The organism is Modestobacter marinus, from assembly GCF_011758655.1.
Lineage (GTDB): Bacteria > Actinomycetota > Actinomycetes > Mycobacteriales > Geodermatophilaceae > Modestobacter > Modestobacter marinus.
In genome coordinates, this window is the sequence record NZ_JAAMPA010000003.1 from 338,701 (window position 1) to 454,043 (window position 115,343).

The 115,343-nt window shown below is 71.1% G+C and carries 107 protein-coding genes, 2 tRNA genes and 1 pseudogene (1 of these 110 running past the window's edge); 63 read left to right on the top strand and 47 right to left on the bottom strand.

Going from position 1 to position 115,343, the window contains the following annotated elements:
- The 7 genes from FB380_RS22610 to FB380_RS22640 form a co-directional block, all read left to right on the top strand.
- Positions 1–367, top strand: partial view of an ArsR/SmtB family transcription factor gene (locus tag FB380_RS22610; RefSeq protein ID WP_166757580.1) — the 3' portion only. Its footprint begins 20 nt before the window's first position; only the last 367 of its 387 coding nucleotides appear in the window; its start codon lies off the left edge, out of view; it ends in the stop codon at positions 365–367.
- On the top strand, positions 364–1,071 hold the full coding sequence (locus FB380_RS22615; RefSeq protein ID WP_166757581.1) for a cation diffusion facilitator family transporter: 708 nt from the start codon (positions 364–366) through the stop codon (positions 1,069–1,071). The genes FB380_RS22610 and FB380_RS22615 overlap by 4 nt, the downstream gene beginning before the upstream one ends.
- A 17-nt stretch (positions 1,072–1,088) precedes the next feature.
- Positions 1,089–1,679, top strand: a complete 591-nt coding sequence (locus FB380_RS22620) for a copper resistance CopC family protein (protein ID WP_166757582.1) — start codon at positions 1,089–1,091, stop codon at positions 1,677–1,679.
- Positions 1,672–2,766 carry a copper resistance D family protein gene (locus FB380_RS26140; protein WP_166757583.1) on the top strand — a complete coding sequence of 365 codons (1,095 nt, stop codon included), beginning with the start codon at positions 1,672–1,674 and terminating at the stop codon, positions 2,764–2,766. The genes FB380_RS22620 and FB380_RS26140 overlap by 8 nt, the downstream gene beginning before the upstream one ends.
- 118 nt (positions 2,767–2,884) lie before the next feature.
- Entirely contained in the window at positions 2,885–3,259 is a 375-nt protein-coding gene (locus FB380_RS22630; protein WP_166757584.1) for an ArsR/SmtB family transcription factor, read from the top strand.
- Positions 3,256–3,873 carry a methyltransferase family protein gene (locus FB380_RS22635; RefSeq protein ID WP_166757585.1) on the top strand — a complete coding sequence of 206 codons (618 nt, stop codon included), beginning with the start codon at positions 3,256–3,258 and terminating at the stop codon, positions 3,871–3,873. The genes FB380_RS22630 and FB380_RS22635 overlap by 4 nt, the downstream gene beginning before the upstream one ends.
- Positions 3,870–4,808 carry a cation diffusion facilitator family transporter gene (locus FB380_RS22640; RefSeq protein ID WP_166757586.1) on the top strand — a complete coding sequence of 313 codons (939 nt, stop codon included), beginning with the start codon at positions 3,870–3,872 and terminating at the stop codon, positions 4,806–4,808. The genes FB380_RS22635 and FB380_RS22640 overlap by 4 nt, the downstream gene beginning before the upstream one ends.
- Before the next feature lie 113 nt (positions 4,809–4,921).
- On the opposite strand, the gene FB380_RS22645 is transcribed toward FB380_RS22640, so the two are convergent.
- Both FB380_RS22645 and FB380_RS22650 read right to left on the bottom strand, forming a co-directional pair.
- The gene (locus FB380_RS22645; protein WP_166757759.1) at positions 4,922–5,317 is read right to left on the bottom strand and encodes an ArsR/SmtB family transcription factor; all 396 of its coding nucleotides are present in this window, start codon (positions 5,315–5,317) and stop codon (positions 4,922–4,924) included.
- A gap of 193 nt (positions 5,318–5,510) precedes the next feature.
- Entirely contained in the window at positions 5,511–6,134 is a 624-nt protein-coding gene (locus FB380_RS22650; RefSeq protein ID WP_166757760.1) for a class I SAM-dependent methyltransferase, read from the bottom strand.
- 295 nt (positions 6,135–6,429) lie between these two features.
- On the opposite strand from FB380_RS22650, the gene FB380_RS22655 reads away from it, so the two are divergent.
- The 7 genes from FB380_RS22655 to FB380_RS22685 all read left to right on the top strand — a co-directional run bounded on the left by FB380_RS22655 (position 6,430) and on the right by FB380_RS22685 (position 12,826).
- Positions 6,430–7,035, top strand: coding sequence for a cadmium resistance transporter (locus FB380_RS22655; protein WP_166757587.1), 606 nt, complete (start codon positions 6,430–6,432; stop codon positions 7,033–7,035).
- Positions 7,036–7,179: 144 nt separating this feature from the next.
- Complete coding sequence (locus tag FB380_RS22660; RefSeq protein WP_166757588.1) at positions 7,180–7,482, top strand: transposase; 303 nt, start codon at positions 7,180–7,182, stop codon at positions 7,480–7,482.
- Positions 7,479–7,961 (top strand): IS3 family transposase, encoded by a 483-nt coding sequence (locus tag FB380_RS22665; RefSeq protein ID WP_166757589.1) that lies wholly within the window; start codon positions 7,479–7,481, stop codon positions 7,959–7,961. Before FB380_RS22660 ends, FB380_RS22665 begins: the two co-directional genes overlap by 4 nt.
- Before the next feature lie 540 nt (positions 7,962–8,501).
- On the top strand, positions 8,502–9,935 hold the full coding sequence (gene ltrA, locus FB380_RS22670; RefSeq protein WP_208383957.1) for a group II intron reverse transcriptase/maturase: 1,434 nt from the start codon (positions 8,502–8,504) through the stop codon (positions 9,933–9,935).
- A 112-nt stretch (positions 9,936–10,047) separates the two neighbouring features.
- Complete coding sequence (locus FB380_RS22675) at positions 10,048–10,524, top strand: DDE-type integrase/transposase/recombinase (protein WP_166757591.1); 477 nt, start codon at positions 10,048–10,050, stop codon at positions 10,522–10,524.
- A gap of 332 nt (positions 10,525–10,856) precedes the next feature.
- Positions 10,857–12,034, top strand: a protein-coding gene (locus tag FB380_RS22680; protein ID WP_249523877.1) for an IS3 family transposase whose coding sequence is annotated in 2 segments (ribosomal slippage) — positions 10,857–11,141 and positions 11,144–12,034 — 1,176 coding nt in all. Because the reading frame shifts where the segments join, the coding sequence is not laid out codon by codon here.
- 132 nt (positions 12,035–12,166) lie between these two features.
- Complete coding sequence (locus FB380_RS22685; protein WP_166757592.1) at positions 12,167–12,826, top strand: hypothetical protein; 660 nt, start codon at positions 12,167–12,169, stop codon at positions 12,824–12,826.
- Positions 12,827–12,979: 153 nt separating this feature from the next.
- Here FB380_RS22685 and FB380_RS22690 read toward each other — a convergent pair whose 3' ends face one another.
- Positions 12,980–13,240, bottom strand: a complete 261-nt coding sequence (locus FB380_RS22690; protein ID WP_166757593.1) for a hypothetical protein — start codon at positions 13,238–13,240, stop codon at positions 12,980–12,982.
- A gap of 269 nt (positions 13,241–13,509) precedes the next feature.
- On the opposite strand from FB380_RS22690, the gene FB380_RS22695 reads away from it, so the two are divergent.
- The 16 genes from FB380_RS22695 to FB380_RS22770 all read left to right on the top strand — a co-directional run bounded on the left by FB380_RS22695 (position 13,510) and on the right by FB380_RS22770 (position 30,233).
- Positions 13,510–14,268, top strand: coding sequence for a hypothetical protein (locus tag FB380_RS22695; protein WP_166757594.1), 759 nt, complete (start codon positions 13,510–13,512; stop codon positions 14,266–14,268).
- Positions 14,265–15,371, top strand: coding sequence for a hypothetical protein (locus FB380_RS22700; RefSeq protein WP_166757595.1), 1,107 nt, complete (start codon positions 14,265–14,267; stop codon positions 15,369–15,371). Before FB380_RS22695 ends, FB380_RS22700 begins: the two co-directional genes overlap by 4 nt.
- Positions 15,372–15,475: 104 nt before the next feature.
- Entirely contained in the window at positions 15,476–15,748 is a 273-nt protein-coding gene (locus FB380_RS22705) for a hypothetical protein (RefSeq protein ID WP_229682373.1), read from the top strand.
- A complete protein-coding gene (locus FB380_RS22710) occupies positions 15,748–16,554 on the top strand; it encodes a hypothetical protein (RefSeq protein WP_166757761.1) in 807 nt (268 codons plus the stop codon). Before FB380_RS22705 ends, FB380_RS22710 begins: the two co-directional genes overlap by 1 nt.
- 136 nt (positions 16,555–16,690) lie before the next feature.
- Positions 16,691–18,151 carry a hypothetical protein gene (locus FB380_RS22715; RefSeq protein WP_229682372.1) on the top strand — a complete coding sequence of 487 codons (1,461 nt, stop codon included), beginning with the start codon at positions 16,691–16,693 and terminating at the stop codon, positions 18,149–18,151.
- Positions 18,148–19,662: an SCO6880 family protein gene (locus FB380_RS22720; protein WP_166757597.1), complete on the top strand. Its 1,515-nt coding sequence runs from the start codon at positions 18,148–18,150 to the stop codon at positions 19,660–19,662. The genes FB380_RS22715 and FB380_RS22720 overlap by 4 nt, the downstream gene beginning before the upstream one ends.
- Complete coding sequence (locus FB380_RS22725) at positions 19,659–21,164, top strand: ATP-binding protein (protein WP_166757598.1); 1,506 nt, start codon at positions 19,659–19,661, stop codon at positions 21,162–21,164. Before FB380_RS22720 ends, FB380_RS22725 begins: the two co-directional genes overlap by 4 nt.
- Positions 21,161–22,330 carry a M23 family metallopeptidase gene (locus FB380_RS22730; RefSeq protein ID WP_166757599.1) on the top strand — a complete coding sequence of 390 codons (1,170 nt, stop codon included), beginning with the start codon at positions 21,161–21,163 and terminating at the stop codon, positions 22,328–22,330. Before FB380_RS22725 ends, FB380_RS22730 begins: the two co-directional genes overlap by 4 nt.
- A 53-nt stretch (positions 22,331–22,383) precedes the next feature.
- Positions 22,384–23,004, top strand: a complete 621-nt coding sequence (locus FB380_RS22735; RefSeq protein ID WP_229682370.1) for a conjugal transfer protein — start codon at positions 22,384–22,386, stop codon at positions 23,002–23,004.
- A complete protein-coding gene (locus tag FB380_RS22740) occupies positions 23,001–23,309 on the top strand; it encodes a hypothetical protein (protein ID WP_166757600.1) in 309 nt (102 codons plus the stop codon). The genes FB380_RS22735 and FB380_RS22740 overlap by 4 nt, the downstream gene beginning before the upstream one ends.
- The gene (locus FB380_RS22745) at positions 23,309–24,604 is read left to right on the top strand and encodes a hypothetical protein (protein ID WP_166757601.1); all 1,296 of its coding nucleotides are present in this window, start codon (positions 23,309–23,311) and stop codon (positions 24,602–24,604) included. The genes FB380_RS22740 and FB380_RS22745 overlap by 1 nt, the downstream gene beginning before the upstream one ends.
- 11 nt (positions 24,605–24,615) lie before the next feature.
- Entirely contained in the window at positions 24,616–26,136 is a 1,521-nt protein-coding gene (locus FB380_RS22750; protein WP_166757602.1) for a type IV secretory system conjugative DNA transfer family protein, read from the top strand.
- On the top strand, positions 26,133–26,615 hold the full coding sequence (locus FB380_RS22755; RefSeq protein WP_166757603.1) for a hypothetical protein: 483 nt from the start codon (positions 26,133–26,135) through the stop codon (positions 26,613–26,615). Before FB380_RS22750 ends, FB380_RS22755 begins: the two co-directional genes overlap by 4 nt.
- A gap of 113 nt (positions 26,616–26,728) precedes the next feature.
- Positions 26,729–28,420 (top strand): HsdM family class I SAM-dependent methyltransferase, encoded by a 1,692-nt coding sequence (locus tag FB380_RS22760; RefSeq protein ID WP_166757604.1) that lies wholly within the window; start codon positions 26,729–26,731, stop codon positions 28,418–28,420.
- Positions 28,417–29,454, top strand: a complete 1,038-nt coding sequence (locus FB380_RS22765) for a hypothetical protein (protein WP_166757605.1) — start codon at positions 28,417–28,419, stop codon at positions 29,452–29,454. Before FB380_RS22760 ends, FB380_RS22765 begins: the two co-directional genes overlap by 4 nt.
- A 47-nt stretch (positions 29,455–29,501) precedes the next feature.
- Positions 29,502–30,233 (top strand): hypothetical protein, encoded by a 732-nt coding sequence (locus tag FB380_RS22770; protein WP_166757606.1) that lies wholly within the window; start codon positions 29,502–29,504, stop codon positions 30,231–30,233.
- A gap of 151 nt (positions 30,234–30,384) precedes the next feature.
- Here the strand turns inward: FB380_RS22770 and FB380_RS22775 are convergent.
- The 4 genes from FB380_RS22775 to FB380_RS22790 form a co-directional block, all read right to left on the bottom strand.
- A protein-coding gene (locus FB380_RS22775; protein ID WP_249523877.1) for an IS3 family transposase occupies positions 30,385–31,562 on the bottom strand; the annotation gives its coding sequence in 2 pieces (ribosomal slippage) (positions 30,385–31,275 and positions 31,278–31,562; 1,176 coding nt in all).
- Positions 31,563–31,608: 46 nt separating this feature from the next.
- Positions 31,609–33,198, bottom strand: a complete 1,590-nt coding sequence (locus FB380_RS26145) for an ATP-dependent nuclease (protein WP_166757607.1) — start codon at positions 33,196–33,198, stop codon at positions 31,609–31,611.
- A gap of 465 nt (positions 33,199–33,663) precedes the next feature.
- Complete coding sequence (locus FB380_RS22785; protein WP_166757608.1) at positions 33,664–34,728, bottom strand: helix-turn-helix domain-containing protein; 1,065 nt, start codon at positions 34,726–34,728, stop codon at positions 33,664–33,666.
- A complete protein-coding gene (locus FB380_RS22790) occupies positions 34,725–35,036 on the bottom strand; it encodes a hypothetical protein (RefSeq protein ID WP_166757609.1) in 312 nt (103 codons plus the stop codon). The genes FB380_RS22785 and FB380_RS22790 overlap by 4 nt, the downstream gene beginning before the upstream one ends.
- Positions 35,037–35,331: 295 nt before the next feature.
- On the opposite strand from FB380_RS22790, the gene FB380_RS24245 reads away from it, so the two are divergent.
- The 3 genes from FB380_RS24245 (at position 35,332) to FB380_RS22805 (ending at position 38,992) form a co-directional block, all read left to right on the top strand.
- A complete protein-coding gene (locus FB380_RS24245; RefSeq protein ID WP_208383958.1) occupies positions 35,332–36,030 on the top strand; it encodes a translation initiation factor IF-2 N-terminal domain-containing protein in 699 nt (232 codons plus the stop codon).
- Positions 36,031–36,480: 450 nt separating this feature from the next.
- The gene (locus FB380_RS26150; RefSeq protein ID WP_341800258.1) at positions 36,481–37,629 is read left to right on the top strand and encodes a site-specific integrase; all 1,149 of its coding nucleotides are present in this window, start codon (positions 36,481–36,483) and stop codon (positions 37,627–37,629) included.
- 241 nt (positions 37,630–37,870) lie between these two features.
- Positions 37,871–38,992: a hypothetical protein gene (locus FB380_RS22805; RefSeq protein WP_166757611.1), complete on the top strand. Its 1,122-nt coding sequence runs from the start codon at positions 37,871–37,873 to the stop codon at positions 38,990–38,992.
- Between the two features lie 771 nt (positions 38,993–39,763).
- Here the strand turns inward: FB380_RS22805 and FB380_RS22810 are convergent.
- Positions 39,764–41,431 carry a zinc-ribbon domain-containing protein gene (locus FB380_RS22810; RefSeq protein ID WP_208383959.1) on the bottom strand — a complete coding sequence of 556 codons (1,668 nt, stop codon included), beginning with the start codon at positions 41,429–41,431 and terminating at the stop codon, positions 39,764–39,766.
- Positions 41,432–41,666: 235 nt separating this feature from the next.
- Here FB380_RS22810 and FB380_RS22815 point away from each other — a divergent pair, with 235 nt between their 5' ends.
- From FB380_RS22815 to FB380_RS22840, 6 genes are all read left to right on the top strand, one after another.
- A complete protein-coding gene (locus FB380_RS22815; RefSeq protein WP_166757613.1) occupies positions 41,667–42,389 on the top strand; it encodes a hypothetical protein in 723 nt (240 codons plus the stop codon).
- Between the two features lie 245 nt (positions 42,390–42,634).
- A complete protein-coding gene (locus FB380_RS22820) occupies positions 42,635–43,381 on the top strand; it encodes a hypothetical protein (protein ID WP_166757614.1) in 747 nt (248 codons plus the stop codon).
- A gap of 268 nt (positions 43,382–43,649) precedes the next feature.
- Complete coding sequence (locus FB380_RS22825; protein ID WP_166757615.1) at positions 43,650–44,288, top strand: endonuclease domain-containing protein; 639 nt, start codon at positions 43,650–43,652, stop codon at positions 44,286–44,288.
- Between the two features lie 97 nt (positions 44,289–44,385).
- On the top strand, positions 44,386–45,975 hold the full coding sequence (locus tag FB380_RS22830) for an ORC-CDC6 family AAA ATPase (protein WP_166757616.1): 1,590 nt from the start codon (positions 44,386–44,388) through the stop codon (positions 45,973–45,975).
- 357 nt (positions 45,976–46,332) lie between these two features.
- On the top strand, positions 46,333–46,923 hold the full coding sequence (locus FB380_RS22835) for a TIGR02391 family protein (RefSeq protein WP_166757617.1): 591 nt from the start codon (positions 46,333–46,335) through the stop codon (positions 46,921–46,923).
- A gap of 45 nt (positions 46,924–46,968) precedes the next feature.
- Complete coding sequence (locus tag FB380_RS22840; protein ID WP_166757618.1) at positions 46,969–47,940, top strand: hypothetical protein; 972 nt, start codon at positions 46,969–46,971, stop codon at positions 47,938–47,940.
- A gap of 240 nt (positions 47,941–48,180) precedes the next feature.
- Here FB380_RS22840 and FB380_RS22845 read toward each other — a convergent pair whose 3' ends face one another.
- A complete protein-coding gene (locus FB380_RS22845) occupies positions 48,181–48,531 on the bottom strand; it encodes a phage major capsid protein (RefSeq protein ID WP_166757619.1) in 351 nt (116 codons plus the stop codon).
- 248 nt (positions 48,532–48,779) lie between these two features.
- Positions 48,780–49,427, bottom strand: coding sequence for a hypothetical protein (locus tag FB380_RS22850; protein WP_166757620.1), 648 nt, complete (start codon positions 49,425–49,427; stop codon positions 48,780–48,782).
- 1,520 nt (positions 49,428–50,947) lie between these two features.
- On the opposite strand from FB380_RS22850, the gene FB380_RS22855 reads away from it, so the two are divergent.
- Positions 50,948–51,826: an AAA family ATPase gene (locus FB380_RS22855; protein WP_229682335.1), complete on the top strand. Its 879-nt coding sequence runs from the start codon at positions 50,948–50,950 to the stop codon at positions 51,824–51,826.
- A gap of 66 nt (positions 51,827–51,892) precedes the next feature.
- Positions 51,893–54,427 carry an excinuclease ABC subunit UvrA gene (locus FB380_RS22860; RefSeq protein ID WP_208383960.1) on the top strand — a complete coding sequence of 845 codons (2,535 nt, stop codon included), beginning with the start codon at positions 51,893–51,895 and terminating at the stop codon, positions 54,425–54,427.
- 151 nt (positions 54,428–54,578) lie between these two features.
- Here the strand turns inward: FB380_RS22860 and FB380_RS22865 are convergent, their stop codons facing one another.
- Positions 54,579–55,787: an amidohydrolase family protein gene (locus FB380_RS22865; protein ID WP_166757622.1), complete on the bottom strand. Its 1,209-nt coding sequence runs from the start codon at positions 55,785–55,787 to the stop codon at positions 54,579–54,581.
- An 86-nt stretch (positions 55,788–55,873) separates the two neighbouring features.
- Positions 55,874–56,419, bottom strand: a complete 546-nt coding sequence (locus FB380_RS22870) for a hypothetical protein (RefSeq protein WP_166757623.1) — start codon at positions 56,417–56,419, stop codon at positions 55,874–55,876.
- A 217-nt stretch (positions 56,420–56,636) separates the two neighbouring features.
- On the opposite strand from FB380_RS22870, the gene FB380_RS22875 reads away from it, so the two are divergent.
- From FB380_RS22875 to FB380_RS22890, 4 genes are all read left to right on the top strand, one after another.
- On the top strand, positions 56,637–58,457 hold the full coding sequence (locus FB380_RS22875; protein ID WP_166757624.1) for an FAD-dependent oxidoreductase: 1,821 nt from the start codon (positions 56,637–56,639) through the stop codon (positions 58,455–58,457).
- 143 nt (positions 58,458–58,600) lie between these two features.
- Positions 58,601–59,020 carry a DUF6153 family protein gene (locus FB380_RS22880; protein ID WP_166757625.1) on the top strand — a complete coding sequence of 140 codons (420 nt, stop codon included), beginning with the start codon at positions 58,601–58,603 and terminating at the stop codon, positions 59,018–59,020.
- Positions 59,021–59,106: 86 nt separating this feature from the next.
- A complete protein-coding gene (locus tag FB380_RS22885; protein ID WP_166757626.1) occupies positions 59,107–59,712 on the top strand; it encodes a DUF305 domain-containing protein in 606 nt (201 codons plus the stop codon).
- Positions 59,713–59,800: 88 nt separating this feature from the next.
- On the top strand, positions 59,801–60,688 hold the full coding sequence (locus tag FB380_RS22890; protein WP_229682336.1) for a F510_1955 family glycosylhydrolase: 888 nt from the start codon (positions 59,801–59,803) through the stop codon (positions 60,686–60,688).
- A gap of 11 nt (positions 60,689–60,699) precedes the next feature.
- On the opposite strand, the gene FB380_RS22895 is transcribed toward FB380_RS22890, so the two are convergent.
- The 8 genes from FB380_RS22895 to FB380_RS22930 form a co-directional block, all read right to left on the bottom strand.
- The gene (locus tag FB380_RS22895; RefSeq protein WP_166757627.1) at positions 60,700–61,191 is read right to left on the bottom strand and encodes a hypothetical protein; all 492 of its coding nucleotides are present in this window, start codon (positions 61,189–61,191) and stop codon (positions 60,700–60,702) included.
- Positions 61,188–62,153: a metallophosphoesterase family protein gene (locus FB380_RS22900; protein ID WP_166757628.1), complete on the bottom strand. Its 966-nt coding sequence runs from the start codon at positions 62,151–62,153 to the stop codon at positions 61,188–61,190. The genes FB380_RS22895 and FB380_RS22900 overlap by 4 nt, the downstream gene beginning before the upstream one ends.
- A 93-nt stretch (positions 62,154–62,246) precedes the next feature.
- Entirely contained in the window at positions 62,247–62,651 is a 405-nt protein-coding gene (locus FB380_RS22905) for a hypothetical protein (protein WP_166757629.1), read from the bottom strand.
- Between the two features lie 5 nt (positions 62,652–62,656).
- Positions 62,657–63,205, bottom strand: a complete 549-nt coding sequence (locus FB380_RS22910) for a hypothetical protein (protein ID WP_166757630.1) — start codon at positions 63,203–63,205, stop codon at positions 62,657–62,659.
- On the bottom strand, positions 63,202–65,268 hold the full coding sequence (locus FB380_RS22915; protein WP_166757631.1) for a PEP/pyruvate-binding domain-containing protein: 2,067 nt from the start codon (positions 65,266–65,268) through the stop codon (positions 63,202–63,204). Before FB380_RS22915 ends, FB380_RS22910 begins: the two co-directional genes overlap by 4 nt.
- A 63-nt stretch (positions 65,269–65,331) precedes the next feature.
- Positions 65,332–67,023 carry a serine hydrolase gene (locus FB380_RS22920; RefSeq protein ID WP_166757632.1) on the bottom strand — a complete coding sequence of 564 codons (1,692 nt, stop codon included), beginning with the start codon at positions 67,021–67,023 and terminating at the stop codon, positions 65,332–65,334.
- 230 nt (positions 67,024–67,253) lie between these two features.
- Entirely contained in the window at positions 67,254–68,246 is a 993-nt protein-coding gene (gene ctlX, locus FB380_RS22925; RefSeq protein WP_166757633.1) for a citrulline utilization hydrolase CtlX, read from the bottom strand.
- Positions 68,246–68,383: a hypothetical protein gene (locus FB380_RS22930; RefSeq protein WP_166757634.1), complete on the bottom strand. Its 138-nt coding sequence runs from the start codon at positions 68,381–68,383 to the stop codon at positions 68,246–68,248. The genes ctlX and FB380_RS22930 overlap by 1 nt, the downstream gene beginning before the upstream one ends.
- 69 nt (positions 68,384–68,452) lie before the next feature.
- On the opposite strand from FB380_RS22930, the gene FB380_RS22935 reads away from it, so the two are divergent.
- A complete protein-coding gene (locus FB380_RS22935; protein ID WP_166757635.1) occupies positions 68,453–68,884 on the top strand; it encodes an Lrp/AsnC family transcriptional regulator in 432 nt (143 codons plus the stop codon).
- Positions 68,885–69,014: 130 nt separating this feature from the next.
- Here the strand turns inward: FB380_RS22935 and FB380_RS22940 are convergent, their stop codons facing one another.
- Positions 69,015–70,625: a glycoside hydrolase family 13 protein gene (locus FB380_RS22940; RefSeq protein ID WP_229682337.1), complete on the bottom strand. Its 1,611-nt coding sequence runs from the start codon at positions 70,623–70,625 to the stop codon at positions 69,015–69,017.
- A gap of 218 nt (positions 70,626–70,843) precedes the next feature.
- On the opposite strand from FB380_RS22940, the gene FB380_RS22945 reads away from it, so the two are divergent.
- Positions 70,844–71,098, top strand: a complete 255-nt coding sequence (locus FB380_RS22945; RefSeq protein ID WP_166757637.1) for a hypothetical protein — start codon at positions 70,844–70,846, stop codon at positions 71,096–71,098.
- 9 nt (positions 71,099–71,107) lie between these two features.
- Here FB380_RS22945 and FB380_RS22950 read toward each other — a convergent pair whose 3' ends face one another.
- On the bottom strand, positions 71,108–72,331 hold the full coding sequence (locus FB380_RS22950) for an acyl-CoA dehydrogenase family protein (RefSeq protein WP_166757638.1): 1,224 nt from the start codon (positions 72,329–72,331) through the stop codon (positions 71,108–71,110).
- 41 nt (positions 72,332–72,372) lie between these two features.
- Positions 72,373–72,882, bottom strand: a complete 510-nt coding sequence (locus FB380_RS22955; RefSeq protein ID WP_166757639.1) for a mycothiol transferase — start codon at positions 72,880–72,882, stop codon at positions 72,373–72,375.
- Positions 72,883–73,094: 212 nt separating this feature from the next.
- On the opposite strand from FB380_RS22955, the gene FB380_RS22960 reads away from it, so the two are divergent.
- From FB380_RS22960 to FB380_RS22970, 3 genes are all read left to right on the top strand, one after another.
- Entirely contained in the window at positions 73,095–74,126 is a 1,032-nt protein-coding gene (locus FB380_RS22960; RefSeq protein ID WP_166757640.1) for an ion channel, read from the top strand.
- A gap of 100 nt (positions 74,127–74,226) precedes the next feature.
- Positions 74,227–75,813: an MFS transporter gene (locus FB380_RS22965; protein WP_229682338.1), complete on the top strand. Its 1,587-nt coding sequence runs from the start codon at positions 74,227–74,229 to the stop codon at positions 75,811–75,813.
- The gene (locus tag FB380_RS22970) at positions 75,810–77,246 is read left to right on the top strand and encodes a M20/M25/M40 family metallo-hydrolase (RefSeq protein ID WP_166757641.1); all 1,437 of its coding nucleotides are present in this window, start codon (positions 75,810–75,812) and stop codon (positions 77,244–77,246) included. The genes FB380_RS22965 and FB380_RS22970 overlap by 4 nt, the downstream gene beginning before the upstream one ends.
- Here FB380_RS22970 and FB380_RS22975 read toward each other — a convergent pair.
- The gene (locus FB380_RS22975; protein WP_166757642.1) at positions 77,185–77,652 is read right to left on the bottom strand and encodes a hypothetical protein; all 468 of its coding nucleotides are present in this window, start codon (positions 77,650–77,652) and stop codon (positions 77,185–77,187) included. The two genes, FB380_RS22970 and FB380_RS22975, sit on opposite strands and share 62 nt — an antisense overlap.
- Complete coding sequence (locus FB380_RS22980; RefSeq protein ID WP_166757643.1) at positions 77,649–79,445, bottom strand: carbon starvation CstA family protein; 1,797 nt, start codon at positions 79,443–79,445, stop codon at positions 77,649–77,651. The genes FB380_RS22975 and FB380_RS22980 overlap by 4 nt, the downstream gene beginning before the upstream one ends.
- Positions 79,446–79,509: 64 nt before the next feature.
- On the opposite strand from FB380_RS22980, the gene FB380_RS22985 reads away from it, so the two are divergent.
- Complete coding sequence (locus FB380_RS22985; RefSeq protein WP_166757644.1) at positions 79,510–80,292, top strand: pyridoxamine 5'-phosphate oxidase family protein; 783 nt, start codon at positions 79,510–79,512, stop codon at positions 80,290–80,292.
- 3 nt (positions 80,293–80,295) lie between these two features.
- Here the strand turns inward: FB380_RS22985 and FB380_RS22990 are convergent, their stop codons facing one another.
- Positions 80,296–80,778 carry a GAF domain-containing protein gene (locus tag FB380_RS22990; protein ID WP_166757645.1) on the bottom strand — a complete coding sequence of 161 codons (483 nt, stop codon included), beginning with the start codon at positions 80,776–80,778 and terminating at the stop codon, positions 80,296–80,298.
- Positions 80,779–80,919: 141 nt separating this feature from the next.
- Between FB380_RS22990 and FB380_RS22995 the strand changes: the two genes are divergently transcribed.
- The gene (locus FB380_RS22995) at positions 80,920–81,381 is read left to right on the top strand and encodes a DUF5313 family protein (protein WP_166757646.1); all 462 of its coding nucleotides are present in this window, start codon (positions 80,920–80,922) and stop codon (positions 81,379–81,381) included.
- Here FB380_RS22995 and FB380_RS23000 read toward each other — a convergent pair.
- The 3 genes from FB380_RS23000 to FB380_RS23010 all read right to left on the bottom strand — a co-directional run bounded on the left by FB380_RS23000 (position 81,369) and on the right by FB380_RS23010 (position 82,798).
- Complete coding sequence (locus FB380_RS23000) at positions 81,369–81,764, bottom strand: hypothetical protein (protein ID WP_166757647.1); 396 nt, start codon at positions 81,762–81,764, stop codon at positions 81,369–81,371. The genes FB380_RS22995 and FB380_RS23000 overlap by 13 nt on opposite strands.
- A gap of 62 nt (positions 81,765–81,826) precedes the next feature.
- Positions 81,827–82,222 carry a hypothetical protein gene (locus tag FB380_RS23005; RefSeq protein WP_166757648.1) on the bottom strand — a complete coding sequence of 132 codons (396 nt, stop codon included), beginning with the start codon at positions 82,220–82,222 and terminating at the stop codon, positions 81,827–81,829.
- A 96-nt stretch (positions 82,223–82,318) separates the two neighbouring features.
- Entirely contained in the window at positions 82,319–82,798 is a 480-nt protein-coding gene (locus FB380_RS23010) for a DUF2505 domain-containing protein (RefSeq protein WP_166757649.1), read from the bottom strand.
- A gap of 169 nt (positions 82,799–82,967) precedes the next feature.
- On the opposite strand from FB380_RS23010, the gene FB380_RS23015 reads away from it, so the two are divergent.
- The 4 genes from FB380_RS23015 to FB380_RS23030 are packed head-to-tail and all read left to right on the top strand — an operon-like array spanning position 82,968 to position 86,918.
- Positions 82,968–83,996, top strand: a complete 1,029-nt coding sequence (locus FB380_RS23015; RefSeq protein ID WP_166757650.1) for an iron-siderophore ABC transporter substrate-binding protein — start codon at positions 82,968–82,970, stop codon at positions 83,994–83,996.
- Positions 83,993–85,036, top strand: coding sequence for a FecCD family ABC transporter permease (locus FB380_RS23020; protein ID WP_166757651.1), 1,044 nt, complete (start codon positions 83,993–83,995; stop codon positions 85,034–85,036). The genes FB380_RS23015 and FB380_RS23020 overlap by 4 nt, the downstream gene beginning before the upstream one ends.
- Positions 85,033–86,085, top strand: a complete 1,053-nt coding sequence (locus FB380_RS23025) for a FecCD family ABC transporter permease (protein WP_166757652.1) — start codon at positions 85,033–85,035, stop codon at positions 86,083–86,085. Before FB380_RS23020 ends, FB380_RS23025 begins: the two co-directional genes overlap by 4 nt.
- The gene (locus tag FB380_RS23030; RefSeq protein WP_166757653.1) at positions 86,082–86,918 is read left to right on the top strand and encodes an ABC transporter ATP-binding protein; all 837 of its coding nucleotides are present in this window, start codon (positions 86,082–86,084) and stop codon (positions 86,916–86,918) included. Before FB380_RS23025 ends, FB380_RS23030 begins: the two co-directional genes overlap by 4 nt.
- Before the next feature lie 26 nt (positions 86,919–86,944).
- Here FB380_RS23030 and FB380_RS23035 read toward each other — a convergent pair whose 3' ends face one another.
- The 10 genes and pseudogenes from FB380_RS23035 to FB380_RS23080 all read right to left on the bottom strand — a co-directional run bounded on the left by FB380_RS23035 (position 86,945) and on the right by FB380_RS23080 (position 97,300).
- Entirely contained in the window at positions 86,945–87,505 is a 561-nt protein-coding gene (locus tag FB380_RS23035) for a dihydrofolate reductase family protein (RefSeq protein WP_166757654.1), read from the bottom strand.
- 96 nt (positions 87,506–87,601) lie between these two features.
- A complete protein-coding gene (locus FB380_RS23040) occupies positions 87,602–88,708 on the bottom strand; it encodes a heparin lyase I family protein (RefSeq protein WP_166757655.1) in 1,107 nt (368 codons plus the stop codon).
- 1,299 nt (positions 88,709–90,007) lie between these two features.
- Positions 90,008–90,475, bottom strand: a complete 468-nt coding sequence (locus FB380_RS23045) for a hypothetical protein (RefSeq protein WP_166757656.1) — start codon at positions 90,473–90,475, stop codon at positions 90,008–90,010.
- A gap of 206 nt (positions 90,476–90,681) precedes the next feature.
- A complete protein-coding gene (locus FB380_RS23050) occupies positions 90,682–91,389 on the bottom strand; it encodes a hypothetical protein (RefSeq protein WP_166757657.1) in 708 nt (235 codons plus the stop codon).
- A 342-nt stretch (positions 91,390–91,731) separates the two neighbouring features.
- Positions 91,732–91,887, bottom strand: coding sequence for an IS110 family transposase (locus tag FB380_RS23055; RefSeq protein ID WP_166757658.1), 156 nt, complete (start codon positions 91,885–91,887; stop codon positions 91,732–91,734).
- Between the two features lie 19 nt (positions 91,888–91,906).
- A protein-coding gene (locus FB380_RS23060; RefSeq protein ID WP_249523877.1) for an IS3 family transposase occupies positions 91,907–93,084 on the bottom strand; the annotation gives its coding sequence in 2 pieces (ribosomal slippage) (positions 91,907–92,797 and positions 92,800–93,084; 1,176 coding nt in all).
- Between the two features lie 650 nt (positions 93,085–93,734).
- The gene (locus tag FB380_RS23065) at positions 93,735–94,655 is read right to left on the bottom strand and encodes a hypothetical protein (RefSeq protein WP_166757659.1); all 921 of its coding nucleotides are present in this window, start codon (positions 94,653–94,655) and stop codon (positions 93,735–93,737) included.
- Positions 94,656–95,123: 468 nt separating this feature from the next.
- Positions 95,124–95,610: pseudogene (locus FB380_RS25065) on the bottom strand (transposase family protein); the annotation flags it as partial.
- A gap of 115 nt (positions 95,611–95,725) precedes the next feature.
- Positions 95,726–95,799 (bottom strand) — tRNA-Ile (locus tag FB380_RS23075).
- A gap of 25 nt (positions 95,800–95,824) precedes the next feature.
- Entirely contained in the window at positions 95,825–97,300 is a 1,476-nt protein-coding gene (locus tag FB380_RS23080; RefSeq protein ID WP_166757661.1) for an arylsulfotransferase family protein, read from the bottom strand.
- A 296-nt stretch (positions 97,301–97,596) separates the two neighbouring features.
- Here FB380_RS23080 and FB380_RS23085 point away from each other — a divergent pair, with 296 nt between their 5' ends.
- Complete coding sequence (locus FB380_RS23085; RefSeq protein ID WP_166757662.1) at positions 97,597–98,097, top strand: DUF3145 domain-containing protein; 501 nt, start codon at positions 97,597–97,599, stop codon at positions 98,095–98,097.
- Between the two features lie 142 nt (positions 98,098–98,239).
- Here FB380_RS23085 and FB380_RS23090 read toward each other — a convergent pair whose 3' ends face one another.
- From FB380_RS23090 to FB380_RS23115, 6 genes are all read right to left on the bottom strand, one after another.
- The gene (locus tag FB380_RS23090; RefSeq protein ID WP_166757663.1) at positions 98,240–99,655 is read right to left on the bottom strand and encodes an acyl-CoA carboxylase subunit beta; all 1,416 of its coding nucleotides are present in this window, start codon (positions 99,653–99,655) and stop codon (positions 98,240–98,242) included.
- A gap of 94 nt (positions 99,656–99,749) precedes the next feature.
- The gene (locus FB380_RS23095; RefSeq protein WP_166757664.1) at positions 99,750–100,991 is read right to left on the bottom strand and encodes a beta-ketoacyl-[acyl-carrier-protein] synthase family protein; all 1,242 of its coding nucleotides are present in this window, start codon (positions 100,989–100,991) and stop codon (positions 99,750–99,752) included.
- A 119-nt stretch (positions 100,992–101,110) separates the two neighbouring features.
- The gene (locus FB380_RS23100; RefSeq protein WP_166757665.1) at positions 101,111–101,356 is read right to left on the bottom strand and encodes an acyl carrier protein; all 246 of its coding nucleotides are present in this window, start codon (positions 101,354–101,356) and stop codon (positions 101,111–101,113) included.
- A 118-nt stretch (positions 101,357–101,474) separates the two neighbouring features.
- Positions 101,475–102,443, bottom strand: coding sequence for a beta-ketoacyl-ACP synthase III (locus FB380_RS23105; RefSeq protein ID WP_166757666.1), 969 nt, complete (start codon positions 102,441–102,443; stop codon positions 101,475–101,477).
- Positions 102,440–103,642, bottom strand: coding sequence for an acyltransferase domain-containing protein (locus FB380_RS23110; protein ID WP_166757667.1), 1,203 nt, complete (start codon positions 103,640–103,642; stop codon positions 102,440–102,442). The genes FB380_RS23105 and FB380_RS23110 overlap by 4 nt, the downstream gene beginning before the upstream one ends.
- Positions 103,643–103,791: 149 nt before the next feature.
- Positions 103,792–104,973 (bottom strand): PucR family transcriptional regulator, encoded by a 1,182-nt coding sequence (locus FB380_RS23115; RefSeq protein WP_166757668.1) that lies wholly within the window; start codon positions 104,971–104,973, stop codon positions 103,792–103,794.
- A 102-nt stretch (positions 104,974–105,075) separates the two neighbouring features.
- On the opposite strand from FB380_RS23115, the gene FB380_RS23120 reads away from it, so the two are divergent.
- Complete coding sequence (locus FB380_RS23120) at positions 105,076–105,606, top strand: pirin family protein (protein ID WP_166757669.1); 531 nt, start codon at positions 105,076–105,078, stop codon at positions 105,604–105,606.
- 38 nt (positions 105,607–105,644) lie between these two features.
- Complete coding sequence (locus FB380_RS23125) at positions 105,645–106,859, top strand: M20 metallopeptidase family protein (RefSeq protein ID WP_166757670.1); 1,215 nt, start codon at positions 105,645–105,647, stop codon at positions 106,857–106,859.
- A 107-nt stretch (positions 106,860–106,966) separates the two neighbouring features.
- Here the strand turns inward: FB380_RS23125 and FB380_RS23130 are convergent, their stop codons facing one another.
- Both FB380_RS23130 and aceE read right to left on the bottom strand, forming a co-directional pair.
- Positions 106,967–107,980, bottom strand: a complete 1,014-nt coding sequence (locus tag FB380_RS23130; protein WP_166757671.1) for a type IV toxin-antitoxin system AbiEi family antitoxin domain-containing protein — start codon at positions 107,978–107,980, stop codon at positions 106,967–106,969.
- Positions 107,981–108,210: 230 nt separating this feature from the next.
- On the bottom strand, positions 108,211–111,024 hold the full coding sequence (gene aceE, locus FB380_RS23135; RefSeq protein ID WP_166757672.1) for a pyruvate dehydrogenase (acetyl-transferring), homodimeric type: 2,814 nt from the start codon (positions 111,022–111,024) through the stop codon (positions 108,211–108,213).
- Positions 111,025–111,422: 398 nt separating this feature from the next.
- Between aceE and FB380_RS23140 the strand changes: the two genes are divergently transcribed.
- The 4 genes from FB380_RS23140 (at position 111,423) to FB380_RS23155 (ending at position 114,379) form a co-directional block, all read left to right on the top strand.
- Positions 111,423–111,848: a DUF3052 domain-containing protein gene (locus FB380_RS23140; protein WP_166757673.1), complete on the top strand. Its 426-nt coding sequence runs from the start codon at positions 111,423–111,425 to the stop codon at positions 111,846–111,848.
- A gap of 14 nt (positions 111,849–111,862) precedes the next feature.
- Positions 111,863–112,330, top strand: a complete 468-nt coding sequence (locus FB380_RS23145) for a peroxiredoxin (RefSeq protein WP_166757674.1) — start codon at positions 111,863–111,865, stop codon at positions 112,328–112,330.
- Between the two features lie 68 nt (positions 112,331–112,398).
- Positions 112,399–112,470, top strand: a tRNA-Val gene (locus tag FB380_RS23150).
- A 682-nt stretch (positions 112,471–113,152) separates the two neighbouring features.
- Positions 113,153–114,379 carry a hypothetical protein gene (locus tag FB380_RS23155; RefSeq protein WP_166757675.1) on the top strand — a complete coding sequence of 409 codons (1,227 nt, stop codon included), beginning with the start codon at positions 113,153–113,155 and terminating at the stop codon, positions 114,377–114,379.
- The last annotated feature ends 964 nt before the right edge of the window (positions 114,380–115,343 follow it).

The window sequence follows — 115,343 nt, forward strand, 5'->3', positions numbered from 1 at the left end:
TCTGCTGTGCCTGGATCTGCCGCATGCCGAGGCCGTCCGCGCCCAGCTGAGCGGTGAGGAGCAGGTCCGCGCGCGTGCCAACCAGGCGAAGGCCCTGGGTGACCCGACCCGGCTGCGGATCGCCTCGGCGCTCTCCCTCGGGGAGGAGCTGTGCGTGTGTGACCTGGCCTGGATCACCGAGCTGTCCCAGAACCTGGTCTCTCACCACGTGCGCATCCTGCGGACGGCGGTTCTCGCAACGTCCCGCCGCAACGGCAAGCTGGTCATGTACCGCCTCACCGAGGCCGGCACGCGGCTGCTGGCCGCCGTGGTTGGCCCCGCCCAGCCGCTGAACGCCGGCACCGCGACGGCCGAGGCGCTGTCGTGACCGCCCTGCACCCGGCTCAGCTCACCGCCGACCGGCGCGCGCTCCTGGCGCGACGTATCCGGCTGTTCGTGGCCTTGACCATCACCTGGAACGTCATCGAGGCCGCGGTCGCGCTCACCGCTGGTGCCCGGGCATCGTCGTCGGCGCTGATCGGGTTCGGCCTGGACTCGGTCATCGAGGTGTCCTCGGCGCTGGCCGTCGCCTGGCAGTTCGCCGGCCGCGACCCCGAGGCGCGGGAGAGGGTGGCGTTGAAGGTCATCGGCGCCTCGTTCTTCGCCCTGGCGGCGTTCGTCACCGTCGACGCGCTCCGCTCCCTGCTTGGCTCCGGGGAGGCTGAGCACTCCAGCGTCGGGCTGGTGCTAGCGGCGCTGAGCCTGGCGGTCATGCCGTTCCTGTCCTACGCCCAGCGCCGCGCCGGCCGCGAACTCGGCTCGGCGTCAGCGGTCGCGGACTCCAAGCAGACGCTGATCTGCACCTACCTCTCCGCCGTCCTGCTGGTGGGGCTGGCCCTCAACAGTCTGTTCGGCTGGTCGTGGGCCGACCCGATCGCCGCCCTGGTCATCGCGGGACTGGCGCTCAAGGAAGGGCGGGAGGCCTGGCGCGGCGAGAACTGCTGCTCACCGGCCGAGGCGCTGCGCCCCGGCGCCCTGGAATCCACCGACGACGCCTGTGGCTGCAAGCCCGGCTGCGACTGCTGCAACTGAGGATCATGAAGACATCCGTGCCACGCATCCTCATCGTCGCCGCGGCGACGACCCTAGCCTCGCTCTTGCTCGTCCTCAGCGGTGGTACGGCACTGGCGCACACCGGGCTGCAGTCCTCGACGCCGGCGGACGGGGAGACGCTGACCGCCGCTCCGGGCACTGTCACCCTCACGTTCTCCTCGGCGGTCACCTCGGAGTTCGCCCAGATCGCTGTCACCTCCCCGGACGGGGAGTCGGTCACCTCCGGGGAGGTGACCATCGACGGTGCGGTGGTGTCCCAGCCGGTCAGCACCCGCGGTGACGGCGCGTACATCGTCGCCTACCGAGTCGTCTCCGACGACGGTCACCCGGTCTCCGGCCAGCTCACCTTCACCCTCACCGGCACCGGCGGTGCGGCGACGGAGTCGGCGCCGGCTGAGCCGCCCCTGGTGAACACACCCGCACCCACTCCGGACACGGAGACCGCGGTGTCCCCGGCCGCCGACAGCGACACGCACAGCGACGCGGGCAGCAGCTGGGGCCTGTTGGTGCTCCTCGCCGCGGCGGCAGTGGTGCTCGTGGCCGGGACGTGGCTGGCGTTGCGCCGTCGCAGCTCCACCGGTGGCTGAAGCACCGGTCGACAGCGCGCCGACGCCGGCGAGGGTGCGCCGAGGCCTCCTCGTGCTCGCCTCGACGTTGGCGGCCCTCGTGGTCTGCCTGCTCACGCTGTGGGCCGGCGGCGCCGCTGACGTTGTCTCGGTGCCGGGCATCCCGGCCCCGCCGCCCGTTATCGCCTGGCTGGTGCCCGCTCTGCGGCTGATCGCCGACGCGGCCGCCGTGCTGACGGTGGGCTGCCTGTTCGGAGCCGTGGTTCTGGTGCCCGGTGACACGGTGCTCAGCACGGCCGGCTACCGGTGGGTGCGCCTGGCCGGCTGGGGCGCAGTGGCCTGGGCGCTGGCCTCGCTGGCCTCGCTGCCGGTGCTGCTGGCCGACTTCCTGGGCACGGGGTTCTCGGCGGTCTCCCTGCGCGGCGTCTGGAGCTTCGTCGAGAGCGTCGAGCAGGGCCGCAATCTCGTGATCGTTGCCGCCCTCGCCGCTTTGGTGGCGGCCTTCGCCCGAACCGTCCTGCACCCGGCCGGGGCGCGGGTGCTGCTCCTCATCGCCCTGGCCGCGACCATTCCGCCGGCCTTCACCTCCCACTCCGCCGACGAAGCCGACCACAACCTCGCCGTCACCGCCGTCGCACTGCACGTGCTCGGCGTCGTGCTGTGGGCCGGTGGCCTGCTGGCGCTGATGCTCGCCGCTCGGCTCGCCGGCCCGGGGCGCGTCACCGCGGTCGAGCGGTTCAGCCGCCTCGCCCTACCGCTGGCGGTGGTCGTCGCCGGCAGCGGTGCAGTCACCGCCTACACGCGGTTCTCCAGCCCCTATCAGCTGGTCGGCACCGGCTACGGGGTCGTGCTGTTGGCGAAGGTCGCGGCCTTCGTGGGACTGCTGGGGCTCGCCGCCTGGCACCGCCGCCGAACACTTCCGGCACTGCGGGCCGAGCGGCCGGCTGCCTTTCTTCGGCTGGCCGGCGCTGAGGTGATCCTCTTCGCCGCCACCATCGGACTTGCCGTAGGTCTGGCTCGCACCCCCACGCCGCCGCCCGTGCTGGACACTGATGCAGCCGCAGCGGAGCAGGCGCTCCTTCCTGCCATCAGCACGGCCGCCACCTGATCTCAGGGTCCGGGACTCCGGCGTAGGTCCTCCGGGGTGTGGAGCGGAACGACAGTTGATCTTTGACGCTTGGCGCTATCATCGTCTCCACGCGATGAATGGAGCCGGCGCTGTGCCAATGACGACGAACACGGAGACGACCGCGCCGCCGGTCGATGAGGCTGCTGCGCTGTCGACGGCTGCGTCCCTGTTCCGCAGTTTGGGTGACCCGATGCGGCTGGCGATCGTCCGCCACCTGATGCTGGGCCCGCACCGGGTCGTGGACCTCACTCGGCATCTGGACGGTCCGGCGCAGAGCTCGGTGTCCGCGGCGCTGGCCTGCCTGCGGGACTGCGGCCTGGCCGAGAGCAAGCCGCAGGGCCGTGCGTCGCTGTGGTCGCTGAGCACCCAGCCGGAGCTGCTCTCGCTGCTCGCCTCGGCGGAGAAGCTGCTGGCCGCGACCGGTGACCAGGTCGCGCTCTGCCCGGTGTACGGAACGGGGGCCGCGTCGTGACCGTCGCCGCGCTCGTCCTCTACGTCATCGCCCTCGTTGTGCTGTTCGGTGTGCGGTCCTGGGTCCAGTTGCGCCGCACCGGGTCGACCGGGTTCGTCGGCATCTCCGGTTCTCCGGCAGACGCCGGCTGGTGGGGCGGGGTGCTGTTCGCCGTCGCGATGGTGCTGGGCCTGGTCGGCCCGCTGCTGGCCGTCGCCGACGTCGTGACCGCCGACCCGCCGCTGGGCGTCCGGGCCGCCGGCCTCTTGCTGGCGCTGGGCGGGTTCGCCGCGACGCTGGCCGCGCAGACCGGCATGGGCGCCTCGTGGCGGATCGGCGTCGACCCGGCCGAGCGAACCGACCTGGTCACCGGCGGCGTGTTCGCGCATGTCCGGAACCCGATCTTCACCGCGATGGTCGCCGCCCAGGCCGGGGTGGTGCTCATGGTGCCCACCTGGATCAGCGTGCTGGCGCTGGTCGCACTTGTGGCCGCCGTTCAGCTGCAAGTCCGGGTCGTCGAAGAGCCATACCTCCGCAGCGCGCACGGCAGGGCGTACGCCACCTACGCCTCGCAGGCCGGCCGGTTCGTGCCCGGCATCGGCCGCCTCTCCGCTACTCAGGAAGTGCCGCGATGAGCGGCGGACACGACCACGCGCACGGTCACCACGGTGCGGAGGGCAACCGCCGGCGACTGGCGGTCGTGCTCGCGCTGACCGCCTCGGTGCTCGTCGTCCAGGTCGTTGGCGCGCTGCTGTCGGGCTCTTTGGCGCTGCTGGCCGACGCCGCGCACGCCGGCACCGACGCCGCCGGCCTGTTCATCGCACTTGTCGCGGCCACGCTGGCGCTGCGTCCGCCGACCGCTCAGCGCACCTGGGGCTACCGGCGGGCCGAGGTGCTCGGCGCGACGCTGCAGGCGGCGGTGTTGCTGGCCGTGGGTGTGCTGGTCACCGTCGAGGCGGTCGGCCGCCTGCTCGAGCCGGCGACGGCAGAGGTGGCGGCCACGCCGGTGCTGGTTTTCGGCGGCATCGGCCTGGCCGCCAACGCGCTCGGCATCTGGGTGCTCATTCGCGGCGGTGCGCGCGACGGGAACGTCAACATGCGCGCGGCGCTGCTGGAGGTCATGAACGACGCGCTCGGCTCGGTTATGGTGCTGGTCGCCGCCGTGGTCATCGCAGTCACGGGCTGGCAGCAGGCTGATGCGGTGGCCTCGCTGCTCATCGCCGCGCTCATCGTTCCCCGCACGCTGAAGCTGCTGCGCGAGACCGTGGCGGTTCTGCTGGAGAGCACCCCGCCGGGGCTGGACCTCGACGATGTCCGCCGCCACCTCCTGGCCTTGCCGCACGTGCTGGAGGTGCACGACCTGCATGCTTCGCAGATCACCAGCGGCCTGCCGGTGCTGACCGCCCACGTCGTGGTCGAGGACCGGTGCTTCTTCGATGGTCACGCGCCACAGGTGCTCGACCAGCTGCAGGCCTGCCTAGCCGAGCACTTCCCGGTCAGCGTCGAGCACAGCACGTTCCAGCTGGAGATGGTCGCCCACACCGGCCACGAGCTGGCTGCCCACTCCTGACCCGGCAGGGCGAGCGCCGATCCGCGGCCCCCGCCGCCTGCTGTCCCGCGGCGTCTGGTCGACGGCACTCGACCTTCTCCGTCACGGTGTTGCGGTCCGGCTGCCTGAGCCGCTCAGCAGGTGTCTGCGGCTGCTCGGGCAGCCGCACCGTGGGTGGGGCACAGGTCGACAATGTCCCCGGTCTCTGCCAGCAGCCCTTCGGCCGCGGCGAGCAGTGCCATGAGCCGCGGCCCGGCCGAGAGGGAGAACAGCGACGCCCGGCCCTGCGGGCGCGAGTTGACCAGTCCGCAGTCGCGCAGGCACGCAAGGTGCGCCGACACCGTCGACTGGGCCAAGCCCAGGCGCGTCGTCAGGTCCACCACACGCTGCTCGCCGGCTGCCAGGTGGCGCAGGATCGCCAACCGGGTCGGGTCGGACAGGCTGTGGAACAGCGATGCCGCAGGAGAGAGGGCGGCGGTCTCGCTACCGGCCGACGCCATCGCGGCCGGGGCGTTCCGCTGCGCTTTCATCGCCACGCAACGATGCTAGGTGGTGGCCGGGACCTGGGCAACAGGCAGGTCGGTTCACAGTGCCCGGCGCCGCGCGGTGGACGTGCCGCCCCGGCCGGAGCCGGGCAATGTTGAGCAGCAGCTGCCGGGCGTGCCGGCTGCGGCTGCACTGCTGAACGAGGCGGGCGGGTGCCGTCCGGCGAAGGACAGTCGCTCAGGCTGGCGCGTGAGCCGCCCGGTCGGCGACGCCGAGCAGGTAGTGCCCCCGGATGCGGGTGAGCCACCGACTGCCGACGGCGAGTCCCTGGCGCTCGAGCTCGGCGACGAACTCGGCCGCGGTGAACCGGTTGTGCGTGGGGTGCTCGAACAGCCAGCGGTAGCCCCGGGTGGCCAGTGCGTCGGCAGTGACCTCGTCGAAGTAGAAGCGACCTCCGGGGCGGAGCACGCGAGCGATCTCACCCACGGCTGCCTGCCAGTCCTCGACGTGATGCAGGATCGCGAAGTCGAAGACCGCGTCGTAGCCGCCGTCGGGGGCGTCCAGCACCCGCCGCAGATCCGTGACGTCGCCGGTGCTGAGGCGGACCCGGCCGCCGTAGGGTGCCAGCCGCCGGGTGGCCCGCGCCACCATCTGCGGGTCCAGGTCGATGGCATCCACCCGCTCGGCACCGAACTGTTCCAGAATCAGCCCCGTGCCGTAGCCGGCTCCGCAGCCCAGCTCCAGAGCGCGCGACCCGGGCGGGAGCTTGCCCCCGAGCCGCAGTAATGCGGGTGTCTCGTACCAGCGCTGCAGCCCTCGCCGGGGACCACTGTCCACCACCATCGTCTCGATCCGGTTCATCAGCACGCCACAGCCTCCATCGGTCGAACTCGCTAGTATCGGTTATTGACGATGAAAGCTTCGAGTTCGGCCTTATCCAGGGCCAGGGCTCCGTGCCGCCATCGAGCAGCACGGGACGGTGCAGGCGCAGCAGCGGCACCTGTCGGGCGGCCCGCGCATGCTGTTAACATCGTCCAACGCCGATGCCATAGGCGAACAGCGATCCCGATCGTGCACCCCGAGGTACCCGATCACACCGGCCGACGGCCGGACCGGCCCGCCTTGGCGGGGCTGGCCACTTTCCTGAAAGGGCGTCATGGAACTCGCGACCTGGACCGCGCAGGCCATCGGCCTGTTCGTGGCCACCAACATCGACGACATCATCGTGCTGTCGCTGTTCTACGCCCGCGGCGCCGGCCAGTCAGGCACCACCGCGCGCATCCTCGCCGGCCAGTACCTCGGTTTCGGCGCCATCCTGGCCGCGGCGGTGCTGGTCGCCCTGGGAGCGCGGAGCTTCCTGCCCGAGGACGCCATTCCGTACTTCGGGCTCATCCCGCTGGCTTTGGGCTTGCTCGCGGCGTGGCGAGCCTGGCGTAGCGACGACGACGATGACGACGACGAGGACAAGGTCGCCGGCAAGTCGGTGGCCGCGCTGACCGTCGCCGCGGTCACCTTCGCCAACGGCGGAGACAACATCGGCGTGTACGTACCGGTGTTCGCCACCATCGGTACCGCCGGCATTGTCGCCTACTGCGTCGTCTTCCTGGCCCTGGTCGCCGTGCTGGTCGTCGCGGCACGGTTCGTCGCCACTCGAAAGGCGATCGCTGAGTTCCTCGAGCGGTGGGAGGACGTGCTGTTCCCGCTGGTCCTCATCGGCCTCGGTGTCGTCATTCTTGTCGAGGGTGGGGCCTTCGGGCTCTAGCAACGACGCGGCACAGGCGCGGAGGACGCCTTGCATCCGGGGATGTGGAGACAGGCCCACTATCCACAGACCGCCGGAGAATGGAGTTGACCCGCTTCGGTGGACACCCTGATCTTGGGCACATCGCCCGAGGAAGGGGTCCTGATGGGCCGACCGAGCAAGTACTCACCGGAGTTCCGGGAGCAGGCCGTGGAGCTGGTCCGCGCGACCGGGAAGACGGTCGCCGAGGTCGCTCGTGACCTGCAGATCAACGACACAACGTTGGGCAACTGGGTCAAGGCCGACCGCGCCGAGCGGGGCGAGCCCGACTCCAGCGGGCTGCTGCCGTTGACGGCCGAGGAGCGGGCCGAGCTGACCCGGCTGCGGCGGGAGAACGCGAAGCTCAAGACCGAGCGGGAGATCTTGAAAAAAGCGGCGGCCTTCTTCGTGACGGAGTCGACGAGGTGACGCGGTTCGCCTTCATCGACCGGGAGAAGGCACACTATGACGTTGCCGCGCTGTGCCGGCTGTTGAAGGTCAGCCGCTCGGGCTTCTACGCCTGGCTGCGTCGCCCACCCTCGGCGCGGACGGTGGCCGACGAGGTGCTGACCACCCAGATCCGCACGGCCTTCGACGACAACCGCCGGGTGTACGGCGCGCCCCGGATCCATGCCGAGCTCGCCGAGGCTGGCGTGCAGGTGGGGCGCAAGCGCGTGGCCCGGCTGATGCGCCAGGCTGAGATCGTCGGCTGTCACCGGCGCAAGCGGTCGTTCTCGATCACCCAGCAAGACCCGCGAGCGGAGGCCGCCCCAGACCGGGTGGACCGCAAGTTCGTGGCGACCGCGCCGAACCAGCTGTGGGTGGCCGACGTTGAGCGCCACGAGGCGCTCTCGAACCGTGCGGTGGTGGAAGGACACCGCGGCCGGTCCGTCGCAGCGGGCCGGTGAAGCTGAGGGCAGCTTGATTCCGGGGATGCGGAGGAGAGCGGAAGCAGCCCTGACAACGACGGAACGGGTCAGCACCGCCAGATGGCTCGGGTCCGGCAAGCGAGACGGAAAGGCGTACGTGAGGAACCAGCGGCTGAACGCCCCTCAAGAGAGCCACCAGCTCCAACCTGGCGGATCTGGGCTGGATAGCAGCGCGCACTCGATCGGCATGGCCAAGAGCGTGGCCGATCGGGGAACTCCTGGGCCGGTCGATGTCGCCGGTCGGGAGGCCACGGTGAAGGCCTGCGGCGTAGCCGTGGCGATGCTGCAGGGGCATAGCTGGGCGCCGACCCCGTCGAACGGTTCGAGAGTGAACGTGGGAACCATCCCGCCGGTCCCCTTCCCGGGCAGCAGCCAGCTGCCCGGCGGGAACGCGCATCGCCGGCCGATGCCGGCGGGATGGGGCGGAGGACCCGTAGTAGTCCGAGGCCGGGAAAGCCGGTCACATGGCGAAGGGGTCCAGTGTGTTCGCGGCGAAGCCGCATCATCAGGAGGTCGACGGTGAACACCGACGCACCGTGGCCGGAGCTGTCCCAAGCCGTCCCACGGGTACTGGCGATGCAGACCAAGCTGCACCGTTGGGCGGCGGCCGATCCTGGCCGCCGCTTCGATGACCTGGCCAACCTCGTCTATGACCCGGCCTTTCTCACCGTCGCGTGGGACCGGGTGCGGGGCAACGCCGGTGCGCGAACCGCCGGAGTCGATCAGATCGCACCGCGATCGGTCGGCGATGGCGCCGGTGAGTTGCTGGCTGATCTTCGGCGCGAGTTGAAGGCCGGGCAGTTCTCGCCGGAGCGGGTGCGGGAGAAGACGATTCCCAAGACGTCGGGCAAGCTGCGGCGACTGGGGATTCCGACTACCCGTGACCGGGTCGTGCAGGCGGCGTTGAAGCTGGTGCTCGAGCCGATCTTCGAGGCGGACTTCCAGCCGTGTTCCTACGGCTTCCGCCCGAGGCGCCGAGCGCAGGACGCGATCGCCGAGATTCACTATCTCGCCTCACCCACCCGGAACTACGAGTGGGTGTTCGAAGCAGACATCGAGGCGTGCTTCGACCAGATCGACCATTCGGCCCTGCTGGGCCGAGTGCGGCATCGGATCGGAGACAAACGCGTGCTGAGCTGGGTGACGGCGTTCCTGAAGGCAGGCGTTCTCTCCGAGGACGGGCTGAACCGGGAGACGATCACCGGCACTCCGCAGGGCGGGATCCTGTCACCGCTGCTGGCCAACATCGCCCTGTCCGTGCTGGACGAGCACTTCGCCGCAAAATGGGCGGCGCTCGGCCCGTCTTGGACACGCGCCAAGCGTCGTCGTGCCGGGCAGCCGGTCATGAAACTCGTCCGCTACGCGGATGACTTCGTGATCCTGCTGCACGGCCAGCGCGGCGACGCCGAAGCGCTTTGGGACGAAGTTGGCGCAGTGCTGGCGCCGATGGGCCTGCGCCTCTCGGTGGCCAAGACCAGGGTCTGCCACATCGACGACGGGTTCGACTTCCTCGGCTGGCGCATTCAACGCCGCCGCTGGGCAGGTCGGACCGGCAAGAAGGCGATCTACACCTACCCCGCGAAGAAGGCGCTGGCCTCCATCGTGGACAAGGTGCGGACGCTGACCCGCCGAGCCAGCCACCGAACGCTTGCTGACCTGCTGCGCCGGATCAACCCGGTGCTGCGGGGCTGGTGCACCTACTTCCGTCACGGAGTGTCCTCGCGCACCTTCGGCTACGTCGACCACTACGCCTTCTGGCGCATCGTTGGCTGGCTGCGCAAACGACACCCCCGACTGAACATGCACACCCTGGTCCGCCGGTTCCTTCCTGGCTGGAAGATCCGCGCGGAAGGCATCGAGTTCTTCCGGCCCACGGCAGTCGCCATCGAGCGCTACCGCTACCGGGGCACTCGTATCCCGACCCCATGGACAAGCGCCACCACGGCGGCATGAACACGCGGAGAGCCGGATGCGGTGGAAGTCGCACGTCCGGTTCGGGAGGCGGGCCGCAGAAACGGACCGGTCGAAAGACCGGCACCGCGCTGCGGCCCGACCCCACACCTACGTGCCCACGGTGCAGGGCTGGCTCTACCTGGCCTGCGTCACCGACGTGTTCAGCCGCATGATCATCGGCTGGTCGATGGCCTCCCACCGCAAGACCGACCTCGTCGTCGACGCCGTGACCATGGCGGTGCACCGACGTGGCGGCCGGGTGCCCGGCGTGATCCACCACAGCGACCGCGGCGGGGAGTACAGCTCCCACGCCCTGGAACGCGAGCTACGCCGGCACGGGGCGCTGGCCAGCATGGGCAGCGTCGCGGACTGCTTCGACAACGCCCTGGCTGAAAGCGTGTTCGCCACCCTCGAGTGCGAACTGTTCGACCAGCAGCCCGGCGGTCGCTTCGCCACCCGACGCGAGGCCAAGCTCGCCGTCTTCGACTACCTCGAGACGTTCTACAACCCGCGCCGGCGGCACTCGGCTCTCGGCCAGATCGCGCCGGCGACCTTCGAAGCACGGCACACTCTCACCACCGCGGCCTGAACCTCAGACCGCAGGAACGAGGTGTCCACGCAAGCGGGTCAACTCCATCCTGCACCGAGCGAGCAGCTTGGCCGCACTCTTCTGCATCTGTACTGCGTGAAGATCTCTCAAGGATCGAGTCGGTAGAGGCCTGGGTGCGGTGCTCGGCAAGGGTTAGCAGGGCGGCGGCATCAACCCGCTGTAGTGCGGCGCGACTGAAGCCGCGGCAGTAGCAGGCACGACGGGTCTGGCGCCAGTGCCCTCGGGGATAGTGGGGGACCGGGGGGACTGCTGCACGAGTAGGTGACATCTGATCTGTGGTGCCGAGAGGTGCCGCTGGAAGGATGTTCACCGTGCCCAAGCCCTACCCCAAGGAGTTCCGCGACGACGTCGTGAACGTCGCCCGCAACCGTGAGCCGGGCCAGCACCTGAAGCAGATCGCTGCCGACTTCGGGATCAGCGAGTCCTGTCTGACGAACTGGATGAAGGCCGCTGACGTCGAAGACGGCGTCAAGCCCGGGACCACGGCGGCGGAGAACGCGGACCTGCGCGAGGCCCGCAAGCGGATCCGGTTGCTCGAGCAGGAGAACGAGGTCCTGCGCCGCGCGGCGGCCTACCTGTCGCAGGCGAATCTGCCGGGAAAATGATCTACCCGCTCGTCCGTGAGCTCGCCGTCGACGGGATCGCCGTGACGGTGACGTGCCGGGTTCTCAAGATCGCCCGCCAGCCCTACTACCGGTGGCTGGCCGACCCGGTCACCACCAGCGACCTCACCCAGGCGCACCGGGCCAATGCGCTGTTCGACGCCCACCGGGACGATCCGGAGTTCGGCTACCGCCTGCTCGTCGACGAGGCCGCCGCGAACGGTCAGCCGATGACTGCCCGGACCGCCTGGGCGATCTGCTCGACCAACGGCTGGTGGAGCGCGTTCGGTAAGCCTCGCCGGGGCAAGGGCGGCCGTCCCGGCCCGCCGGTGCACGACGACCGGGTCAACCGGGTGTTCACCGCCGAGGCGCCCAACGCCGTGTGGTTGACCGACATCACCGAACACCGCACCGCCGAGGGCAAGCTCTACCTGTGCGCGATCAAGGACGTGCACTCCAACCGGATCGTCGGCTACTCCATCGACTCCCGGATGAAGTCCCGGCTCGCGGTCACCGCGCTGGACAACGCCGTCGCCCGGCGCCATGCCGACGGCGCTGACGTGGCCGGCTGCATCGTGCATTCCGACCGCGGATCCCAATTCCGCAGCCGGAAATTCGTGCGCGCCCTCAACCGGCATCAGCTGTCCGGCTCGATGGGCAGAGTCGGCGCGGCCGGCGACAACGCGGCCATGGAATCGTTCTTCGCCCTGCTCCAGAAGAACGTGCTCGACCGCCGCCACTGGCGCACCCAGCAAGAGCTGCGGATCGCGATCGTCACCTGGATCGAACGCACCTACCACCGCCGGCGGCGTCAGGACGCCCTCGGTCGACTCACGCCCATCGAGTACGAGACCATCGTCCCCACACTGGCCGCTCAGGCTGCCTGACCCAACCTGTCACCTGGTCGTGCAGCAGTCCCGGGTTAGGTGGGCGTCGTGGATGAACTTCGAAACGCTGTGCTCCGACACTTAGCCACCCCTCAGGCCGATACCCGTTTCACCGCATTCGAGCGAAGCTCCATGGAGTGGTTCGGCTGCCGAGCGCACCAAGCATCCGAGGCCCTGTGGGCGCTCGTCGGCGACGGCCTCGCCTACCTCGACAGGGCGGGTCAGGGATCGGGCACCGACAACTGGCGATGGCGAGCATCTGCCCTCGGCATCAAGGTGGCCGCTGGCGGCGGCTGGGAGCCGCGCGACCCGACTGGCTACCTGAAGCGACTGCGCGAGCGTGCCCCGAGCATGGACGTTGCCACCTTGCGCTACGTGGAGGAGGCGCTGGGCGCCTTCAATGCCCGGTGCTTCTTGGCCACCTCGGTGATGCTCGGGGTCGCTTCGGAGAGCGCATTCGGGCATCTCGCTCAGGCCTTCATCGACGGGCAGCCAGGCGACTCGCCCCAGATGCGGAAGCTGCTGACGAACCCGGCGAGCAGCTACTACAAGCGCTTCGAGGAGTTTCGCAAGCGGCTGGAACCGATCAGGTCAGACTTGCCCACTGGGCTCGCAGACAACCTCACCCTTGACGCCATCGCGGATCTGCTCCGCGTCAGCCGCAACGACGCGGGTCACCCGACCGGGCAGATAATCGACGAGGACACCGCCTTCACGCACCTGCAGGTGGCGGCCCGTTACCTGGTGAAGATGACTGAGCTGACCGAGCACCTCAAACCGCTGCCCTTCTGAGCACAATCGGTCACCCCGCAGTTAGGCACCACGGTCAGGAGGTGCCTTCTCAGAAGCTCAGGCTCCAATGCCGGCGGAGAGACTCCGAGGCCAGATGGGGCCAAGGTCTCCTAAGCCGGCCGCAAGGCGTCTCCGCCCCGAGGTGATGCTGAACTACTCGGCAAGCAAGAGAGTCAACTTGTCGACCAGCCGCTGTTCGGCGGCCCGTGCGGCTTGGAAGTCGGTGTCGTACTGCTCAGTCTCGAGCACCGTCTTACCGAGCACTGTGATCTCAGCGTGCCAACGATCCGGATTGACTTCATCGCAGACGGCAAACAGCTGTAGAGGACTGTGTTGCAGGTTCGTGGGCTGTGGGATGCGCGCGCCAGGCTTGATCTCGTGCCCGCCGACGAAGCGCTTGGATTCAATGATCATGCGGCAACGGTAGAGGCGACAACCGACAGCTTTCCGAGGCAAAGCCACTTCCGCGAGGGCCGAACACCGTGTCAGCAGGCCCAGCGCGCCGTCGTCCGCGCCGTCACCCCCCTTACTGCGGGATGCCGAGACTCCCGGGACGCGACAGCGGGACAGCGCTGGTCACGGGGTGACGTGACGGTCACCTGTCACCCCTGCCGAGGGTGACAACTCGTTGAACATCTCTGCGGAGCGTCGACGGCATCAGACCGATGCCGGAGGACCCGCACATGTTCCACGACCCCACCATCGTCGGCAGCTGGCCGGCGCTCGCCGCACGTCTGGACGGCGACGCCAGCCTCGTCCGTTGGGCAGCCACCGAACCAGGCCTGGCCGGGCTGAGCAGCGTCCACGACCTGCTCGCCGTCTGGGCCGAGGGCTACACGGACGATCGCCGCGACGCAGTGCTCGCCGCGCTCGTCCGTCTGGCCGCTGTTGACGGTGGCCGCGACGACGACGCGCTGCTGCTGACGCTTCATCTGCTCAGCGGGCTGGTGCGGACGATGGCCAGGCAGCTCGCAGACCTGAACCCCGACATCCTCGCCGTGGTCGTCGGTGAACTTGCTTGCCAGATCCGCTGCTATCCGTGGCGACGCCGGCCTCGAGCGATCGCGGCGAATCTGCGCGCCGAGACCCGGCGGGCGGTACTCGCCGAACTGCGCCCCAGCAGCCGCTATCACCCCGACCGGGTCGAGGTCCTGACGGCGACCGGCGACATCACTCGGATCGCGTCTGCCTCTGCCGGCGAGGAGGGGGAGGACCTCGACGTCGTCGACTTGCTGCAGTGGGCGGTGCGCTCAGGGGTCGACGCCGAGGACGTCGCACTGCTGATCGCCACCGAGTGCAGCCGCGACCGTCAACACCGGTGCGCCGACCAGGCGGTCGCCGCCGCGCACGGCATCACGACGCGCACGCTGTACCGCCGGCGAAACCGCACGCTGACCACCTTGCGCGGCGTGGCTCGGCAGTATCTGGCGGCCGTCGCGTGAGCCCGCTGCTGCGGGACTTCGACGAAGCCGGCGCCGTGACGGGCGGTGTGGCCAACGGCGGCGACGTCGACCCCGACGATCGACAGCTGTCGGTCGCGGAAATCCAGCAGGCCTTTCGCGAGCTGCGTGTCCGTCGTCCGCGAGCCGCCGCAACCAGGCCGGTGGCGTCGACGCGTCTCCACGAGCTCTCCGTGTCCGAGAACCCTGCTCCGGTGGGTGCACCGGATCTAACCCCGCGCCGCTCATGGTCCGACGGGAACAGCAAGGCGCCCTGGGCCCGGGATAACGCACGGTGCGAGCGGTGGGCTGACAGTGGTGACAGGACGCCGTCGCGAAGCGAGAGCGGGGGTGACAGCGCGCCCGCGGCTGTCCCAGGCAGGGGTGACAGCGGCGCGCTGGCCGCTGACTGGATCACGGTCGTAGCGGCACACGCCGGTGCGGGCGCTTCCACGGTGGCGCTGGCCATCAGCGATGCCGCCGCAGCCACCGACCGGCGCGTGCACCTGGTGGAGACGGCGCATCCCCGCCGGTCGGGACTGATCGCCGCAGCGTCGGCGGAGCTGGGCACCGACGCCGCCGGCGCTTGGCGACGGGGCTCCCGCGACCGCGTCACGATCGACCGCCGCGTCGCGGACGTGGAGCCTGACGGCTGGCCGGTCCTCCCGATCAACGAGGAACCGGCGGTCACCGTCCTCGACCTCGGGCTGCCTGCTCCGGATGACCTGGACCGACTGGCCGCCGGCCGCACGCGCACCGTCGTCGTCTGCCGGCCGACCGTGCCCGGGGCGCGACTGACCGAACACCTGCTGAGCCAGTTGGCCGAGCAGCCGGTGGTGGTGGCCGTCGTGGGCGCGGCGCGCTGGCCTCAGGTGGTGAAGGCCAACGCTGGTCCGCGGTTCCGCGACTTGCGGTCGCAGGGGCGGGTGGTCCGAGTTCCGATCGACCGACGACTGCAGACCGCCGGTCTGACCGGGGACCGGTTGCCCAAAGGAGTGGAGGCCGCCGGCCGGTCGCTGGTCGCGCTGCTGATGCCCGCGGTGCCACTGCGGCATCGGCGTCGGGCGGCATCGTCTCAGCCGGGCGCGGCGGGGGAGGCCCGGTGAATCCCCGCCGGACTGCACATGCCGCGGTACGAACGGCCGCAGCCGTCGCCTTCGTCGCCCTGGGCCTGGTCGTGCTGACGGCGGGGCCTGCCACCGCGGCGCCGGTGGAGCTCACCGCGGCGGTCTGCCCGGAGGCGCCGCCGGGAGTGGAGGCCTTTGCCGATCAGGTGACGGCGTGGGTGAAGTGGGGGGTTCTGGCTCTGATCGGGATCGCCGCGGTCGTGTCGCTGGGCTCGGTCCTGGTGGGCCGGATGTTCTCCCATCCGCATGCCTCCCGGTACGGGGCGATGGGCATCGCGGTGGTCGTGATGGTGGCCATCACCTACACGGTCATCCTGGTCATCCTGGGATCGATCACCGGCAGTGGGTGCACCTGATGCGCCGCCGTCCCGATGTCCACGGGAGCGGTACGCCGGAGTGGAGCCCGGCGTACCTCCTGGCGACGCTCGTGGTCAGCGCGGTGGTGGCGATGGCGGTGCTGGCTGGACTGGTTCTGGCAGTTGTCGGAGGGCTGACCGAGGAGCCGGACGAGGGGAACGCTGCACGACGGGCTGCAGCTCCTGCCCCGGACATGTCGCGGCAGGATGCGCTGGCCGCCGCGCCGATGCCGACCGCCGACCCGCATGACGCGCTGCCTGGGCCGGTCTCGAACCAGGCTGCCGGCGTTCTCGAGCTGCCGCGCGCCACCGGCGTTGGCCCAGCGGACGTGCCTACCGGCTTTCCGCGAACTCCGGAGGGTGCGCTGGCGCAGTTGGCGGCGATCGACGTGACGGCGATGCAGAGCGGCTCGATGGACGGCGTGCGACGGGTGATCGCGGATTGGGCCGCTCCGAGCGGACCGACGCCGGAGACGTGGTCCGGGGTGGACGGCATGGCGAGCCTGTTGTCTGCGGCGGGCCTGTCCGGTGCGGGGTCGCCTCAGCTGGCGATCGTCGTCCGTCCGGTGATGGGGCTGATCAAGGGCACTGTGGGCGAGGACTTCGCCGTGGTGTGCGTGAACTTCGAGTTCACCGTCACCGTGGAGCAGACCGCCCGCATCGCCATCGCCGACTGCCAGCGCATGGCCTGGGTCGGGGACCGGTGGGTCATCGGCCCAGGGGAGGAGCCCGCGCCGGCGCCGTCTGTCTGGCCAGGCACCGAGGCCGCTATCGCAGCCGGCTACCGGGACCTGCGCTATGTCTGAGCAGCGACGCGGCGGGCGTAGCGGTTGGGGGCGCCGACTGGGAGCGGTCCTTCTTCTGTCGCTGGCGATCTGCTGGTTGTCCACAGGTCCGGCTGCAGCCGACTCCACCGTGGTGGCGTTCCCGGCGGTTCCGGGGGTGGGCGGCTCGCTGCCGTGCCTGCCGATCAACCCGTTCTGCGCGGTCGGCGAAGCAGCCGGCGCCGTGGTCGAGGACGTCTGGGTCAATGCCATGTTGTCGCTGTGGGAGGCCGGGCTGTGGCTGCTGGGTTTGGCGTTCTCAGTGATCGACGCGCTGGCCACCCCGGATCTGTCGGCCGGCGGCCCGCTCGCCGCGGTATATCCGGTGACCTTCGGCATCGGCGCGACCGTGGCCGCGCTGATGGCCATGGTGCAGCTGGCTGTCGCGGCGATGCGCCGGGACGGGCAGACGCTAGGCCGGCTGCTGATCGGACTGCTGCAGTTCGGGCTGGTCTGGGCCAGCTACATCGGGGTAGCGGCCTTGCTTGTAACCGGCGTCTCCGGACTGACCACCGCCTTGCTGCGCAGCTTGCTCGACATCGACACCATGGCCGCTTTCGACCCGTCGATCAGCGTGAGCCGCGACCTGGTCGACGGCACGGTCGCCACCGTGCTCGGGGTCAGCTCGATCTTCCTGCTGGTGCCGGCCAGCGTGGGTTACCTGCTACTGATGCTGGTCCGCGAGGCGGCGCTGATCGTGCTGGCCGCGACCTCGGCGATCTCGGCAGGAGGGCTGCTGGCGCAGACGTCGAGCACCTGGTTCTGGCGAAGCCTCCGCTGGTTCCTCGCCGCGCTGCTGATCGCCCCGGTCGCCGTGCTCGTCCTCGGCGTCGGAGTGACCATCACCGAGGGCATCGTCGCCGGTGCAGAGGAGACGAGCACCGAGGCCGCAATCGGTATGGCGGTGGTCGGCTGCCTGCTCATTCTGCTCGGAGCCATCTGTCCGCTGGCGCTGTTCCGGCTGCTGGCCTTCGTCGACCCCGGCACGTCGAGCGGGGCGGCGTTGCGCTCCTCGCTGGCCGCCTCCGGCGGAGTTATGGGCGCGCTGCAGAAAGCTGGTGGCGGGCGAGCGGCCGTGGCCACCGCGGCGGCGGGTGCCGCATCCGGTGGGGTGGCTGCCACCGGCGCAGCGGCGCAGCTGGCCGGCGACCGCGCACAGGGCGAGTCGACCGCAGACGCGGCCACCGGCGGCCGGTTCGCCGGAGCGCTGCGCGCGCTGAGCGTCGGCACCTCACAGGCGGGCCGGCTGGCCGCGGGCGTGGCGGCCTCGGCGTCCGACGTGCTGTCGGGCGCCGGAGTCGGGGACACCCACCCGTACTACGGGCAGCCGCTGCCCGCCCGGGTACCGGCGCGCGGCACCGGCCGCCCTGGAGGGACGGTGACCCCCGGCGGACGCGGCCGCGGGCGCCGTCCCGACGATGATGAAACACAGCTGACGAGACCGAGCGGGAACGGGCGCGCTCACTATCCCGGAGGCGCATCTTCCGCGGCCTGGCCCGCCGAGCGGCTCGACGGCATCGCACCTGACCGGCCCGGTGAGAGCGACCCGATCGGTCCCGACCAGGACGACGCGCGATGAACACCGTCCGCTACGGCGACTACTCCCGCGACGTCTCCGGCTGGTTCCTCGGGATGACCGGCGCCCAGCTGGCCCTCGTCACCCTCACGGGCGTACCGGCGCTGTTGGCCCTGAACGCGCAGGCATGGGGGCTGTTCGCCATCTGGCTGCCGGTGTGGGCGCTGCTGGCCGCCGTGCTGCTGGTCCCCATCCGGGGGCGCGCGGCCGGCCGCTGGTTCAGCGATCTCTGTCTGCACGCAACTGGAGGAGCGATGGGCTGGACGGTCTTCGGCTCCCGGGCCGCCGCCGGGACGGCCGAGAACCTGTCCGAGGCCGACCTGCCCGGAGTGCTCGCCGGCATCCGGACCCACGACGGACCGCCCTACGGGCAGCTGTTCACCCGCCCGGTGATCGTGCAGAACTCCGCGGCGCGCACGTGGGCGTCCGTGGCGCGGATCGACCATCCCGGCATCGGCCTCGCTGAGCCGGCCGAGCGGGACAGGATGGGCGCCGGCCTGGCCGACCTGTGCGAGATCGCCGCGCGCACCGAACTGATCGACGTCCTGGCCCTGCAGGTGCGCACCGTGCCCGACGACGGTGCCGAGCGCGCCGCCTGGGAACGAACCCACACCCGTTCCGACGCCGCGCCGCTGGCCGCCCGGGTGAACGCACTGCTGGGCGCCACTCTCACCCCGGCCGCGGTGCGGACCGAGGCCTTCGTGACCGTCGTCGTCGGTGAGGGACGGATCGGCCGCGCCGCGAAGGAGTCCGGCGGCGGGGTGGACGGCCGCGCTCGGGTCCTGCACGGGGTGATGGCCGAGGTCGAGAGTGCTTTGCGTGGCCCGGTCGGCTGCACCGCCGTCACCTGGCTGGACTCGCCGGCACTCGCTGCCGCGGTGCGCACCGGCTTCGCCCCCGGCGACCGTGGCCAACTGATCGCCGCCGACCTGGCCGCCGCTAACGGCGTCCAGCTGGCGACCGGGGTTCCGATGGCCGCCGCCGGACCCACCCAGGCCCGCGCCGAGGTGCGCCACTACGTGCACGACGCGTGGGCGTCGGTCACCGACACCGTCCTGCTGCCCGACTCCGGTGCGGTGCTCGGCGCACTGGCCCCGGTGCTGGTCCCGACGACGGCGGGGGAGCGTCGCTGTCTGACGGTGTTCCTCGCCCCGTTGCCGCTCGACCGGGCCACCCGGCTGGTCGGTCGGGAGGACATGAGCGCCACCACCGGTAACGAGATGCGCGCCCGGATGGGTTTCCGGCAGCGGGCCCGGCAGCGGCGCGACACCGAGCGGATCGGTGCCGCAGACGAGAAGTTGGCCGCCGGGCGGGCGCTGGTCCGTCCGGCGGTCGCGGCCTGTGTCACCGTCCCGGCCACGTGGCCGGTGGACGAGCATGGCCGCCGGCTCTCGGCGTCGGTCCGCGCTGCCGGCTTCGTGCCGTTGCGGCTGGACCTGGCGCAGGACTCCGGCTTCGCCGCCGCCGCCATACCCCTCGGTGTGGGGCTGCCCGACCGCAGGGGACGGCGATGAACCGCCGCGGCTTCCGCCGGGGCCGGGACGTCGCCGTCCTCCTCGACGACTTCGGCCACCGACTGCCAGCGCAACCCACCGTGGACAGAGCGCCACGCGAGCGGGGCCCTTTCACCCAGCTGGTGTCTCGCCGCGGGCCGCGCGGACGTGGACGGGGACGGGCGGCGGCGACCGCGCCGCTGTCGGTGTGGCGAATGACGTCGGAGCAGACGCCGGTGGTGTGGCCGCTGATCGCCACCAGCGGGCTGCCGCCCACCGGTGCGCAGATGGGCATCGACCTACTGTCGGGCGGGGCGTTCTACTGCGATCCGGTCGGCTGGGTCACCGACGACGACATCCCGGTCACCAACCCGAACGTCGTGGTCTTTGGTAAGCCCGGCCGCGGCAAGTCCGCCACCGTCAAGGCCTTCGCGTTGCGCATGCTGGCCTACGGCTACCGAACCCTCGTCCTCGGCGACACCAAGGACGAGTACGAGCCGCTGTGCCGCGCGCTGGGCGTGGAGCCGTTCGTCATCGGCCACGGACTCTCCGCCCGGGTCAACCCGCTGGCCTTCGGCCCGCTCGGCCACGGCTGGGAGCAGCTCGACGCCGCCGAGGCCCGCCGCCGCGAGGCCATCATGTTCGCCCGCTGGCTGGTGCTGATCCGTGGCCTGGTCGGCTCGCAGAACGTGCCCTTCGGCCCCGTGGAGGAGACCGCCGTCGGCGAGGCGCTGCGCCTGCTCACCGGCTACCGCAGCGGCGCCACCCGGCTGACCGAGCCCACCATCCCGCAGCTGTGGCGAGCCCTGGACGAGCCCACCGACGAGCTCGTCGCCTGCTGCCGGTACGCCGACCGGCGGCACTTCCTCGACGCCACCCGCACCCTGCGTGATGCCCTCGGCTCCCTCGTCAAGGGCTCGTTGGCCGGGCTGTTCGACGACCACACGTCGATCGAGGTCGACTGGCGGGCGCCGATCCAGTCGCTGTCGCTGTCCCGTCTCGAGCCGCTCGGTGACCAGGCCGTCGGCATCGCACTGACCTGCCTGAACTCCTGGGGGCAGGCGATGCGCGAGATCGCCGACCCGGGTGACCTGCGCATCGTCATCCGCGACGAGACCTGGCGGCAGATGCGCCTCGGTGCCGAGGCGATGAAGAGCCTGGACGCCAACCTGCGGCTGTCCCGCCGCGACGCCGACGTGCAGATCCTGCTCGCGCACAAGCCCTCGGACATGCTCACCGCCGGCGACGCCTCCTCCCAGGCGGTGGCCATCGCCCGGGACCTGCTGCACCTGTGCGACGTCAAGGTGCTGCACGGCCAGGACCAAGCCGTCGGCGACGAGCTCGCCACCATGTTGGGGTTGGCCCCCATCGCCCAACGAGTGGTCACCGGCTGGGCGATCGCCGGCCAGGGCCGCGCCCTGTGGCTGGTCGGCGACCGGGCGTTCAAGGTGCAGACCGTCCTCACCGCGCCCGAGCTGGCCCTGACCGACACCAACGAGGCCCTCACAGGACGTCCGGCATGATCGGGACGGCCGAGGGATTGGCCCGGGCGTATGCGAAGCGATGGCTGTGGAAGGCCGCCGCTCCCGTCGCCGTCCCAGTGTTCGGCGTACTCACCCTTCTGTTGATCCCGCTCGCGGTTCTCGCCGCTCCGGATGCATCGACGTCGGTGGCGTCGTCGGCCTGCTCGATCGGCGGCACCGGCGCCTCCGTCGCCGGCACCGAACTGGACAGCGTCCAGATGGGCCACGCGCAGACCATCGTCACCGTCGCCGCAGCACAAGGGCTCGACCCGTACGCGGCCACAGTGGCGCTGGCCACCGCCTACCAGGAGTCCCGCATCCGAATGCTCGCCAACGACGGCAGCAGCCCCGAACTCACCGCCGAACAGGCCGCGGTGACCGCCACCAGCCTGACCTATCCGCATGACGGGCTCGGCTCCGATCACGACAGCGTGAACACCTTCCAACAGCGCTGGATCGCCGGCTGGGGCAGCGTCGCCCAGCTGATGGACCCCGTCTACGCCGCCGAGGCTTTCTACCGACGGCTCGTCGAAGTGCCGAACTGGCAAGTCATCCCGCTGACCCAGGCGGCTCAGGCAGTCCAGGTGTCGGCGTACGGGTCGGCGTACGCCCGCTGGGAGCCGCTCGCCAGCGAGCTGACCACCATGCTCTGGCCGGCCGCCCAAGCCACCGCGGCCGACGCGAGCGGTGCAGTGGCCGGCGTCTGCCCGGACCTGCCGGTGCCGGCCGGCTCGTGGATCCGCTCCACCGCCGGCACCGTCACCTCCGGCTACGGACCCCGTGGGGGCACCTGGCACGCGGGGACCGACATCGCCGGCCCGCGCGACGGCCCCGTCTACGCCGCCGCCGACGGCACCGCAGTTCGTGCCGAGTGCACCAGCGCCTACTGCGACCGCGACGGAAGCCTGAGTCTGGCCGGCTACGGCAACCTCGTCGAACTCGACCACGGCGGCGGGGTGACCACCCGCTACGCGCACCTGTCGGCCTACACCGTCACGGCCGGCCAGCGCGTCAGCGCCGGGACGCTGATCGGCTTCCAGGGGTCCACCGGCAACAGCACCGGCGTCCACCTGCACTTCGAGGTCCGCCTCGACGGCGCGTCCGTCGATCCCGTGCCGTGGCTGACCAGCCGCGGCGTCGACCTGCATGCAGCCAGCGCCGGCTGACCGGTAGAGAGGAACCAGGACGTGGACATCCACCACCGCACCAGGACCGGCGCGTGACGACGCCCTTCCGGCGTCGCGACCCGCAGCCAATCGCCCGGGGATGGGAATTGGCCGTCGCCGCGGCCGGTGGCGCCCTGATCGCTGTCGCGTTGGCGGCCCTGGTCGGTCTCGGGATCGCCTCGGCGTTGTGGGGCGGTGGCTGGGTGTGGCCGCATGGCACCGAGACGATCACCCACGTTCTCGGCGGGCTGCTGGACGGCAACCCCGGCCGCGGCCTGTCGCCCGACCAACTGCGTCGGGTCGCCGGGCCCACCCCGGTGTACGCGTGTGTTGCCGTTGCCGAGCTCGTGCTGCTGACCGCCGCGGTCATCACCGCTGTCCTGGTCGCCCGCCACCGGCGCCCGGGCGACGCCCGCGGCGGCATGGCCACCCGGAGGGAAGCAGAGCAAGCCCTCGGATTGCGCCAGCTCCGCGCCGGGCGAGCGGTCATCCGCCCGGACCGCTACCCGTCCAGAGGCGGCCGAGGACGTGTCCATCGCCTCCTGTCCACACGCGGCGACGCGATCCGCGGTCGTATCCACAGATCCGGCCTCAGCACCACTTCCCGCTCGACCTCCCCAGCACCGTCGATCCAGGCACCACCCGTCCGCACTGTGAAGGAGACCCCTCGATGAGCTCGACCGACGACGGCCTGAACGCGGATCTGCTCGCCGCCCGCGCCGAGGCTGCGGCACTGTTCGCCGCCGCTTCCCGCAACGACCAGGCCGAGCCAACAGCGCAGCTGCACTGCCTCGCCGCAGCCACCGCCCTGCGCGTGCCCAGCGGTCCGGTGCCCGCGACGGCTGACGCCACGGACCCCGACCGGCTCGTCGAGCAGGCGCTGCGCATTCTCGGCAACCTGCCCGCTGACGACTTCGCGCACCCCGACGTCCTCGCCGCGGCTCAACACGGCCACCGCGCGCTGCGTGCGCCACGCTGATGGCCACCTCGCTCGGGCAGCTGCTCGATGCCCTCGCCGACACAGCGCGGACCACGGACGACAGCGCAGCCGCGCGCGCCGATGCAGGCACCGCCTTGGGTCACTTGGGTCGGGCGCTGGCTCACCTGCGCCGCGACGGCGTGTCCCCGTTCCCCGGCGATGGCCGCGAACAACAGGTCGCCGCCCTGGCTGCCGCCTGCACAGAGCTCGGCGTCCGCGCTCCGGCGACCGAGTCGGCGTTGACCCGGTTGGCGGCTGCCGCGGCCGACACCGTCGGCGTTCTGTACGACCACACCACCGTGACCAGCCGGTGGGCCGTCGCCACCGCCGTAGCCGAGACCGTGACGCCGCTGGCCGAGGTGGTCGCCCACCGCCTGCCTGCCGGTCCGGCGACGCAGTGGCACACCGAGGTCGAGCGTCAGGCGGCCTTGGTCCAGCAGGCAGCCGCGCTGCAACCGCCGACGCGTGCTGACGCCGCCATCCTCGACCGCCCCGTCCCAGGACCCGCGGTCCCGGCGTCTGTCGACCCCGCACGCGTGGTCCCCGACGCCGTCGGCGTGCTTCTCCAGGCCACGGTCCGAGCCAGTGATCCGCCGTCGGTCACCGAGGTTCTGGCTTACACGATCGCCGCCCAGACACTCAGCTCCGCCGCGGAGCGCCTCGGCTCGGCCGACGCACCACCGGCAGGTCAGACGACGGCGGCCGACGCCTGGCGCGCCGTCCGAGCCGCTTTGCGTCCGTACGACGACGGCAGCCGCCGCTTCCACGAGCACACACCGTCCGGCGTGGCCGCAGCCGGTCGACTCCATGCCGTCCTCCGCTCTGCCCCGTCCGACCCGACGACTTGGACGGCGTCCCTGCGCGCATCGGTCACGTCCGCGGCTCAGCACCTGCCCACCCTCGCGACGCAGCTCCTGTACCGCACGGTCCGGTCCTGGGCCGACAAAGGATCGCTGATCGCCTACGCCCGTGATGTGCCGCCGCGCGAGGACCGGGTGGCCGCATACCTGCGCGGATATCAGCCCGGCGGGCTGGTCCGCGTCGACGCCACCGACCTGCAACCGGTCGCCGGCGCCCTGCACAACGCCCGGCTGCTCACCCTCGCCGCTGCGGACCGGGCAGCCGATCCGGGCGCCCGCGCGACGGCCGGCTTCCCGCGCCGGGCCTGGGCCGCGAATCGGGCGGTGCTCGACGACCCGCAGACGCCGGTCGCGCTCAGCGTGGCCATCCAGCAGGCCCACCAGCAGCTGCAGGCGGCGCGAGCCCAGCGGTCCGGGCCCAGTCGGGCACGGTGAAGGGGAGTCGGATGTTCACGTCAGGATTCGATCCAAACGACGTCGGCTGGCGGCTGGGCCGCTCCTCTCAGCCGCGCGGGGTGGAGCTGTGGTGCCGCTACGACCGCACGACCGGCGTCTACGGCGAGCAGGGGTCCGGCAAGACCCTCGACCTGCTCGCTCCGGCCCTGCTCGCCCACCGGGGCGCCGGGCTGGCGACGCTGACCAAGCTCGACGACCTGCTGCTGACCGCTGGGCGTCGTCAACAACCCTCCGGCCCGGATGAGCCGCCGCGTCCGGTCGCGGTGCTCGATCCATTCGGCGCCGCACCGGGGTTGCCAGAGCTCGTGTGGGATCCGGTCGCCGGCTGCGTCGATCCTCGGATTGCCGAACGGCGAGCCAAGGCGTTCGCCGCCGGCACCGTTGCCGGCGCGGTCACCGGCGGCCGGCAGGACAACGCCGCCCGCTTCTATGCCGCGGAGACCGCCAAGGTGCTGCAGGGATTCCTGCACGCGGCGGCACTCACCGGCCGCACCCTGGAGCACGTCTTGGAGTGGGTCGCCAACCCGGTCGCCGCCGAGCAGCCCGCCGAAATTCTGCAGCAGCATCCGCACGCGGCCCGGTTCTGGGACGGGCTGCTGATCGGCGCTCTGCATGGCAGTCCGGACACCGTCGGCAACACGGTGACCACGGTCCAGCAAGCGATGGCGCTGTTCTTCCAGCCGGACATCAGGGCGCGCTGCGTCCCTTCGCGCGGCCGAACGGCGACCGATCTGGCCGACCTGATCGCCCGGCGGGGAACCGTGTACCTACTCGGCCGTGAGGACCCCTACGCCTCGGCGGCACCGCTGATGACCGCGGTCGCCGAACACGTCCTCGACACCGCCCTGCACGTCGCTGCCACCTCGCCGCACGGGCGGCTGACTCCCTGTTTCCTAGCCTGCCTCGACGAACTGCCGTCCACCACACCACTGCCGACCCTGCGGGTACGGATGGCCAACGAACGCGCGCTCGGTCTGTCGTTCATCTACGCCGCCCAGACCTGGAAACAGATGGTCGTCTCCTACGGGGATGACGAGGCCCGCTCGTTGTTCGGGCTCACCAACAACCTCGTCATCTTCGGCGGTGGCAAGGACGTCCACTTCTACCGCGAACTGTCCGACCTGCTCGACGACGTGCGGATCAGCCGGCGGACCTTCACCGAGGGACCCGGCGGCATGGGCACGTCCCGCTCGGGTGAGGACGTGCGAGTCTTGCGCCCGGGCGACATCCGTCGCATCCCCGAGCGGCACGCTCTCGTCGTCGCAGGCACCGCGCCGCCGATCATCGCCCGGTTGCGGCGCTGCCTCGACGGCAAGGACGGTCAGCAGCTCACGACCGAGCTTGACGCCGCCCGTGCGCGTCTCAGCCGCGCCCGCCCCGATACCGACGACGTCGAGCAGCGCACGGCTGCCGCGCTGGCCTACGCCCGCGATCACCGGCTCGACCCCAGCCGGCACGTCGACCCGGCTGACCCGCCGGCCGCACCGCAGTCCGAGACGCGGTCCTGGTGATCGTCCTGCCGTTCCCATCGCCACCCCTCGCGGTGCTGCATGCGCTCGAACTTCTGGAAAGCGCGCGTCGAGGCGACCGCGGGGGAGCTGCCCAGGCCAGTGGCGTGACAGACCTGGAACGCCCTTGGGAGCCGGCCGCCTGCACCGGGGAGCTGGGCGCAGCGGTCTGGAGCTGGTGTGACGATGTGGTCGTATGGATCAACCACGAGTACGCGTGGCGGCCCGCGCAGATGGTCCCGGCCTGCTGGCCCCACCACGCCCACATCGCCCGGGAACTGCCCGTGCTGGCGGTGCTGCGGTGGGAAGCAGATAACGCGGCAGGTCCGCAGCTGATGGAGGAATGGAACCGCTACGCCTTCCCGATGTTCTGCGATCGTATGGCGCAACGGCTCGGGGAGAGCACCTGCCGCACCGGCCGGCACCAGGACTGGCCCGCCGAGGGCCGCTACACCGCTTTGCTCGACGCCCCCCGTTACTGATCAGAGCAGGTGCCAGCGGCTCATCGCGCGGACTGCCACCAGCCACCCCGTCTGCCTCGCCACCTTCGTGTCGCCCAGGGGTCCTGTCGGCGGCGTAGTCCAGACTGGCGTTCGTGGTGCTCCGCTCAACAGCCGTCCAGGTCAAAGCCGACACAGCCAGGCTCCGCAAGGCCCGCGGCGCCTTCTTCACGCCAGATGCTTTGGCGCGCTACATCACGGACTGGGCCGTCCGCTCGGTCGAGGACCGGGTCATGGAGCCGTCCTGTGGTGAGGCGGCCTTCCTGCTGGCAGCAGTCGATCGGCTGGCAGCGCTGGCGGCAACAAGGACCGGCCAGGCAGTCTTGCCACACCTCGACGGCGTCGAACTGCACCCGGAGTCAGCCCAGGCTGCACGCGAGCTGCTGCAGTCAGCTGGCGTTGAGGCGACGGTGACCGTCGGCGATTTCTTTACGGTGGAGCCGCGTGCCAGCTACGACGCGGTTATCGGTAACCCACCGTACGTCCGCTACCAGGACTTCTCCGGGGAGAACCGGACCCGGTCACGCCAGGCAGCGCTGCGAGCCGGCGTCACCCTCACCGGCTTGGCCTCGTCATGGGCCGCCTTCACCGTCCATGCCGCTCAGTTTCTGAAGCCGGGCGGCCGACTGGGTTTGGTGCTGCCAGCGGAGCTGCTTACCGTCAACTACGCCACCGACGTCCGCCGCTTTCTGATGGATAAGTTCGCGACGGTCGACTTGGTGGTCTTCGAGGAGCGCGTCTTCCCAGGCGTCCTCGAAGAGGTCGTGCTACTGCTGGCCGACGGCTATGGCCAGGGCCCGACCGATCACTGCCGTATCTATCAGGCGCAGAACGCCGACGACCTCGCCAACACCACGACGCCGCGGCTGTGGCGGCCGATTCCGCCCGGCGGCAAGTGGACGTCTAGCCTGTTGACCAGCGAGACGCTCGGGGCCTACTCCAATCTTCTCGGCAGTGCGTCCTTCACCCCGCTGGAGACGTGGGGTGACACCACGCTGGGCATGGTCACTGGCAATAACAAGTACTTTGCGCTGAGCCCAGCGCGCGTCGCGGCCCTGGGTCTCGACGCGTCGGACCTGCTGCGGCTCTCACCGCCCGGGTCGCGGCACCTGCGTGGTCTGGACTTCACCGCGGCGGCACTGGACGAGTTGGGCCAAGACGGCTCGGCGGTCTGGCTGTTCCGGCCGGCCGGTGAGCCGTCCGACGCTGCTTGGGCCTACATCGAGGCGGGCAAGGCACAGGAAGTCGATCAGGCCTACAAGTGCCGGGTCCGCAGACCCTGGTGGCGGACTCCTCTGGTGCGGCCGGCTGATCTGTTCCTGACCTACATGAATGCCGACACGCCCCGGCTCTCCACGAACAAGGCGCGGGCGCACCACTTGAATTCCGTGCACGGCGTTTACCTGCAGCCAGAGCACCGGAAGCTCGGCAAAGACCTCCTGCCGCTCGCCTCACTGAGCGCCATGACACTGCTCGGCGCTGAGATAGTCGGCCGAGCCTACGGCGGAGGCATGCTCAAGCTGGAGCCTAAGGAAGCCGATGCGCTTCCCGTGCCCACTCCCGCCGTCGTTGAGGCTGCCCGCGCCGAACTCAGCGCCCAGCGCCCAAAGGTCGCACGGCTTCTCAGTGGCGGGCAGCTGTTGGCGGCGTCGCAGATCGTCGACGACGTGTTGCTGATCGGCGAGCTCGGCCTGCCCGTCTCGGAGGTCAAGGCACTGCGGCAGGGGCACGCCGAACTGACCGCTCGGCGGACTGCGCGCGGCGCTGAGGCGAAGCGCCTGTCATGAGTGAAGACAAGAGCCTGAAGGCGCAGGCTTGGACACTGTTCGACCGCATCGTCGAACCTGCACTTTCCGAGAACGGCCAGCCTTCCAGTAATCCGTGGTGGAAGAACGCCTCAGGGTTGTGGTTCAAACCCGACTACTCCGTGCTTCAGCGGCTGCTGGGAGTCCCATTGCTCCTGGGCGCGCCCTCGCAGTCGGGCGTGCCTGCCTTGGCCCTCGATGTCTGGACGGCCTACGAGCTGCGCCGCGCCGGCTTTGAGCCCGACCTGGTCTGGCCGCGGGCGACGCCGCCGCGGATCTTGCCCAGCACGCTGGTAGCGCTGCGCCGCGAGGCGACGCGAGAACAGCGCCGAGTGCTCGACGGCATGCTGCAGTCCGGTAAGACGTACGGCGGCGAAACCGGCGCCAGCGCCAACATCCTGGGGAAGAACTACGTCAAGCAGGTCGACGTCGTGATGTCGACGTGGAACACCGGCCCCGAGATCATGATCTCGACCAAGCGGATGGACTCGTCGTTCGGAAAGAACGCCGCCAACCGTGTCGAGGAGAGCTACGGCGACGCCAAGAACTTGCGCAGCCGGCATCCTCAGGCCGCCCTCGGCTTCTTCTTCAGCCTGCGCTCCACCGTGTTGACGCCGCAATTCGAGGACGTCGCCGCCTGGATCATCGACTTGCTCGGGAAGCTGGGACGAGAAGACGACGCCTATGACGCCGTCTGCCTCATCATCCCCGACTGGTCCGACGACGTAGCTGCGCCATCCGGTGACGATGACGACGGAGAAGATCCCTTGGTGTCTGCCGGACTCGCTGGCGAAGGACTGGCCGCCGAAGAGCCGTTGCCATTGGAGCTACCGGAGAGCGAGCTGGACCGGCGCCTGCGGTCCCTCCCGACCGTTGAACTCAACCGCAAAGCCGTGCCGGAAAACCTGAGGCCCGAGGTCTTCTTTGCGACGATCATCAACCGCGTCCTCGACAACAGCCCGGTGAACTTCCACCGCGAAGCCCGACGCCTCCGCGCGAACCCCAATCCCAGGTAATGCCTCCTCGTCGTCGCGAACGTCCCGCCTTCGATCCCTTCGCCCATTTGCTGACTGCGGTCGAGGATCAGGCAATCACCGACTTCTCTGTCATCGAAGCACGTTTCATTGCCGCCATGAGCGCGTTCGATACGGAGATCGCCCGGCCCGGCGGCGAGTGGACCAGCGGCGATAATCAGGGCAAGGGCAAGTTCTTCAACGAACTAACGGCTAGGCTTCTGCAGAATCTAACAGGACTACCAATCATCCAGCGCGGCAAGCGTCCTGGCGTCTTGCTCGACAACGTTGACGTCGACCTTTGCTTTCCGCCAGACGGGGCGCCGCTCGTCATCGCTGAGACCAAGATGCTTGGCACGCCTCAGCATCCACGGAACGAGACGTCACAGCACGTCAGGGGCCGACGGGGTGCATCTGACCTACCAAAGCGCATCCGCGAAATTGCCCTCAATGTCATTGACCTGAAGCTGGCTGCTCCCGAGGGGCGCGCTGAGCCGATCGGCGACATTGCAACCTGGATTCAGCGGCAGCCGCCCGCCTTCTACGCTTTGTTCGGTCTGCGGCTAGCCGACAACTACGATCATGAGCAACTTGTCGCACAGGCGCAGATGCTCAACAACTCGTATGCGAATGGGGTCGGTCTGGTCCTATACCGGCCGACTGACATCACTACGCCTGCCGGCCGCACAACCTATGAGCGTGTGCGTCCCCCTCGGGGCCTAGCGCTCGACGATGCTCTGCGTCGAATGGCACGAGAGATCCGCGCGGCTGCGGACCACTGACCGCGCCATCTATAGGATCGGTTGACACAGCCATGTCGATCGCTAAGTTCATTCACCCCACCGGCGCACCTTCGCTGCGGTGCAAGTCGTAGTGTGGACGCCCACGACCTGCAGCTGACGGGACTGCTGCACGACCAGGTGACAGGTTGGGTCAGGCAGCCTGAGCGGCCAGTGTGGGGACGATGGTCTCGTACTCGATGGGCGTGAGTCGACCGAGGGCGTCCTGACGCCGCCGGCGGTGGTAGGTGCGTTCGATCCAGGTGACGATCGCGATCCGCAGCTCTTGCTGGGTGCGCCAGTGGCGGCGGTCGAGCACGTTCTTCTGGAGCAGGGCGAAGAACGATTCCATGGCCGCGTTGTCGCCGGCCGCGCCGACTCTGCCCATCGAGCCGGACAGCTGATGCCGGTTGAGGGCGCGCACGAATTTCCGGCTGCGGAATTGGGATCCGCGGTCGGAATGCACGATGCAGCCGGCCACGTCAGCGCCGTCGGCATGGCGCCGGGCGACGGCGTTGTCCAGCGCGGTGACCGCGAGCCGGGACTTCATCCGGGAGTCGATGGAGTAGCCGACGATCCGGTTGGAGTGCACGTCCTTGATCGCGCACAGGTAGAGCTTGCCCTCGGCGGTGCGGTGTTCGGTGATGTCGGTCAACCACACGGCGTTGGGCGCCTCGGCGGTGAACACCCGGTTGACCCGGTCGTCGTGCACCGGCGGGCCGGGACGGCCGCCCTTGCCCCGGCGAGGCTTACCGAACGCGCTCCACCAGCCGTTGGTCGAGCAGATCGCCCAGGCGGTCCGGGCAGTCATCGGCTGACCGTTCGCGGCGGCCTCGTCGACGAGCAGGCGGTAGCCGAACTCCGGATCGTCCCGGTGGGCGTCGAACAGCGCATTGGCCCGGTGCGCCTGGGTGAGGTCGCTGGTGGTGACCGGGTCGGCCAGCCACCGGTAGTAGGGCTGGCGGGCGATCTTGAGAACCCGGCACGTCACCGTCACGGCGATCCCGTCGACGGCGAGCTCACGGACGAGCGGGTAGATCATTTTCCCGGCAGATTCGCCTGCGACAGGTAGGCCGCCGCGCGGCGCAGGACCTCGTTCTCCTGCTCGAGCAACCGGATCCGCTTGCGGGCCTCGCGCAGGTCCGCGTTCTCCGCCGCCGTGGTCCCGGGCTTGACGCCGTCTTCGACGTCAGCGGCCTTCATCCAGTTCGTCAGACAGGACTCGCTGATCCCGAAGTCGGCAGCGATCTGCTTCAGGTGCTGGCCCGGCTCACGGTTGCGGGCGACGTTCACGACGTCGTCGCGGAACTCCTTGGGGTAGGGCTTGGGCACGGTGAACATCCTTCCAGCGGCACCTCTCGGCACCACAGATCAGATGTCACCTACTCGTGCAGCAGTCCCCCTTGGCGACCCATGCGCGAAGGATTCCCATGTCGTAGATCAGGAGCCAGTCGCCAACGGCCAGAGAGGTGAACGGGCGACCAGGCACGACCGAGTTGATGTCGTCGAGGACCGTGTGCTCGCTATTGCGACGCTCGACCGCGAGCGCGAGAAGGTCGACCAGCCCCTGCTCCTGGAGCTGGGAGCAGATCTGCGTTTCGATGTTGTGTCCGTGCTCCCAGCGGAAGCATGTGACGCCGGCGGCCTGAGCAGCAGCGAGGGGACCGTCTACGGCCCGATCGTCGTTGTCGCACAGCGCCGCTACGGAGAAGCCGAGCCCTGCTAGTGCGTGAGATCGGAGCGGAACCTCGGTGCCGCCGTTCCCGTCCTGGATGGCGACCCCCTCGCCCGCAGAGGTCGAGTAGCCCAAGTGCGCGCGGGCCTGGTCGCAGGCGTCGAGGAACTCGAGTAAGACTCCGTGCTCGGTCTTACCTTCGGCGACGATGACACGGCGAGCCAGCAGCGAGGAAGGACGCGCGCGTCGCAACCGCTGGAGTACCTCGTCACTGCCGCCGAGCGCTGTGACTGTGACATACCCGGCTTGGTTTTGGACGGTCGCCAGATTCTCAATTGTGGCCTGTTCGACAATTACGGGGGAGTGCGTGGTCACCAGAACCTGCGCGTAGTTGTCGTCGCCGAGCAGGTAGGCGAGCAGCCTGACGGCACGGTGTGGCTCGAGACCGGACTCAATCTCGTCGACGACCGCTACGGAGCGGCTGCCAGCCGCCAACTGTTGCACGGCGAGGCTGGCCAGGCGTCGGCTGCCGAGGCCGTAGCTGGTCAGAGGAACCACGTCTTCGTACAGCGCCAGGCCGGCGCCCATCGACGAGCGGGAAGTATCCAGGCCGGCCTTGATGTCACTGAAGCTTCCGCCGCCTATCTGGTTGGCACGCTCCTGGACCTTCGTGGCCAAGTCGTTCAGTGTCGAGTGCTCTTGATCAACGAGAGCCTCGCGAGCGGCCCGGGACGCGGCGGCCAAAGCCGCTCGCTCGCTCCCGTCGTTCGACGACATTCGGCCAAGTGGCGAGTTGCGGCTCCACCGAAGCTGAGCGTCCGTGCGGTCGTCGACCTTGAACGTCGAAAAGGCTCGACGTTGGGTCGAGGTGACGAACTGGCTAGAGCCGTCCGCTCGAAGGATGGACCATCTTGGTTCGAGGCTTGCGTCGACGGAGAGACGAACCAGAAGCGCGGGCTCCAGTCCGTCCGCAGGATCCTGGTAGAGCTCTCCTGCGCTATCGACCCCGGACATCCACAACCCGAGCGCCGTGTCCTTCCTCAGCTCGGCGGGGACGTCGATGGTTAGCGCGGTGATGGCGATGGGCGTCTCGACGTCTGCGCCGTGGAAGTCGGTATCCGCGAAGGGGATGTTCCAGCGGTCCCCGAGGAGATAGTGGATCGCGTCGAGGATGGTCGACTTGCCGCTGTCGCCGGGACCGACGAGCGCGACCAGTCGCTGGTCTGGAGGGATTCTCCAGTCGAGGGAACGAATGCCTCGAAAGTTCTGAATCCAGAGTCGTCGAACCCGCACTCAGCCCCGCTCTCCGCACAGTGCCTGCCCGACACGTGCTGCTCACTGCTCGTGGTGGCCGAGACATCTGCCGTGGCTCAGAACCCTAACGAGTAGGACCGACGCAATATCGGACTTACCCGAGGTGGCGTCGAAAGCGGCAGATGCGGACGTTCGTCCCGCTCGTCGAAGCCGCTACGGCGACGCACCCGTGGGCCGGAGCAACAGCCCGCCGGTGACCCGTAGGGCAACCGCCTGCGGGAACCTCGCAGGCCAGCGGGCGTGCCGAGCGGAAGCTGTCCCACAAGACCCGCCCGCGCATCTGCCTGGTGAGGGCGGGATATGCGGGACAACGCCCGGAGGGACGAGTGCGGCCCGAACTCCCGCGGGTCGACTAACGGCAGGACCCCACTGTCCTGCGCAAAGTCCTCGCGTGACCCGTCGCGGTCCAGCATGTGTGAGGGGACGAGGCCGGTACTCCCATGGTCATGCGGCGTTGATGGACGCACGCCGGCGGGAGATCGTGCGCTTGGTGGTGGCGAGCTGTTCGGCGATGTCGCGGATGGACTTACCGCGCTCGGTGAGGCGGCGGACGACTTCGTCCTGCTCAGCGAGGGTCAGGTGCTCGAGGCGGACGCCGTCGCCAGCGAGTGCGCGCTCGATGGCGATCTCGTCGACATCGTCATCCGTCCCTGGGCACTCAGTGTGGGGTCCGGGGTCTGGGTCGGTGTCGATGTCGTCCCAAGCCAGAGGTGGCAGCCAGCCGCGTTCGGCGGCGAAGGTCCGGGCGGCGTCGGCGGCGGCGCGCTGGTCATCGGTGGACTGCGGTGGGCGCAGGCTCCACAGCTGTTCGTAGAGGGCGGTGACGTCTTGGGCGGTCCGCGCGGCGACGGCGTTGCTGCGCATGCTGCGTCGAAGGCCGGAGGAGCTTCGGCCGAGCCTGGCGGCCAGCTCGTCGTGGGGCCATCCGATGGCGATCAGGGCCCGCAGCCGGCGACGAGTGCCCGTGGCGACGACGTGGCTGCGCGGCGCCCGACTGGCCTCATCGACCCGGATGCGCAGGACCTGGTGGGCGGTCCGGGGTCGGACCCGCCGGATGCCGGCGTTGCCGTCCCGCCCGGGGTCGGCCAGTTCGCGGACGTGGCTGGTGGAGAGGCCGGCGAGCATGGCTATCTGTTCGACGCCGATGCCGGCGGCCCGTAGCGCGCAGAGGTGCTCGCGCACCGGGGTCGCGTCCACGAACGGCTGCCATCGGCCGAAGGTCTGCGCGCGGTGCACGGCGCGGCCGGCCGCGGTGTTGGCGGCAGTGCAGTCGGTGCATCGGCAGCGGTCCCTGACATAGGCGACGCGGGTTCCGTGCACATGCTGAGCACGTGGATGGGTGCAGTCCCGCTCCACCCGACTTCGAGCGCCCTGGACACGGCGACGTGCTCGCTCGATGTCCTGCCGGTGCTTGGTACAGGAATGGCGCGCGTGGTGGAAGTCGGCGAGGGCGTCGCTGGCGTAGGTATGGCTGTAGCCGCAGGCCGGGCAGGTCCGGGTGGCGCTCATGCCCCGCCCCATGGAGATACGGCGACCGGCTGACCGCTGTGGCGACGACCCGGTACGCAGGCCTTGGCCAGGACGTCCTCGATCCAGTCGGTGCGGAGGCTGCCGGCGTCTCCCACGTGGTCGTCCAAGGGCAGTGCCGTGAACTGCTGTGCGGTGGCGGCCCACTCCCGGTCGGACAGGGGCCGCTCGAGATGGGCTTCGACGGTGGGCCGGTCGACGTAGGCGATGCTGGCGCCGATGACGTCGGCCAGGTCGGTGAGCAGCCGGTGGCTGTCGCCGCCGTAGCTGTCGACGAGGGCCTGCAGCACGGCGCGGCGAGCAGAAAAGACGTGGGACGGTGCCGGCGCAGGGGCTGTCGTTGTTCGTCGTCCCGGCTGACCGCACATCCCTGCTCCGCTGGTGAGTAGTCGCTCCCACCGGGAGAAGGCGCTATTCAGAGCGGTTTGGTGACACCCCGCCGAAAATCGGGAGAAGTCGCGGGGCACGGGAGAGACGGCTCCTCATCGGAGTGTCCGGCGCGTAGCCCGTGGAGTTGTCGTACAGATGTGCGAGCCTCGGATGTGTCTTGTCCATCCGCAGTTCGCTCGGAGGGAGCGGCACGGGATGCCAGGTAAGGCCCGCGTACACGAACTCGCCAAGGAGTTCGGAGTCGATAGCAAGACCCTGCTCGCCAAGCTCAAGGAGCTGGGCTTCTTCGTGAAGTCAGCGTCCAGCCTCGTAGAGGCGCCGGTGGCCCGACAGCTGCGGGAGTGCTTCCCGCACGCGCAACGATCAACGTCGCCGCTAGGTCGTCCAGCTCCGCGATCAGCGGTGCGGGAGCACGCTGCCCCGTTGCCGCCCGTGAGACGGACGTCGTCTGCGCTGCCACCACGGCCGCAGCCTCTGCCCGCCTTCCCGAGCCGCCGACCCAGGCGTGAGTGGTATCGCGGAACCCCGCCGGAGGGGCTCACCAAGTACCTGCTCGACCACTACGTCGTCTGGCGGCGGGATCCGGACGGGAGGTCGCCGGGTGGCTCCTACTCCTACTTCGATGACGAGGTCCGCCAAGCGAGAGACCTCTCGGCCGAGTGGGCGCCGACTCTCTTCGATGGCCTCGAGTTCGCGGACATCGTGCGGTGGGTGCGGGAGGGTGCGCCTGCCAAGTACGCGGGCGATCTGCACCGAGCGGGCGTCCGTCCAGAGGAGCTCAGTTGGTCGTACGAGGACCGCGGCGCCGAGCCCCTGAGCATGCGACTGATCCGCGGTCAGTGGACGGCGGAGATGGTCGTCAACGAGGTCGAGCGGCGGCGTCGACTGGGGTGATGCAGCGCTGGCCCGGATCGCCAGCGGCGAAACGGGCCAGTGTTGCCTTGGCGTTCGCCTCCATCTCATCTTCCATCCCGCCCTAGTAGCAGGTGGGCCGAAGCGGATCAGGCGGGCGTCTGAGCGTCCCGTAGATGACCGCCGGGAAGAAGGGTGGAGGGTGATCGTCGCTGCCGCGGGCCCGGCGACAGGCACTCTTTAGGCACCCAATACCCCCGCAATTAGCCGTGACAAGCCGTCGCAACCAACGCTTCGCACCGGTTCTGACCTGCGTATTCAACGCGGGCCAACGCGAGTAAGCGCCTCAAGATCAAATCGCAGGGTTATAGGTTCAAGTCCTATCGGGGGAGCTCTGACCAGGGCTTATGGTTCTGGAGCTTCGAGCCAGGCATCATCAACTCATCGGAAACCGATGAGGGCAGGTGCCGCATAGGACGACCACCGCTGCCGGTGGGCACGTTCGGCAGGATCGGCTTCCTGCTTCTGTCCAGCGGTGAGGTCCAGGCCCGCGCCCGGTTCCGCGACTTCGACGGTCGCACCCGCCTGGTCTCCAAGACCGGTACCACCCGTGCCGCCGCCGAGCGGGCGCTGAAGACCGAGCTGGCCGCCCGCCGCGGGCCCGGGGGAGCCGGGGTCATCACCGCCAGCTCCCGGGTGTCCGCACTCGTCGAGGCGTGGCTGGCCGCCGACCACGGCTGGTCGACCGGCACCGAGCGCACCTACCGCTCGGTGATCCGCACCTCGGTGCTGCCTGCCTTCGGTCAGCTGACCTTGCAGGAGGTCACCCCCGGCCGGGTCGGCCGGGCGCTCACCGCGATCGCGAAGGCGAGCGGGCCCGGTGCGGCCAAGACCGCCCGCGCCTGCTTGTCGGGGATGTTCTCCCACGCCATCGACGACGGCGCCATCACCGCCAACCCTGTCCGCGACGCCACCGTCCGGATCGACACCACCGCCAAGAAGGCACCCCGGGCGCTGACCGTCGACCAGACCGCGCGGCTGGTCGAGCTGTTCCGGGGGAGTGCTCGGGCAAACGACCTGGACCTCCCCGACATCGTCGACTGGATGCTCGCCACCGGCGCCCGGATCGGGGAGGCGGTGGCGCTGCGCACCGGGGAGACCGCCGGCCAGCCGCTGCTGGACCTGGAGGCCGGCACCTGGGAGGTCAACGCCACCGCGGTGCGGGTGCCCAAACAAGGGATGGTCGTCCAGCCGCGCACCAAGACCGCCGCCGGCTGGCGGATCATCGCCGTGCCCGAGCTCGCGGTGGACGTGGTGCGCCGCCGGCTGACGTCACCCCATCGGCCGGACACCGAGCTGGTGTTCCCGGCGCCGTTGCCGGCACCTTGCGCGACCCAAACAGCGTGTCCGGTGACTTGCGCCAGCTGCTGGACTCCTTCGAGTGCGCGGCCTGCGGCGGGACCGGCTTCCAGCCGACGACAAGCACGACGGCGGCCGGCCGCCCGGTCCGCTGCGCCGAGGGGCCGTGGTCGTGGGTTACCTCGCGCACCTTCCGCAAGACCGTCGCCACCCGCCTGGACGAGGCCGGGTTCACGCCACGGCAGGTCGCCGACCAGCTCGGCCACGCCAACCCCTCGATGACCCTGGACGTCTACTTCGGCCGCCAGGTCGTCAGCGCCGAGGCAGCTCGCGTGCTCGGCCGTTGATGGGTTGCCTGTTTGGGTGCACAGCCGACTCGATCAACGCTCACTGATACCGCGACCGCGACTGTTCACCCCCCTGTGCAGATTGCGCAGAATCTTGGGGTGTCCCTGAGCGGCCCGCTCAGGGACAACCCCCTCTGGGCAGTCCCTCATGCTGGGAGCCATGACAAGATTTCCGCGTGCCCGAGTTCGTCTTCAACTCCTTCGTGAAGGAGCACCGCCCCCTCTCGGCTGAGCTGTGGAGGCGGGCGGGTTCGCTCTGGAGTCGCGTTGCGGCGGCGACCACGCTGGAGGACCTGGATGCCTTCGACGATGACGTGTTGAGGGGTCCTGGCATGAGCCTGGGTATCAAGGTGCCCCAACTGGGCAGAACGCGTCAGGCAGCAGAGCGCGCGGGCGAGACCAGGTGGAACGCGGATCGCACCGTGGGGAGCCCTACTCGCCGTTTCTACGTCTCGGTTGAGGTGCTAGGCGACATCACCTTGTTGAACTGCTGGCCTGATCTAGCGGGGGCCGACCTCGACCCAGTGGACGCAGAGGTCGTGGCGGACATAGGTGGTTTGGGCACTACAACGCGTGCGTCGGATGAAGACGTCCGCCGGTACTTAAGGGCGGAACAGGAGTGGGAGATTGGGGCCGACGACGATCCGCGCGACGGTCGGCCAGCGAGATTTTCCCTCTACACGCATTTCGACCTCACGCTGGAGGACGAGGACGCGGTAGCTCGCCGAGATCTTGACCTGGCCGCGATTGCGCGCGAGCGCCGAGGGCGCATCGCCCCTATCGTCGCCGCCGTCAGTAAGCAGGTGCACGAGTTTCTAGCCACCGACCTACCGGCGAGACTGCTGGCAGTGACCGAAGCCAAGCGTAGGGAGTTGACCAACCGTCAGGCAGTTCGCGACAACCTCAGCTTCCCTGACGAATGGCAGGGCAGTGAGCCGGAATTGGAGGATCTATCGCAGGTCGATGCATCGCCCACGAAGGAGCCCGACCCTGAGGCGCCCTCTCTGATGGAGGAAGTGCACCTCAACCCGCGTTCACGGCTGAGTGCCGCGACGTTTGAGGATGTGATGTTTTCCCTGCGCCACTGGGCCAACGCAGTGGAGCGATACCCCGCCGCGTTCGGAGTGCTTGTGGAAGAGCGGATCAGCGACCTTCTAGCGGCCACCTGGAATGCGACGCTTCCCGGAGCCGGTCGTGAGGTTTACTCTCGTGGCGGCAAGTCCGACATCTTCATTCAGGCGGATGTGTTGGACCCCGGACGCGGCCCGGCCAAAGTCTTTATTTGTGAGGCTAAATGAGCCACCGGCGATACTGTAATCAGAGAAGCCTTAGATCCGCAACTGTTCGGCTACCTCAACGTTCACGACACGGCGGCCATCCTGCTGGTGCTAATGAGGCAGAAGGATTTTGCTCGCGCCCGCGCGAGGTATCTTGGGGTGCTCGAGTCCGTTGACGGTCACCAGAGCTCGCTCGACGGGCCAGTGGACGGGTGGCCCCTGCTCAATTTCGTTCGAGACGGTCGCTCTGTCACTGTCTGCGCGGCCTTCGTCCACCTGCCCGTCCCTTGACCGGAAAGCGAGGCCCAGCGTCGCGCCAGGCATCACCGGCGACCCACAGGCTGCTCGTCGTTGCGAGCGAGCGAACGTCTCCGGAATTCGGAGCCGAGATAGTATCCTCTTGCACCGATAGTGACGTGCTAGTCGCTGTTCGATCGACTCAGCGGGTGCCGTAGCGCGCGACCGCGACTTTGGCCTCCCACCACCGGTCGCACTCTGCCTCGTCGTAGAGCACCCGGAGTGCGGCGGCGCCCAAGTCGACACGCTCTGGGGCTTCTCCGAAAGCATCCGGCTGTCCTGGTTGCCGTGCCATCACTGCAACACCGCCCGGTTCCGGCCCACCACGGCCACCGTGAGCGCCCGCTTCGACGCGCTCGGTCTGCACCTGCTGGACGAGTTCGACGGCGACCCCGGCCGACCCCTGCGGGCCGAGTGCCGACGCTGCGGCGCTCCGCGCAGCGTGTCCTGGCAGGCCATCGGCTCGGGTTCCCCGCCGTGCCTCACGGTGGCCGGTCAACTGTCGACGGAGACGCCGAGCCAGTCGCGGACGGCGTCGATGACCTGCCGCGGCCGCGGCGCGGACGAGTACACCCGGAACTCCCGGTAGCGGGGGTCGTCGATGGCCAGCGGTGAAAGGTCGTCCTCCCGCAGCCGGACCACGTGGTAGCCGGCGGCCAGCAGATCGCGGCTCTTGGCGGTGTCCACCAGCACCTTGGCGGGAGCCGCATGCCAGTAGGCGCCGTCGTACTCGATGGCCACGCTTCGGCCGTCGGTGGTCACCAGCACGTCGACGGTCCACGCCTGACGTGCGGTGAACGCGGCGTCGCGCAGCAGCGCGTTGGACCGGGCGTTGCCGAAGACCTCCTCGGCAGCGGCGTGATGCTCGAGCTCGACGCGGGACTTGCCGGTCGGCCTGCACTCCGGGCATTCGGCGCCATTCGAGCGGGACGACAGCGACATCGACCAGACATGGTCGGTGTTGGTGGCGCACACCCACTCCGGCGTGAAGTTGGGATTGGCGTGCGGTCGGACCTGCCATGCACTGACCGGGTTGGCGGGACTCCACTCCGCAGCCAGGCCGGGGTCACACCAGGCCAGCGATCCGAGGATGGTGCGACACCGCGGGCAGCGCTGCCGCTGGTACTTGTCCCGATCGCGCACCGTCGCCGGCCACTCGTGGCCGCAGCAGTCCGCGCGCCACCGGACCTTCCGTGTCGAGTCCCAGCGCACGTTGTGCGGGGTGTACTTGCCATTGCGGGTGGGGTGCCACTGTTCGGCGAGCTCGGGCAGCACGTCGGCCAACCACTGGGGCTTTGCGCGCGTGGCCGCCGCCGCGCAGTGAGGGCAGCCGGCGCTGTGGAAGCGGGTCACCGACAGCCGCGGACGATGCCCTCGCGGGCACCGGAAGCGGTAGTGGCCCCCGTCGCCGACCATCACGAGACGCGGGTTCGCCTCGTCGTCCCACGCCGACAGCAGCTCGGAGACGTCGGCCACCGGTGTGGCCTTGGCCAGCTCGTTCTCCTCCTGCAGCTTCGCTGCCGCCAGTTCGCTGCAGGCCGGGCAGGAGGGCCGCTCGGCCATCACCGACACCTTGGCCGGGAAGCGATGGTCGCAATCCGGGCAGCGCCAGTGGGCCGACCGGGTCGCCCGCACGCTGACCGTCGACAGCGCACGCTCGTCGTTGGCGTCGTGGTCCCACCAGGCCAGTGCCTCCAAGCCCGACTCCATGAGCGGGACCTTCTCCACCGGTGCGTCGGTGGGATGGCGGGAACGGGTGTTGCGGGAGCAGATGCACCCGAAGCCGGCATCACCCATGCGCAGGGCGCGGATCAGCCCGCACCGGCGGCAACTCGCCAGGATCGGCTCGTGATCTCCCGTCTCGTCCATCAGCGTTCGGAGGAACTCCCAGCCGCCGGTGTCCAGGCGCGCGACGATCTCCTCGCGCTGGTACACCCGCTGCTCGCGCCAGGCCTCAGCTCGTCGCTCCGTGGCCCACGCCCGCCAGTAGCAGGTGCGGCAGGTGCGCTCCTGGCTGGCGTTCTTCTCCACCGTGTAGCTCAGCTTGTAGTGCGCCTCAACGCCGCAGGTCAGACACCGCGTTAGCCGGTCCTTCCGCGGGCCAGGGAAGCGCTCGACGGCCGCGACCCCGCCGATGCGCAAGATCTCGTCGATGCAGTCCAAGCACCACGCCGGCTGCGTCCTAGTCGTGAACGCCGCCTGCTTCGTGCACCCACTGGTCGAACAGCTCTGAACCCGCACCCCCTCACCTTCGGCTATCCGGTGCCCCGTCTGAAGGGGACGACGTGCGCGTTGTCCGACGTCGCCGGCTCCGCAGTGCGACCTCGCGTCGAGAACCGGCGGAACCTGTCGGTGCCCCCCTCTACCGTCGCCGCCGACCACACAAGCGGAGGCAGAGATGTTCGAGCGCGACGTGAACTACCCGGCGGCCGTCGCCAGCTACGACGACGAGGGCCTCAGTGCGGCCATCGACTGGTGCGTCGGGCACATGGCCGAAGGCGACACGCTGACGGTGTGGACCAGCCTGAAGTCCAACCTGAGCAACTGTCCGCAGCTGGAACGGCTGGTGACCCGGCACCGCAACGTCGATCACATCACCGGCCGCGGCGGCACGCACCTGCGCGGCACCGGGCCGGTGTTGATGGCCTGGGCGGACATGGACGACATCGGTGAGCTGGTCCGGTTCGCCGGCAGGCGCATCCGGGCACTGTGCGTCATCCCCGCCTACGACGACGCTCTCCGGCCATGGGTCTCCGCTGTGCGGCCCGCCGTCCTCGGGGACGGCTCGGCATGGGAAGACCCGACACCCGTCCTCGACCCGGTCGTCGTCGAGGCGCTGACCGGCCTCACCGGCTCGATCAACCACAACAACACCATCTCCGCCGGCTTCGAGAAGGACATGGTCGTCAGTTCCCTGCTCGCGCTCCGCGACGCCGGCATCCCGATGGACGACGCGGCCATGCAGGGGTGGGCCCTGGCGAACGGATGGTCCGGGGAGAACCCCCAGCGCCTGGCGAAGTACGTCCGCGACATCAACGGCGGCACCCGCCCGCGCTGCCGCCAGATGCTGCGCGAGGACTACATCGACCGGCTCCGTCGCCGCGCCGCCGGCACCGAGTAGCACCGCGGCGGCCGCCGGCGGAACATCCGCCGACAGCGGGGTGACACCAGGCAGTGCTGGGTCGGTCCACCGCCACCGAACGCCACCCCACCCTTGAAGCGCACGTCGAACCAGCCGTCGGACGCCGCACCCGCCCCGGAGTGACCGGGCCGGCGCGGGCGGCCAGCGCAGCACGCCGGCCCCCCCACCCGGACCAGCCCGCCAGGTGACCCCGTGTCGCCACGCCCTACCTCTACGGTGCGACCGTGACCACCACACCGCCGCCGGAGAAGAACGACCGCCTCGCACCGCCGCCGGACAAGTCGACCGGCCGGGAGGTCGTCGAGGGCGTGGTTGAGGCGGCTGCCAGCGTCGTGCCCCTCGTGGGCGGCCCGGTCGGGGTCGCGCTGGCGATGACGATGGGGTGGGCCTACAACAAGCGGATGCAGGCCTGGCTGCAGGACGTCGCCGAGGCGATCACCGAGCTGCAGGACACCATCGAGGGATGGCCGCCGTTCCAGGACCTGGCGGAGGACGAGGTGTTCGTCGACGCGGTCGTCCACGCCAGCCGGGCCGCGCAGGCCACCCACCAGGACGAGAAGCTGAACGCCCTGCGCAACGGCGTGCTCAACAGCCTGGGACCCGACGCCCCAGACGTGGACGAACAGGCCCGCTTCTTCCGCCTCGTCGACCAGCTCACCCCCTCGCACCTGCGGCTGCTCACCTTCCTCGACGACCCCGGCGCCTTCTTCGACGCCGCGGGCGTGGCCCGGCCCAACCTCCTCATGGGCGGCCGCAGCTCCCTGCTGTCGCAGCTGCCCGACTTCGCCGGCCGGCCAGACGGCTGGGTGGACCTGCTCACGCGCGACCTCAGCGACGCCGCGCTGACCAACATGGGCGGGCTCAACACCATCAGCACCGGCGACAGTCTGTGGCGATCGGCGACCAGCCCCCTCGGAGGCCGCTTCCTGCGGTTCATCTCCACCCCGGAGGCACTGCAGACGCCGAGTTGACCCCCGGCGCAGGCGCGACCTGCGGCTCTGTCGGCGCCAGGTGATGGGATCCGCCCATGCCGCCGTTCAGCCCCCAACGCAACACCTCCACGGTGACGCACCACCCGGCCCAGGCCCGCCCATGAGGCAGCACCGCGCCACCCAGACCTGCGGGCGCTGCGGGAAGCGGCGGGGCATCACCGAGTACACCCCGAGCGCCTGGGGCGTTCCGGGTCAGTACTGCCGCGGATGCCGCCAGGAGTACCTCCACGGCCGGCACGCGACGGCGATGAACCTCCAGCGTGCACGCCGCGCCGGCCAGCGCCTGCCTCGCGAACACGACTTCTGCGTCAACCCCACCTGCGGCACCGAGATCACCCATCTGCGCCGCGACGCCAAGTACTGCAGCCGCCGCTGCCGCAACCAGGTCGAGGCCCGGAAGCTGGCGGCCGCCCGCGAGGCCAAGCGCGGCCGGCCGTGGGTCCCGACTTCGACCGGGTGCGAGACGTGCGGGGCCGACCTCACCGAGCGCCGCGCCGCGCGCCCCAACGGCGCGGTCCGGTTCTGCAGTGACGAGTGCTGGAAAGAGGCCTACTACGGCCGCCCCGAGTGGCCCCTGGAGCGGCGCGACTACAACGCCCGCTTCAACTTCAGCCTGCCACCGGGGCGCTACATCGAGATGGTCCAGGAGCAGGGCAATGTCTGCGCGATCGACGGCTGCCCCAACGAGGCCATCTCCGTCGACCACGACCACCGATGCTGCGACGGGGCCTACTCGTGCGGCCGCTGCGTGCGCGCCATCCTCTGCCGAACCTGCAACTCCGGGATCGGCATGCTGCGCGACGACCCAGCACTGGTGCGCGCGGCCGCCGAGTACCTCGACCACTGGGACGCCAGAACCCGCTCGCCTGTCGCCGCGGACGCGTAGCCCGACGCCGGGGCTGGAGAGCAACAGGGGTAGGCGGGCTCTTCCGGATCCTCGGGGTCGCTCCGTCCGGACACCTCTGCGCGGTACCGTCCCGCCCGTGTCCACTGGGCTGTCGCAGGTCAACCGCGCGCTGAACCTCATCCCCAAGCGGGCCGAGCAGCGGCAGTCTGACCGCCTGCGGGAGACGTTCCTGGACTCCGGCGTCGCCGTCGCGCTCGAGGCGAGCGATCACCAGGTCCTGTACGGACGACGAGGCACGGGAAAGACCCACGCGCTGCGGTACGTGGAGTCCGAGATCCAGGCCGGCGGTGACGTCGCCATCTACGCCGACCTCCGCACGATCGGCTCGCCCGAGGGCCTGTTCATGGGGGATCAGGTCTCGCCGACCGAGCGCGCCGCCCGACTGCTGAGTGACCTGCTCTCCCTCGTCCACGAGTCCTTGATCGCCACAGCCCTGGATGACGACAAGTTGATCACCGACAAGAGGTTCGTCGACCACCTGGACGCCCTGTCCGAAGCCATCTCGACGGTCCGCGTCGACGGCAGCGTTGAGGTCGCCCAGGAGGACGAGGACAAGGCCGCGCAGAGCCGGGCCGGCAAGCTGGGCGCCACGCTGAGCGGCACCCCCGGCCTCACCGCTGGCCTGGACCGCAGCCGAAGCACCGAGGCCCGCGCCAACCGCCGAGAGGTCCGGACCGGGACCGAGCGGCTGGCGCTGAACTTCACAGACATCGCCCGCGCCCTGCGTGACCTGGCTGACTCCATGCAGACCCGCCGGGTCTGGCTGCTGCTCGATGAGTGGAGCAGTGTCCCCTCCGATGTGCAGCCACTGCTCGGCGAGTTCCTCGTCCGCTGCGTCACGCCAGTTCCGAAGTTCACCGTGAAGATCGGCGCGATCGAGCAGCAGTCGAACTTCCGCGCTCAGCTGGACGGCCGCGCAGTCGGCATCGAGCTCGGCGCGGACTTCACCGCCAACCTCAACCTCGACGAGTTCATGGTCTATGAGGAGGACGCCGGCCGGTCCATCGAGTTCTTCCGCGGTCTGCTGTTCAAGCACCTGACCTCCGGGGTCGACCCCGCGGACCGCGTCGACGGACTGAGCACGGAGGTCGACCTCGTGCGACTCGGGTTCACCGAGAAGCGCGCCTTCGAGGAGCTCGTCCGCGCCGCTGAGGGAGTCCCCCGGGACGCGATCAACATCGCGGCGCGGGCCGCACTGCGCGCCGGCACCGACCGCATCGCCATCAAGGACGTCCGCGCCGCCGCCCGCGCCTGGTTTCAGGCCGACAAGGAAGCCGCTCTCCGCGGCTACCCGGACGCGTTCCGGCTGCTGAACTGGATCATCGACAAGGTCATCCGCGAGAAGAAGGCCCGCGGCTTCCTGGTCAACCAGCAGTCGGCCGACTCGCCACTGCTGCTCACCCTGTTCGACGCGCGGGTGCTCCACCTCGTCCGGCGCGGGTACTCCGCTCAGGATGAGCCCGGGGAGCGGTACGACGTCTGGGTCATCGACTTTGGTGCCTACGTCGATCTCATCCACACGAAGGCCGAACCCGCCGGACTCCTCGCCGAGGACACCACCCCACCCGACGCCGGCACCATCGAGGTCCCCACCCAGGACCTGCGCGCCATCCGGCGCGCCGTCCTAGACCTCGCGGCGTTCGAGGCGCACGCCGCCCCCGCCTGACCAGCTTCACCGTCAGCCCGACCGAGGTGCCGCTACGCCGCCTTGACCAGGGCGTCCTCACGTCACTTCCCAGCACTGTGAGGTCCCGGGCGACCGTGCCGGGGGCCTTCTGCGCGCGTCTCCGCATACCAGGAGGTCTTCGAGCTTCCAGACGCGAGCTGACTGCACAGGTCGTGTCGGCGAATGGATGAGACCGAAGCGTACGTAACCTCGGTTGAGTGAGAGCGGACGCAGCAGCCAAGGCTCTGACCGAGCTGGAGGAGCACTTCGGCGAGATGGGCAGGGAGTCTGCCTTCCTGGAGTGGCGATCCAAGTGCCTATCCGTGCTGCGCGACCTTCGGGGCTGAGGCGCAGCAGGTGCGGGAGTTCAAGCAAACTACCGAGGTGAGGAACGAGCCATACACGCTCGCCAAGGGGCCAATGAAAGACATGGAGGCGTTCCGGGAGGACGCCGCCAACCGAGGACGCGGCGTCCTTCGAGCCGCGATCTTTGCTCTAGAGACGCTCAGTGAGAACAGTCCCCTTGACGACGCCTCGATCGATCCGGAGCTGTGGGCTCACGTTCAAGGGCTCGTCGCCGACGACGACTGGGCCAAGATTCCCGCCGCCGTGGCCATCTTCCTGGAGGACAAGGTCCGGACCTGGGGTGGTGACCCACGCACGGCCAAGTATGAAGTTATCGTCGGCACGTGGCTCTACGCCAACGTCATGAGGAGTGACGGCCCTCTGCGCCTCGGGGGCCAAGCGAATGAACATGACGGCTGGCGGTTCCTGGGGCAAGGCCTCGCGCAGGCGCTCGGCAACGTAGACCGACACCGCATCCAGAAGCGCCCAGACGTGAAGCGTTACGCCATGGGCGTCCTCGGCCTGGGCAGTCTTGTGCTCACTCAGATCCGGTTCGAGCACCCGGCGCGCATCTTGGAAGCCGAGTCCGAGGACCCGCAGTGAACCCTTGGATGCAGTCCTTGATCACTACCTGCGGAGGCGCCTGACGTGGGCAAGATGCGAAATTGGCATGCATTCCTTCAGGTCGCTGCCACTGGGCCTGCGGGTGGTGCTCCGATCGATCGGCGATCTAAATCTTGGGTATTGCTTCCCAAGACGGCGAGCAGTCTTCTCTGCTCTATCCCGGACATCACCTACTGGGATGACCATTGGCGGGACAAGCCCGGCTATCGCGGTGCCACTCACCAGTACCACCACGATGCAAAGATCGATATTGACTACGCGGAACTGGCTGAGTCGTTCGGGCAGATCCAGCAGTATTTTAAGACCGAGGCGTATAACGACCTGAACTTCGACGGCGGGTTGCTCAACTTCTGTTTCTCTGGGCATGGCCGTGAGGGAGACGGCGCGCTGTGTCTCGCGAACGACACCTTCCTGACTCCCGACGACTTTCTAGACTTCTGCCTCGAGATTCGTCGTGCCGCACCTGGGACGGAGCGCCTACGTATCGCGGTCATGCTCGACTCCTGCTTCTCGGGAGCCTTCATCCTTCGAGCCTTGGAGGCGCTACTTCACGAGCATGATGACGACCTCGTTCCTGAGTATCTGCTGGCATCGTCGATGCCAGACGAGGAGTCCTTCGAGCTGCCGTCGATAGGACATGGGCTTTCAACATTCTGTTGGTCACTCCAACCGCATAGTCCGGGCAGTCTCGTCGCTACGGCTCACGGCATGCCTGGACTCACTTGGTCCATAGCCGCCGGTCCGCAAGGGTGTTCCTTCGTGACAGGCGGCCTGCAAAACCCAATTAAATACGACGAGTATGAGTTACAGATTGCTGGTGGCCGAGTGCCCGTGTACGTGAACGACGAGTCCATGGAGGTGAGAAGTCGAGAGGATTGGGAGCGGGACCTCAGGGCACACCGCGACAAGTTGCGCGATGCGATTGGTTACCTACACCCTGGCGGCCGGTTCAGGATCGAAGTGCAAAACGTCGACACGGCCTACGGATCCTCCTGACATGAGAGCGCTCCGCGGAATCGGGTGATCAGTGATGCCGCCGAGCGCTCTCGCATGTGCACGGTGGTCGGGACTCGTGATGTGAAGGCCGCTACTCGTGCGGGCATGAGTGACCCGATCGCCCCACACGATTCCTTTGGCCTGCAACTCCGTGACCGTGCTTCACGGCAGTAGATGTCATGGGTAGCACCCGCGAGGCGGAATCCCGGTAAGGTTTACGCGTTCCCCGGTGTGGACCCGTCAGGTCGCGGCGAGCCGGATCCGCACCAGAGCCGGCAGTGTGCGGGGAGCCAAAGCCGACCCGGCAGGTCGCCGCACGGCGACCCGGTCGCTGGTGAAGAACACCGACCGGTCGGCCTTGACCTCAGCGTTGCGCTGGACGGCGGTCACCACCCGGTCGGCGGGCAGTCCCCAGATCGTCCCGACCGGGGCCTCCGGGGAGGTTGGCAGCGGCACTCCGAAGATCACCCGCCGGGTCGCCGGGGTCGGGTCAGGGGACAGCAGTGGTTTGCCCGACCCGGTGGCTTCCTTCAGGTTGGCCAGCACCAGCGCCGTCACCGGGTTGGTGACGAAGTCAGCACCCGCGAGCACAGCGGGTTGAGCGCCACGGAGGCGGCCAGGACTGGCTTGATGAGGAGGTCTTCGACCTGCTCGGGGTGACGAGGGGGCCGGCGGTGCCGGCGGTAAGAATCATGCGCGCTGGCTCCGAAGGAGGTCAGCCCCGGTGTTGGTAGGGGTGATTGCTCGGGCCACGGATTTTAAGGTGCGCCACTGGCGCGCTAGCCACGGCTCCAGCGCCGGGCCTGTAGACCGCAGCAAGTGGAACGGCTGCCCGCAACTTATGCCACGGGCTCAGGCTCGGTCGGGTACATATCGTTTACCTCCCTGCCCAACTTTCGCAATTCCTGCACGTCTAGCCACACGCCGTCAGGTTCGTGGGCCATGAGGAAGTCGAGGAAGTCTTGGACGTTCTTGGGCTCCTCTGCGGACAGCCCGGGATAGAACTCGTGCTTCATCTGCGTCGACATCTCCCAGTCGCCTAGATATGTAGCAGCCAGAGCGATAGCGGCTGACCAAGTGCCTGACGAGGCGTCCTCGGGTAGCTTCATGCGCTTTACCGCCGCGACGAGTCCGTCAAGGAGCGGCGAGCGCGCATAGCCCAGATTCAGGCATACTGCCAACAGTTTTCTTGACTGCTGACGCAGCTGGTGTGATTGAAAAATGAGCCCGAGGGGCAGTGCCACCGCGACCGGAAGCAATAACAGTGAGATCGGTGCAGACATTAAGCCAATGAGGACGCCTAACGGGAGGGCGACTCCGCCGCGAAACTCCGACTCAGACTTCAGGCGGTCGTACTCCTCGGCTTGGAGAGGAACCTTCTCACACAACTGGACCGCGGCCGACTCTAGGCTTTCGAGCACGTAATGAAAGGGGACCACCTGACACGCTAGGGCCGGCGCTCCCGCCTGCGCGAAGCTGGCAGTCATCGCGCTCTCAAGCGGCATTGTCACAGAATGTGGATCCTCTGCCATGTGATCGTGGAGTCGGTAACCTAGTCGCTGCACTCGACCACGAATACCACGAGCGTTGTGCTGCCTGGACGGGTCGATAGTGGCGAAGCCCAAGGCAATTAAGCGACGCCCGAGTGCCAACTGCAAGGGTGTGGCAATGCAGCCAATAAGATAAGTGCTCAAGACCAGGGCGGCTATCGCTATGGTTTGCGGAAATGTGTCCACAAGCGCCTGCACCTGAGCCAGGCCAGCGTTGACTCGCAGCCTGTCCCACCGCGGCACGGCGATCACGCAGATAACGGCGACCCACAGCGCCCCTACGGTGGCAGGGGTGCGCAATTGTCGAACACCCGGAAGAACTGTAGCAAGTAAATTCACGACGGCGCGCCTCCGGTCCGGTACGGCGTCGAATTCTGCCGCGACCGCCCGCGCGCGCGCGTCAGGCGCGCATGTACGCAATCACAGAGGGGGTCATCGAGCCACGACGGACACGATGGCCCCACCGGTTGCACCGGACGCCCTTACTCATGCCCGCGCAAGACGCCTCCCCAGGTGACGCCGCTGCCCTGATCGCCGGCCGCCCGGCGGTCCTGCGCGAAGCCTCGGGTGGGCGGCGGCGGCTTCAGAAGGTAGGGCTTGCTGTCGCCCAGCGCGGAAACGGCTTCGGCGACCTTCTACAGGTCAATCTCGCCGGCCACGTCCAGCAGCTCGACCAGCTCGACGTGCTGCCACAGGTCGGCCGGATCGTGGAGCTGGGCGGCCAGACGTGCCGCCTCCGACCCTGGCTGACCGCGACAGATGCGGCCGACGGGCGAATCGTCGCGTTCCTCGCCGGCCCCAGCCGGTCACATCCGCTGGATCGAGGACTGGTCGCGCGCCTGCGGCTCGCCGCGAAACGAGTCCTCCTTTCCGCTCATCGACCCGGACGTGGCCGTGGAGCGGTCGCCGGGGCCGAACCGACTCGGCGTGAGATCCGGGGGCCTGCTGCTGGCGATGGGCGTCGACAGGAACGGCGCGCCCGGAGCGGACGGACGCCCGATCACGCAATCAATCGGGCCGGTGAGGCATCGCTTACTCATCGAGAACGTACTGAGACGAGCTCATCCACTCAACGTGGACCAACATGATTTGTGCTAGTCATCGCGCCTTTTTGCAGACCATCGCTGTTGATCAACTAGGTCAAGATCAAATCGCAGGGTTATAGGTTCAAGTCCTATCGGGGGAGCCACATGAGGCCCTGACCAGCAATCGTCGCTGGTCGGGGCTTTCCTGTTTCTCCGACAGGAAGTTCGATGCGCTCCTCACCGGTAGTCGGGGGTGCTCTGTAGTCCGTCCATCGCTGTCGCTGGGCGGCGACTCACCACGGGCTCCGTCTCCGGGGCGCTTAGGCTCGCGGCATGGCGTCCAACCGCAAGCCACTGGACGACCTCCGCGAGACCGTCGGTCGACTCAGCGATCAGCTCCCGCGGCCCGGTCTGCGGGGCGTGGACGACCTGGTGAGCGACCTCTTCGGCGGTCGCCCAGGGCCGGCTCGGCCGCTGTCCGTGGTGCAGGCGGAGCTCGATGGGCTGGTCGGCCTGGAGGCGGTGAAGGAACAGGTGCGGGCGCTCGTCGCCTTCCTGCAGGTGCAGGCGCGCCGCAAGGCGCACGGGCTGCCCGATGCGGCGACGTCCCAGCACCTCGTGTTCCTCGGCAACCCGGGCACGGGCAAGACCACGGTGGCGCGGCTCCTGGCCGAGATGTACCGGGCGGTCGGCCTGCTGCAGAAGGGCCACCTCGTGGAGGTCGATCGGGCCGCTCTGGTCGGGCAGTACGTCGGTGCGACCGCGATCAAGACCGACCGCGTGATCCGGCGGGCACTCGACGGCGTCCTCTTCATCGACGAGGCGTACTCGCTGTCCCCGGAGGGCGACGGCCGGCTGGACTTCGGGCCGGAGGCGATCGAGGTCCTGCTCAAGCGCATGGAGGACCACCGCCACCGCCTGGTGGTGATCGTGGCCGGCTATCCCCGGCTGATGGAGCAGTTCCTGCTCTCGAACCCCGGCCTCCGCTCACGATTCGCCCGCGAGATCGAGTTCCCCGACTACTCGACGGACGAGCTCGAAGCGATCTTCACCAACGTCCTGGCCCAGCACGAGTACGTGCTGGAGGCCGGCGCCGAGGTGACCCTTCGCCGCACCCTTGGCGGCCTCACCTCGGATCAGGAGTCAGGTAACGCGCGTTTCGCCCGCACGCTGTTCGAGCAGGCGCTCAACCGCCAGGCGCTGCGGCTGACGCGCGACGCAGGCCAGAGCGTGGATGCGCTCGACCGTGCCGACGTGTCGACGCTCACCGCGAGCGACATCGCCGAGGCTGCGCACACGCTGGGCGAATAGCCGGAGCGCATCGGTGCCGGTGCCCCGCGCGCGGCCCCAGCGTGAGCCGGCGTCAGGCTGGTGACCGTGATCGACGAGTCCGGCCCGCCCGCTGCCCTGCCGGTGGACTCCTGCGTCCGGGTCCGCGGCTCCCGCGAGCACAACCTGCGCAACGTCGACGTCGAGGTGCCCCGGGACGCGATGGTCGTCTTCACCGGCGTCTCCGGCTCCGGGAAGTCGTCCCTGGCGTTCGGCACGATCTACGCGGAGGCGCAGCGCCGGTACTTCGAGTCCGTCGCCCCGTACGCCCGTCGGCTCATCCAGCAGGTCGGCGCTCCGGCCGTCGACGAGATCACCGGGCTGCCGCCCGCCGTGGCGTTGCAGCAGAGCCGGGGCGCGCCCAGCAGCCGCTCCACCGTCGGGACCGTGACGACGCTGTCCAACTCGCTGCGCATGCTGTTCTCCCGCGCGGGCACGTACCCGCCCGGGACGACCGAGCGGCTGGACTCCGACGCCTTCTCGCCGAACACGTCCGCGGGGGCCTGCCGCGAGTGCTCGGGCCTCGGCCGGGTCCACCAGGTCACCGAGGACTCCCTCGTGCCCGACCCGTCGCTGAGCATCCGGGACGGCGCGATCGCCGCCTGGCCGGGCGCCTGGCACGGCAAGAACCTGCGCGACATCCTCGTCGAGCTCGGGCACGACATCGACCGGCCGTGGCGGGACCTGCCGCAGGCCGAGCGCGACTGGATCCTGTTCACCGACGAGCAGCCCGAGGTCACCGTGCACCCGGTCCGCGGGGTGGGCCAGGTGCAGCGGGACTACCAGGGCAGGTACACCGGCGCGCGGGCCCTGGTGCTGCACACCCTGGCGAACTCCAAGAGCCCGACTCTGCGCCAGCGGGTGCTTCGCTACGTCCGCACCTCACCCTGCCCGGTGTGCGGCGGCAGCCGGCTCCGGCCCGAGTCGCTGGCCGTCACCTTCGCCGGCCAGAGCATCGCCGAACTGGCCCGGCTGCCGCTGTCCGCGCTGGTCGAGACGTTCCGGGCGGCCGCGCAGGCACGCGGCACCACCGCCGCATGGGCGGCGGCGGACTCGGGGGAGACCACCGACGTCGCGGTGCGCATCGCCGCTGACCTCGTCGCCCGGATCGAGGTGCTCACCCGCCTGGGCCTGGGCTACCTCAGCCTGGACCGGACCACCCCGACGCTCTCCCCGGGCGAGCTGCAGCGGCTGCGGATCGCCACCCAGCTGCGGTCCGGGCTGTTCGGCGTGGTCTACGTGCTGGACGAGCCGTCGGCGGGGCTGCACCCGGCCGACGCCGAACCGCTGCTGGCGGTGCTCGACCAGCTCACCGCGGCCGGCAACTCGTTGTTCGTGATCGAGCACGACATGGGGCTGGCCCGCAGGGCGGACTGGATCGTCGACGTCGGCCCGCACTCCGGTGAGCGCGGCGGCCGGGTGCTGTACAGCGGTCCGGTCGCCGGCCTGGCCGAGGTCGAGGAGTCGGTGACCCGGCGCTTCCTCTTCGATCGGGGACCCGTGCCCAGCCGGCCGCGGCGGCAGCCCTCCGGGCAGCTGCGGCTGCGCGGCATCGACCGGCACAACCTGCGCGACGTGGACGCCGACGTCCCACTGGGCGTCTTCACCGCGGTCACGGGCGTCTCCGGCTCGGGGAAGTCGACCCTGGTCAGCCAGGTCCTCACCGACGCCGTCGCCCGGCACGTCGGCTCGCCGGCGGCCTCCCCGGCCGAACCGGACGACGCCGACGACGACGCCGACGACGACGTCCAGGACACCGACGGGACGTCGATGCGGGTCGAGGGCCTGAACGCCGTCGACCGGCTGGTGCGGGTCGACCAAAAGCCCATCGGGCGCACCCCGCGGTCGAACCTGGCCACCTACACAGGCCTTTTCGACGCGGTGCGCAAGCTGTTCGCCGGTACCGACGAGGCGCGGGCGCGCGGCTACAGCGCCGGGCGGTTCTCCTTCAACGTGGCCGAGGGGCGCTGCCCGACCTGCCAGGGCGAGGGGTTCGTCACCGTGGAGCTGCTGTTCCTGCCCAGCACCTACTCGCCCTGCCCGACCTGCTCCGGCGCGCGGTACGACCCGGAGACGCTGCAGGTGACCCACCGCGGCAAGAACATCGCCGAGGTGCTCGACCTGACCGTGGAGGCGGCGGCGGACTTCCTCGCCGACCTGCCGTCGGTGGCCACCAGCCTGCGGGTGCTGCAGGAGGTGGGCCTGGGGTACCTGCGCCTCGGCCAGCCGGCGACGGAGCTGTCCGGTGGTGAGGCGCAGCGGGTGAAGCTGGCCAGCGAGCTGCAGCGGGCCCGCCGCGGGCACACCCTCTACGTCCTGGACGAGCCGACCACCGGCTTGCACCCCGCCGACGTGGAGCTGCTGGTGCGCCACCTGCACCAGCTCGTCGACGCCGGCAACACCGTGGTGGTGGTCGAGCACGACATGGACGTCGTCGCGGGCGCCGACTGGGTCATCGACCTGGGCCCCGGGGCGGGCGACCAGGGCGGTCGCATCGTGGCCGCCGGCCCGCCCGAGCTGGTGGCCGCCGCCGCGGAGAGCCGGACGGCCCGCTTCCTGGCCCCCCGGCTGCCGGCGTCCTGACCCCCGCCGTCAGCTCCTCGCCGTGCGGGCCACGACCGTCCTGGCGACTCGCGGGTGACACGGCAGCACCGGCCGATCGGCTGGTGTCCGTCGTCGCCACTTGTCGGTCGCGTCATCGAGCCCTCGACCGTGGTCAGCCCGCGATCCCGGGTCACTCGGCGATCGGTGAGCGCGGTGCCGAGTGGCCGGCGCGCCACACCTGTTCGATGGTCCGGGTCCGGGTGATGTCGTGCTCGGGGTCGCCCTGGACCAGGACGAGGTCGGCACGCAGGCCCGGCGCGATGCGGCCTCGGTCGGTCAGGGCGAAGGTCGCGGCGGGAGCACTGGTCGCGGCGGCCAGGGTCGCCGCCGGGGAGACGCCGGCCTGCGCGAACAGGTCCAGTTCGTCGTGCAGGCTGGCGCCGTGGGCGGTGCCCGGGCTCGATGCGTCGGTCCCGGTGAGCAGGGGCACGCCTGCACCGTGCAGCTGGGCGACCGCCGACAGGGCGAGGTCCAGGTCGGCGCGGGCGCCCGGCCCGGTCGGGAAGTCCATCGTCAGCATGGCCTTCTGTCGCGGGTCCAGGGCGGGCCCGAGGTGGGGATCGGCGGCCAGTGCGCGACCGCGGTCGTGGCCCGAGCGGGCAGCGAGCGAGGTGAGCGTGGGGATGACGAACACGCCGCGGTCCACCATGGCGTCCAGCAGTTCCGTGGCGAGCGGCTCGTCGAGGAACAGGTGGGCCAGGCCGTCGACCCCCGCGTCGACGGCGAGCCTCGCGTGGGCCTGGGTGAGCGCGTGTGCGACGACGAGCAGGCCGTGTGCGTGCGCCGCAGCGACCAGAGCCTGGACCGTGTCGGCGGTCAGCGTCGGCACGGCATGTCCGGTGGTGGTGCCGTCCTCGAGGACCACCTTCAGGTAGTGCGATCCCTCGGCGACCCGGGCCGCGACGAAGGCGTCGGCGTCCGCGGGCCCCTCGAGCGTGGGGAACGGCGGCAGGAGGCCCTGTGCGACCAGCCGGGTCGGATGCCCACCGGGTGCGGTCGCGCCGATGCCGGCTGAGCGGAGGTCCGCCGCGGTCGGGTCGGCGGCGGCCTGCTGCACCAACGTCGTCACGAGGGCGGGGTCGGCGAACATGTCCAGTTCCGTGGTGACCCCAACCCTCAGCGCCGCGTGGAGTGCGCCGGGGAAGACGTGCACGTGTGCGTCGGTCAGGCCGGGCAGGAGGGTGCCGCCGCGGGCATCGACCACCGGTACACCGGCCGGCGCGGTCAACCGCGCGTCGACTGCGGCGATGCGTCCCTCGACGACCAGCACGCACCCGCGGGGCAGGAACCGCTCCCCGTCGAACAGCTTCGCTCCCACGATCAGGACGCCGTCCTGCACCGCGTCACCTCCGTCGTCCGGGCCGGACACCCGGCGGCCAGTGCCCTGACCAACGGCAGAGGCGCGCGGTGTCGGATGGAGGGTGGTCAGCCCTTGGTCACGGCCACTCCGCGATACGTCCCACCGACGCCGACCTGGGCGTCGACCGTGCGCAGCTGAGCCCTGGCCTGCTCTGCGCGCAGGATGATGGTGGCGTCGATCGCGCCGCCGGGCCGGGTGATGCCGGCGTACCTGAGGTCCCCGGTCGCAGGTACCCCGTCGACCGTGCCGGTGAAGTCGCCGTCGAACCTGAAGACGTCCCGGAACGTGCCGGGCGGGGAGCTCAACGCCTCGAGGCAGGGCGCGTCGATGAGCGCCGTGGTCGTCCCGCTGGCCACGCCGTCGAGCGTGCCGGTGAACGTGAGGGTGCCCTCGACCTGGAACAGGCACGTGCTCGTGCTGACGTCCCGTGTCTCCAGGCTGGAGAAGTCGATGGCAGCGGTGAAGGCCCCTGCCGCGTGGACTCGTTGCGCGGATGCCGCCTGCGTCGCGGCAGGCTCGTGTGTCGTCGCACCGGCCGCCGACGTGCCACCGATGAGGACGAGCGTGATCGCGGAGAGGACGACGGCTGACCGGGAGACGATGCGCAGCACGACTGCACCCTTCGTCGTGTCTCAGTTCCTGCCGTGGATCGTCCTGCCGCACCCGTCGCGACGTCAACGGGTTGCTCCCGGGTCGTGCACCGCTCGTGTCGGACTCTTCGGCGCACCGTCGGAGTCCAAGAGGTCGCGCTCTCAACCACCGACCTGTGATGCGTGGCACAGTCGCGGGTGACCACCGTGGCTGTGGTCCATCCGAGGGAGGAACTCGATGACGCCGTCAGCACCGCAGGCCTCGACCCCGGCTGAGCCCGCCGTCACCACCGACGTCCTGGTCGTCGGCTCCGGCCCGGCGGGGGCGTCGGCCGCGCTGCTCCTCGCCACCTACGGGACGTCGACGCTGCTGGTCACCAAGTACGGCCGGCTGTCCGACACCCCGCGGGCGCACATCACCAACCAGCGCACGGTGGAGGTGCTGCGCGACGTCGGCCTGGAGGAGCGGCTCCTGCAGGAGGCGACGCCCTGGGAGTCGATGGGCAACACCACCTTCTGCACCAGCCTCGCGGGGGAGGAGCTCGGCCGGATCCCCTCCTGGGGCACCGACACGGTCCGGCACGCCGACTACGAGCTGCAGAGCCCGTGCGCGATGCTCGACGCGCCGCAGACGATCACCGAGCCGATCATGGTGCAGGCCGCCCAGGAGCGCGGGGCGCGGGTCCGGTTCGACACGAGCTACGTCTCCCACGTCCAGGACGACGACGGCGTCACGACCACGCTGCAGGACCGGCTGACCGGGCTGACCTACACCGTCCGCTCGAAGTACCTGGTCGGGGCCGACGGCGCACGCAGCCAGGTGGCCGCCGACCTCGACCTGCCCTTCGAGGGCCCGGGCGCCGTCGGGGGCGCGCTGAGCATCGTCTTCGAGGCCGACCTCTCCCGCTTCGTCGCGCACCGGCCGTCGGTCCTCTACTGGATGCTGCAGCCCGGCGCGGAGAAGGAGGGCGTCGGCCTCGGCGTGCTCCGGATGATCAAGCCCTGGACCGAGTGGATGCTCATGTGGGGCTACGAGGTGGCCGCCGGCCCACCCGACCTCAGCGACGAGTTCGTCCGGGAGCTCGCGGTCGCGCTGGTCGGCAGCGACGACTTCGAGATGCGGGTGAAGTCGAGCTCGCCGTGGACGGTGAACCACCACTTCGCCACGACGATCGCCCAGGGCCGGGTCTTCTGCGCCGGCGACGCCGTCCACCGGCACCCGCCGACCAACGGCCTGGGGTCCAACACCTCCATCCAGGACTCCTACAACCTGGCCTGGAAGCTCGCCCACGTGGTGGCCGGGACGGCGGACCCGTCGCTGCTGGAGACCTACGACGCCGAGCGGGCACCGATCGCCCGGCAGATCGTCGAGCGGGCCAACCAGAGCATCGCCGACACCGGGAAGATCCTGAGCGCCCTCGACCTCGAGCACACGGAGGCCGACGCACTCGAACGCCAGCTCGCACTGTGGAAGGCGCCGGGCGCGGAGGGCGAGAAGATCCGGGCCGCCGTCCGGGAGGCCATCGCCTACAAGGCCTACGAGTTCGACGCCCACGGCGTCGAGCACAACCAGCGGTACGCCAGCTCCGCGGTGGTCCCCGACGGGACGCCGATGCCCGAGTACCGCCGGGACCCGGAGCTGTACGCGCAGCCCACCACCTGGCCCGGCGCCAAGCTCCCGCACACCTGGGTGACCCGGGGCGGCGTGCGGACCTCCACCCTCGACCTCGTCGGCCGCGGCCGGTTCAGCGTGCTCACCGGCATCGGCGGAGCGGCGTGGCTCGCGGCTGCCGACACCCTCGGCGAGGAGGCCGGGCTGTCGCTCACCACCGTCTCGATCGGGCCGGGTCAGCCCGTCGAGGACCCGTACGGCACCTGGGCCGACCTGCGGGAGATCGAGGACGGCGGCGTCCTGCTCGTCCGCCCGGACGGGTACGTCGCCGCCCGGTACCCGTCCTCACCCCCGTCGGAGCAGCAGGCCGCCGACTGGCTGGCCGCGGCACTCGGCGCCGTCCTCGGCCGCGACCTGGGCCGGGGCCTGGACCGGGCCCAGCGGTAGGGAGGCGCGCGCGGCGGGCGTCCCGGTCGGTCGGTGCCTGCGCGCACCAGCGGGCCCGACCACCTTGGTCAGCGCAGGTACCTTCGGACGCGTCGACGGACCGCCGGGCAGGTCCGCGACGGCGGGCTGAACCGGGGGGTGTCATGCGAGGGCGGCGGATCTGGGCGCTGCTCGCGGTGGCGGCCGTGCTGGCCATGCACGGCGTGCAGTGCATGGGCGGGGTCGTCGACTCGACCTCCACCCCGCCGGCCGCAGTCGCCCCGTCCGACTCCCACCACGGCGCCGCCGCCTCCACGGCCGACGGCATGCACCACGTCACCACACCCGCGTCCACGCACCAGGACGCCGCTCCGCACGGCATGCCCGCCCACGGAGCGGACGTCTGGACGGTGTGCCTCTCGGTGCTGTTCACCGCGCTGACCTCCCTGGGCGTCGCGGTCCTGCTGCGCGGGCGGACCACCCTCTCGCTGCGGGGGCCGCCGCCGTCGGTGCGGAGGCTCCGGCACCTCCTCCGGCCCGCCCCGGCGCCGGACCTCGCGTCCCTCTGTCTCCTGCGGATCTAGGCCGAGTGCCCGCCCCGTCCCAGCACCCGTGCTGGGACGGGGCCCTCAGGCATGCCCTCATCCGCAGGTAGACAGGAGACATCTCGATGACCCGCACCACCGCACGACTCGCCCGCCTGACCGGCGGGCTCATCGCCGGCGCCGTCGTCCTCACCGGCTGCGCCGGCGAGGACGGCCCCGCCGTCGACGCAGGCCGCGCCACGGCCCCGGCCGAGGGGTTCAACGACGCGGACGTCGCGTTCGCGCAGGGCATGATCCCGCACCACGAGGGCGCCCTGACGATGGCCGAGGTGGCCGTCGACCGTGCCCAGGACCCGCGGGTCCGCGACCTGGCCGAGCGGATCGAGGCCGGGCAGGACCCGGAGATCGACCTCATGACCGGGTGGCTGGAGCAGTGGGGTCAGCCGATCGCCGCGGACGACACGGCCGGCATGGACCACGGCGGCAGCGGCCACGGCGACATGGACATGGACGGGATGGACATGGCCGACATGCCCCCCGCCGGCGCCGACTTCGACCGGATGTGGCTGCAGTCGATGGTCGAGCACCACGACGGCGCCGTCGTCATGGCTGGGACGGAGCTCGAGGAGGGGCAGGACGACGAGGCCGTCGACCTGGCCCGGCTGATCGTCGAGACCCAGACACAGGAGATCGAGGAGATGCAGCGCCTGCTCGACGAGCTCGGCGGCTGAGCCCTCCGGGGCGGGGACGGCGGCTGGGTCCGCCGTCCCCGCCCTGCTCACCGTCCGGCCTGTTCCTCCCCTGATCTCAGGAGACCCGATGTCCGTCCTGCGCCGCCCTGCCCGCCGTCCTCCCGCCCCGCGGTGGTCGTCCGCCGCCCCCGTCCCGCTGCTCCTCGTCGCCGTCCTGGCCGGGTGCTCGTCCTCCGGCTCCGACCGGGCGCCGGACACCGTCCCCGCGTCCGGACAGCTGCCGACCAGCCACGTGCACGGCGTCGGCATCGACCCGGGCAGCGGCTCGGTGCTGGTGGCGACCCACGAGGGCCTGGTGCAGGTCGCCGACGGAGCCGTCACCCCGGTCGGGCCGACGATCGACCTGATGGGCTTCGCCGTCGTCGGCCCCGACCACTACCTGGCCTCCGGGCACCCGGGCCTGCACTCCGACCTGCCGAACCCGGTCGGTCTGATCGAGACCACCGACGCCGGTCGCACCTGGTCGCCGCTGTCCCGGCAGGCGGAGTCCGACTTCCACGGCCTGACGGTGAGCGACGCCGGGGTCCTCGGCTTCGACGGCTCGCTGCTGTCCAGCGGCGACGGCCGGACCTGGGAGCCGCTCTCCATCCCCGCCGAGCCGCACACGCTCGCGGCGTCCCCGGACGGGACACAGGTGCTCGCGACCACCGAGCAGGGCCTGCTCCGCTCCACCGATGCGGCGTCCTCGTGGTCGCTCGTCGAGGGGGCGCCCCTCCTGCAGGTGGTCACCTGGATCGACGAACGGGAGGCCGTCGGCGCCACGCCGGCCGGCGCCGTCTGGGTCACCGCCGACCGGGGCATGACCTGGCAGGAGGTGGCCCAGCTGGGTTCGGCGCCCGAGGCGGTGACGGCGACGTCGGACGGCGGGGAGGCGCGCGTCGTCGTCGCCACCACCGAGGCCCTGCTGGAGTCCTCGGACGGCGGACGGACCTTCGAGACGCTGCTGGAACGCTGACGAGGGGCCGGCTACCTGCCGGCAGACGTGGCCCGGACCCGCTCGGTCCGGGCGTCCCGGGACGCCGGGTGGCCGGCGGTGAGCCAGCGGAGCAACCCCCGGTCGGCCGCCGCCGCGGCCAGCGTCGCGGTCACCAGGGCGGCGCCCCACGTCGTCGGTGCGAGCCAGGCCTGCTCGGTCAGCGTCGCTGGGAGGTTCGCCGCGGCGTGCAGTGCCAGGGCGGGGAGACCCGCAGCGCCCACGGCCAGCACGCCGAGCGCCAGCACGGCGGCCAGCCACCGGTCCGCCGCCGCGTGGCCGCGTCGCCGGTGGGTGAGCAGCCGCCGGCAGGCCCACGCGGCGGCGACCAGCCCGACCACGCCGCTGACGACGACGAGGTCCCCGTCGGTCGCGATGCCCACACCACCTCGGCCGCCGGCTGCCCGGACCGCCAGCGCGGGCGCCAGGACCGCGCCCAGCACCAGGACGGCGTACCCCGCGACGAGCGCGCCGTGCCGGGTCATCGGCCCTCCCGGGCGCGCAGCTCGAACCGGTCGAGCACGCGCCCGTCGGCCCGGACCGCCCGGCCGGTGAGCCGGTCACCGGCGACGTCCACGTGCAGGTACTGGAGGGCGGAGGCGGCGGCGACGGTGGTGTCGCCGCGGCTCACCGGGGTGGTCTTGCACCCGCCACCGCTGACCACGTGGGTGACCCCGTGCACCGGGCGGCTCCGCTCGTAGTGGTGGTCGTGGCCGGTGAGCACCAGGTCGACGGCCCGGCGGGCGAGGATCGGCTCGATCGCCTCCTGCGCGCCCGGGGTGTTGCCGTGGGAGCCCGAGGAGTAGACCGGGTGGTGCATGCAGACGACCTTCCACTGGTTGGCCGAACTGGCCAGGGCGTCGTCGAGCCACTCCAGCTGCGCGGGCGCGTCCGCACCGAACAGCCCGGGCGCGCTGGAGTCCAGGTAGAAGAAGTCGACCGGTCCGTGGCTGGTCGTGTAGTTGCGCGCCGGGGTGCCCAGCAGGCGCAGCTCGGCGTCGATCTCGGCCAGGCTCGCGTCGCTGTGGTGCAGGGCGCCGTCGTGGTTGCCGATGGCGAGCTCGAACCGGACGCCGGCGTCGATGAGCGGGCGCATGGGCCGGGTGAACACGTCGTCGAACCGGTCCTCGACGGAGCCGTAGTAGCAGAGGTCGCCCAGGTGCGTGACCAGGCCGTACGGCGAGCTCTGGTACCCGTGCGCCATCCGCTCGGCGACGGCCATCGCCTGGCGCCCACCACTGCCGGTGTCCCCGACGGCCGCGAACGTCAGCTGGTCCGGGCGCTGCGACCAGGCCGCCGCCGGGAGCGTGAGGCGGTGCATCTCCCCGGGCACCAGGTCCTCGCGCCCGAGCGTCGACCACAGCTGGCTGCTCAGCCCTCCACCGGCGAGCGACCCGGCGACCCCCAGTCCGGCGGCGAGCAACTGTCTGCGACTGAGCTGGGGCACGACGCGGTCTACCTCCGGGAGCTCGGGTGGGCGGCACCTGGCACAACGACCCGTGCGCGCCCGGGTGTTCCGGCACCGCCGGGTCTCGGCGTGTCACCCGTCGCGGGACCCCGCCCCGGCGGCGGGGGTGACGGTCTCCAGGTGCCGGACGTCGACCAGGAGGTGCTGCACCCGGGTGTCGGACAGGCACCCGCGCAGCTCGCGCCGCTCGAACTCGTCCAGCCCCGGCCGCAGGCGGAAGGCGAACACGCCGTCCGCCACCGTCCGGAAGGACTCGGCGACCACGTCGGCGTTCACCAGCAGCCGGCAGGTGCTCACCAGGCCGCGGGTCATCTCCTCCCGGACAGCAGCCGGGTCGTCCTCCTGCGTGACCTGTGCGGCGACGACGACGTCGGTGAACGACCCCTCCGCTTCGTCGAGATCCACCGTCATCAACTCCGCCCGCAGCAGCAGCAGCCCCACGGTGACCACGGCCGCGAGGCCCAGCCAGAGCAGCACCCGCCTCACCGCGGTCTGCCCACCGCCGAGGGGCCCAGCAGCAGCCGCACCGCCGGGTCCCCGCTGCGGGCGGGGCCGGCGAGCCCCTCGGCGCGCGAGGGCACCAGCGGCTCGTCCGGGAAGGCGATGTCACGCAGCGAGGCGGCGAGCTCCTCCTCCACGCCCGCTCTCGCCGAGGCACCCGCCAGCCGTTCCACCAGCCAGGCGACGCCGGAGACGAGCACGCCGCCCCCGAGCAGGACCGGGATGAAGATGTGCGCGCCGTCCAGGTCCTGTGGCCGCAGCCAGCGGAAGGTCGGCGACTCCATCGGCGCGGCCCGCAGCCGTTGCAGCGGGTCGGGCCGGTGCCCGGTCGGGGGGTGGCTGCGGGTCGCCGCCTCGAGCCGGTTGAGCCGGCGCAGCACCACCGCCGTGCACATGCCCACCAGCGCGGCGAGGAAGAGGATGCCGACCAGCTGGGCGCGGTGCCACTCCCACCGGTAGACGTAGACCAGCACGTAGCCGCCGGACGCCAGCAGCGTGACGACGGCCAGGGCCCAGCTCAGCTTCTTCACGACTCCTCCTGCCGATCGACCTGCCCGGTGGCGCCGTCGACGCGGACGACCGTCCCCGGGGGGAACCGGTCCAGCGCGTCGGACACCCCGACGGCGGTGGGCACCCCCGACTCGCGGGCCAGGATGGCCAGGTGCGCCAGGACGCTGCCGGTCTCGGCGACCAGGCCGGCCAGCCGGGGGAGCAGGGGTGCGAGGCCCGGGTCCAGGGTGCGGACGACGAGCACTGCGCCCTCCGGCGGGTCGGCGCCCTGGTGCACCGGGCCGGTCCCGGTGCCGCCACCCGCGCCGGTGGCGCCCGTGCCGCCACCGACCGGGACCGGGTGACCGGTGTCGCTCAGCCGGAACCGGGCCGGCAGCGGCTCGCCGGGGACGACCGGCCGGGCGGTGAGCGGTGCGGCGTCGTCGGTCACCGCGGCGGTGAGCTCGTCGAGCCCCACGCCGCGGACGTCGTCCGGCCGGGGCAGCCGTCCCGCCGCGGTGAGCCGCTCGGCCAGCACCCAGGCCGCCCGGGCTCCCGCCTCCTGCAGCCAGCGCGCCCGCAGCCGCAGTGCCTCCCGGAGGACGCCGGGCTCGGTCTCGTCGCCGGGCGGACCGGCCTCGGGGGCCTGGACGCCGGGCGGCAGGGTGGGCCGGGGGCCGACCTGGGGCGCCGCCAGGGCGAGCACCACCGGGTGCTCGGCGACGATCTCCGCGTCGGTGAGCCCGGCGCGGCGGGCGTTCGCCAGCACGCGGAGGGCCGTGGTGGCCCCCGTGGTGCGTGGCGCCTGCGGGTCGACCAGCAGCCCGACCAGGAGCTCGTGGGCGTGGACGGCGGTCAGGGCCGGTCGCAGCCGGTGCAGCAGCGCCACCAGCTGACGGTCGTCGAGATCGGCGAGCCCCGGCACCTCGACCAGCGCGGCGTCGGCGGCGTCCACCACGTCCCGGGCCAGCGCAGGGAGGGCGGACCGCAGCCGACCCACCCGCCAGGACGCGTGCAGTCGCCGGAGCCGCGGCCGTGGGTCCAGCCGCTCCCACAGGCTCGGGGACCCGCCGCGGGGCTCGAGCAGGTCCAGGTCGACGGCCACCCGGCCGGCCACGACCGGCACCAGCGGCGAGGCGTCGACCGCGGCCGCGGGAGCCGTGCCGGCCAGCACCAGGGCGCGCCCCAGCGCCTCCCGCAGCGGGGTGACCCACAGGTCCACCTCGAGGGGCTGCAGCGGTTCGGGGAAGGTCTCGGTGACCGGCCCGGGACCCAGCACCGGCCCCTGCGGTCGCCCCCGGGGCTCCGCGGTGACCGGCCGGCTCTGCAGCAGCCGCAGCCGGCCGTCGTCCCCGTACCCCCACTCGACGTCCTGCGGGCCGCCGAACAGCTCGGCCGTGCCGGCCGCCAGCTGCGCCAGCTGGCGCAGCTGCCGGCGGTGCAGCCGCGCACCGCCGTCGCCCGTGCTGACCGCGACCCGTCGTCCGTCGGGGTGGAGCTCGTAGCGGCTGCCGTCGACCTCCCCGCTGACCAGCCGGTCCGGGCCGCCCGTCACCGCGGCCACGACCAGCCGGTCCTCCCGGCCCGACACCGGGTCGATGCCGAACAGCACGCCACCACACCGCGCCGACAGGAGCGGCTGGACGAGGACGGCCAGCGGCTCCCGCCCGGTCAGCGCCTCCGATGCGGCCGCCGCCTGCTCCCGGGAGGCGATCACCACGTCCACGGCGCGGCGGAACTCCGCCTCGCCCCGGACCCCGACGACCGACTCGAACCGGCCGGCCATCGAGGACTCGCCGAGGTCCTCGACGGTGGAGCTGCTGCGCACCACGAGCGGCCGGGTGCCGTCCGCGGAGAGGTCGCGCCAGGCGTCCTGCACCGGCCGCGGCCACGGCCGGCCGGCGGCCAGGACCTCCACCGTCGAGGTGGTCAGCACGAACCCCGGCAGCACCGGCAGCCCGGCCTCCGCGGCCGCCGCCAGGGCCGCGGCCTTGGCCCCGGTGAGCGCGGGGTCATCCGCGCGCGGGTCGTCCAGGTGCAGGACCGAGGGGCGGCCCGAGGTGTCGGGGTCGCCGGAGGAGCCGGCGGATCGGATCGGGTGCACGGGTGAGGGCTACCCGTGCACCCGGCCGGGATGCGCGTCGGCGCTCCGACCGGCGGGCGCCGGTCACTCGCGGGTGAAGGTGCCCAGCCCCGTCCGGTCGTAGAAGTCCAGCCGCACGCTCGTCGCCGTCCCCGCCTCGTCGACGGTGAACAACGCGCCGGCCAGGCCGGTGGCGTTCTCACCGATCGACTCGAAGGTGAAGACGTCGCCCGACCAGTGGGTGAGCGGGAACGTCGTCGGTGCCTCCGGCGGGCCCATCGTCATGGTCAGGTCACCGCCGTCGGCGGTCACGGTCAGCGGCCCGTAGTAGGAGTTGGCGTAGGTCCCGGCGTAGACGCCGAGGTCGCGGGCCGGCTGCGGGTCGGCCGCCGGCTGGGACCAGTCAGTCTCCGGCGCCTGGGACGCCTCGATCTGCTCGAAGGCCCAGGAGGTGAACGCCAGCCAGTCGATGGTCGGCTCGCCGTGGTCGGCGATGTCGAAGAAGGCGGCGGTGATGGCCTCCGGGATGCCCTGCGGGCGCCCGTTGGTCAGGACGACGATGCCCAGCTCCTCACCGGGGAGCATGAGCACGTTCGTGGCCGCGCCCAGGTTGAACGCGCCGGAGTGGCCGAGCCTGAGCCGGCCGGCGTCGTCGTAGGACACGTTCAGGCCCAGCCCGTAGAAGCCGGTGCGGCCGGCGAGCGCCGCCGGCGGGTTGTTGACCGCGTGCGGCAGGCGCGTGGTGGCGAGGGCGTCCGGGTCGACCACCGGCGTGCCGTCGTACACCCCGCCGGCCAGCTGCAGGCGCATCCACTGGGCCATGTCGCGCACCGAGGAGCTCGCGCCACCGGCAGGGGCCTCCGCGTCGGCGTCCCGGGTGTACCGGGCCGCCCATGTCCCGTCACCGGTCGGCACGTGGATCAGCGCCCGGTTGGGCTCGGCCTCGTAGTCGGCGTGGCGGTAGCTGGTGTCGGTCATGCCGAGCGGCTCCAGCAGCCGCTCCTCGGCGAGGTCCTCCCACGGCATGCCCGCGGCCATCGCGGCGGCCTCGGCGCCCGCAGTGAAGCCGAAGTTGCTGTAGCTGTAGCTCGACCGGAACGGCAGCAGGGGCTGCTGGTCCAGGCGGCCGAGGATGTGGTCGCGGTCGTAGCCGAGGTCCTCGAGCAGGTCACCGGAGCCGGTCTGCAGGCCGCTGCGGTGCGACAGCAGGTCGGCGAACGTGGCGTGCTGGGTCACGTAGGGGTCGTTGAGGGCGAAGGACGGGTTGGAGGCGATGACCGGGTCCTCGAAGTCGAGGACCTCGTCCCCGACCAGGCCGGCGATGACGGTGGAGGCCAGCGGCTTGGACAGCGACGCCAGCTGGAACACCGTGTCCGGGTCGACCGGTGCAGGTTCGCCGACCTCCCGGACGCCGTAGCCCTCCGCGTGCACGACCTCGTCCTGGTGGACGACGGCGACCGCCATCCCGGGGACCCCGGTGCGCTCCATCGCGTCGGCCACCAGACCGTCGATCGCGGCCACCGCGGCGTCCACCTGCTCCTGGCTCAGCAACGGCGGCACCTGCGCCGGCGGCATGGCGGGAGGTGCGCTGGAGGTCGCGCCCGCGGGCTCGATGGCCGGGGCGACCGCCGCGCCGCACGCCGCCGTCGACGCCGTGACGGCGGCGACGACCGCGGCGACGCCCAGCGAGCGACGCCGGGGCCGGCCGCGCCCGGGGACGCGGTCGCGCGCCGACCGGTGGGAGAGGGGGAGTCCGGTGCGTGTGGAGTCGGCCACGGTGCACGGTCCAGTCCGGCACCGCTGAGGTGCCCGGTCGTGTGCGCGACGGGTGGGCCGCTGCGACGCGGCGGGGGCCACCTCTGGTCGAGCGGAAGGTAGACCCGGGGCTGCGCGACCGTCCACGACCGCACCGAGGGCCCCGCCAGTCGCTCGCTCAGCGTGTCCGGGCCGGACGGCGTGGCGTCGTCCGTCGGTGGTGCGTCAGCGGAGGAGCGGTCCCGGCCGGGTCAGGGGGCGACGGGGACGCGCACCGCGCCTGGCTGCGCCCCGAACAGTGACGCGCGCAGGGGCTCGGCCGGTCGGGGCGGGAGGTGCACGCCGGCGATCATGCACCGCACCGATCCGCCCGCCAGCTCGACGGTCGGCACGGCCACCGGCAGCAGCTGGGTCGTGGCCTCGATCCGCCGGCGCTGTGCGGGCGTCAGGCTGGCGGCAGCCCTCGTGGAGAGCGCCAGCAGCGGCCCGTCCCGGCCGGTCAGCTCGAGGGCGTTGCCGGCGAACTCGCGGACCTGCTCCTCGGCGAGCTCGATGACCTCCCGCCCGGAGGCCGTCAGCCGGTCGGTCACCCGGGCCCGGTCCGCGGCCGTCCGGATCATGCCGAGCCCGACGAGCGCCACCGCGCTGCCCACCGACATCAGCACGTTGGTGTGGTAGACCGCCCGGCCCTCGGCGTCGGCCGTGTCGAACAGCAGCGCCTCGTAGCCGAACGTGGCACAGAACCGCGCCAGCGCCTCGGGGTGCGCGCGGTGGGAGCGGGAGACGTAGGCGACCCGCTCGCGGTGGTCGAGCACCATCGCCCCGGTCGACTCGAGGAACTGCCCGTCCCGCTCGGAGCCGGAGAAGTCCACGACCTGGTCGACCCGGTACCGCTCCTGCAGCAGCCGGACGACGTCGGCCCGCCGCTCGCTGCGCCGGTTGACGGCGAACATCGGGTAGAGCGCGACCCGCCCGTCCGGGTGGGTCGACAGCCAGTTGTTCGGGAAGACGCTGTCCGGGCGGTCGTGCGCGTGGTCGTCGAAGAGGTGCACCACGACGCCTGCCGCGTCGAGGGCCTCGGCCAGCCGGGTCACCTCGTCGCGCGCCCGGGCGGCGACGCCGGCGGCGTCCGGCGCGGCGGGCAGCGACTGGAAGGCGTTGTCGACGCGGGTCAGCTCGTTGGGCCGGAACCGGTGCGGGCGGATGAGCACGACGGCACCCGGCGCCTGGAGGGGCGGGGCCATCAGGCTCGGACCGGGACGACGACGGCGACCTGCCCGGCGGAGAGCCGGTGGATCGGGGTCTGGACGTCGACGAACGCAGTCATCCGGGCCTTCCTGGGAGGGGTGATCACCAGGCTATGGACGTGCGATGTGCTCACGCAACGAACGATCTGCGTCATCTGAGCGCTCCGGCTGAGCAGAACTCACCCGTCGACTACGCTGTCTGCATGGCCGCGCTGACCGACCTCGATCGTCGGCTGCTCGCCGTGCTCCGCGAGGACGGCCGTGCGCCGGTCGCCGAGATCGCCCGCCGGCTCGGTGTCACCCGGGCAACGGTGACGAGCCGGATGGACCGGTTGGTCGCCGAGGGCGTCATCGTCGGGTTCACCGTGCGGGTGCGCGAGGACGCCGTCGCCGGTGAGGTGCGGGCGGTCACGCTGATCGAGGTGGAGGGTCGCTCGACGGACGCGGTGATCCGCCGGCTGCGCGGGTTCACCGAGATCGAGGCGCTGCACTCCACCAACGGGGGGTGGGACCTCGTCGCGGAGGTCCACACCGGTGACCTGAGGGAGTTCGACCGGCTGCTCAACCAGATCCGGTCGATCGACGGCGTCGTGAACAGCGAGACCAGCCTGCTGCTGTCCTCCGTGCTGCGCTGACCATCGCGGGCGGGCCGACCGCATCCGGGAGCCGGCCCGGTCCGCCGCAGTCGGGCAGCCGACCCGGCCCGGTGCGGCGCAGCCGACAGCCGGGCCGGCCTGCCGCGGTCAGTCCGGTCCGGCCCGGGGATCAGTCCTCGGTGAGCCAGACGGCGGTGTTCGGCGGCAGTGCGACGCTGGCGGCCGAGGCGCGCACCTGCGTGGTCGAGGCGAGCAGCACCTGACCGCGGGACGGCACCAGGACGGTGGCCGAGCCCATGTTCACCACGCAGCGGACGGTCTCGCCGTCCCCGGTGGTGTGGACGGTCAGCACGTCGCCGCGGGTGCTCACCGTCGCCTCGCCCGACCCCAACGCCGGGTGGGCGGCGCGCAGGGCGAGGGCCCGCCGGTAGAGGGTCAGCATCGAGCCGCCGTCCCGGGCCTGCCCGGAGACCGCGTAGCCGCTCCACTCGGCCGGGATCGGCAGCCACGGCCGCGCCGCGCCGTCGGGGGAGAAGCCGACGCCGGTGGAGTCGTTCCACGGCATCGGGACCCGGCAGCCGTCCCGGCCGGCGCGCTCGCCGTCGCTGCGGAAGAAGATCGGGTCGGTCTTCGCCTCGTCGGGCACCACGGCCTGCGGCAGCCCCAGCTCGTCGCCGGCGTACAGGTAGGCCGACCCGGGCAGCGCGAGCATGAGCAGCGCGGCGGCCCGGGCGCGCGCGGTGCCGAGGGCGCCGCCGCCGAAGCGGGTGACCTGCCGATCCTTGTCGTGGTTGCCCAGCACCCAGGACACCGGGGCACCCACCGAGCCGAAGGCGTCCAGCGCGGTCTGCACCCCGTCGGCGAACGCGTCGGTGTCCCACGGCGACTTGAGCAGCCGGAAGGAGAACGACTGGTGCATCTCGTCGGGCCGGGAGTACAGCGCGACCTCGTCCAGGTCGGCCAGGCAGACTTCGCCGACCAGCATGGTGTCGGGGTACTCGTCGCAGACCGACCGCCACTGGCGCCACACGTCGTGCACCTCGGGCTGGTTCCAGGTCATCGCCTGCTCCGGCCCGTGGCCGAACAGGGTGGGGGAGTAGGCGCCCGGGTTGTCCCGCAGCTCGGCGTCCTTGAACAGGCCGTACGCGACGTCGACCCGGAAGCCGCTGACCCCGCGGTCGAGCCAGAACCGGAGCGTCTTCTCGAAGTCGGCGGCCACCGCCGGGTCCCGCCAGTTCAGGTCGGGCTGCTCGGGGGCGAACAGGTGCAGGTACCAGCGGCCGTCCGGCGTGCGCGACCAGGCCGGGCCACCGAACAGCGAGCGCCAGTTGTTCGGCGGCTCCTCCGACGGCGGGGCGAAGTGGTAGCGGGCGGCCTCGGGGGAGTCGGGGTCGGCGAGCGCGGTCTGGAACCAGGGGTGCCGGTCGGAGGTGTGGTTGGGGACGACGTCCAGGACGACGCGCAGCCCGAGCTGCCGGGCGTCGGCGACCAGGGCCTCCAGGTCGGCGACGTCGCCGTAGTCGGGGTCGACGGCCCGGTAGTCGCAGATGTCGTAGCCGCCGTCGGCGCCACCGGAGGGGTAGTGCGGGTTGATCCACAGCGCGTCGACGCCGAGCCAGGACAGGTAGGGCAACCGGGAGCGCAGCCCTGCCAGGTCGCCGATCCCGTCGCCGTTGCTGTCGGCGAACGAGCGCAGGTAGACCTGGTAGACCACGGCCGACCGCCACCAGGGCGACGGGGACTGCTGGGCCGCGACCTGCTGCTCGGTCGAGGTCCGCATCGTTGCGAGCCGACGTGACATGTCGCCATCATCGGCACTCTGAGCGCTGGACGTGTGGCACAGGTCTCACGAACGATCGGATCCGCATTGGCCGATGTCGCCAATTCCCCGGTTCACCCGGTCGGGAACCTGGCCACAGGTGCACAAAGGGGTGCAGGTGGTCGGCGAGACGGACGACGTGATGGTTGACCGACTGTGGCGTGGGGCACAGTTCCTGTGTGGAGAGCTACGCCGTCGGATTCGCCCGGCCGGACCGCAGGTCCTGGGCCCAGCCGGTCGACCAGCCCAAGTCCTGGCACGCCGTCGAGGCGCACCGGCCCGCCGACGAGCTCGACGGGGAGGTGGAGCTCGCCGTGTGCGGCGCGATCGTGCAGATCTGGGGAGCGCAGCGGTGGGGGCGGATGAGCAACGGCCGCGACACCTGCGCCGAGTGCCGGCGCCGCACGGCGCCGGCACTGCGACAGGTCGGCTAGCTCGACTGCCTAGATCGACTGCGGGGTGTCTGCCGGCTTCTGCTCGGCGCGAGGCGTCCGCCGGCCGGTGATGGCCGAGATGCCGGTGATGTCGCGGCCCACGATGAGCGCCTGCACGTGGTCGGTGCCCTCGAAGGTGTAGATGGCCTCGATGTCGGCGTGGTGCCGGGCGATGTGGTGCTCCAGCAGGATCCCGTCGCCGCCGAACAGGTCCCGGGCGTCGGCCACGATCTGCCGGGCCTTCTTGCAGTTGTTCATCTTCGCCATCGACGCCATGGCCGCGGTCATCCGGCCCTCGTCGGCCAGCTTGCTCAACCGCCAGCTCAGCAGCCGCATGCTGGTGATCTCCGCCAGCATCCGGGCCAGCTTCTCCTGCACCAGCTGGTAACCGGCGATCGGCTGCCCGAACTGCTCCCGCTGCAAGGTGTGCTCCAACGCCAGCTCGTAGGCGGCCTCGGCGATGCCCAGGGCCCGCCAGGCCACGGTGTACCGGGTCCGGTCCAGCACGACCGAGACGTCCTTGAACGAGCGGCAGTTGGCCAGCTTGTTCTCCGCCGGCACCCGGACGTCCTCCAGGGTGATCTCGGCCTGCCACACCGCCCGCAGCGCCGTCTTGCCGGTCATCCGGGTGGCGGTCCAGCCGATCGACCCCTTGGGGACGACGTACCCGCCGACCGCACCCTCCTCGTCGCGGGCCCAGATGAGCACCAGGTCGGCGATCGTGCCGTTGCCGATCCACTTCTTCGCGCCGTTGAGCACCCACTCGTCGCCGTCCCGGCGGGCGCTGGTCTCCAGGGCCACGGCGTCGGAGCCGTGCTGCGGCTCGGTCAGGCCGAAGGCGCCGATCAGCTCCATCCGGGCCATCGCCGGCAGCCAGCGCTCGCGCTGCTCCTCGTCACCCAGCAGGGCGATCGACTGCATCGCCAGGAAGCTGTGCACGCCGTAGAAGGTGCCCAGGCTGCCGTCGGCGCGGGCCCACTCGGCGGCCACCAGACCGGCGGCGACCGCGCTCATCCCGGCCGAGCCGTAGCCGGCGACCGTACCGCCGGCGACGCCCAGCTCGGCGATCTTCGGGACCAGCTCGAACGGGAACTCGGCCCGCTCCCAGTAGTCGTTGATGATCGGGGTGACCTCGCGCGCGCAGAAGTCGCGGACCCGGTCCCGCAGCTCGATCTCCTCCGGCTCCAGGAGGTCGTCGAGGGCGTAGAAGTCAGTCGAAGCGTCGTTGCTCACCGCTCCGAAGCTACCCGCGGGTGGCACCCGGTGCCGTGTGCTCAGCGCCGCTCCAGGGAGCCGCGCAGGAGGGCTGCCTGCCCAGCGTGCTGGAGGTCGTCACCGATCACGCTGACCAGCCGGACGCCGAGGGTGACCGGCGGGTCCCAGCGCTCGTCGACGACCCGGTCGAGGTCGGCGGCGGTGAGCGTGCGCAGGAACTCCGCCGTCCGCCGGTGCACGTCGGCGTGGTAGCCGACGAGCAGTTGCGGGTCGGTCACCTGCGTCCTCCCGACGTCGGAGCTGCTGAAGCCGTAGCCGATCGCGGCGGGGTCGAACGGCAGCCCGAACCGGTCGGCCCACCCGGCGTCGGTGTAGGCCTGCTCCACCCCGGCGACCTCGGAGACGTGGTCGTCCTGCACCCGGGTCAGGTGCCAGACCAGCCAGGCGATGGTGTTCGCCTCCGGGTCGATCCGTGCGTTCAGCAGGTCCGGGTCGATCCCGTCGAGGGCGCCCCGCACCACCTCTTCGACGTTGCCGAACGCGGTCAGCAGCAGGTCCCGGCTCTCCATGATCGCCGGGCTACCCGGGCCCCCGCCGGATCACTCGCCCGGCGGTTCGCTGGCCTCCTCGAGCTCCTCGACCTGCTCGGGTGTGGCCTGCTCCAGGGCGATGTCCCGGGGCTCGGGGAGGTCGTCGTCGGTGGGTGTCGTCATGCCGACACCCTGACCCGGCCCGGGCCCGCCCGCTAGGTTGCTCCCACCACCGACCCGGCAGGAGGCCCGTGTTCCAGCTGTTCTCGCGCTTCTCGCGGGTGGTCCAGGCACGGCTGCACGGCTGGCGGCTGCCGCTGGCCGTCTTCGTCCTGGTCTTCGTGACCAGCTGGCCGGCGATGGCGCTGGTGGAAGGGGTCGACAGCGACATCGTCGCCCCGAGCAACTACTGGTGGTACTTCGTCGTCACCGCCGCCACCGTGGGCTACGGCGACCTGTTCCCGGTGACGGCCGCCGGCCACGTGGTCGGCGTCTACGTGATCATCGGTGGCATCGTCACGCTGACGTTGCTGTTCACCCGGCTGGCCGACTACCTGCAGTCGGTCCGCAGCAGACGCCTGAAGGGTGTGGAGGAGCTGGAGCTCACCGACCACGTCGTCGTCCTGGGGTACTTCCCGGGACGCACCGAGCGGATCACCGCCGAACTCGCGGCCGAGGGGCGGAGCCGGGTCGCCCTGTGCGCCTGGGAGGACGTGCCGGAGGACCCGATGCCGGAACGGACGGAGGTCTCCTTCGTCCGCGGCGACCTCAGCCACGCCGACGTCCTGGCCCGGGCCAACGTGGCGGCCGCCCGGTGCGTGGTGATCGACGGGCGCGACGACAACGAGACCCTGGCCATGGCGGTGGCCGCCCACCACGCCGCACCGGACGTGCACAAGGTGGCCGCGCTGCGGGACCTGGACCGCCGGGACAACCTCCGCTACGTCGGCGCCCAGATCGCCTGCGTGCAGTGGCACATGCCGTACCTGATCACCGAGGAGGCGCTGGACCCCGGGCTCACCGAGGTCTACGGCGACCTGATGAGCAGCCACGGCCACGGCAACACCTACTCCCTCCGGCTGCCCGAGGGACACCGGCTGGGCACCTTCGGCGACTGCCAGGTGCGCTTCGGTCAGGCCTTCGGGGCCACCGTGCTGGCGCTGCGCGGCCCCGACGGCCTGACCGTCAGCCCCGCCTGGGACACCCCGGTGGCCGACGGGACGACGCTCTACTACGTCGGTCGCCGCCGGGTCGACGCCCGCGAGGTGCTCGCCGCCCGCTGAACCAGGCGACCGCTCGACCGCGTCACCGGCCGTTTGCGTCGGCTGACCAGCTCGTCGATGCTGGCCGCCCCGGACCCCACCACGACGAGGAGCGGGCTCGATGCAGCAGTCGGCGACGCAGCGCAGCGGCAGCCGGGCGGGGCGGTGGCAGGCCCGGATGACGGCCGGCGTCGTCGGCTACCTGGTGTTCGTCGAGTTCACCAGCGGTGTGCTGCAGGGCTACTACATCCCGCTGCTCACCGACATCGCCCGGCACCTGGGCATCAACGACGCCGACGTCAACTGGCTCGAGGCCGGTCAGCTGATGCTGTCGGCGATCGCCGTCCCGGTGCTGGCGAAGCTCGGTGACCTGCACGGGCACCGCCGGATGCTGCTCTGGTCGGCGGCGGTGGTCGCGGTGGCCACCATCGTGCTGGCGTTCGCCCAGACCTTCCCGGTGTTCCTGCTGGCCTGGGCGGTGCAGGGTGTCTACGCGGCCTGGTTGCCGCTGCAGGTGGCGCTGATCTACAGCCGGTCCCGCGGGCTGCCGGACACCGCGGCCCGCACCCGGCGCGCCACCGGCCTCATCGTCGCCGCGCTGCAGCTCGGCGCCATCGTGGGTGCGCTGAGCGGCGGGGTGATCGGCGACCTCCTGGGCGATGCCCTCTGGCTGGTGCTGCTGGCCCCCGGGGTGCTGGTCGTCGGGGTGGTGGTCGTCGTCTGGAGGCTGGTCCCCGAGGGCACCGACCGGGTGCACGGCGTGGTCGACTCCGGCGGGGCCGCGCTGCTGACCGCCGTCCTGCTGGTGGTCACCGGGGGCCTGACGTTCGTCCGGCTGAACGGGGCCGAGGAGGCCTGGCCGTGGCTGGTCGTCGCGGCCGGTCTGCTCCTGGTGGTGCCCTTCGTGCGCTACGAGCTGCGCCAGCCCGACCCGCTGGTGGACTTCCGCGTGCTGCGCAGCTCCGCGATGTGGCCGGTGCAGCTGACGGCGGGGTTGTTCGGGGTCAGCGTGCTGGGCGCGCAGGGGCCGCTGTCGACCTTCGCCCGCACCGACCCCGACGTCTACGGCTACGGCCTCGGGCTGTCGACCAGCTCGGTGTCCCTGGTCATCGGCGCCTACGTGATCTCCATGCTGATCGGGGCCAGCCAGTTCGCCCGCGCTTCGCGGCTAACCACCCCGCGGCTGACCCTGATCGGGGCGGCGGGCCTGGTCGCCACCGGCTACCTGCTGCTGGTGCCCTTCCACGACGCGCTCGGCCAGGTGCTGGCCGGCATGACGGTGGCCGGGGTCGGTTCCGGCGCGCTGGTCGCGGCGCTGCCCGCCGCGGCGGCCGCGGCCGCCCCGGTGGGCCGGACCGCCGTCGCCACCGGGCTCACCAACACCACCAAGGTCATCGGCGGCATGTTCGCCTCGTCGGTGTTCGCCCTCGCCCTCGCCGCAGGCACCCCCGTGCTGGCCGGTGGGGTGGAGGGCACGGCCGGGTCGCTGACCGGCTACGTGACGGTGTGGACCATCTGCGGCACCACGGCGCTGATCGCCGCCGTCGCGCTCGTGTTCGTCCCGCGGCTGGCCTTCGCCGACCCCGCACAGACCGACGACCCCGCACAGACCGACGACCCGGCACAGACCGACGACCCCGCGCAGACCGCCGACCGCGCGCAGACCGAGGACCGCGGCGCCGCGGTCCGGGAGGAGACCGCCGGATGAACCGGACGCTGCTGACCGCCGGAGCCGCCGTGGGGGCCGGCGCCGCCCTCACCCGGGTGCGCCGCTTCCGGCCACCGCCCCGCCAGGACGTGGAGCCTGCGGACGTCGGGGCGATCGACGCCACCCGGGCCGCCGACCACCTGGCGCAGCTGATCCGCATCCCGACCGTCTCCCGCCGCGACCCCGAGCAGGTCGACCAGTCGGTGTTCAGCGCCTTCCGGGAGCGGCTGGCCGAGCTCTACCCGCGTTTGCACCGAGAGCTCGAGCTGGAGCTGCTGGGCACCGGCGCGATGCTCTTCCACTGGCGCAGCGGCACTGACGCACCGCCCCTGGTGCTGATGGCGCACTACGACGTCGTGCCGGCCGACGGGCAGGCGTGGACCCACGACCCGTTCGCCGGCGAGGTCGTCGACGGTGTGGTGCACGGCCGGGGAGCGATCGACGACAAGGGCGCCCTGGTCGCCGTCGTCGAGGCCGTGGAGTCGCTGCTGGGGGAGGGCTTCCGCCCGGCCCGGGACGTGTACCTCTCCTTCGGCAACGACGAGGAGGTGGCCGGCACCGGGGCGCGGACGGCGGCCCAGACGCTGGCCGCCCGCGGCGTCACGCCCTGGGCGGTCGTCGACGAGGGCGGCGCCGTGGTCACCGGGGTCTTCCCCGGCGTCCCCGGGCCGATCGCCGTGGTCGGCATCGCCGAGAAGGGGGTCGTGGACCTGGAGCTGACCACCGAGGACGCCGGCGGGCACGCGTCCTCACCGGTCCGCGGCGGCGCGACCGCCCGGCTGGCCCGCGCGCTGGTCCGGCTGGACGAGGACCCCTTCCCGGCCCGGGTCAGCGACGTGGTGCTGTCGCTCGTCGACACCGTCGGCCGGCACGCCCCCGCCGGGCACCGGGCGGTGTACGCGCACGCCGCGCTGCTGCGGCCGGTCCTCGCCGGGCTGCTGTCCCGTGCCGGCCGGGAGGCCAGCGCACTGGTGCGGACGACGGTGGCGATCACCCAGCTGGAGGGCAGCCGGGCACCCAACGTGCTCGCGACCCGGGCCCGGGCGATGGCCAACGTGCGGGTGGTGCTCGGGGAGACGGCCGAGTCGGCGATCGAGCGCATCCGCGGGGTCATCGACGACCCGAGCGTCCGGCTGGAGGCGTCGCGCGCCGACGACCCGTCGCCGGTGTCCCGGACCGACAACGAGGCGTGGGCGACGCTGACCGCGGCGATCCGGGCGGCCCACCCGGCGGCGACCGTGAGCCCGTACCTGATGGTGCAGGCCAGCGACGCGCGCCACTTCGCCCAGATCAGCGACAGCGTCTACCGGTTCATGCCCTTCGACCTCAGCTCGGCGCAGCTCGCCTCGCTGCACGCCGCCGACGAACACCTCACGGTGGCGGCGCTGGCGCGCGGGGTGGCGTTCTACCGGGAGCTGCTGCAGCGGTCGTGACCTGCTCCAGCTCGGCCACGGCCAGCTCGGCCTGCACGGCGGTGACCGCGGCGGCGGGGGCGGGCAGCCAGCCCGAGGCCAGCACCGCCCCGTCGCAGACCAGGGACTCGACCGCGATCCCGGCCCGCACCGAGCGCCACAACGCCGCACCCCGCAGCCCGCGGCGGCGCCCGTCGGTCACCAGGGCCGGGACGAGCCACACCCAGTTCGTCGGCGAGACCACCTCGACGGCGACGTCGCGGGGGAGCGCCGCGCGCAGCGCCCGGTAGACCGCCCCGACGTCGTCGACCGGCGGCACGTGCCGGTGGCCGCCGCCCTCGTCGAAGGGGCGGACGGCCCCGCTGCAGCAGCCGCCCGACCCCGCGGCGGCCCGCGGGCCCCGGACCAGGACGACCCGGTGCCTCACGGCCGGTCGTCGCGGGAGGTCTGGCCCAGCTCCGCCTCGTCGGTGGGGGACGTCGGGTTGGCCCGGGCGACCGCCGGGTCGGAGGTGGGTCGCGCCTCGGCGCCGGGCTGCGGGCGCTCGCGGAACGCCGTCCGCAGCGACAGGGCGGCCTCCACCATCAGCCAGATGGCCAGCAGGAAGATCAGCGCGTCCAGCGGGGCGAGCACCCAGTTGTCCGCCTCGACGAAGTTCTGCAGGTTGACGACGAGGGCCCAGGAGGTCATCGCCAGCAGGAACACCAGCGGGATCAGTACGGCCACTGGGCTGCGGCCCTGGCGGGTCACCCACACCGCGATGACCGACAGCGCCAGCCCCGCGGTCAGCTGGTTCGTCGTCCCGAACAGCTGCCACAGGACGCCGAAGGTGTAGCCGGCCTCCCCGCCGCCGGGCAGCAGCGCCATCGCCAGCGGGATGAGCACCGCGACCGTGGTGGCGAGGGTGAGGTTCCGGGCCAGCGCCCGGACCTTGATGATCTCGCCGATCTCCTGCACCACGTAGCGCTGCAGCCGCACGCCGGTGTCCATCGTGGTCGCGGCGAAGCTGATCACCACGACGGCGGCGAAGATCGTGGCCAGGTCCAGCGGGATGCCGAGGTTGTTGGCGAACACCGCGACACCGTCGACGAAGTTGCTGGTGGCGCCCCCGGAGGCGGTGGCGAAGTCGGGGTAGAGCGCCTCCCAGTCGGCCTGCGAGGCGGCGACGCCCGCGGTGGCGGCGAGCACGGCGCCGGTGGCCAGCGAGCCCTCGCCGACCGCGCCCATGTAGCCCACGTAGCGGGCGTCGGGTTCGGTGTCCAGCTGCTTGGACGTCGTCCCGGAGGAGACCAGGGAGTGGAACCCGGAGATCGCGCCGCAGGCGATGGTGATGAACAGGAACGGGAAGAAGCTGGGCGAGCCCTCGGGGACGTCGTTGACCACCGGTGCCTGGATGGTGTTCATCCCGACGATCACGCCGGCCGCGATCACGGCCAGGGCGATGAAGAGCTGGTGGCTGTTGATGTAGTCACGCGGCTGCAGCAGCACCCACACCGGGATGCGGGAGGCGACCCAGGTGTAGATGAACAGCAGCACGACCCAGACGTTGCGGGTCTGCTCGACCCCGAGGGCCTCGGCCAGGCCGTCCAGTTCGATCGGGAAGGCGTTGCCGACCAGGATCAGCGCGTACAGCACGACGACGCCGGCGATGGAGGGGATCAGCGCCGAGGAGCGGGTCCGGTAGATGTACTGGCCGATCACCATGGCCAGCGGGATCTCCACCACGATCGGGATGACCGCGCCGGGGTTGGCCACGAACAGGTTGCCGATGACCACCGCGAAGACGGCGTTCACCAGGGTCAGCAGGAAGAAGATGATCGCCAGGAACAGCATCCGGGCCCGGCCGTTGACCACCTCGCCGGCCAGCGTCCCGATGCTCTTGGCCTTGTGCCGCACCGACACCACGAGCGACCCGAAGTCGTGCACACCGGCGGCGAAGATGGTGCCGAGCACGATCCAGGCCAGCGCCGGGCCCCAGCCCCAGAAGACGGCGATCGCCGGGCCGACGATCGGTGCGGCGCCGGCCACCGAGGTGAAGTGGTGGCCGAAGAGCACGTGCTTGTTGGTCGGCACGTAGTCGACGCCGTCGTCGAACTCGTGGGCCGGCGTGCGGAAGGCCGGGTCCAGGACGTAGACCTTGCGGGCCAGGTAGCTCGAGTAGTACCGGTAGCCGAGGAAGAACAGCACCCCGACGACCGCGGCCACAGCGAATGCGGGCACGGACAACCCCCCACGTCCTCAGGCGACCGGTCGACCGCCGCTGGGCGAAGAGTAGACAGTCACTGTGATCCACACCACGTCACTGGGAACGGCCGTCCGCGCCGCCGGGCTGGCCGAGCTCGTGTGGCGGCGGGACGGCCGGCCGCCCGGCGCGCTCGGCGTGGTGCCGCTGTGGCTGGGGGACCGGCCGGCGGTCGCGCTGCCCTGGGCGCAGGTCGAGGCCGCGCGCGCGGTCGCCGCGGCGGGTGCGGCGACGCTGGTGCTCTCCGACCAGCGGCTGGCCGGGCCGGGTTGGCAGCCGCTGGTGGTCACCGGCCGGCTCACCCTGGTCGAGGACGGCGACGGCAGCCTGTTCACCGAGCAGCTGCTGGACCAGGAGCTGCGCAAGCACCCGCCGTCCCGGGCGCTCGCGGACTCACCGATGCTGCGCCGGGAGCACTGGTGGTACCTGCCGCGGCTGGTGCTGCTGCTCGACCCGGTCGACGTCGTCCCCGGCGGCCGGCGCGAGGGCCCGGCCGACGCGGTGCTCGCGGTCGACGACGAGGCGCTGCACGTGCGCACCGTCCGGGTGGCCGACTGGGCGGCCGACCCGATGCCACTGACCGGCGCACCGCCCGACGTCCGCGGGCCTGCGGTCCTGGTCGGCCAGGAGATCTCGGTGCCCGACGCCGAGCGGTGGACCGTGCACGTGACCAGCGGCCAGGCGGCCGACGGCCGGCTGGCCGGGGTGCGACCGGCCGAGCGCCGGGCCCTGGAGCCGGTGCCGGGCCTGCGCGCGCGGGTGCGGCGGCAGCGGGCCCTGGAGCGCGGGTGCGTCCAGGCGCTCCGGGCGGCCGGCCACGCGTGAGGGTCAGCCTGGGCCGGGCTCCCGCGGTGGGACGGGCAGCAGGCTGCTGAGCATCCGCGCGGTCATCTCGACCAGCGGCAGGTGCCGGGTCAGCGTGCGCGGCTGGGCGCGGGAGGAGACGCCGCAGAGCGTGCCGAAGACCGTCCCGTCCCGGGAGACGAGCGGGACACCGATGTAGGCGGCGACCCGTTCGGCGTGCCCGGTCATCAGGTCGCGGTAGGCCGGCGTCGCGGCGGCGACCGTGGCGACCCGGGGCCCCACCCCGCTGACCATCGAGCGGCAGAAGCTCTGCTGCCAGGGCAGGCTGGTGCCCTGCGGGATGACCTCCTGGGGGTGGGCGTACAGCACCACCTGCGCCGGGTCCTCGAGGTGGGTGACCATCCAGACGTCCAGGCCGACGGTGCGGTGCAGGAAGGCCAGTGAGGCCCGGGCAGCCGCGGTCCAGTCCTCGAACGGGACGACGTCGTCCACCAGGAGCGGGACCATGTCTCGATGATCCGCCGTGCATGAGGGGCGTCAACGAGCCCGGACGGGGCTGATCCGGTACCGGCGCGACTCAACCTCTGAGTGGTCGATCGATCACGGACAGCGACGGCCGGAGTGATCGGTCGTCGGTACCGTGCAGGCATGGCCACGACCAGCAGTCCCGCGGGACCGGAGGGTGCCGGCGAGCCGGTCCGGCCCGGCGTCCTGCGCTGGCTCTGGTACGCGATGGGCGGCTCACTTCCCGAGCGGCACAGCAGCTGGGTGCTGCACGACACCACGACCGCCAGCTGGGGCTGGCGGCACGTGCTCCGGGCACTGGTGCAGATGGCGGTGCCGATCGCGCTGGTCCTGCTGCTGGTCCCCGGCCCGTTCTGGATCCGCGGCATGACCGCGCTCGGCGGGCTGCTGCTCGGGCTGATCTTCTCCTTCGCCTACATGACCGAGACGACCGAGAACCGGGTGAAGAAGGCCGGCTACCCGGTCGGCACCGCCCAGCAGGTGCGCGACCGGGCGCAGGTAGGCCGGGACGCCGAGCAGGCCGCCCGGCGGCGGGCGGCGGCCGAGAAGCGGGCGGCCCGCTACCGGGAGCGTCAGGGCCGCTGAGCCCCCGGGGCGTCGAACCGGGTGACCTGGTCGGGCACCGCGGTGAACGGGTTGGCCCACTCCGACGGGGCGCCGGTGATCGGCTGGGCGTCGGTGACGACGACGAACGGCGTCCCCGGGTAGACGGCCAGCACGCGGGTGGGGGAGGAGAGCTCCTCGGTGCGCTCGATCAGCTCGCCGCGGCGCAGCTGCTGGGTCGTGCGGCGGCCGGACAGCGGCGCCCCCACCTCGGCGACCCACTCGGCGCCGTCCTGGGGAAAGGTGATCGAGTGCACCCGCTGTGCCGGCGGGGCGGGCTCGCAGCCGGCGAACTCGGCGAGGGCCTCGTAGAGCCGTTCGGCCTGCTCGTCGTCGCTGGCTCGCGGGAGGAAGAAGGCCACCATGCCGCCATCCTCGCCGCCGCCACCGACACTCCGGCCGGGTCGCGGCCGGAGTGTCGGCCCGGTCAGCTGGGGCCGACGCCCCGGAGGACGTCGAGGTCCCCGGCGCGGGCGGCCTCGAGCCGCAGCCGCTCGAGCTCGGCCTGGACCGCGGACAGGTCACCGGACGCGCGCAGCAGGTGTATCAGTGCCCCGGCGCTGTCCGCCCGGGCGGCGCGGGCGAGGGAGTCGATGAGCTCCCGCAGCGAGCCGTTCCGCTCACCGTGGTCCAGCAGCCGGGCGACGCCGTTGACCGTGGTGCGCACGTCCTGGATGAGGAACGGCAGCTGCCGCACCGTGTAGCCGATCAACACGAGCAGGTCGAACGGGAGGCGTACGAGCGCGACGACGGCCGGGATCAGGCCGAACGTGGGTGCGGCAGGCCGCTCGGCCGGGCCGAGGTCGTCGCTGGGAGTGGTCATGGGCTCGCTTCCGCGGTCGGGGGGCGGCGCGTTGCTGGACACCTGGCGGCGACGCTACGGAGGTGCCGTCGGGGCCGCACCTGCAGTGCGCAGTGCTCACCCCAGCCGGCGGCGGAGCAGCTCGTCCTCCCGGCGCAGCACCACCCCGACCAGCTCGCGGACCGCGCCCTCCGCCTGCCGGCCGATCAGCGGAGCGTCGACCGTGGCCTCGCCGGTGACCGTCGAACGGGTGCCCGTGCCGTCCGGGACCAGTCGGCGCTCCCCGGTGACCTGGACGACCCGGCCGAACACCTCGGCCTGCACGTCCAGGTCGCTGCGGTGGCCGCCGTCGCCGTCCAGGGTCCAGCTGCTGTGTTCGGTGACCGAGACCGACGAGCCGACGAAGCGGGCGAACACCGGCGGGATGCCCGCGGTGGGGGCGGCGAGCCGGGTGGTGGTGCTGCGGCCGGTCACGGTCAGCTCCTGGACCTGCGCGCCCAGCGCCGCGGCGCGGTCGCGCAGGAACTGCTCGTCGGTCAGGAGCGCGAGGACGGCGTCCGGGGTGGCGGGGTAGCTGCTGGTGGAGTCGATGGGCACCACCTCATCGTCGGCGGTGCGCGCCGTCCGCGCCGGGTCGGCGGCACTGTGACCAGCTCGTGATCGACAACGGGGCAAGCACACCCTAAGTTGCGTTAGGCAAACCTCAGTTGCTCGTCCCGCCGGCCCGGTGCCGTCCGGACGTCGCACCACCACCTGGAAGGACCCCATGCGCCGCGCCCCGAGACTCGTCGCAGTCTCCACAGCAGCACTCCTCGCCAGCGGGCTCGCCGCCTGCTCGTCGTCCTCGTCGGCCGCACCCGGCGACGAGGCCGAGGCCGCGGACTTCACCCCGATCACCGTCGAGCACGCCTTCGGGACGACGACCATCGAGTCCGAGCCCGAGCGCGTGGCCACGGTGAACTGGGCGAACCACGAGGTGCCGCTGGCGCTCGGCGTCGTCCCGGTCGGCATGGCCGCGGCCAACTACGGCGACGACGACGGCGACGGCATGCTGCCCTGGGTCTCCGAGCGGCTCGAGGAGCTCGGCGGCGAGACCCCGGTCCTGTTCGACGAGACCGACGGGATCGACTTCGAGGCGGTCGCCGACACCGCCCCCGACGTCATCCTCGCCGCGTACTCGGGGCTGACCCAGGAGGACTACGACACGCTGAGCGAGATTGCGCCGGTCGTGGCCTATCCGGAGGCGCCGTGGGCGACGCCGTGGCGGGAGATGATCGAGGTGAACGCCGCGGGCATGGGCATGGCGGAGGAGGGCGAGGAGCTGATCGCGAGCCTCGAGCAGGACATCGCCGACGTCGTCGCGGAGCACCCGGAGCTCGCGGACAAGGCCACGATGTTCCTCACCCACGTGGACACCACCGACCTGAGCGAGGTCAGCTTCTACACCCCGTACGACACCCGCAGCGCCTTCTTCGAAGACCTCGGGCTGTCGACCCCGGCCAGCGTGCAGGCCGCCTCGACCGACAGCGAGCAGTTCTCCGGCACGGTCAGCGCCGAGCAGGTGGACGCGTTCGACGACGTCGACATCATCGTCACCTACGGCGACCAGGCGCTGGTCGATGCGCTGAACGCCGACCCGCTGCTGTCGCAGATCCCGGCGGTCGCCAACGGGGCGCTGGTGCTGCTGCCGAACACGCCGCTCGGCACCGCGGCGAACCCCACCCCGCTGGCGATCCCGTGGGTGCTCGAGGACTACGTCGCCATGCTGGCCGAGGCCGCCGACAAGGCAGCATGACCTCGGTCGCGCCCTCCCCGGCCCTGGACGTCGCCCCCGTGCGACGTCCGGGGCCGGTCCGGTTCCTCTGGCTGCTGGTCGTGCTCGGGCTGCTGGTCGCCCTGATGGCCCTCTCGGTGGCCGTGGGCTCACGCGGCGTCGGCTGGTCCGACATCCTCGCCGCCCTCGGTGGGTCGACGGAGAACATCGGGCAGGCGGCGGTGACCAAACGGATCCCGCGCACGGTCCTGGCGGTCGTCGTCGGAGCCGCGCTGGGCCTGTCCGGAGCGGTCATGCAGGGCGTCACCCGCAACCCGCTGGCCGACCCGGGGGTGCTCGGGATCAACATGGGCGCCTCGCTCGCGGTGGTCGCCGGGATCGCCTGGTTCGGCCTGTTCTCCGCGACCAGCATCGTCTGGACGGCGATCGTCGGCGCCGCCCTCGCGGCGGTCTTCGTCTACGCCGTCGGCTCCCTGGGCCGGGGCGGGGCGACCCCGCTCAAGCTCGCCCTGGCCGGTGCGGCCACCTCCGCCGCGCTCACCTCGTTCATCACCGCGGTGGCCCTGCCGCGCGGGGACATCGTCGAGAGCGTCGTGTCCTGGGAGATCGGCGGCGTCGGCGGCGCCACCTTCACCGGCATCGGCACCGTGGCGCCGTTCCTGCTCGTCGGGCTGGTGGTCAGCCTGCTGTCCGCGCGCAGCCTGAACTCCCTCGCGCTGGGCGACGAGCTGGCCGCCGGCCTCGGCGAACGGGTCGCCCTCGCCCGGGGGGTGGCCGCGCTGGGGTCGGTCCTGCTCTGCGGTGCCGCCACCGCGGTCGCCGGGCCGATCGGGTTCGTCGGGCTCGTCGTCCCGCACCTGTGCCGCCTGCTGGTCGGCGTGGACCACCGCTGGCTGCTGCCCTTCTCCGCGATCGCCGGCGCGTGCCTGCTCACCGGTGCCGACGTGCTGGGCCGGATCGTGGCCCGCCCGACCGAGCTGGACGTCGGCATCCTCACCGCGATCATCGGGGCCCCGTTCTTCATCGCGATCGTCCGCCGGCAGAAGGTGCGCGAGCTGTGACCGCCGTCCTGGGAGCACCGTCCTCGACCGTCGACACGGTCGCCCGCGGGCGCGTCCGCCGCGCCGCGCGCCGGCGGCTGGTGATCACGCTGCTCGCGGTCGCCGTCGTGGTCGCCTTCGCGGTGACGCTGATGGTGGGGCGGACCTTCTACCCGCCGGGGGACGTGCTCCGCGTCGTCCTCGGCTCCGACGTCCCCGGGGCGTCCTTCACGGTCGGGCTGCTGCGGCTGCCGCGCGCCGTCCTCGCGGTGGTGGCCGGGCTCAGCTTCGGCCTGGCCGGTGTCACGTTCCAGACGATGCTGCGCAACCCGCTGGCCAGCCCCGACGTCATCGGCATCACCTCGGGGGCCAGCGCCGCGGCGGCGTTCGCGATCGTGATCCTGGGCTGGTCGGGCACGGCCGTGTCGGTCACCGCGATCGTCTCGGCGCTCGGGGTGGCCCTGCTGATCTACACGCTGGCCTTCAAGGACGGCGTCGCCGGCACCCGGCTGATCCTGATCGGCATCGGCGTCGCCGCGATGTGCAAGAGCATCACCTCCTACGTGCTGTCGAAGGCCGGGTCGTGGGACTTCGCGGAGGCGCTGCGCTGGCTGACCGGCAGCCTCAACGGCAGCACCTGGGAGGCCACCGTGCCGGCCCTGGTCGCGCTGCTGGTGTTCGGGCCGGTCCTGCTCGGGCAGACCCGGGCGCTCTCGGCGCTGCAGCTGGGTGACGACACCGCCTCCGCGCTGGGGGTCCGGGTCGAGCGGACGCGGATCATCGCGATCGTCGCCGCGGTCGGCCTGCTCGCCTTCGCCACCGCCGCGTGTGGTCCGATCGCGTTCGTGTCGTTCCTGGCGGGCCCGATCGCGGCCCGGCTCGTCGGGCCGAACGGTTCGCTGCTGGTGCCCGCCGCGCTGGTCGGGGCGCTGCTCGTGCTCGTGGCCGACCTGTGCGGCCAGTACGCGTTCGGCACCCGCTACCCGGTCGGCGTCATCACCGGGGTGCTCGGGGCGCCGTACCTCATCTACCTGATCGTCCGCAGCAACCGCACCGGAGGTTCCCTGTGACCGCCACCCACTCGCTGGCAGCCGAGGACCTCACGCTCGCCTACGGCGACCGCACCGTCATCGAGGGCCTGGACCTGCTGGTGCCGCCGGGCCGGATCACCGCCGTCGTCGGCGCGAACGCCTGCGGCAAGTCGACGCTGCTGCGGTCGATGTCCCGGCTGCTGGCCCCCCGCAGCGGGCGGGTGCTGCTGGACGGCAAGGCGGTGCACCGACTGCCGGCCAAGGAGCTGGCCCGCACGCTGGGCCTGCTGCCGCAGTCGCCGATCGCGCCGGAGGGGATCACGGTCGCCGACCTCGTCGGCCGGGGGCGGCACCCGCACCAGCGGGTGTTCTCCCGGTGGAGCAAGGAAGACGACGCCGCGGTGGCCGCCGCCCTGGACGCGACCGAGACGACGCCGCTGGCCGACCGGGCCGTGGACGAGCTGTCCGGCGGGCAGCGCCAGCGGGTGTGGATCGCGATGGCGCTGGCCCAGCAGACCGACCTGCTGCTGCTCGACGAGCCGACCACCTTCCTGGACGTCGCCCACCAGGTCGAGGTGCTGGACCTGCTGACCGACCTCAACCGGTCCCGCGGGACGACGATCGTGATGGTGCTGCACGACCTGAACCTCGCTGCCCGGTACGCCGACCACCTGGTCGCGCTGTCGGACGGGCGGATCCACGCCGCCGGCGAGCCCGGGGACGTGCTCACCGAGGAGTGCGTGCGCGCGGTGTTCGGCCTGGACAGCCAGGTGATCATCGACCCGACCTCGGGCAAGCCGCTGATGCTGCCGATCGGCCGCCACCACACGGCCCCGCGGGCCGACGTCCTGCAGGGCGCGCCGGGGAGCTGACCGGCCGCATCTCCGATCGGTGCGGCTCAGCGGGTCCGGTAGCGGGCGTAGAGGAGTCCGCTGCCGAAGGCACGGTCCTCGACCAGTTGGAGATCGAGGCGCACGCCGTCGGGGAAGAACCGCTTGCCGCCGCCGACCACGCTCGTGGTGAGGAACAGGTGGTATTCGTCCACCAGGCCGGCCTCGATCGCCTGGACCGCGAGGGTGGGGCCGTCGATGGTGAGGTCGTGCTCCGCCTCGGCCTTGAGGGTGCGCACCCCCTCGGGGTCGAAGGCCCGCTCGATCCTGCTCCTGGCGCTGGACACCGACTCCAGCGTCGTGGAGTACACGACCTTCTCCGCGGCCTGCCAGTCCCGGGCGTACTGGAGGATGTGCGGCGGGGCGCCGGGCAGGTCCTGCGCGGTCTCCCAGAAGACCATTGTCTCGTACATCCGCCGGCCGTAGAGATACGTGCCGACGTGGCGGAAGGTGTCGCCGATGAAGGAGTGCACCTCCTCGTCGTCGGCGGCTCCCCAGCCGAGGTCGCCCTCCGCTGCCTCGGCGTAGCCGTCGAGCGAGGTGATCATCGAGTAGATGAGCTGCGCCATCGCCGTCTCCTCCGGGTGCGACTGCCCTGCGGTCCTATGCGCTGTGACCGCCGCACGACCGGGAACTCATCGACCCCCGCGGCTGTCGGCGCCCGGTCAGCGGTTGGTGGAGAGCACGACGTCGTCGACGTAGGTGATCCCGGTGGTGGGCTGCGAGTCGCGGTACTGGCCGATCTTCAGGTAGGAACCGGCGTCCATCATCGTGCGGCCGTACTGCCAGCCCGCGCGCTGCACCCCGTCGACCCAGGCCTCGGCCCCGCCCCTGGCCGGGTCGTTGGACATCACGAAGTGCACGTCGACGTCGAACCACTCGCCGAGCCGGAACTCGCCGGCGGGCAGCAGCACCTGGCTCTTGCCCTCCATGCCCACGCGGAGCAGCAGGTCGTTGTCGTCGGACAGGCCGAGGGTGATCGCGGGGGAGGAGATCCCGGTGTGCCACTGGGTCAGGATGTAGAACCGGTCGTTCTGCTCCTGCTGCATGGACGGGTCGACCATCAGCCGCTGCTGGAACCAGCCCTCGAAGCCCTCGGTGAGGGCGGTGGCCGACCGGTCGGCGGAGGACGGCGACAGCTCGGAGCGCTCCCCGCCGGCGGACCGGTCGCCCTGGCGCAGCTCGAAGCGGGCCACGCGGTTCCCGTCGATGACCGGGAAGGTCGTGCGGGTGGGGGAGCCCTCGGCCGCCCACCCCGGGCACAGGCTGGAGGACGCCGCGGTCTCGGCGTTCTGGACGTGCACCCACACGCCGCAGTCCAGGCCGCGCTCGAAGTCGTCGGACCACAGCACGGTGTTCCCCGCGGGCCCACGGCCGGCGGCGGTCGGCTGCGGTTCGGCGGTCGGCTCGGGTGTCGGTTCCGGCGTGGGCGTGGGCGTGGGCGTGGGCGTGGGCGTGGGCGTGGGCGTGGGGGTCGGGGCCGGTTCCGGCACCGGTGTCGGCGTCGGGGTGGGGGCGGGTGCGGTGGAGGGGTCTTCCCCGGGCGCGCTGGGGGCGGGGGAGGGCTGCTCGGCGCCCTTGGTCTTGTCCCTGCCCTTGGGCTGGGCCGGGGCGCGGGAGACCTCGGCGGCGACGCTTACGTCGGACTTCGCGCCGGCGGTGACGGTCGGGCGGTCCTCGCGTGCGGCAGCCGCCACGGTGGACCCGGTGAGGAGGGTGGCCAGCGCGAGAGCGCCAGCGGCGGCAGCTCGGCGGGTGGGGGAGAGCGACATGGGAGATCCCGTTCAGGCATGGGGGTGAGCCACACCCGGACGGGCGGCGATGTAGCTATCGGCTGGATTCGGGCGAAAGCGGAGCGGCCCGCTGAGGGCATTGCAGTCGAGGCAGCATCTCGGCGGGAGAGGACGTCCTCGGGCGGAGACGGATGCCGGAACACGAGGTCCCCGGAGAATCACCTGGCGCTTCGCCGGAGGGCACCGCCGCGACCTGAGCCGCGGTCCGGGTACATCCAGGAAGCCCGGGCCGACAGCAGGAGCCTGCGGGAACTGCACCTCGGACGTGGCGGGACGGGTGGGGCTCGACCCCCACGACCTAGGGACTGTGAGGGCGCTCGGGTGACCTAGCGGCTCACGCGGCTGGCTTGCGGATTCGGCCGTTCGCCCAGCTCAGCAGGCAAGCTCGACATCTGCCCAGGGACCGGCTGATTACCCGTGATGGCCTTGACTCACTGGCCTTGGCGTTGGCTCACGCGGAGGAGGGGTAAACCGCCTTGTCAGGGCATGGCGAATTTGTCGGTGCTGCCCGCGACACTCGGACTGCACGCGTTCCGTCCCGGCGCGCGACGAGATAGGAGGCTGTCAGTGGTCAGCTCGACGGACATTCACAACCTGACCAACATGCTCGGTCGGTGCGGTCGCGAATTAGAGCGCATCGCTGACGCCCTGGAACGGATGAGCTCGGGCAAGCCGAAGGTACCCTCGGGCCCGCCACGCGGGATCCCGACCGAGGGGCCGAACGTCATGGAGCAAGACTTCTAAGGCCGCGGTCGGCGGCGCCCGGGCTGCGCCAGCAGCTGGACGACTAAGCCGCCCCTCCCGGTCGGGATCGCAACAGCGCGGCGGTCTGCGAGCTGGTCGTGGTGCTCGGCACAGACAAGCCTCGGGTCGGGTACGAGCCAGCCGGTGGCCGCCTCGCCATCACAGTGGATGTCGCTGCACTTCCAAATTGTGTCCATGACGGCATAGTGCGACCACCTCACCTGCTGAATGCTCGCGACACTCACCGTTCACAGGGGTGAACTTGCCGACGACGGGCGGGGGCGCGCCTCTGCACCCCGCCCGTCGTCCAACTTCGGAGCGCGTGCCAGTCTCGGAGGTTTGGTTTTCCTTGGCCCGTTCGCGCCCATGTACGGCCGGGCGGGTCGGCTGGGACCCCGGTCGTCCATTGACTGGCCGGGATCGTGCCCTGGCAAGCGGCATCGACGGCCCACGGGATCGGACCAACACGAAGCCGAGGTTGACCGGGCCGACGAAGCTGGTGCAGAGCCGCAGTGATGGGTCGCCCGTTGGCGCTCACCAGTCGACGGTCTCCGGAAGGAGCTCGCAGCGGCGCTGCATGGCAGCACGATGAGCGGTCTGGTGGTCCGGTGGCAACGCCGGTGGGGTGCTCGTGCGTTGCACTGCCTGTGCGGACCTGCGCCGTTCCTCCGGCGTGGGTGCGCCCGGGGTGGCGACAGTGATCGGCTGACCGTTCTCGTCGGTGAGCTCGCGACGCGAACGGAGGGCGAACGGCGTCAAGCGTCCACGGAACTTGCGGCTCTGCATGCGACCGCGGTGCTCCACCGGCCGGGCCGCCCTGGGTCGCCGGCGCACATCGTTGCGCACCCACACCGGACGTGGGCCGACGGACATCAGCACGCGCAGGAAGATGACGTCGCCGTCAACGGCCCCGACGACGGCGGCCAACGTCTGCTGCCGCAGTGCGCCGAGCAAACCCTGGTCCGTGTCGGACGGTGTGCAGAAGACGGCTTGGCCTGGCATGGCGGGCTTCTTCCGTGGTCGGTACTGACCACGGTGCATAAGGCATCGTCGCGTCGGGGCGAAACATGGCTACCGGGGTAGCCCAGCGGACAATCGAAGAATCAGGGCTCCGACGAGATGGACTATCAACCAAGCATCCTCGATGCTCGGCGACGTCGAGCTATGAGCGTCTCCGCTCGTGCTCCGATCGGCTGACACCCAATGCATCAACTTCTCGACGGCCTCCGCCATCGGACCGTCGTGCGGCGCGAGCAATCCCTTTTCCGTGCCGACTTCGTGAGCGGGCCAAGGGCGTTGCCTTCACAGTCGAGAGCTGTGAGCATCTCTTGCAGAGCTGTTCCCGCATCAGTGATAGCGTCGGCGGGCTTACCATGACTGATCTCTTCGAGCGCCTCCTGGTAGGCCCTCTCGACGCCTTCGAACCCGCGGCGGCCAGCGAGTAGACGCAGCGTCGGCCCCACGACGGCTTCGTGCATCTCCTGCGACGAGAACTCGACCATTCGGCGTTCGATCAGATCGAAGCTGATGCGGTGTTCTCGAAGGATCACGCGAACCCTATCGGCAAAGGTGCCTGCGTTGCTGTAGTAAAAGGCGTACCGCTGCGCCTCCTCGTACAGTGAGCTCAGCATTGCCTCGATGCATGTGGGAACCATCTCGTCTGCGCAGGTCATCACATACTGCAAAAAATCCTCAGCTTCGCCCAGGTTTCGCTCAGTAAGCTTAAAGAGCCCTTCGTCTCGACAAATCATCGCCCTCGCGCTTGCGGCGCGGTCGTAAAGGGACGGGCAAGCTTCCGTGAACGCGTGCCATAGCTTGATGCGAGCAGGGGTCTCGAACTTGTCCGTCCAAAAAGTCTTTCCCTCTGCCTCCTCGCGGGCTAGGGCTTCCTGACGTTTGCGTCGATTGTGGAGCAAGCTTCCCCCTCGTCGGCCTCGCCGTAAGGGTAGAGCGAGGCTGCGACATAGTCCGCGCATGGCGCCTATGGGGCTCCGGCGTGGCTTGCGCTCGGCGCCGAACCCCAGCCCATCGACGCCGACGGCCAGGCTACGCAGATTGGAAGCTGTAAGTCGTCATTGCTATGAGTGGCGAGACTCCGGTCCGCAGGTTAGTCCAGTTGGGCTGGGCCAGCTGAGCGCGTCGCGCGCGGCGCGTTCGGCGTCGATCGGGTCGGACTTGGCACCCCCCTTCCGGGTCGGGCGCTTGGGTCGGTCGAGCTCGACCACCAGCTCACCGGCGTCTGCCAGGTGCCGGGCCAGTCAGGCGCCGTAGCCGCCGGTGCCCTCCAGCGCCCATGCGCGCAGGCCAGGGTGCTGCTGCTCAGCCAGAGCGACGAGTTCGGTGTAGCCGTCGGGGTCGGCGGGCACCGTCGCCCGGGCCAGCACCCCGCCGGCGCGGGTATGGGACTGCTGCACGACCAGGTGACAGGTTGGGTCAGGCAGCCTGAGCGGCCAGTGTGGGGACGATGGTCTCGTACTCGATGGGCGTGAGTCGACCGAGGGCGTCCTGACGCCGCCGGCGGTGGTAGGTGCGTTCGATCCAGGTGACGATCGCGATCCGCAGCTCTTGCTGGGTGCGCCAGTGGCGGCGGTCGAGCACGTTCTTCTGGAGCAGGGCGAAGAACGATTCCATGGCCGCGTTGTCGCCGGCCGCGCCGACTCTGCCCATCGAGCCGGACAGCTGATGCCGGTTGAGGGCGCGCACGAATTTCCGGCTGCGGAATTGGGATCCGCGGTCGGAATGCACGATGCAGCCGGCCACGTCAGCGCCGTCGGCATGGCGCCGGGCGACGGCGTTGTCCAGCGCGGTGACCGCGAGCCGGGACTTCATCCGGGAGTCGATGGAGTAGCCGACGATCCGGTTGGAGTGCACGTCCTTGATCGCGCACAGGTAGAGCTTGCCCTCGGCGGTGCGGTGTTCGGTGATGTCGGTCAACCACACGGCGTTGGGCGCCTCGGCGGTGAACACCCGGTTGACCCGGTCGTCGTGCACCGGCGGGCCGGGACGGCCGCCCTTGCCCCGGCGAGGCTTACCGAACGCGCTCCACCAGCCGTTGGTCGAGCAGATCGCCCAGGCGGTCCGGGCAGTCATCGGCTGACCGTTCGCGGCGGCCTCGTCGACGAGCAGGCGGTAGCCGAACTCCGGATCGTCCCGGTGGGCGTCGAACAGCGCATTGGCCCGGTGCGCCTGGGTGAGGTCGCTGGTGGTGACCGGGTCGGCCAGCCACCGGTAGTAGGGCTGGCGGGCGATCTTGAGAACCCGGCACGTCACCGTCACGGCGATCCCGTCGACGGCGAGCTCACGGACGAGCGGGTAGATCATTTTCCCGGCAGATTCGCCTGCGACAGGTAGGCCGCCGCGCGGCGCAGGACCTCGTTCTCCTGCTCGAGCAACCGGATCCGCTTGCGGGCCTCGCGCAGGTCCGCGTTCTCCGCCGCCGTGGTCCCGGGCTTGACGCCGTCTTCGACGTCAGCGGCCTTCATCCAGTTCGTCAGACAGGACTCGCTGATCCCGAAGTCGGCAGCGATCTGCTTCAGGTGCTGGCCCGGCTCACGGTTGCGGGCGACGTTCACGACGTCGTCGCGGAACTCCTTGGGGTAGGGCTTGGGCACGGTGAACATCCTTCCAGCGGCACCTCTCGGCACCACAGATCAGATGTCACCTACTCGTGCAGCAGTCCCTATCGAGGACCGCGGCGGTGTGGGTCTGGCTGTGACTGTCGACGCCAATGACGACCTGGACCAGCTCCGCCAGCATGGACATGCGTCTTCTCCTCACTAGATGAGACGCAGCAGGTACCGCTCCGGTGCGGAGATGGCAGGACTGTGATGAGACACGCCAGCTGCCACTGGCGGTCAAGCTTCTGATTAGGCCAACGTCTCCGGCCGGGCCGGTGCCGGCAGCAGCGAGCGGACAAGTCCCGTCTAAGGCACCAGGCCAGTCAGTGCATGGGTCGCACTCGCCGCTACCGACCGCCAGCCCATCAGCGATGGACCGACCCGGCCAGCCTCACAGTGAGTACAGCTAGCTCTCCCTCAGGCGGAGCGGCGCAGCCTCGCTACGAACGACCGATCTTCGGTGAGCTCGTGTTGTGCGAGCGCCAGCCCCATCAGGGCGTGGTCCTCCGTCCAGGCCAGTACGCCGCCCTGCCTCTCCAAAGAGAGACGCAACGAAGTCTTGAGCCAGCACGCTGCCAGCTGGACTAGTTCGTGGTCGTCAGGCGCCAGACCGGCCGTATCCATCAAAGCGACAGCGGGGCAAACTAGCCCCGAGATACCTGGCGTCCCGAGCGCAGTATTGCGTAGGCGAGCCAAGCGATGAAGAGCACAAACTCTACGCCGAGGATCACGTCAAGCCAGGTTAGTTGATTGATATCTTCCGGCACGAGCACTTGGCGTAGCGGCAGCAGCGCTAAGAGCCCGACCACAACCTCGAGCGCCGAAGTGCCGACGTCCTGGCTCTGTCTCCGCGAGAGCCACATCAGCGAGATGAGTAGTAGGACCGGCGATGCAAGGATGGTGTAAATCCAAAGTTTTTCCGCTTGGCGACGCTCCAGCAAGAAACTCAAGTAGAGGTCGTCAACGCTTGCCTCCAAATGGTAAGCGGCCAGCCTCGGTGTAGCGAGAAGGGTAACGCTCGGCCTACCTAAACCGTTGTCTATATAGTAAAAGTTGTTGGACCCGTAACTGTCGTTCGGGAAGCCTCTCGGATCCCCCCATGCTTCCAGGTCGATAGGCACGGAATTGACCGAAGACTCGAACTGCTGCGACGACTCTTCAAGGAGGGGCATCTCAGCAACACGCCAGCCGTAGAGTCCCGCGACAGTCAGTCTGATCTTACTGGGTGGAGTCTCCCCGGGGTAAGCCTTTTCATACAAGGCTTTGTCCACGACCGCGGAGACGTGTGCTGAGATCTGTCCCGTCTGTGGGCTGAAGTCATCAAGGACAACAAGGAGAGTCACGAACGCGTTCTCATTATAGAAGTCCTCCGCGAACCGGGGGCGAATTTCTACCGGACTGGGAGGGCCACCACTGCCGCGGTCGCTGAGGAAGACGTCTCGACCGTCATCCCATCGCTGGCTGTCCCATTGAACCGCTGCTAGCACAACAGCTGAGATGAGAATAAGGCCAGCTAGGACCGCGATACTCCAGTGCACCCCGCTCCACAGCGCTCTCTTGAACAAGTACCGCTTCAGGTATGTGGGCCGACGTACAAATCTGCAGCGTGACCACCGATAGTGCACGGAAAGATCGTACAGCCATCTAGATCGAGTCACCAATGCGTCTTTTATCATCGGATGAAGCCTGCACGAGTCCGACGTGCTCGCTGCACGTTCTAACGACAAGACCGGCGACTGGAGGGTGCTGCCGTCCTCTAGTGTCGGCAAAAAACGGCCAACTCAGTCCTATGGCTACTTGCGATCACCTGTAGCGCTGCAACCATGACAGGCGCGACATCGATGTAGGTGCCGCTGATCGTGGCCATGATTGGACTGCCCGCGACCCTCCTGGGGACCATCGTCGGGGTGCTGAAACGCAACGGCGGTCGGCCAGGCGAGAGCAGTTGGCCGGGAACGGAAACGCCAACGCGAGAACTCGGTGTGTGAAGACGCGGCCCGGACCTTCCATCTCCGGCGCGACGCCCATATTGCGTCATCCACCCCGGTCAACGCCTTGACCGAGGTCCCATCGGCCAGCCCGATCCCACCGACGACGTCCATCTGCCACAGCTCCATCGGTGCCCCACGCTCCCAGCGCTTCCAGGACTCCCTGCGCCGCCGACGGGCGCCGGGCTCGATCAGCCCGGCCCGCTTCAACGCCGGGCCTCGCTGGGCACCGGGGCGATCCGGCGGCGCCCCAGCTCCACCACGATCCGCCGCGGACCCCACGCCCGGTGCTGCCGCCGCAGCTCCAGCACCGCGGCCTCCACCACCGGCGACATGTGATGCGGACACGACGCAGGACGATGCAAAGGATCGGCCAACGCCTCCAGCCCGCCGCCCTAGTACCAGCCAATCAGGCATGCAGCGCCGGCCGCAACACACCCCACTGCTAGGCAACCAAACTCACCGGATGGCCCTCGGCGATCACCGCCAGCACCGCCAGATAGCGCCGCTCCGCCACGCTCAACTCCCTCATCGAGGGAGCGTCAAGGATCAGCCGAAGCAGCTGGCAACCATCAACCGAAGCGCTGTCGCGCTTCACCCGAAGCCCCGTGGTCAAGCATCAGGCGAAGCAACACAATCACAAAAGGTGGGGCGGGTGGGGCTCGAACCCACGACCCAGGGATTATGAGTCCCATGCTCTGACCGGCTGAGCTACCGCCCCAGGCCGTTCACGCTAGCGGGCGGGCTCAGTCGCCCAGCACGGTGCTGCCCAGCACCTGCCCGTCGGCGTCCAGGGCCTCGACCGCCAGGTACGCCGGATCGCCGTCCACCGGCAGCTCCGTCTCGAACCCGGACCGTGCGACCGGCTCCCCGGCCTCCGCCGACGCCTCGTCGTCCCCGGCGACCAGCCGCCACGAATCCACCTCGGTGGCGCCGTTCCAGCTGACGTGCACGGCGCCGTCGGCGAGCACGGCGTCCGGCGGGTCCGCCGGCGTCGCGGTCCACTCCTGCCGGTAGGCGCGGTAGTTGTCGCCGCTGCCCAGCGCGGCGTCCCAGAGCAGCGTGCCGTCGGCGGCGAACTCCGAGTAGAACGGCCGCGACCCCCACCCGATGAAGACGTTGCCGTTGGGCAGCTGCTCCAGGCTGCCCTGGCTGCCGGCGAGCCGGTCGGGGTCGGGCGGCAGGTACTCGGTCACCAGCGTCGCGGTCTTGGCCTGCTCGTCCAGCGCCAGCCGCAGGCCGCGGGAGGTCGGGCCGATGTCCGGCTCGGACTGGTTGTCGAACATCGTCAGCGTGCCGTCGGCCTGCCGCTCCGCGTCGTGCTGCCAGGCGAACTCCACGCCCTCGCCGAGGTCGAAGTCGCTCTCCTCGCCGCCCAGGGTCCACAGCACCTCACCGGACTCCCGGTCGAGGTCGTAGACCGCCCAGGTGTTCCGCGCCGAGACCAGCAGCGACCCGTCGGCGTCCTCGGACACCGAGTTGACGTGGAAGTAGTCGAACGGCGCCTCCTCCGTGCCGCCGTCCTCGGGGAGCTCGCTCTTGGTCGCCTCCAGCGGCACGTGGTCCAGCGACCGCCAGGAGAGCAGCACCTCGCCGGTGTCGACGTCGACCTCCTGGACGACGTTGTCCCACACCCATCCGTCCTCGGGGCCGCCGAACGTGGTCAGATCGGCCGGCACCTTGACGTAGGCGGTGAGCAGCGCCGTGCCGTCGGGGGTGAGCCGGCCCTCGTGGATGTCGGCCTGGCCCGGGTCGAGGTCGCCGCCGGTGGTGATCGTGGCGATCTCCCGGTACGAGTCGTCGACGACGACGAACTCCCCGACGCCCATCCCGACCACCGGGCTGGTGCCCTGCCACCACGTGAGCACCTGCTCGCCGTCGAGCTCCTGCACCCGCACGTCGTAGCTGCGGCTCTCGGTCGGGTGGATCCAGATCGGCTCGCCGGTCTCGTCGACGATCAGCACCCCGCTGAGCGGTGCGCCCTCGCTCTTCGGCCCCAGCAGGACGACGGTCCCGTCGGCTTCCGGTGCGCCCGCCGCCGGGGTGATCTCGATGTCGGGGGCGGTGAGGTCGGGACGGCTGACGTACGCCGGGACCGCGGGCCCGACCGATGCCTCGGCCTCTTCCTCCGCCGCGCCGCTGTCCGTGCCGCAGCCGGCGACCAGTGCCAGTGATGAGATGCTGGCGCACAGCGCGAGGGGGAGGGACCGGGTCCGCGGCATGCGGGGATCCTCGCAGGGGCTGGGAGTCCGCGCAGCCGTCCGCGACACCATGGACGAATTCCGCCCAGAATGTCCACGTGTCGCGCAGATCGACGCCCTGACCTGCTGGATCTTGCGCCTCGTTGGACCACTCCGGTCCCAGACGTCTCATCTGCACCGCGTCGCACTGGCGCAGCAAGGTCACGATCAGGCAAACTGTGATCGGTTGCTCCGGGAGCCGCCGAGGTACGAAACGCAGTCATCGCGCGACAGGTCCGTTGGGGAAGACGAACCAGTCGAGTCGATGGAGGTGCGCCGTGCAGCGACGGTCAACCCAGGGTGTCGTCTTCGTGCACGCGTGCCCGAAGGCGCTCTGCCAGCACGTCGGATGGGCGCTCGAGAGCGTCCTCGGCGCGCCGGTGTCCTTGTCATGGGCCGACCAGCCCGTGGCGCACGGGGCCTACCGTGCCGAGATCGCCTGGACGGGCGCACCCGGCACCGGGGCCAAGCTTGTGGCTGCCCTCAAGCAGTGGCCGATGCTGCGCTTCGAGGTCACCGAAGAGGCCAGTCACGGCAACGACGGCGAGCGCATGTCCTACGTGCCCGGCCACGGCGTGCACCGGTCGCCGGTCAGCGCCAACGGCGACATGGTCATCAGCGAGCAGCAGCTGCGGCACCTGGCCGCGACCGCCACCTCGGTCGAGGCCTTCCGGCACGGCGTCGACGCCCTGCTCGGCGCCGCCTGGGACGCCGACCTCGAGGCCTACCGCTACGCCGGCGACGCCACCCCGGCCACCTGGCTGCACCAGGTCGTCTGAGGGCGGACCCGCGGCGGACGGCGTCCTGACTCGACCGCCGTCCGCGCGACCCCGCTCACCGCGCGGGGCCCCTGGTCCCGCGACCCACACGACAGAACGGCCCGGCACCCTCTCTGGAGGGTGCCGGGCCGTTCCTCGTGACTCAGAGCGGGATGTTGCCGTGCGCTCCCCGGCCGGACGGCGCCTCCGCCAGCGCGGCGACCAGCCGGCGCTTGGTCTGCGCCGGCTCGACGACCTCGTCGACGACGCCGATCTCCCGGGCCCGGTTGACCCCGCCGGCGATCAGCTCGTGCTCGGCCGCCAGCTGCGCGTGCAGCGCCTCCCGCTCCCCGGGCGGGGCCGCGGCGAGCTTCTTGCGGTGCAGGATGCCGACGGCGGCCTTCGCGCCCATCACGGCGACCTCGGCGCCGGGCCAGGCGAACACGGCCGTGGCCCCCAGCGAGCGGGCGTTCATCGCGATGTAGGCGCCGCCGTAGGACTTTCGGGTCACCAGCGTCACCCGGGGCACGACGGCCTCGGCGAACGCGTGCAGCAGCTTGGCGCCGCGGCGCACCACGCCGTCCCACTCCTGCCCGACGCCGGGCAGGTAGCCGGGGACGTCGACCAGGACGACCAGCGGCACCCCGAAGGCGTCGCACATCCGGACGAAGCGGGCCGCCTTCTCCGCCGACGCGGAGTCCAGGCAGCCACCCAGCCGCAGCGGGTTGTTGGCGATCACGCCCACGGTCCGGCCGGCCAGCCGGCCCAGCGTGGTCACCACGTTGGGCGCGAACCGCGGGTGCAGCTCCAGTCCGGGGGAGTCCAGCAGCGAGGCGACCAGCGGCTTGACGTCATAGGCCCGGTTGCGCTGCTCGGGGAGCAGGGCCATCAGGTCGACGGCGGGCTCCTCCGCCGCCGGGGCGAAGGTCCCCTGGGCGGCGAGCAGGTCGACGGCCTGGCGGGCGGTCTCCAGGGCCTCGGCCTCGGTGTCGGTGACCACGTGCACGACACCCGAGCGCCGGCCATGGGTGTCCGGGCCGCCGAGCTGCTCCTGGTCGACGACCTCTCCGGTGACCGAGCGGACGACGTCCGGACCGGTCACGAACACCCGGCCGGCCGGGCCCATGATCACCAGGTCGGTCAGCGCCGGCCCGTAGGCCGCACCACCGGCGGCCGGGCCGAGGACGACGGAGACCTGCGGCACCCGCCCCGAGGCGCGCACCATCGCGGCGAACACCTCACCGACCGCGTGCAGGGCGGTGACGCCCTCGGCGAGCCGGGCCCCGCCCGAGTGCCAGATGCCGACGACCGGCACCCGCTCCCGCAGCGCGGTGTCGATCGCGTCGACGATGTGCCGGCAGCCGTCCAGGCCCATGGCACCGCCCATGACCGTGGCGTCGGTGCAGTAGGCGACGGCGGGGGAGCCGGCCACGGTGCCGCGGGCGGCGAGCGCCCCCGAGGTGTCCCGGGCCGTCAGCAGCCGCATCGAACCGGGGTCGAAGAACCGGGCGAGCCGGTCCTCGGGGTCCCGCGGGTCGACGGTGGGCGTGCTCGGCGGTGCGGCGGAGATGGTGGTCATGAGGAACTCCTCGAAGCGCGGATCGGGAGGGGGTGGCCGCGCCGCAGTGCCCCGCCGCGACCTCGCGGGTGCTGGGGGGCAGCGGGGTCCGTCGTCACGCCGTCGTGAACACCAGGGCCATGTTGTGGCCGCCGAAGCCGAACGAGTCGTTCAGTGCGGCGGAGAAGCTCGCCTTCCGCGGTTCGCGGCGGACGATGTCGAGGGCCTGGACGGCGGCGTCGTCGTCGGGGTCGTCCAGGTTCGCGGTCGCCGGCACCACCTGCTCGCGCAGCGCCAGGATCGAGAACACCGACTCCAGCGCACCGGCCGCGCCGAGCAGGTGCCCGGTCTGGCTCTTGGTGGCGGTGACCAGCGGGTGGTCGCCGATGGCGTGGTGGATCGCCGAGGCCTCGGCGGTGTCGCCGATCGGGGTGGAGGTGGCGTGGGCGTTGACGTGGCCGATGTCGGCCGCGGTCAGCCCGGCGTCCCGGATGGCGGCGACGATCGCCCGCCCGGCGCCCTCGCCCTCGGGGTGCGGGGCGACGAGGTCGTAGCCGTCGGCGGTGCCGCCGGCCCCGGCCAGCCGGGCGTGGATCTTCGCGCCCCGTGCCTTGGCGGCGTCGGCGCGCTCGAGGACGAGGGCGGCAGCGCCCTCACCCAGGACGAAGCCGTCGCGGCCCTTGTCGAACGGGCGGGACGCGCGCTGCGGCTCGTCGTTGCGGGTGCTCATCGCGCGCATCGCGGAGAAGCCGGCCATCGGCAGCGGGTGCACGCAGGCCTCGGTGCCGCCGACGACGACCATGTCGGCGCGGTCCAGCCGCAGCAGGTCCAGGCCCCAGCGGATGGCCTCGGCGCCGGAGGCGCAGGCGCTGACCGGGGCGTGCACCCCGGCCCGGGCGCCGACCGCGAGCCCGACCGCAGCGGCGGGGCCGTTGGGCATGAGCATCGGGATGGTGAAGGGGGAGACCCGCTTGGGCCCCTTGGCCTCCAGGATGTCGTCCTGGTCGAGCAGGGTCACCGCACCGCCGATGCCGGTGCCGAACACGACGGCGATGCGCAGGGGGTCGACCCCGGAGTCGGCGCCGGCGGCGTCGCGCCAGGCCTCCTCGGCCGCGATGACCGCGACCTGCTGGCTGCGGTCGAGCCGGCGGATCCGCACCCGGTCGAGCACCTCGGACGGCTCGGTGGACAGCCGGGCGACGAGCTGGGCCGGGAACTCCTTGGCCCAGTCGTCGGTGAGCCGACTGACCCCGGACCGGCCGGCCAGCAGTGCCTCCCAGGTGGACGCCACGTCGCCGCCGAGGGGCGTGGTGGCGCCGAGCCCGGTGACGACGACGTCAGCGGTGGGCGTGCTCATGGACGTTCCTCCTGGGGAGTAGCTGGGCCTGGCCGGGAGGCCGGGCCGAGGTGGGTGGGACGGCCCCGCTGCAGGGCCCGCCGCGAGCGTGCGAGCGGTGGGGGCAGCGGGGGCCTTCCTCAGCCCTGGTTCTTCTCGATGAAGCTGATCGCGTCGCCGACGGTCTTGATGTTGGCGAGCTCGTCGTCCGGGATCGCGACGCCGAACTTGTCCTCGACGGCGGTGGCGATCTCGACCATCGACAGCGAGTCGACGTCGAGGTCGTCGGTGAAGGACTTCTCGGGGGTGGCGTCGGCGGGGGCGACCCCGGCCACCTCCTCCAGGATCTCGGCGAGACCGGCCTGGATGTCTGCGGTGCTGGGCACGCGGGGTCCTCTCTCTGGCGTGGGTGGCGGGGCCCGGGAGGGCTCCCACCTCGTCCGGGACGGGTGTCCCGGGGGTCTGTGTGGCCGCCGCCTCCGGGGAGGCCGTGCGGCCGGCGCCTCAGGGGAGGCGCATCACCTGGCCGGCGAAGGTGAGCCCGGCGCCGTAGCCGAGCACCAGGGCCAGGTCGCCGGACTTCGCCTCGCCGGACTCCAGCAGCGCGGTCAGCGCCAGCGGGACGGAGGCGGCCGAGGTGTTGCCCGACTGGACGATGTCGCGGGCGATCACGGTGTCCTCGCCGAAGCCGAGCTTCTTGGCCATCGACTCGATGATCCGCAGGTTGGCCTGGTGCGGGGCGAAGACGTCGATGTCGGCGGCGGTGACGCCGGCCTTCTCCATCGCCTCGATGAGCGTCTGGGTCAGCTTCGTGGTGGCCCAGCGGTACACGGTCTGGCCGGCCATCGTCATGGTCGAGCGGCCGGCGGCGATCTCGATGGCGGTGTACTGGTCGCCGTCGCTGCCCCAGGCGACCGGGCCGATGCCGGGCTCGTCCGAGGGGCCCAGGACGGCTGCCCCGGCCCCGTCGGCGAAGATCACCGCGGTGCTCCGGTCGGTCTGGTCGGTGACGTCGCTGAGCCGCTCGACCCCCACCACCAGCACGTTGGTGGCCTCGCCGGAACGGATGGCGTCGTTGGCCACCCCGAGCGCGTAGCAGAACCCGGCGCAGCCGGCGTTGAGGTCGAAGGCGCCGGGGCGGGGGATGCCCAGCCGGTGCGCGACCTGCGGGCCGATGCCCGGGATCGGGGCGGTCAGGCTCGCGCTCGCCACGATGACCAGGTCGATCTGGTCGGGGGCCAGCCCGCTGGCCGCCAGCGCCTTGCCGCCGGCGGCGATGGACATGTCGACCAGCGTCTCGTCCTCGGACGCCCAGCGGCGCTCGGCGATGCCGACGCGGGACTGGATCCACTCGTCGTTGGTGTCCATCACCTGGGCGAGCTCGTCGTTGGTCACCCGGCGGCGGGGGCGGTAGGAGCCCAGGCCGAGGATGCTCGCGCCGGGGGCCCCTTCCCGCAGCTTGATGGTGGTCACGCGGACACCTCCGGGTAGAGACGGGCGATCGGGTCTCCGGCGTCGACGAGGTCCCCGTCGTGCACGAGCCACTCGGCGAGGACGCCGTCGTAGCCGGTGGAGACGTTGACCTCCTCGCGCCGGCTCTGCACGGAGCCCAGCGGGCTCCCCGCGGGGAGGTGGGTGCCCTCGGGGACCTCGGCGGGGCGCACGGTGCCGCGCACCGGGGAGACCACGACGCGCCAGTCGGGGGAGTGCTCGGCCTCGGCCCGGCCCCGCTCGGCGGCGATCAGCTCGCGGGCGCGGTCCAGGTCGGCGGGGCTGGTCAGGGCCAGCACCTCGATGTCGCTGCCCTTCCACTCGCGCTTGGCCAGGCCGGCCAGCGCACCGGCGGGCGGGAGCTCCAGCACGGCGGTGACCCCGAGGTCGCGCAGGGTGGCCAGGCACGCGTCGAAGCGGACCGGGCTGGTGACCTGGCTGACCAGGCGGGAGAGGACCTCGGCGCCGTTGTCGACCGCGGCGCCGTCGGCGTTGGAGAGCAGCAGCCGGCTGGGGTCGGCCGGCCGCAGCCCGCCGATCAGTGCCTCGAGCTCGGCCCGGGCGGAGGCCATGTGGTGGGTGTGGAACGCTCCGGCCACCGACAGCGGCATGATCCGCGCCTTCGCCGGCGGCTCGGCCTTGAGGGCGGCCAGGCCGTCGAGCGGGCCGGCGGCGACGACCTGCCCACCGCCGTTGCGGTTGGCCGGCACCAGGCCGTGCTGCTCGAGGGCGGCGAGCACCTCGTCCGGCTCACCACCGAGGACGGCGGACATCCCGGTCGGGGTCTGCGCGCAGGAGCGGGCCATGGCCCGGCCACGGACGGCGGTCAGCGCGATCGCCGCCTCGACGGAGAGGACGCCGGCCAGCGCGGCGGCGGTCAGCTCCCCGACGCTGTGCCCGGTGATCACGACGTCCCGCCCGGCGTGCGGTGAGTGCGCCACCGGCCCGGGCATCCCGCCGAGCTCGCGGGCGATGAACAGGCTCATCGCGACCACCAGCGGCTGGGTGACCGCGGTGTCCTTGATGGCCTCGGCGTCACCGGTGGTGCCGAGCTCCAGGAGGTCGGCGTCGGCGATCGCACCGGCCCAGCGGAAGAAGGACTCTGCGCCAGGGAGCTCGAGCCAGTCGGTGAGCATCCCGGGCTTCTGGGCACCCTGTCCGGGGGCGAGAACGGCCAACACGTGTCCACCGTGCCAGCCCGGCGGCCCGCGCGGGCTGGCGGCGCCCACGAAGATCTACGACGTCTCTTTGGAGGATCCCTCCAAACGGGGCCCCAGCAACTCGACTCCGGGGCCGCGTGTCGGGCCGAGAGACCACAATGAGTCCACCCTCACTGCCAGAGCGAACGGCCACCCTCGAGCTGCGCGAGGGCCAGGGCGACCTGCAGCGTCCACGCGCCCCGCGGGTCGGTGGCCGAGTAGCCGGTGAGCTCGGCGGCCCGCTTGAGCCGGTACCGCACCGTGTTGGTGTGCACGAACAGCGCCCGGGCGGTGGCCTCCAGGTTGCCCCCGTTGCCCAGCACGGTGCGCACGGTCTCGAGCACCTCGGCGCCGGCCGCCTGCAGCGGCGCCGCCACCCGGTCGGCCAGCGCGGAGCGGGCCAGCGGGTCACCGTCCAGCGCCCGCTCGGGCAGCAGGTCCTCGGCCTCGACCGGTCGGGGCGCGGCGGGCCACGCCGCGGCGGCCCGCAGCCCGGCCAGGGCCACGGTCGCCGACTCCCCGGCGTGCGCCAGCGAGTCGACCCGCGGGCCCAGCACCACCGGACCGGGGCCGAACTCCCGGCACACCCGCGAGGTGACGTGCGCCAGGTCGGCGGCGCCACCGAGGACGACGACCAGCTCGTCGGCGTGCACGCCGACGAGCACCTCGCAGCCCAGCGACCGGGCGGCCCGGCGGACGGCGGCGCGGGCGTCGTCCTCACCCGGCGGGGCGGAGCCGACCAGGACGACGACCGGCTCGGTCTCCGTCCAGCCGAGCGCCGCGGCCCGGCCGGGCAGCTCGTCGGAGCGGTCCCCGCGGACCAGGGCGTCGACGACCAACGCCTCCAGGCGGGCGTCCCAGGCGCCGCGGTTCTCCGCGAAGCTGGCGTAGACGTGCGCCGCGGCGAAGGCGATCTCCCGGCTGAACTGCAGCACGGTCACCCGCAGCCGGTCGGCCTCACCGGGCTCGGCGACCTGCTCCACCCGGTCCTCGACCACCTCGACGGTCACCTTGATCAGGTCGACCGAGCGCTTGAGCGGGACGGCCTGCATCAGCTCGCGGGGAGCGGCGCCGAACACCTCACCGGTCAGCCGGGGCGGCCGGCCCGGGTTGCGGCACCACTCGACCAGCGAGGCGATGCCGGCCTGGGCGACCAGGGTCACCCAGGACCGCTGGCTGGCGGGCATCGCCCGGAACCAGGACAGCTCCTCGTCCATCCGGGCCACCGCCTGGGTGGCCAGGGCGCCCGAGGAACGTTCGAGCCGGCGCAACGTCGCCTCCGAGGGCTGCGTGCGCACCGGGCCTGCTGGCATCCCACCAGCCTGTCACGGCGCACCCCGCGTGCGGGATCGTGGAGCGGTGCGCACCGCTCCTCCGGGTCACCCCGTCCCCGCCACCCCCCGCGAGGCCGGCCGATGAGCGGGCTGGACTCCCGGGTGCTGCTGGCACCCCAGGACGGGTCGCTGGGTCCGTTGCTGCGGATGGCCGACGACCGGCTCGGCGCGAGCGCCGGCTACGGGCGGCACGCCCATGCCGACGTCGACGTGGTGGCGGTCGTGCTCGCCGGCTCGCTGCGGCACGCCTGGGGGCGCGAGGCCGTCCTCGGTGCCGGGGACGTCGCCGTCCTGCGCGCCGGCCGGGGCCTGGAGCACGACGAGGTGGCCGGCGCCGGGGGAGCGCACGTCGTCCAGACCTACCTGCGGGCCGCCGACCCCGGGGCGCAGCCGGCCCACGACGTGCTGCTGCGCCCGCGCGGGTGGGTGGACCTCGGCCGGCCGGACGCCCGGCTCTGGGTCGGGGACGCCGGCCCCGACGTGCCGCCCGGGCTGCGGGTGCTCGTCCGCGACGGCGAGGTGACCGTCGCCCCGGGGGAGGGGCCGGTCGAAGGCCCGGCCACCGTCGTGGTCTGGGAGCTGGACGCCGCCCGGCCGGCCTGGGCCTCCTGACCTGGTGCGAGTGCTGAGCCCTGCTACAGACTGGCCGCATGCCTGCCGACGCATCCCTCGCCGCTGACCTGCTCGCCGCCGCCCGAGCCGACGCTGACCGCACCGTGGACCTGCGCCGCCGCCTGCACCGGCAGCCCGAGGTCGGCCTGCAGCTGCCGGCCACCCAGGCGATGGTGCTGGCCGCGCTCGGGGACCTGCCCATCGAGCTGACCACCGGCACCAGCACCACCTCGGTGGTCGGGGTGCTGCGCGGCGGACGCCCCGGCCCGACCTACCTGCTCCGCGGGGACATGGACGCCCTGCCGCTGACCGAGGCCACCGGGCTGCCGTTCGCCTCCGAGGTGCCCGGCGCGATGCACGCCTGCGGGCATGACACCCACGTCGCCATGCTGGCCGGCGCCGCCCGGCTGCTGGCCGAGCGCCGGGACAGCCTCGCCGGGCAGGTGGTGTTCATGTTCCAGCCGGGGGAGGAGGGCCACCACGGCGCGCGCTTCATGCTGGACGAGGGGCTGCTCGACGTCGTCCCGGACGCCCCGGTCAGCGGCGCGTTCGCGCTGCACATCTCCACGGTCTTCCCGACCGGGACGATCAACGTGCGGGCCGGCGCCATGATGGCGTCGGCCGACCAGTTCCGGATCACCGTGCACGGGCGCGGTGGGCACGCCTCCACCCCGCACCTGGCCGCCGACCCCGTGCCGGTCGCGGCCGAGATCGTGCTGGCGCTGCAGGCGATGGTCACCCGCCGGGTCGACGTCTTCGACCCGGCCGTGGTCACCGTCGGCCACCTGGAGGCCGGGACGAAGGACAACATCATCCCGCCGTACGCGGTCATGGACGGCACCATCCGCACCCTCTCCGCGGAGCGGCGGGCCGACGTCCTCGCATCGGTGCAGCGGGTCGCCGAGCACGTCGCGGCCGCGCACGACCTGCGGGCGGAGTTCGTCCGGGTCGAGGGCTACCCGGTGACGGTCAACGACGCCGGGGTGGCCGCGCAGGTGACCGCGGCCGCCGCGCAACTGCTGGGTGAGCAGGCCAGCGCGGTGATGCCGGCGCCGCTGATGGGCGCGGAGGACTTCTCCTACGTGCTGGAGCAGGTGCCCGGCGCCATGGCGTTCCTGGGCGCCTGCCCGCCGGACCTGGACCCGGCGACGGCGCCCGGCAACCACTCCGACCTCGTCGTCTTCGACGAGGACGCGCTGCCGGCCGGGGTGGCGATGTACGCCTTCATGGCGGCGCAGGCCCTCGCAGGCTGACCGGTCACCTGATCTCCAGCAGTGATCAGGGCACCTGATCACTGCCCGTCCTCCCGCAGCAGTGTTGCTGCGGGAGGACGGTCGTTGGTGCGGGGCGAGCGGGCGGATCAGCTCGCGGCGGTGCGGGGCGCCGTCCGCAGCCCCTCGTGCCAGATCGCCGTCCGGTACCGCGGTGGGGCTGCCCGCCCGCGCTCCAGCAGCGACCCCAGCCTCGCGAGCTTCACGTCCCAGCGCTTTCGCAGGTCCTCCGGGGCGATCCGCACCCCGTGCAGGTCGAGGTCGAGCAGCTCGTCGTGGCGCCGCTTCTCCTGCCACATCACCTCGGCCGGGGTGCGACCCCGCCACGGGTCGGTGTACTTGACCAGGCCGTCGCACTCGGCGAAGACGCCGTGGTCGGGCCAGTACATGTCCAGGACGGCGACCAGGCGCGATCCGACGAGGACGGCGCACTGCAGCAACGGCTCGGGCAGGCCGGCGCCGAGCAGAGCCAGCCGGGTCCGGGTCTCGTGCGGTGAGTGCGCCCCCACGCGCGCCAGCGAAAACGCCCGTGCGGCGTTGCCGCAGCCGACCCAGTGGGTCTGGGCGAGCGCCGAGGCCCTCAGCGCTGACGGGGAGGTCCGGCCGTCGGCCAGTGCGTCGTCGGCGGCGACCACGGCATCGAGGAGCGGCCACTCCCGGCCGACGTCGGCGAGGGTGCGGGTGACCGTCGTGACCGGCAGCCCCTCGTGGGTGACGACGTCCTCGGGTGCGAGGGCCCCTTCGCTGATCCGGTAGCCCCGCCCGACGCGGAACTGCGTGGGATCGGTCAGCCGGACCTCCGGGCCGGCGGCTCGGGGGACGACGAGGCGATGCACCCGGGCGGCCGAGGTGTGACTGACCGCGACGGTGGAGCGGTCCAGCCGGCGCAGCGTGGCGGCGCACTCGAGCCGGTGCGTGCGCCCCTCGGCCTCGTGCCGTCGCCAGTGGTCGCCGGTCGTGTAGACGCCGTACCGGACCCGGCGCCAGACGCCCGACCGCAGGAGTGGGCCGATGGCGTTGCGTTCGATGCCGGCAGCCAGCGCATCCGCAGTGCTGAAGACGCCGGCTTGACGGGCCATCACGTCGGCCAGGAGGGGATCCACGAGAGCACCGTCCCAAGCTCCGCCGTCACCGGTGGCGGACGGCGGCGGGCTGTGGACGCCGGGCTCTCGTGTGGACATCGGGGCACGTGCTCGCCCGGCTCCTGGCACGGGCGCGCACCTGCAGGGCCGACGCTCCCACCGCACCAACGACTGTCCCCCCGCACCAACGCTGGTGCGGGGGGACAGTGGGTGATCAGGTCACCTGATCACTGCTCGACAGCCGTGGGCGACTACGCCTCGGGCTGCTGGTCCGGGTCGGTGGTGGTGTCGGCGGGGGCCGCCTGCACCTCGCCGATCTGGTACTTCTCCACCGCCTGCCGGACGACGTCGCGCTCGATCTCACCGCGCTGGGCCAGCGAGGCCAGCGTGCGCACGACGATCGACTCGGCGTCGACCCGGAAGTGCCGGCGCAGCGCCGGGCGGGTGTCGGACAGGCCGAACCCGTCGGTGCCCAGGGAGGCCATGCCGCCCGGGACGAACGGGGCCAGCAGGTCCGGTACCGCCTTCATCCAGTCCGAGACGGCGATGATCGGGCCGGGGACGTCGGTGAGCTGCTGGGTGACGTAGGGGACCTTGGGCTCCTCCGCCGGGTTCAGCAGGTTCCACTCCTCGGCCTGGACCGCCTCGCGGCGCAGCTCGTTCCACGAGGTGACCGACCAGACGTCGGCCGAGACGCCCCAGTCCTGGGCCAGCAGCTCCTGCGCCCGCAGCGCCCACGGCACCGCCACGCCGGAAGCGAGGACCTGCGCCTTCGTGCCGCCGTCGAGCTGCGGACCCTCGGCGTAGCGGTACATGCCGGCCAGCAGCCCGGTGACGTCCAGGTCCTCCGGCTCGGCCGGCTGCACGTAGGGCTCGTTGTAGACGGTCAGGTAGTACATGACGTCGGGGCTGCGGTGCCCGCCGAGCGGGGCACCCGGGTCCTCGCCGTACATCCGCCGGAGGGCGTCCTTGATGATGTGCCCCAGCTCGAAGGAGAACGCCGGGTCGTAGGAGACGACGGCCGGGTTGGTCTCCGCGAGCAGCAGCGAGTGCCCGTCCTCGTGCTGCAGGCCCTCGCCGTTCAGCGTGGTGCGCCCGGCGGTGGCCCCCAGCAGGAACCCGCGGGTCATCTGGTCACCGGCGGCCCAGATCGAGTCGCCGGTCCGCTGGAACCCGAACATCGAGTAGAAGATGTAGATCGGGATCATCGGCTCGTTGTGCGTGGAGTACGACGTCCCGGCGGCGATGAACGACGCCGTCGAGCCGGCCTCGTTGATCCCCTCGTGCAGGATCTGCCCGGTCGTGGACTCCTTGTAGGCCAGCATCAGCTCGCGGTCGACCGACGTGTAGTTCTGGCCGTGCGGGTTGTAGATCTTCTTCGTCGGGAACAGCGAGTCCAGCCCGAAGGTGCGGGCCTCGTCGGGGATCACCGGCACGAAGCGGGGGCCCAGCTCCGGGTCCTTGATGAGCTCCTTGAGCAGCCGGACGAACGCCATCGTGGTGGCGACCTCCTGCTTGCCCGAGCCGCGGCGGACGACCTCGAAGGCCTTGTCGTCGGGTGCCTTGAGCGGCTTGGCCGCGTAGCTGCGCCGGGGGATCGACCCGCCCAGCTGGCGACGCCGCTCCATCATGTACTGCATCTCGTCGGAGTCGGCCGCCGGCTTGTAGTAGGGCGGCAGCGTCTTGTCCAGGTCCTCGTCCGGGATCGGCAGGTACAGCCGGTCCCGGAAGTTGGCCAGGTCCTCCGCGGTCAGCTTCTTCATCTGGTGCGTGGAGTTGCGGCCCTCGAAGTGGTTGCCGAGCGTCCAGCCCTTGATGGTCTTGGCCAGGATGACCGTCGGCTGGCCCTTGTGCTCCTGCGCCGCCTTGAACGCCGCGTAGACCTTGCGGTAGTCGTGCCCGCCGCGCTGGAGGTCCCAGACCTCCTTGTCGCTCATGCCCTCGACGAGCTTGCGGGTGCGCGGGTCGCGACCGAAGAAGTGCTCGCGGACGTAGGCGCCGTCCTCGGCCTTGTAGGTCTGGTAGTCGCCGTCCGGCGTCTGGTTCATCAGGTTGACCAGGGCACCGTCACGGTCGGCGGCCAGCAGCTTGTCCCAGCCGCGGCCCCACACCACCTTGACCACGTTCCAGCCGGCGCCGCGGAAGAAGGACTCCAGCTCCTGGATGACCTTCCCGTTGCCGCGGACCGGGCCGTCGAGCCGCTGCAGGTTGCAGTTGACGACGAAGGTGAGGTTGTCCAGCTCCTCGCGGGCGGCCAGGCCGATCGGGCCCAGCGACTCCGGCTCGTCCATCTCGCCGTCGCCGAGGAACGCCCAGACGTGCTGGTCGGAGGTGTCGGCGATGCCGCGGTCGTGCAGGTAGCGGTTGAACCGCGCCTGGTAGATCGCGTTCATCGGGCCGAGGCCCATCGAGACGGTGGGGAACTCCCAGAAGTCGGGCATCAGCCGCGGGTGCGGGTAGGACGACAGCCCGCCGCCGGGGTGGCTGACCTCCTGCCGGAAGCCGTCGAGCTGGTGCTCGTCGAGCCGGCCCTCGAGGTAGGCGCGGGCGTAGATGCCGGGGGAGGCGTGCCCCTGGAAGTAGATCTGGTCGCCGCCGCCGGGGTGGTCCTTGCCGCGGAAGAAGTGGTTGAAGCCGACCTCGTACAGCGACGCCGACGACGCGTAGGAGGAGATGTGGCCGCCCACGGCGACGCCCGGGCGCTGCGCCCGGTGGACCATGATCGCGGCGTTCCACCGGATGTAGGCCCGGATCCGGCGCTCGACGTCCTCGTCGCCGGGGAACCACGGCTCCTGCTCCGGCGCGATCGTGTTGATGTAGTCGGTGCTGCGCAACGCGGGGACGCCGACCTGCTGCTCCCGGCTGCGCTCCAGCATCCGGAGCATCAGGTAGCGGGCCCGGCCTCGGCCGGCGTGGTCGACGACCGCGTCGAGGGACTCGAGCCACTCCTGGGTCTCGTCCGGGTCGGTGTCGGGGAGTTGGCTGGCCCGCCCGTCGGTGATGACCGCACGGGGACTGCCGAGGGTGCGGGCGGGGTCTCCGTCCGACTGCTGCGTTGCGCTCATGCCCCCATCGTCTCCTGCCGGGGCGGCGCGCGTCACGTCTGCCCCGTGTCGCGTCCCGACGGGCGGGACGCCGACGCGGTCGCGCAGCCCGGTCGAGGCCTTGCGCCTGCCCCCCGATGCCCTACGCTCCGCTGCAACGGTGGCCCGGACAGCGTGGGCCCGGAACCCGGTCGTGCCGGGGGACGGGGGCACGCCAGGGGCTGCCCGCCACCCGGGCAGAGGGGGTCCGGTCGAGCCGATCAGCGGTCCCGACCGGGCAGTCCGGGCGCAGACAGGGCACGATCCCCCCAGGACGACCGCACCGGCGCACCACGCGGCGGGGCGCGCGAGACCGCACAGCAGCACACGAGACCGCCCGGAGCAAGCCGGGCAGCCGAGCACACGGAGGAACAGCGGGGATGAGCGTCGACTCGGGCAGCACCAGCATGGCTGCCCGGCTGGGGATCAAGCCGGGCATGGTCGTGCAGGAGCTCGGCTGGGACGAGGACGCCGACGAGGACCTGCGCGACTCCGTCGTCGAGCTCTCGGGCGGCGAGATGGTCGACGAGGACTCCGACGAGGTGGCCGACGTCGTCCTGCTGTGGTGGCGCGAGGAGGACGGCGACCTGATCGACGCCCTCGTCGACTCGATCGCCTCGCTCGCCGAGGACGGCGTCGTCTGGCTGCTCGTGCCGAAGTCCGGGCGCCCTGGCCACGTGGAGCCCGGTGACGTCACCGAGGCCGCCCCCACCGCCGGGCTGCAGCAGACCTCGAGCATCTCCGCGGCCAAGGAGTGGTCGGGCATCCGGCTGGTCACCCCGAAGGCGGCCCGCTCGCGTCGCTGAGGCACGATCGGGTGATGACCCTCACCGTCGGCGACGTCGCCCCCGAGTTCAGCCTCCCCGACCAGGACAAGCAGGTCGTCTCCCTGTCCGGGCTGCGGGGCGCGCCGGTCCTGGTGGTGTTCTACCCGTTCGCCTTCTCCGGAATCTGCACCGGCGAGCTGTGCCAGCTGCGCGACGAGCTGGTCACGTACACCGACGCCGGGGTCCAGGTGGTGGCCATCTCCACCGACCCCACCTTCAGCCTCAAGGCGTTCCGGGCCGAGCAGGGCTTCGGCTTCCCGCTGCTGTCGGACTTCTGGCCGCACGGCACGACCGCCCAGGCCTACGGGGTGTTCAACGAGCGAGCCGGGATGCCGTTGCGCGGCACCTTCCTCGTCGACGCCGCGGGCACCCTCGTCTTCGCCGAGGTCAACCAGCCCGGTGACGCGCGGGCGCAGTCGGGCTGGAAGGACGCGGTCGCGCAGCTCTCCGCCGCCGCCTGAACCGCGGGTCCATGGGGACCCCGTCGAGCGGCCGGGGCGGCGGGGTCCTCCCGCTACCCTGGCCGCACGGGCGCGTAGCTCAGCGGGAGAGCTCTCGCCTTACAAGCGAGCGGTCGCAGGTTCGATCCCTGCCGCGCCCACCTCAGCGGTTTCGACCTAGGGGGATTCTGAAGTGGCTATCGCCGCAGGTCGACCGGTTGCCGAGAGCATCACCCGTTATAGGTACTGAGAGCCCGACCTGCGCTGTCCTAGGCCGAGATGACAGCAGGCCCGTCACATGCCTGCCCGACACCCCACAGGATGGCCCCTGAGGCGTTTCGCACGATTACGCTGAGGGGTCTCAGCCAATCGTCTGCTGCCGTCCTCTGCCGGCCGGCAATGCTCGAGGAGGACGTCTCCAAGGGTCGACGAGACGGGACTAAGGCCCAACTAGCGCCTGACGCCGGGTGACCGCCGGGTTGCAGCTCGGATGCGCGGACGTCGGTGCTGCAACCGAAAAGGCGCTCGTGGCGCTGACAAGAGCCGTCCGAGCTATCCGCCAGCTCGATAATCGGGTGCCTGCTCCAAGTACCGATGGGCCCGACGTCCACTCGGCCCGGCGACGTGTCGCGGCAGCGGACCGGTCACCCGTGCACCGGACACAAGGTTGATGAGCTTGGCGGAGAAAACCGCCGGACACTCGGCTTGCGCCTTCGACGGTCCCTGCATCAGCATGACAGTGCCAGCCGGGGGGAGAGGTTTAATGTGACGATCGACAGCGCCGACGGTCGCCTTTTGATCCATCTGCATTTTCAGGACCCCAGTCGTTGGATGCATAGACGCGTGGAGAACGTCGACTTTCTCAGTGACGTCCTCTGTCGGCACCGGGTGAGCCTTGACTTCGATGTGCAGAGAGCCCGTGCGGTTCAGGTGGCGAAGCGCGATGACTGGTTGCCGGACCGACTGCTCTTGCCGCTCGGCCTGATGGCAAAAGATCCTCCGCTCTTGAACTTCGATCTCCGCGACGCTTCCGGTGAAAGTCGCCCATTACTTACCAGTCAAGACACCGCGGAAGCGGCCTATCAGGCGCTTTGCTATCTGGCCACCAAAACTCTCGGGCGGACGCCTCTCGACGAGGAAGGCAAAGAAGTCTTGAGAGCGATAGTGAGCAATCCCGCTGACCGCGCGGACGAGGCGCTGCGCGGCTGGTATTCGCCCGCCGACCGGACGTATCCTCCGGGCTCCCAGGCGAGCGCACTAATGATGGATCCGGCATTCAGGCTGATCGTCACTGAGCTAGTGCAGAACTACATCGCGCTGACGCCTATAGAGGCGGATTCCGGCCGCCAGCTGCTTAAATATTCATATGCTTCAGAGGTACCGTGGGCGGCGCCCCGGCTGAGGGATCGAATCTTCGGAACGTCGGCGAGGTTGACGTTCCCTGTTGTGGCCGCGGGCGCCAGTTACAGCTATCACTTCGAGGTTGCGGCGCCAGAAAACCTAGATGCGAGGCGGCTAACGCTGAGCGAGGCTGAAGGTGATCCTCCGAGGCCGCGAGCTGAGGCACTAATGCGCATTGATGGGCGACGCGAGCATATGCATGCACACGTGCATCTCGCGAACCGCTACTCGAACCATGTCGCCGTCGTCGACCTAATCTCTCAGCGAAGAGGGCTTGTGAGGAGCGCCTGGTTTGGTGCCCTGTACGCGACTGTTGCGCTCGTGGCCGGCTATTTTTGGCAGCGTCAGACCGGTCGACTTGAGCACGCCAACGTAGAGGCACTTGGGGCTGCGCTGCTGCTGGTGCCAGGCCTAGCGGCCGTCTACGTCAGCCGCCCGGGCGAGCATGGCATGGCGGCCAGGTTCGCGTTCGGGACGCGTGTCGCCACAGTCCTTGCCGCTGCCGCTGCGGTGTTCGCTAGCATCAGCTTGGCTCTGGGGTTCGAGGGACGAGCGCTCGAGAACTTCTGGTTGGGCTCCAGTATCGCTGCAGGGTTGCCGACGGTCTTCCTGTGGTACGTCTACTGGCGGGCGGGTAAGCGCGTTGACTACGAGGTCACGCGTGGCTAAGATCAGGCTTTCGTCGAGGAGGAGTCCCATGTCGGTGGCTCGTTGGCTCGAGGACCTTCGGGTCGACTTCGGCGTCATGGAGGTCCTCGAGGGGAAGCGACCCAGGGCTGTACTAGAAGACGTGAAGCTGCAGCAAGACGCTGAAGCCCGATTGCAGCAGTTGGAGCATGAGCTCGAAGATGGCGAGTTTGTAGGCTTCTGCAGCTGAGGACATCCGCTGGGAGGCGATTGCATCGCTCAGTGAGCCGGATCTAAACGGTCAGCTGAAGATGCATTCGTGAAGTACTGGCGTTTCGTTAGCCACTTACCGCCGTGTCCGCTATGTCATCCTGCATCCGTGAGCCGCTGCGTAAGTGGACCCTCTCGCTTTGTCATCGCGACGTCCATGACGAGCTGCTTGCTTGTCTGACGCGCCGCGACCGATGATGCCGTTGTCTTCAGCGATCTCGTCGAAGTGCTGATGTTTGAGGGCGGATGCGAGCGGTTGTATGACTGCATGAACCCGCAGACGACGGTGCGCTGCTGAGGCACCGTCGCTCAGGGTCAGGCCTGGCGCCGGAGCTCTAGAGGAAATTTAATCTGGAGCCATTGCTCGTCGGCTTTCTTGACCCTATGGGTGTCGAGCACCGGTCTTCGGCGCTGGCACAGTATCCGCCGAAAAGCGACCTCAAAGTCGGGGCGAATTCCTTGTGAGCATCCTGCCGATGAGCGCGTTGAACGCCGCCATTTTTAGGTAGGGCCACACCAGGTATCTGTAAACTCGACCACGAAGTCCTTACTGCGTTAGGCGGTGCGCCTTTCGAGGTGGGTGGCCTCGCCAAGCACGGTGACGCGCTCGGGTCTTTGACGAATCCATGCGGGCTACTCCTGCGGGGCGAGGGCACCGTAGTGGCCTGCTCGGCTCCGTTCGGGGCGATTGATCCGATCGTGCCGTGCCGGCGTCGGTTGGTTCACCGTCGAAACA

Excerpts from the sequence above, each read along its gene's own strand:
- FB380_RS22970 (WP_166757641.1), top strand. The coding sequence starts at position 75,810 with ATGAACCGGACGCTGCTGACCGCCGGAGCCGCCGTGGGGGCCGGCGCC.
- FB380_RS22630 (WP_166757584.1), top strand. The coding sequence starts at position 2,885 with ATGACGACGAACACGGAGACGACCGCGCCGCCGGTCGATGAGGCTGCT.
- FB380_RS22645 (WP_166757759.1), bottom strand. The coding sequence starts at position 5,317 with ATGAAAGCGCAGCGGAACGCCCCGGCCGCGATGGCGTCGGCCGGTAGC.
- FB380_RS23020 (WP_166757651.1), top strand. The coding sequence starts at position 83,993 with ATGACCTCGGTCGCGCCCTCCCCGGCCCTGGACGTCGCCCCCGTGCGA.
- FB380_RS22875 (WP_166757624.1), top strand. The coding sequence starts at position 56,637 with ATGACGCCGTCAGCACCGCAGGCCTCGACCCCGGCTGAGCCCGCCGTC.
- FB380_RS23125 (WP_166757670.1), top strand. The coding sequence starts at position 105,645 with ATGCCTGCCGACGCATCCCTCGCCGCTGACCTGCTCGCCGCCGCCCGA.
- FB380_RS22825 (WP_166757615.1), top strand. The coding sequence starts at position 43,650 with ATGAACCTCCAGCGTGCACGCCGCGCCGGCCAGCGCCTGCCTCGCGAA.
- FB380_RS22695 (WP_166757594.1), top strand. The coding sequence starts at position 13,510 with ATGTTCCACGACCCCACCATCGTCGGCAGCTGGCCGGCGCTCGCCGCA.
- FB380_RS23035 (WP_166757654.1), bottom strand. The coding sequence starts at position 87,505 with ATGGCGCAGCTCATCTACTCGATGATCACCTCGCTCGACGGCTACGCC.
- FB380_RS22660 (WP_166757588.1), top strand. The coding sequence starts at position 7,180 with ATGGGCCGACCGAGCAAGTACTCACCGGAGTTCCGGGAGCAGGCCGTG.
- FB380_RS22685 (WP_166757592.1), top strand. The coding sequence starts at position 12,167 with ATGGAGTGGTTCGGCTGCCGAGCGCACCAAGCATCCGAGGCCCTGTGG.
- FB380_RS22730 (WP_166757599.1), top strand. The coding sequence starts at position 21,161 with ATGATCGGGACGGCCGAGGGATTGGCCCGGGCGTATGCGAAGCGATGG.
- FB380_RS22740 (WP_166757600.1), top strand. The coding sequence starts at position 23,001 with ATGAGCTCGACCGACGACGGCCTGAACGCGGATCTGCTCGCCGCCCGC.
- FB380_RS22785 (WP_166757608.1), bottom strand. The coding sequence starts at position 34,728 with ATGAGCGCCACCCGGACCTGCCCGGCCTGCGGCTACAGCCATACCTAC.
- FB380_RS22720 (WP_166757597.1), top strand. The coding sequence starts at position 18,148 with ATGAACACCGTCCGCTACGGCGACTACTCCCGCGACGTCTCCGGCTGG.
- FB380_RS22885 (WP_166757626.1), top strand. The coding sequence starts at position 59,107 with ATGACCCGCACCACCGCACGACTCGCCCGCCTGACCGGCGGGCTCATC.
- FB380_RS23090 (WP_166757663.1), bottom strand. The coding sequence starts at position 99,655 with ATGACCACCATCTCCGCCGCACCGCCGAGCACGCCCACCGTCGACCCG.
- ctlX (WP_166757633.1), bottom strand. The coding sequence starts at position 68,246 with ATGGCCCCGCCCCTCCAGGCGCCGGGTGCCGTCGTGCTCATCCGCCCG.
- FB380_RS22725 (WP_166757598.1), top strand. The coding sequence starts at position 19,659 with ATGAACCGCCGCGGCTTCCGCCGGGGCCGGGACGTCGCCGTCCTCCTC.
- FB380_RS22990 (WP_166757645.1), bottom strand. The coding sequence starts at position 80,778 with ATGGTCCCGCTCCTGGTGGACGACGTCGTCCCGTTCGAGGACTGGACC.
- FB380_RS23015 (WP_166757650.1), top strand. The coding sequence starts at position 82,968 with ATGCGCCGCGCCCCGAGACTCGTCGCAGTCTCCACAGCAGCACTCCTC.
- FB380_RS22890 (WP_229682336.1), top strand. The coding sequence starts at position 59,801 with ATGTCCGTCCTGCGCCGCCCTGCCCGCCGTCCTCCCGCCCCGCGGTGG.
- aceE (WP_166757672.1), bottom strand. The coding sequence starts at position 111,024 with ATGAGCGCAACGCAGCAGTCGGACGGAGACCCCGCCCGCACCCTCGGC.
- FB380_RS22750 (WP_166757602.1), top strand. The coding sequence starts at position 24,616 with ATGTTCACGTCAGGATTCGATCCAAACGACGTCGGCTGGCGGCTGGGC.
- FB380_RS22655 (WP_166757587.1), top strand. The coding sequence starts at position 6,430 with ATGGAACTCGCGACCTGGACCGCGCAGGCCATCGGCCTGTTCGTGGCC.
- FB380_RS22650 (WP_166757760.1), bottom strand. The coding sequence starts at position 6,134 with ATGAACCGGATCGAGACGATGGTGGTGGACAGTGGTCCCCGGCGAGGG.
- FB380_RS22940 (WP_229682337.1), bottom strand. The coding sequence starts at position 70,625 with ATGCGGACCTCGACCGAGCAGCAGGTCGCGGCCCAGCAGTCCCCGTCG.
- FB380_RS22955 (WP_166757639.1), bottom strand. The coding sequence starts at position 72,882 with ATGGAGAGCCGGGACCTGCTGCTGACCGCGTTCGGCAACGTCGAAGAG.
- FB380_RS23040 (WP_166757655.1), bottom strand. The coding sequence starts at position 88,708 with ATGTCGCTCTCCCCCACCCGCCGAGCTGCCGCCGCTGGCGCTCTCGCG.
- FB380_RS22640 (WP_166757586.1), top strand. The coding sequence starts at position 3,870 with ATGAGCGGCGGACACGACCACGCGCACGGTCACCACGGTGCGGAGGGC.
- FB380_RS22995 (WP_166757646.1), top strand. The coding sequence starts at position 80,920 with ATGGCCACGACCAGCAGTCCCGCGGGACCGGAGGGTGCCGGCGAGCCG.
- FB380_RS22880 (WP_166757625.1), top strand. The coding sequence starts at position 58,601 with ATGCGAGGGCGGCGGATCTGGGCGCTGCTCGCGGTGGCGGCCGTGCTG.
- FB380_RS22765 (WP_166757605.1), top strand. The coding sequence starts at position 28,417 with ATGAGTGAAGACAAGAGCCTGAAGGCGCAGGCTTGGACACTGTTCGAC.
- FB380_RS23140 (WP_166757673.1), top strand. The coding sequence starts at position 111,423 with ATGAGCGTCGACTCGGGCAGCACCAGCATGGCTGCCCGGCTGGGGATC.
- FB380_RS23145 (WP_166757674.1), top strand. The coding sequence starts at position 111,863 with ATGACCCTCACCGTCGGCGACGTCGCCCCCGAGTTCAGCCTCCCCGAC.
- FB380_RS24245 (WP_208383958.1), top strand. The coding sequence starts at position 35,332 with ATGCCAGGTAAGGCCCGCGTACACGAACTCGCCAAGGAGTTCGGAGTC.
- FB380_RS23080 (WP_166757661.1), bottom strand. The coding sequence starts at position 97,300 with ATGCCGCGGACCCGGTCCCTCCCCCTCGCGCTGTGCGCCAGCATCTCA.
- FB380_RS22745 (WP_166757601.1), top strand. The coding sequence starts at position 23,309 with ATGGCCACCTCGCTCGGGCAGCTGCTCGATGCCCTCGCCGACACAGCG.
- FB380_RS22815 (WP_166757613.1), top strand. The coding sequence starts at position 41,667 with ATGTTCGAGCGCGACGTGAACTACCCGGCGGCCGTCGCCAGCTACGAC.
- FB380_RS23115 (WP_166757668.1), bottom strand. The coding sequence starts at position 104,973 with ATGCCAGCAGGCCCGGTGCGCACGCAGCCCTCGGAGGCGACGTTGCGC.
- FB380_RS23005 (WP_166757648.1), bottom strand. The coding sequence starts at position 82,222 with ATGACCACTCCCAGCGACGACCTCGGCCCGGCCGAGCGGCCTGCCGCA.
- FB380_RS22965 (WP_229682338.1), top strand. The coding sequence starts at position 74,227 with ATGCAGCAGTCGGCGACGCAGCGCAGCGGCAGCCGGGCGGGGCGGTGG.
- FB380_RS22895 (WP_166757627.1), bottom strand. The coding sequence starts at position 61,191 with ATGACCCGGCACGGCGCGCTCGTCGCGGGGTACGCCGTCCTGGTGCTG.
- FB380_RS23120 (WP_166757669.1), top strand. The coding sequence starts at position 105,076 with ATGAGCGGGCTGGACTCCCGGGTGCTGCTGGCACCCCAGGACGGGTCG.
- FB380_RS22850 (WP_166757620.1), bottom strand. The coding sequence starts at position 49,427 with ATGACTGCCAGCTTCGCGCAGGCGGGAGCGCCGGCCCTAGCGTGTCAG.
- FB380_RS22690 (WP_166757593.1), bottom strand. The coding sequence starts at position 13,240 with ATGATCATTGAATCCAAGCGCTTCGTCGGCGGGCACGAGATCAAGCCT.
- FB380_RS23000 (WP_166757647.1), bottom strand. The coding sequence starts at position 81,764 with ATGGTGGCCTTCTTCCTCCCGCGAGCCAGCGACGACGAGCAGGCCGAA.
- FB380_RS23095 (WP_166757664.1), bottom strand. The coding sequence starts at position 100,991 with ATGAGCACGCCCACCGCTGACGTCGTCGTCACCGGGCTCGGCGCCACC.
- FB380_RS22710 (WP_166757761.1), top strand. The coding sequence starts at position 15,748 with ATGCGCCGCCGTCCCGATGTCCACGGGAGCGGTACGCCGGAGTGGAGC.
- FB380_RS22935 (WP_166757635.1), top strand. The coding sequence starts at position 68,453 with ATGGCCGCGCTGACCGACCTCGATCGTCGGCTGCTCGCCGTGCTCCGC.
- FB380_RS23045 (WP_166757656.1), bottom strand. The coding sequence starts at position 90,475 with ATGCCAGGCCAAGCCGTCTTCTGCACACCGTCCGACACGGACCAGGGT.